This window comes from Agaricicola taiwanensis, assembly GCF_014635245.1.
Taxonomy (GTDB): Bacteria; Pseudomonadota; Alphaproteobacteria; order Rhizobiales; family Methylopilaceae; genus Agaricicola; species Agaricicola taiwanensis.
Genome location: NZ_BMCP01000001.1, coordinates 57672 through 169505, shown reverse-complemented (window position 1 = coordinate 169505; position 111834 = coordinate 57672). Strand labels below are relative to the sequence as shown.

The window sequence follows — 111834 nt, the reverse complement described above, 5'->3', positions numbered from 1 at the left end:
TGCCGGATCCTCAATCCTCGAGAAGCGCCGCTTCATCGAGCAGAACTTCGAATGGCTGCGCCGCGCCATCATGCTGGAGCCCCGCGGCCACAAGGACATGTATGGCGTGTTCCTGACGCCTCCATCCGAGCCCGGCTTCGACGGCGGCGTGATCTGGATGGACAATGACCGCTTCATGAACATGTGTGGTCACGGCACCATCGGCCTGGCAATGGCGATGGTGGCCAACGGCTGGGTCAAGGCCACGCCGCCGCTCACGACCGTTCGGCTGGAAACAACGGTCGGCCCCATCACCGCGGAGGTCGAAAGCGCCGGCAACGAGGTGGTGTCCTGCCGCTTCCACAATGTTCCCGCCTTCGTCCAGGAATTGGACGTGCCGGTTGATCTGGGCGAATTTGGCCAGGGAACGGCCGACATCCTCTTCGGCGGCAACTTCTTCGGCCATGTGAAGTGGGATCGCTCGATCGCCAAGATCGAGCCGCAGAACGTCCATCTGTTTCGCCGCATCGGGGCTTCGGTCAAGAAGCAGCTGAACGAGAAGATCAAGGTCAAGCATCCGGTGCACGCCCACATCGACTGGATCGACATCGTGACGTTTCATCACGAGCCTGACCGCGCCGATGCCACCTATCGCAACATCCACATTTTCGGTGATGGCCAGGCCGGCCGCTCGCCCGGCGGCACGGGCGTCAGCGCCATGGTGGCGCTGCTGGAACGTCAGGGCACGCTGCGAACGGGCGGCAAAATTCTCGCTGAAGGCCCATTGGGTGGTGTCTTCGAGGGCGAACTTCTGGGCGAGGAGACGTTGGGCGGGCAACGCGTGCTCCAGTCAACGGTGAAGGGAGCCGCCAACATCTACGGCTATGCCAAATGGCTGCTCGACCCCAGTGATCCCGTCGGCGCCGGTTTCCTTCTGACCTGACGCCCCGCAGTGCCTCCGTCCGACCAGTCCGAAACAGAAGGTGCGTCCCCCGTGTCCGATACCGCGTTAGCCGAGCAGAACACATCAGAAGTTGAAAGTCTGTCCCGGGATCCACTGCTCCGGCCGCTGACCATCAAGCGGTTGCGGCTGCGCAATCGCTTCATGAGCACCAGCCACGCCTGCGGACTGGAGGAGGGCGGTTACCCCACCGACCGCTATCAGGCCTATCATGAGGAGAAGGCGCGGGGCGGCATAGCGCTGACCATGTTCGGCGGATCGTCCAACGTCGATCGGGATTCGCCCAACATCTTCCGCCAGCTCAACGTCGGTGACGACGGCATCATTCCGCATCTTCAGCGATTCTCCGAGCGAATACACGCGCAGGGCGCCGCGCTGATGTGCCAGATCACTCACCTCGGCCGTCGCGGCGATCCCTATGGCGGAGACTGGCTGCCCACCATCGGGCCATCGGCCATCCGCGAAACCCTGCACCGCAGCTTCCCCAAGGAAATGGATGAGCATGACATCGCGCGGGTCGTGAAGGCCTACGGTGCGGCGGCTCTGCGCTGCAAGGAGGGTGGCCTCGACGGGATCGAGACGCTGGCGGGCGGACACCTCATCGGCCAGTTCCTTTCGCCGCTGACCAACCGACGCACCGATCGTTTCGGCGGATCGCTGGAAAATCGCTGCCGCTTTCCAATCATGGTGCACCAGGAAATCCGCCGCCAGGTGGGAGACGACTTCATCGTCGGCATGCGTTTCGTGGTGGATGAGGGGCCGACCGGCGGCCTTACCCTGGAGGAATGTATCGCCACCGCGCAGATCCTCCAGAGCGAGGGCGACCTCGATTTCTTCAACGCCATCTATGGCAAGATGGATACCGAGCTTGCGCTGGCCCGGGACAATATGCCCTCCATGGGCACGCCCCTGGCGCCCTGGGTCGCGGCGGTCGGCGCCTTCAAGCGCGAGGTGGGCGTGCCGGTGTTCCACGCCGCCCGCATGGCCGATGTCGCTTCGGCCCGCCATGCCGTGGGCCAGGGCCATCTCGACATGGCCGGCATGACGCGAGCCCATATCGCAGATCCGCATATCGTCAAGAAGATCTTGGCGGGCGAGGAAGACCAAATCCGTCCCTGTGTCGGCGCCAGCCACTGCATGTCCGGCTATCGTCCGAAATGCCTCCACAATGCGGTCACCGGACGCGAGACCGAAATGTCCCACACCATCGCCCGCGCGACCGCGCCCGGCCGGAAGGTGGTTGTCGTCGGCGGCGGTCCGGCCGGACTGGAAGCGGCACGTGTTGCGGCCGAGCGCGGCCACAAGGTCGTCTTGTTCGAGGCGGCTGCCGAACTGGGCGGCCAGGTGTTGATCGGCAGCCGCCATTCCTGGCGGCGCGATTTGCGCGGCATCATCGATTGGCGGGTCGCTCAGCTGGAACGCCTGAAGGTCGACTGCCGCACCAATCTCTATGCCGAAATGGACGATGTGCTGGCCGAAGAGCCCGATGCCGTGATCATCGCAACTGGCGGCGTCCCCGACCTCGACTGGATCGTCGGCGCGGAGCTTTGCACCAGCGCCTGGGACATTCTGGATGGGAGCGCGACCGCGCGTGAGCATGTCGTGGTGTTCGACGGCACGGGCCGTCATCCCGGTCCGCAGGTGGCCGAGAAGGTCGCTGCCGATGGCCGCCGCGTCGACTATTTCTCCATCGACGGCTATCTGGCCGTTGAGCTGACTTACGCCGAGCGCGTCACCTGGAAAAAGCAGTTCTACAGCTTGGGCATCCGTCCCTTCTTCGACCGCCGCCTTGTCGAGGTGCGGCGCGAGGGCAACAAGCTGGCCGCGCTTTTCCTCAATGACGTGACGCTGGAAACCGAGACCGTGATCACCGATCAGGTGGTGGTGGAACATGGGACGGTTCCCATGGACGAGGTGTTCAAGTCGCTGACCTCAATCTCGACCAACGACGGCGTCACCGATATCGCGGCGCTGCTGGCCGGCCAGGCTCAGAGGCGGCAAGACAACCCCGGCCGCTTCGAGCTCCACCGCATCGGCGATGCCGTCGCCAGCCGCAACATCCACTCCGCGGTGCTCGACGCCATGCGCGTCGCCCGGGCGCTCTGAGAGGAGATGCCGATGCGCGCGCCCATCACCTCATTGCAGGGCAAGACCTATGATGTTGTCGTGATCGGTGGCGGCATCAACGGTTCCAGCGCGGCCCAGCATCTGGCCGCTGCCGGCTACACCGTGCTGCTGGTGGACAAGGGCGACTTTGCCTCCGGCTCCACCAGCCGCTCCAGTCGGCTTCTGCACTGCGGGCTGCGCTATCTGGCGCCGGGACGCTCGCTTATGGATTTTGTGCGGCACCCAAAGCGTCTCGCCATTGCACTGCGGATGGCGCGCCTTGCCATGCAGGCGCGCGCCGAACTCGTCGAGACCTCTCCTGCTCGTACGCGGGCCATGAACTTCGCCTTCCCGATCTACAAGGGCGGTCTTTATCGCGGTTGGCATCTCGATGCCGCCTTCGCGGTGCTGAAGCGCCTTGGCCCCGCAAACCCTCCGCTCGATTACAGACGCGTGTCGGCGGAACGGGCGAAGGAATTGCCGCTGATCCGTTGGCTCGGTGATCATTACGGCAGTCTGGAAGCCGTGGCGCTCTTCCGTGAATACCAGATGGACTGGCCGGAGCGCCTCTGCATCGACAACGTCATGGACGCCGAGCGCCTTGGCGCCACCGTGCGAAATTACACCTCCGCGCGGCTGCTCACTCGCACTGGCGAGGCCTGGACCGTGGGCCTGTCGGATATGCTGGTCGACAGCGAGGAGGTCACGGTTACCGGCAAGATCGTCCTCAACATGGGCGGTATCTGGATCGATCAGATCAACCGCGAGGCCGCACCGGCGGCCAGCCGCAGGATTCTTGGCACGAAGGGCGCCCACATCGTGGTCAAATTGCCCGAGGAGTGCCGCGACTACGGGCTTGCCATCATCAACAGCAAGAACGAGCCGTTCTACTGTGTGCCTTGGCGCGGCTATCATTACTTCGGCCCGACTGAAACCCTCTACGAAGGCGATCTGGACGACATTCATACCACGCCGGAAGATATCGGCTGGCTCGTGCGTGAGGCAAATCTCATGCTGCCAGGTGCCGGGATAAAGGCATCGGATGTCGTGTTCACCTGGTCCGGCGTGCGCCCGCTGACCTACGACCCGATGATGCCCTTCGGCAAACGGTCGCGCGACATCCATGACCTGGCGGCCGACGGCCTCCCCGGCGTCTTCGCCATGACCATGGGCTCCGTCATGAACCACCGATCGGGCGGCCGCGACATGGCGCGGATCGTGGCAGGCAGGATTCCTGCCTCAGGTCCGGCGCGCCCATCGTCATATGCCTCGCACGACAGTGCGCCGGGCACATCCCGGCCGCGCGAGCATGCCGTGACGCTTTACGACGCCGCCTTCCGGCGCGCCGGGGTCGGCTGGGAGGCCGGGCTTGCACCGGAGGCGCAGAGGGCGGTGCTGCATCAGCTGATGGACGATCTCAGCTGGGAGGATAGCGGCCGCGATGATGAGATCGCGAGCTTCCTGGCGCAGGCGCATCACCTGCACGGCCCGGGCTGGAGCGCCGCGCCGCACACAACCATAGCCGCCCCCAAGGGCGAAGCCGAAGGACTGGCTCTGTCATGAAAAGCAAACTCAGCATCAAGAACGTTTGGAAGTCCTATGGGTCTGTGATGGCCCTGAAGGAGACGTCGCTTGAGGTGCCGGAAGGCGAGTTCCTGACGCTGCTCGGACCCTCCGGCTCAGGCAAGACAACGCTGCTGATGACACTGGCTGGCCTGGTGCTGCCGGACGGTGGAGAGATCCGTATCGACGGCGTTCTGTCTACTTTTGCGCCCAGTCATCAGCGTGACATCGGCATGGTGTTCCAGAACTATGCCCTGTTCCCGCATCTGACGATCTACGAAAACATCGCCTTTCCGCTGCGCATGCGCCGCATGCCCGCCGCCGAGATCGACCGCAAGGTGAAGCGGATCCTGGAGATCGTGCGGTTGCCGCATGTGGCTGAACGGTTTCCCAGTGAGCTGTCGGGCGGGCAGCAGCAGCGCATCGCCCTGGCGCGCTGCACCGTGTACCAACCCTCCATCGTCCTCATGGACGAGCCCCTGGGAGCGCTCGACAAGAAGCTTCGTGACCAGATGCAGATCGAGATCAAGATGCTCCACGAGGAGCTGAAGACCACGATCCTCTACGTCACGCATGATCAGGAAGAGGCCATGTCCATGTCGGACCGCATCTGCCTGATGAACGATGGCCAGATCGAGCAGATCGGCACGCCCAACGATCTGTATTTCGAGCCCAAAAGCATCTTCACCGCGCTGTTCCTGGGCGGCGCCAACATGTTTCCCGTCAGAATCAAGGATCAGGACACCGACTTCGATACCTATGAGGGGCCTGGCGGCGGCATGATCCGCGCGCCGCGGACGAACGATCCGCGCCGCAGTGGCACCGATGAGCTGTCGATCATGGTGCGCCCCGAGCACATCACGCTTCTGCGGTCGGACGAACATGCCGAGAACGCGGCAGAAGTGCGGGTCCGGAACAGCGTCATGGTCGGTCCGGTGACCAAATATTTCGGCGAGCTGGCCGACGGCACCGACGTGACCTTCACGCAGCTGACCACCGCGCCAACCCGCAGCGCCATCAGCGGCGACACCATACGGATCGGCTGGCCTGCCGCCCGCACCGTGGTGCTGCCCGGACGGAGCGTCGGCCATGAGTGATACCGCACTCAGGGCGCCGCTTCCCGCCAGGGCGGACTCCGGCCTGCGGTCGGCTAAATTCCGGCGACTGTGGCCACTGCTGCCGACGTCGATCTTCCTTCTGATCGTCTTTCTGATACCGGTCAGCCAGTTGCTCTGGCTCAGCATCGTGGATGCCGGCGGCGAGATCAATCTTGACCATTACGAGCGCCTGTTCAGCACCACGCTTTATTTCAACGTGCTCAAGAACACCTTCAGTATCGCGCTCTGGACCACGCTGATCTGCATCGTTGCGGGCTATCCGGTCGCCTATCTCCTGGCGTCCGTCTCTCCGGCCTCCCGCAGCGGCTTGCTGATATGGGTCATGGTGCCGTTCTGGACCAGTTTCCTGGTGCGCAGCTTCGCCTGGATGCTGCTGCTGGGGCGCGACGGCGTCCTCAATCAGTGGATGGCTTCGCTGGGGGTCATCGAGCAGCCGCTGAAGCTGATGTACAACTTCTTCGGCGTCATGGTCGGCATGTCGCACGCCATGCTGCCGATCGCCATCCTGACCATGCTCTCGGTGATGCAGAGCATCAATCCCAACCTGACAAGGGCGGCCTCGACGCTGGGCGCGGGCACCTCCCACTCGTTCTGGCGCATCTATTTCCCGCTGTCCCTGCCGGGCGTCGCCGCAGCCGGCCTGCTGGTCTTCATCACCGCGATGGGGTTCTTCATCACGCCAACGCTTCTTGGCAGCCCGCGTGAAATGATGATGGCGCAGCTCATCATCATCCAGATCGAGGAAATGCTGAACTGGGGCTTCGCCGGGGCCATATCGGTCATGCTTCTCGTGGCCGCCTTCAGCATCTTCTATCTGTTCGACCGCGTGCTTGGCATGTCGGCACTGACCGGTGGCGCCAGCTACGGCAAGAGCCGTGGACGCGACGGCCTTCTCTCGCGCCTGGGCTCCGACATCGGCCGCCGGTTCATCGCCGGGATCAGCTGGATCGGCTGGGGCATCGGCCATGGATTCCATATGCTGTTCCGGCCGAAATACGATCGGCCCGGCGGCCAGCGCATGACCGCACGTTGGCTGGTCGGTCTGGCCGTGATCATCTTTCTTGCGGTTCCGACCTTCTTCGTCATCCCGCTGTCGTTCTCGGAAAACAGCTTCTTCGGCTGGCCGCCGCGTGGATTCTCATTGCAGTGGTACGAGGCCTATTTCAGCTCCGCCATTTGGCAGGAGGCCACTCTTCGCTCTGTCGGGGTTGGGCTCAGCACGGCCATGTTGTCGGTCGTTCTCGGCACTCCCGCCGCCTTCTTCCTGTCCCGTCAGCAGATCGCGGGCAAGACGGCGATCATCGCCTTCATCCTGTCGCCCATCATCCTGCCGCACATCGTGGTCGCCGTGGCGCTGTTCTACGCCTACTCCTATGTCGGGCTGATCGGCACCAATATCGGTCTTGTCATCGGCCATACCGTCTTCACGCTGCCCTACGTCATCATCACCGTGATGGCCGTGCTGAAGAACTACGACCAGCGGCTCGACCAGGCTGCCTGGACGCTGGGCGCGGACCAGGCCCGGACCTTCCGCTACATCACCTTTCCGCTTATACGCACCGGCCTGATCACCGCATTCCTGTTCGCTTTTGTCCGGTCGTTCGATGAGTTGACCATCGCCCTCTTCGTAAGCGGTGGCATCGCCACGACACTGCCTCGGCAGATGTGGTCGGAAGCTCTTCTCAACATCAGCCCTACTCTGGCGGCGGTCTCCACGCTGATGCTCGTTTTCGTTGCCGCCATCATCCTGATTGCCGAGTTCGTCGGACGCAGAAGCCGTCGAAGATAAGCCCTGATACCGGAACCGTTGGAGCGCAGAACCATGAGTGACACGTTGAACCTATCTCGCCGCACCCTCATCAAAGGTGCCATGACTGCCGGTGCCGCCGGCGTCGCTCTGCCCTGGCTGTGGCGCCCGTCCCAAGCTGCACAGACCTTGGTCTGCGCAGATCCGGGCGGTGCCTATACCACGGCCTTCAAGGAGGCCTTCTACGAACCTTTCACGAAGGAAACCGGCATCGCGGTGACATCGGTCGCCCGGCGCGGCTATCCGGCCGCCGAGTTCAAGGCGCAGGTGGAAACCAAGAGCTACAATTGGGATCTCAGCGGAGGCATCTCCGCCGACATCGCGGACTTTCTGAAGAAGTCCGATCTGGTGGAGGACCTCGACCTCGGTGGGGACGATGTCGCCGCCATCCCCGCCAACATGAAAACCCCGTTCTTCGTCGGCAACGGCCTGTACACCTTCATCCTGGCGTACCGGTCCGACCGGATGAAGAACGTCAAATCCTTCGCCAGCCTCTGGGACAAGGAACTGCCCGGCGGACGCGGCATGCGCCGTTTCGCACGCGATTCCATCGAGGTCGCCCTGCGTGCCGACGGCGTTGCGCCGGGTGATGATATCTACAAGGTTCTGTCCACGGCAGAGGGCTGGGACCGGGCCTTCAAGAAGCTGGACGAGATCAAGCCGCAGGTTCAGGTCTGGTGGGATTCAGCGCCTCAGAGCACCCAGATCATTCAGACCGGGGAGGTCGATATCTGTCCCATGCCGAACGCCCGGGCCCAGACTGCCATCGACAACGGCGTGCCGGTGGCCATCGATTGGGAAGGTGGCTTCTACAGCGTGGAGGGCTGGTGCATCCCGAAGGGCGCGCCCAAGGCCGATCTTGCACGCCAGTTCGTCAAGTTCTGCGCCAGGGCCGACCGGCAGGCCGCCTACACCAAGGAATTGAGCAACGGCCCGACCAACCCCGGCGCCTACAAGTTCATAGATGAGAAACGAGCGCCCGCCTTGCCGTCGTTCCCGGACAATCTGGCGAAGACTGTCGCAGTGAATGATGCGTTCTGGGGCGAGCACAAGGCAAAAGCGGATGTACGCTTCAGCGAGTGGCTCCTGAGCTGACGGAAAGCGGACCGGAGAGCATCGGCTCTCCGGTCTCCAAACGCGTCCGCAGCGTCTGAACTGCTATCCAGAGATAGCTCCTCACGCGCCAGCGCTAGCGGGGTCGGCACGTGCGGTGCGTCCGAATCGCTGGAGCAGAGGCAGTACCACCAGCAGGACCACCGTGGTCACCATGATCCAGTTTGAACCCGGCCGTTCGAAGAAGATCGTGGCAGACCCCTGTGAGATCATCAGCGTCTGGCGCAGTGCTTCCTCGGCCATAGGTCCGAGAACGAGAGCAAGAAGCAGGGCGGCGGGCGAATAGCCGTAAAGCCGCATGAAGAAGCCGACGACGCCCGCCGCGAACATCAGGTACATCTCGATGTTCGAGCTGGCCACGCTGAATGTACCGATCGTGCAGATGACCACGACGATGGGCGCGAGGATGCGGTAAGGGATGCGGATGATCTGCACGAACAGCGGGATCGCGAAGATGTTGATCACGAGCAGCGCCATGTTTCCCAGATACATGGAAGCGATGAACCCCCAGGCGAGCGGCGCATTCTGTTCCATGAAAAGCGGTCCAGGGCGCAGGCCCCACATCAGAAAGGCGGCGAGCAGGACGGCCGTCGAGCCGGACCCGGGAATACCGAGGGTGAGAAGCGGGATCATGGCACCGGACGATGCGGCGTTGTTCGCCGCCTCTGGCGCCACCAGGCCCGCCATTTCACCCTTGCCGAAGTTTTCCGGACGCTTGGAGACCGACCGTTCCAGCGAGTAGGCCATAAGCGACGCGATCGTCGCGCCGGCGCCGGGGATCACGCCGACCACGAAGCCCAGGAGTGAGCCCCGGATCATCGTGAAGCGCGTGCTGACCCAGTCGTGGAGAGACGGCCAGAAGTGCTTTTCCTCGCTATATCGGATCAACCTGTCGGCGCCGGTTTTATGGGCACCTTCGTAGAAGGAATAGAAGAGTTCGCCCAAACCAAAAAGGCCGATGGCAATGGGAATGAACTCTATGCCGCCAATGAGCTCGGCCGATCCAAAGGTGTACCGGCTCTGGCCCGTCTCAAGATCCACGCCGACCGTACCGAGAGCAAAACCGATAAGCGCGGATATGAGGCCAAGCTTCCAGTTGTGCCCGAGCATCACCAGAAGAGTGATCATGCCCAGCATGGCCAGAAGGAAGTATTCGGGCGGACCAAAGTTGCGCGCAACCTGCGCAAACGCGGGCGCGAGCACTGTCAGCAGCATCACCCCGATGGTTCCGCCGGCAAAGGAGGCGACGGCCTGCATCACCAGGGCAGGACCGGCGCGACCCTTCTTCGCCAGTGGGTAGCCATCGAATGTACTTGCGACAGTGGCGGATTCGCCGGGGGTGTTGAGCAGGATAGAGGTGATCGTGCCGCCGTACATCGCACCGTAATAGATGGCCGCCAGCATCATGATCGCACCGGTAGGATCCATGCCCATCGTCACCGGCAGCAGGATCGCGAGGCCGGCCGATGGTCCAAAGCCGGGGATGACACCGACCACCATGCCGACCATGGCACCCACCAGCAGATAAAGAATATTGATGGGCGAAACGGCGACGGCCAGACCCATCCAAAGATCTGCAAAGATATCCATGAAGCGAAGCTCCTTTTGCGGCCGCAGCCGCCGTGCCGCCATCAGAATGGCAGTGGCAGAAGTCCTTCCGGCATGTCCGCGTTGAGCGTCACGACGAAGAGCAGGTAGAGGCAGGCCGGCACCGCCACCGACAGGGTGGCGTTGAGAAAATACCGGCCTCTGTTGAAGATCGACAGGATGACCAGCAGAAATATGACCGTCCCCACGACGCCGCCGACCAACCGCAAGGCCACAAGGTAGCCAATGCTCGCCAGGACCATCGCGGCAACGGACCAGGCGTCTGCCGCCACACCAATATCGCCTTCGTCGGCGGCCGAACGCCGATCACTTATGAGGGCTGCCAGGCACAGGACAACGAGAAGCGTGCCGATGATGCGCGGAAAGAAACCGGGTCCGAGACGACCGGTCGTCGTCAGAAAGGACAAGGTGTCATAGGCATAATAGGAATAGAGCAAGCTCGCCGTCAGGAGCAACGCCAGAAAAACAATGCGCATGTTGCTGCTTTCTGCTTTAGGCCGCCGGCGCCGAGGGAGCCAGCGGCCAACCGAAGGGGCTGCGACTTACTTGATGGCGCCCTGCTCTCGCAGCACTTTCTCGAATCCATCCTGCGTGGTTTCGAGGAAGCTGGCGAAGTCATCGCCATACTTGATGTTTTCGGTCAGAAAGTTCGACTCGATGTACTTCTGCCATTCGGGTGTTTCGACGATCTTCTGGAAGGTCTTGATCCAGAAGTCCTTCGCCTCCTGCGACGCGCCGGGAGCAAGGATCACCCCGCGCGGCATGGAGACGCCGACGTCATATCCCTTCTCCTTCATGGTCGGCACCGGTCCAAGAGCCTCGGGGGTCTTTTCTCCGCTGTAAACGAGGGCCTTCATGTCCTTGGATTCAACCATGCCGACGATCTCGCCTGGATTGCTGACCATGGCGTCTACCGCGTTCGAGAGCAGGGCCGTTGTCATGTCGCCCATGGCGTTGAACGAGATGTATTTGATGTCGAAGCCGGCTTTTTCAGAAAAGATCTTCGGAACGATGAAATCGACATTAACCGTGCCGGTGCCGGCTATTGTGGGTGGCTTCTTCTTGGCGTCAGCGATGAATTCTTCAATGGTGTTCCACTTCGACTTGCCGTGGACGACAAGAGCCAGATCGTCGGTTGCAAGCAGGGCGACGGGTGTGAAATCAGCAGGCTTCCAGGGCGTGTTGGCCTGAAGCGGTGTCGTTATGAAACTGCCAGAAGTGGTCGAGATATCGTAGTCGCTGCCGGACTTCGAGTAGAGATGCCCCCACCCGACCGCGCCGCTACCTCCTGCCCGGTTCTGAAGTTCGATATCGCCGGGGTAGAGTTTGTACTTATTGATGATTTCGACCATGGTCCGGGCCATGATGTCGTTACCGCCACCAGGTCCGAAAGCGATCGTCCAGTTGAGCTTTTTGTCTGGATAGTCCGCGAGCGCGGGAACCGTGCCGAGCAAGCCGGCGACGCAAGCGAATGCCAGGGCGCGTGCCCTGAAACCCGCGGCATGCCTTATCGTATGCCGTATCATTTGCATTCCTCCCCTTTTTTGGCGGACCACCGCCTTTTTGTAAGTGCTGGAGCTCTTTTCCTGGCCCCAACACCCTTTAAGCTTTCATCAGAGTGTCTCCAGCCAGCGGCGCTTGCCGCTGATGTGGTGCTGTTCAGCGGCATCTCGCGCCGTCGCCACGTCACCAAGCTCGATCGCCTTCAGAATTTCCTTGTGCTCGCCATTGGAGAACTCCATGGCATCTTTCCCGCGCAACACGCGCCGCCTCAGAAGGCGCACCTCCTTGCCGAGGGAACTGTAAAGCTCTGAGGTCCTGCGCCCTCCCGACAGCTCTGCGATGCGATCGTGAAATCTGAGATTAAGGACAAAGTAGTCGTCTTCGCGCACCTCGATGATACACTGGTCCATTTCCTCTACCAAGCGGCGCAATTCGGCCTTTTCTTCCTTGCCGGCACGCTTTGCGAGACAGCTGCAAGCATAGCCGGCGATCACCGCACGCATCTCATAGAGTTCCACAGCGTCCTCGACCGAAAGCTGCCGGACGAAGACACCCTGGTTCGCGATCGAGGAAACCAGCCCGTCTCTCTCCAGAAGTCTGGCGGCTTCGCGGATGGGGCCCCTGCTGACGCCCAGTTGCCTGGAAAGCGTGAGCTCGTTCAGGCGCGAGCCGGCCTGCAGCTCGCCCGTCAGGATAAGCTCTTCCAATCTGTCGCGGGCGACCAGGGTAAGCGTGCGATCGCGCCGCTCCGTGACGGCTTCCATGGCTTTTTCATCGGTACTCATGACGCCATGCAATGCCATCGATCCATGTCTGTCAACGGTTTGTTGACAATCGGTCTACAGCTGCCATCCTTACACTGAAGGGTCGGGCTTCGCGATCATCGTGCAGCTGATGAGACGGCCGCGGGTCCAGCTCGGCTTGTGGTCGGCGGCTTATCCGGCCGCATGTCGTCCGGCGTCCACGCCGCGCCGTGATTTCAAGACGTTTGGGACGGAGAGAGAAGCCAGATGAGCGACAAAACTTTAGCCGGCAAGACGGCCTTTGTTTCTGGATCGGGACGCAATATCGGGCGTGCGGTCGCGGTGGGGCTGGCGCGGCTGGGCTGCAACGTGATCGTCAACGGCGCGACAAGCCGTGAAAGCTGTGAGCAGACCGCAGCTCTTGTAGAAGCGCAGGGTGCGAGGGCGCTCATCGCTATGGGCGACATGCGCGATCCGAAGGCAATTTCGGGAATAGCTGACAGAGCGCTCGGCGAATTCCACACGGTGGACATCCTCGTCAACAACGCAGCCGTTCGACCTCACAGTCCATTCCTGGGCGTGAAAGAGGAGGACTGGCAGGCGGTCGTCGACACCAGCCTGACCGCCGCATTTCGCACCTCTCAGGCCTTTCTGCCCGGCATGGTGCAAAAGGGGTGGGGGCGGATCGTCAGCATGACGGGAATGAAGTCGATCCAGGGCTATTTCGAGGGCGCTCATATTTCCGCAGCCAAACATGGGATCTGGGGACTGACGAAAGCTCTGGCAACGGAATTCGGTCCAAAGGGGATAACCGTGAACGCGGTGTCTCCAGGGCAGACGCTGACCGAGGGGGGGGCCGCAGATGATCCCAAGAAGCTCGCCGGCATTCCGGTTGGGTTCATGGCGGAGCCTGAGGACATCGCCGCGGTCGTCACCTTCCTTGCTTCGCCGCAAGCACGGTTCGTCAACGGGCAGATGATCGCCGCCAACGGCGGCCAGACAACCTGATCACTTCATCCCTAGAGGCACCAGCCAGAGGACACCGCCATGGTTCGGATTGCCGAACGTCTCAAGCGCCTGCAGCCCGCCGCCACGCGGATGGCTTCCGAACGGGCGGCAGACCTGCGCCGGCAGGGGCGCGATATCATATCGCTTTCCACGGGTGAACCGGATTTCGTGTCGCCTCCCTCGGTCATGGAGGCCGCGAAGGCGGCGATCGAGGCCGGAAAGACCTTCTATACTCCGGCGGCGGGTCTCAACGAGCTGCGGGCGGAAGTCGCCAAATATTACAAGGACCGCTTCGATCTGGACTACGCTGCCACCGAGGTCATCGTCGGATCGGGGGCAAAACCCTTGATCTTCGAGGCCTGCGCCGCGCTGCTTGATCCAGGCGATGAGGCAATACTCATCGCTCCCGCCTTTGTCAGCTATGTCGAACAGATCCGCCTGTGCGACGCCACACCGGTCGTCGTGGAGACTGATCCCGAAACTCTTGATTTCAGCCTGGACGATATCAGGGCTGCGATCACGCCGCGCACCCGGGTGCTGATCCTGAATACTCCCAACAACCCATCCGGGCGCATCTTCAGTGACGAGCTCGTCACTGGGCTGTGCCAGCTCGCCATCGAGTTCGACTTCACCATCATCAATGATGAAATCTACGAGCGCATCATCTTCGACGGGCTCGTCTACCGGAACCCACTCAATCTGTGCCCGCAGGCGCGCGATCGGATGCTGCACATCAATGGCGCAAGCAAGGCCCTGGCGATGACCGGCTGGCGTATCGGCTTTGCCATCGGCCCGCAGGATCTCATCAAGCGCATGACCATGCTGCAGGGTCACAACACCTCCGGCGCCAGTTCCATCGCGCAATGGGCGGCGCTGGGTGGTCTGAGAAACGGCCAGGCGGAAATCGATCAGATGCGCGACCGCTATCAGATCCGCAAAGATCTCATCACCCGCCGGCTCTCCGAAATGCCCCATATCCGCTACATCCCGCCTCAGGGCGCCTTCTACATCTTTGCCGATATCCGCCAGACCTACGGCAAAAAGGTCGGTGGCATGACGATCACCGACGACAACAGCTTCTGCGAAGCGCTGCTCGAGCAGGCGGAAATTGCGGTCATTCCTGGCTCGTCGTTCCTGCAGCCGGGGTTCTTCCGCATGTCGTTCGCGACGAGCGAAGAGATCATCAATACGGCCATGAACCGGATGCACGCCTTCCTGTCGCAGCTCAGGTAGCAAGATTCATGAATGGGGAGAGAGCAATGACGTTCGGGATCGCTGACATCAGCAGGCAAGTACCCATAAGGCAGGTCGGAGACGGCAAGCTGAACAGCTTTTTCGGCTATTACAACAAGACCAATTTCAGTGTCGATGACCGGTTTCTGCTCGCCAACCGCACACCGATGTTTACCGGTAACCTCACCGGCAAGGAGGTGGCAGAGGTCGGATATTTCGATCTGCAGGATGGCGACCGCTGGCACAAGCTGGGCGAGACGACCGCCTGGAACTGGCAGATGGGCTGCCAGCTGCAATGGGTGGGATCAACGGGCAAGATCATCTATAACACCCGGGCGACCGGTGCGTCCGGCCCCGCCAATGTCTACCCCGACTTCCGCTCCACCGTTGTCGATCCGGCCAGCGGCGAAAGCTATGAATTGCCGCTGCCCATCTATGTGATGGCGCCGAACGGGGCGTTTGCGCTAACCTTGAACTATTCCCGATTCATCGCCACGCATAAAACGATCGGCTATCTGGCGACGGAACAGGAGCCTGAGCTGGAGCTCGCGCCCGAGGACGACGGCGTCTGGCGCATGGACATCGCGACGGGCAAAACCGAACTCATCCTGTCGCTTCGCCAGCTCTTCGACTTCCAGCACGTGCCTTCCATGGACAAGGCCATGCACTGGATCACCCATATGGAGGTCAATCCGTCAGGCACCCGCTTCCTGTTCATTCACCGCTGGACGGAACGGCCCGACGACGAGTTCTGCTATCTGCATCGTCTCTTCACGATGAACGGAGACGGTTCCGATCTGAGGCTGTTGGAGGACACCGATCATCCTCTGCCCCAGCTGGAAGCAGATTATGATCCCAGCCAGCACGGCACCTTCGACTATGAGAAATCTATCTACCAGATCTCCCATCCTCTTTGGAAATCGGATGACGAGATCATCGTCTGGGGGCCTCACGACGGTGAGATTCACTACCAGCTCTATGATGATCGAAGCGGCGCTGTAACAGTCATCGGCCGCGGTATTTTAACGGAGAACGGCCATATGACCTATGGCCGCGACGGTCGCTGGATGCTGTCGGACACCTACCCGGACGACAGGACCAACCAGCGCGCCCTGTTCCTTTTCGATACCCACAAGGATCGCCGGTACGACCTAGGCGCCTTTTATACGCCCTCTGATCTGGGCAAACACAACCGCTGCGATCTTCACCCGCGCTGGAGCCGAAGCAACAACATGGTCTGCATCGATTCAGTCCATGAGGGATCGAGGCAGATGTATCTGCTCGACATATCAGGCGTCCGGGAGCGGCTTTGATTTGGCCGGCAAGCGTCGGGACGGGACACAGCGAGTGCCTGAACGGCACTTATGAGCTCTGGGGGAGGTCACGTGGTGACCTCCCCCATTTGATCGGAGCAATCGCTTTTTTCAGAACGTCACGATCTCAGAGCTTGCCCAGCCACAGGAACTGGGTTTCGCCCGAGGAGTCGTCCACGCCGTCATTGTCGGTGACGGCGAAGGCATCACCATTTGCGTCCACGGCGAAGCCTTCCACCTTGTCGAGGACATAGCCCATCGGCGCCTGAAGAGCAGGCAGGAAGTCATACACTTCCGTCTTGGTCACCAGCGGCAGCTCGCCACCGAGGGGCGCAGGCATCATGTCTGCCAGTGCCACGGCGTAAAGCTTCTTCAGCTTGGCGGCGCTGCCGAGCAGATTGTCGCGTTCGATCAGGATGACGCGGTCGCCGGCAGCGGTGATTTCGGAAAGGCCGACCCATCCCGCGCCCTTCGGATCAAGCGGGTAGCGAACAGCCGACCATTCCTTCGTGGCAGGCTTGTAGGCGAAGAGCTTCACCTCGTTTTCCGCGTCATCCTTCCAGGGACGCTGCTGGGCAAGCCAGATCAGCTGGTCTTCCCCTTCACCCGTCACCGCGACGCCTTCATATCCAGAGGCCGTGGCCTTCGCTGCGACATCGGCAGGAAGCTCGATTTCCTCCTGAATGGCGCCCTCGGAGTCCATGCGCAGCAGCAGGTTCTTGCGTTCCTTGGTATTGCCTTCGGAGGCGAGCCAGAAGCCGCCGCCGCTCACCAGCGCCACGCCTTCGAGGTCGAGATCGGCGGCGGCCGAGCCGTTGCGGGTCACGGTCATCTCGGCGGTGATGCGGGCAGGCTTCTGTGCCGCGTCGATGGTGAGGATCCGTGGGGCTGCGCCATAGGCGCTGTCGGTCACCGCATAAAGGCGCCCTGGTGTGGACGCGTCCGCAACCAGGCCGGACAGCGCGCCCCAGGCGATGGGGAGCCCATCGGCACCGGCTTCGGAGCGGATCGTCGGATAGGCGGGAGCTGAATGCTCGCCGCGTTCGTAGACAACCACCTGGCCGCCGATGCCACCGTCTTCAGTGAGATCGGTTTCCGTGGCTGCAACGAACAGGTTGCGCGAGGGGATCGGGAGCAGGCCTTCGGGGCCAATCCCGCCGGGAAGAACCTGCAGAAGCTGCGGCTCGTTGCCGTTGTCGCGGTAGACGGCAATCACCGAACCGCGCTCGGAACCGACGAACAGCAGTGTCTCGCCGTTGTATTCACCGACAGCCACGCCTTCGATCTCGATGCCCTTCTTGTTGCGCTTTTCAGGATAGTGGCCGAGCGAGACGAGCTCATGCTCGAGGCTCGTTCCCGCATCATAGGCAACCGAACCATCGCGATTGAAGATGGTGAAGCCGCGGGTGCCGCCCTTCCAGTCGCCTTCATTGGCGGTGATCAGGCGATCGTTGCCGATCCAGGCGATGCCATCCGGCTCACGCACGACATCCGCCATGGAGCCGTTGAGTTCGATGGCCCCATTCTTTTCCGTGTCGATCTTGTCGAGGCTGACCGTTCCGGCACTGAAATGGCTTTTCACCTCGCCTGTCGTGCCGTCGATGATGGCGATGGCGTTGTTTTCCTGCAGCGTGAGCGCGATTTCGCCGTTATCGTTGATGTCGACGAATTCCGGCTCGGGATCCTCGGCGGCGACCATGTCCGTCAGGCCGGTGAGGCTGATCGTCTTGACTGCGGCGCAGTCCAGCGCCTCGCCGCCGAGCTTGATCGTAACCAGGCTACCACCCGGCGCCTGCGGTATGGCGCCGCCGTTGACCTCCTCGTCGCGCTGGTTTTCCATGGCGATGGCCAGGAAGCCGCCGTCCTTGCTCGATGCCACCGAATCCGGCTGGCCTCCGAGGTCGCATTCGGCCCTGACAACCTTGGCCTCGATGTCGATGGAAACGAGCTTGCCCGAAGGCTTGGTAAGGTCCTCCGTGGTGTCGACGGCGACATAGGCGATGCCGCCGACGATCTTGACCGACGTCGGATCACCGCCGACCGCGACGGTTCCCATCGGCTTGGGTTTCCTGGCATCGGTGAGATCGACTATTCCGACCTGCTTGCCCGGCGCATCGGTGTAGACAAGCGTCATGCCGTCTTCGGAGGCTGAGATGATTTCGGCAACGGCTTCCTCGACCCCTTCGCCGCCGTTGGGAAGGTTGTCGCGGACGCTCATGGTGGCGATGCGGTTGAAAAACGGGTCGGCACTGGCCGACAGGCTGGTGCCGATGAGCAGCGATGCTGCGAGCGGAGCAAGAACGATCCTGCGCGACATAAGATTCCTCGGATAAGTGAAGCCGAGGGACTTAAGACCGGTCCCATGACGGGCGCATGACAGTCGAGGCTTGAAGCAGGGTGCGCGGTGCACCGGCTGGCAGGAGGCGGCCTTCCGGTTGAAAGGGGATGACAAGGCCTGATGAGAGGCCAGCTTTTTCACAAGGCCTCGTTTCTGATCCTCGTCATCCCGCTTCAATCAGGCTGCGGTGGTCGGCACCGGCGTGTTGAGCAACTGCTGTTCCCACAGATATGCAATGCCGCTGCCGGCGGCATGCTGCTTGAGCACCTCCGTCAGTTCGACCGCCGTCTCGGTCCGCGCCCAGTCGCGCTGCCATTCCGCCGCCAGCGCCAGCCAGGTCATCATGTTCGCGCCGGCCGCGATCATGCGCTGGATGGCGACCTCATGGGCCTCGACCGAAACGGCGCCTGACGCATCGGTGATAACAGTGACATCCCAGCCTTCGCCGAGGGCCTGGATCACCGGCATCGCGACGCATATCTCGGTCCATAGGCCGGCGATGATCAACTGCTTGCGGCCGGTCGCCTTGACTGCGTCCACCACCTTCTGGTCCTCCCAGGTGTTGATGAACGTCCGGTCGATCACTTCCTGGCCGGGGAACACATCAGTGATCTGGGGGAAGATGAGGCCGCCGCGATCAGCGATCACGCTCGTCAGGATGGTGGGGACGCCGAAGGCCTTGGCGGACTTCGCCAGAGCCGTCGAGTTGTTCACCACCATGTGCGGATCGTGACTGTTCAGGTTCGTGAGCTGATAGGGCTGGTGGTCGATCAGGACGAGTACCGAGTCTTCGGGACGAAGAAGCGAAGCAAGGCCGTTTCGAAAGCTCATCATTGCATCCTTTGCTGCCGTCGTGCGCGGCGTTGGTTTTTCCGGGAGACATGCGCCAGCGGCGGCGTTGCCCGAACGGGACACTGCGGTTCCCGCGCGCGATGCGGTAGTGTCCTTTCAAGGTGAGCTGTGTCGCGAGAAGGGGAACGCCGGAGTGGACATCGAAGAGCTGAAGACATTCGTGGAGGTTGCTGATGCCGGAGGAGTTTCGGCCGCTGCGCTCCGGCTCGGCGTCTCCAAGTCGATCGTCAGCCGCCGGCTCTTCCGGCTCGAGGCGGAACTTGGCATCCAGCTTCTTGCACGAACGACCCGCGGGGCCGCTCTCACCGAAGCCGGGGCCACTTTTCGGGACTATGCCGCAAGGGTCAGTGCCGAGATCGATGTGGCCAGGGAAACGATCCTGCCCACCGGTGAGCTACGAGGCCGCCTGCGCGTTGCCGCCCCGCTTACGTTCGGGCCGACGCACTTTGCTCTCGTGCTCGCGGAGATGGCGCGACGCCACCCTGAACTCCACATCCAGACCTGCTACAGCGATCGCTTCGTCGATCTCATCTCAGAGGGTTATGATTGCGCGATACGGGTCGGCTATCTTCAAGATTCCAATCTGATCGCAAGACGCGTCGGCCCGATCTACGGGAAGCTCGTCGCAAGTCCTGACTATATCACGGCACACGGGTCGCCGGAGACGCCGGAGGAGATCGTCGCCCATCAGGCACTCATGCAGGGCACCGAAGCCTGGCAATTCATGGACGGCGGCAAGATCATCACGGTTCGTCCGCAGGGGCGTTTCAAGGCCGACAACGGCACAGCTCTGGTCGCCGCCGCAACAGCCGGCCTCGGCATTGCCTACCTGCCCGATTGCCTCACCCATGAATATGTGGCGTCCGGGGCGCTCGTGCCGATCATGACACGGCATCCACCACCTCCGGCAGGCGCCTATGTCGTCCGCCCGCCAGGCCAGCATCCCGCCCGGAAGATCCGGGTCCTGACCGAATTACTGATCGAATATTTCGGACAGACGCCGCACTTTGAGGTGTCGGTCGCGGCAAGCCCCTTGCCGGCCTCAAAGCAGCCGGGGCGGGTGCGGGAGAGGGTTGATCCATAGATTGCTGGGCGCGTCCCACTTTTCGCGACACAGCTTAGCGCTTTGCGGCGCTAGATGCGGAGACCGCCGCTTGCTAGATCGCTCTCATGGCCCATAGCTCAACGCGCCCGCGCGATGCAGACTGATCAGAACCCGGCTTCTGTCGGCCATGGTGCCGCCTGAAAGCCCAGGAAAGGATGACCCCTATGAGTTGGAATCCAGCACTCGAACCGGGCTGTCCCGATGAGGTGGGCATTGACGCAATCGAAACCCTCATCGTTCCGCGTTCCCGCGACCTTGGTGGTTTCGAGGTCCGGCGCGCCTTGCCGGCGCCGAAGCGGCAGATGGTTGGGCCGTTCATTTTCTTCGACCAGGCCGGCCCGGCCGAGCTGCTGACCGGGCAGGGCATCGATGTCCGGCCACACCCGCACATCGGTCTCGGCACCGTCACCTATCTCTATCGCGGTGACTTCCATCACCGCGACAGCACAGGTGCCGATCAGTTGATCCGTCCGGGCGCGCTGAACTGGATGGTTGCCGGTCGCGGCGTTACCCATTCGGAGCGCACGTCTGCGGCGGCCCGAAGCGGCCCGAACAGCCTATTCGGAATCCAGACCTGGCTGGCGCTGCCCGAAAGCCACGAGGACATGGCGCCCATGTTCGAGCATCACGGCAAGGAGGCGCTGCCGATCATCGAGGACGGCGGCGTCTCGGTTCGGCTCATCCTTGGCAATGCCTATGGCAAAGCGGCCCCCGCAACCCTGTTCTCGGAAGCATTCTACGCCGATGTGAAGCTTGAGGCGGGAAGCCGCCTGCCGATGCCGGACGATCATGAAGACAGAGCCATCTACATTGTCGAAGGCTCGGTCTCGATCGCCGGCCAGGATTTCGAGGCACCTCAGATGATGGTCTTCCGCCCCGGCGACAAAATCACGGTCGCCGCCGGCGGGAGAGGTGCGCGGCTGATGATCCTCGGTGGCGCGACGCTCGGTGGACCACGTTACATCTGGTGGAACTTTGTCGCTTCATCCAAGGAACGCATCGAAGAAGCTAAAGCCGAATGGCGCGCGCAGAACTGGGGCAAGGGACGCTTCGATCTCCCTGTCGATGACCGCGAGGAGCACATTCCCCTTCCGGCCTGACCGGCGTTGGGCACTACATGAGGATGCCACGGCGCTGCAGTCTCGGCCTCGCGCCGCTCGATTGCGACGCCGAAAAAGAAAAAAGGCCGGGAGGTTTCCCGACCTTCTCCTGACGCTTCCATGGCCAGTGCCAGTACATCCGTGGTCAAGGACCAGAAGCGTTATAGCCTTACGCGGCTTGAAGGTTCTCAGCCGAACTCTTGCCGTTGCGGTCGTCCTTGACGACCTCGAAGCTGAGCTTCTGACCCTCAACCAAGCCGCGCATACCCGCGCGCTCGACAGCAGACACATGGACGAAGACGTCCGGCTGTCCGTTGCTCTGCTCGATGAAGCCGAAGCCCTTAGTGGCGTTGAAGAATTTTACAGTTCCAGTGTTCATGACGATTTCCTTTCAAATCGGCACAGATCGTCGTCGCCAGGCCGCATGCCAGGCGCCGTAGTGTTCGAAATTGAGAAGGGAAGATCGTCAGAGCGCCGAGGCGCGAAAACAAAGTTCGTCAGCAAGATCGATGGCCACATACATAGCGGTCAATTGTGTTCGCTGCAAGGCGGACGGCGAGTTTCCTTCATTCCTGCACTTAGTAAGCACATGCTTTCGGCCATTCCCGACCGACGGGTGGCGTTCACTGAGATGCGTTTGAGCCCACTTGATCCTGTTCGAGCGCCTTGTCGTCAGCGAAGAACTTTTGGGGGCAGCGACGGCTCCGCATTGAGCAGCGTGATCGTCACCCGTCGGTTCGCCGCGAGGTGGGGATTGTCGGGGAAGACCGGCTCGGTGTCGGCGCGTCCCGCCACGGAGACGAATTGGTCGTTGGGGAGCCCGGCACCCGACAGGATCTCGCGCACGGCGAGTGCGCGCCCGGCGGTGAGGCTCCAGGGATCGACAGCCCTTACCGAGCTCGGGCTCGCTGCGGCCGCGTGGCCGGTGACAGACAGTTGGTTGGGCAGCAGGCGCAGGGTGGGCGCGAGCGCCTCCAGCACGCGACGGGTGCGCTCGTAGGGGCGTACCGAGCCCTCGGGGAACATGGAACGACCGTCCTCGTCCACGAGGGAAACGTTCACCCCCTCCTTGGTCTGCTCGATCACGATATTGTTCGAGATCTCGGCAATATCGGGCATCTTCTGGAGCGCCTGGCGGATGCTGGCCATGGCGCTGTGGTTGGCCTGCTCGTCGGCGGCCGGGCGGCTCTCGTCGCGGTCGCTGGCGCGGCCCGAACTGTTCGGGCGCGCCCCGTCCTCCTGCCCGGTCGGACCCGTCGCCGGGTTGCGGGGCGCCGACGACTTGTCGCCTGACTGGTCTGGGGCAGTGCCCGCCAGGACGCCGCCCGCGCCACTGGTGCTACCCGGCGCGAAGTATTCCGCCAGGCCTTCCTTCTGCTGCTGCGTCGTCATGTTAATCAGCCACATCAGCAGAAAGAACGCCATCATGGCGGTCACGAAGTCCGCGTAGGCGATCTTCCAGGCTCCGCCATGGTGCGCATGGGCGGCCTTCTTGACCTTCTTGATGATAATCGGCTGGGTGGGTTTCGCCATCGAGGTACTACTGGAGATCGGGTTAGATGTTGGCGGGCAGCTTGGCGGTTGCCGCTTCCACTTCGCGGAAGGTCGGCCGGACTTCGCTCATCAGAGCCTTGCGGGCGAATTCTACCGCCATCACTGCCGGCTGGCCGCTGATATGGGCAAGGAGCCCCACCTTGAGTGAAAGATAGTATTTGGATTCGGCCTCGAAGATGTTCCTGAGCGCCTGCGCCATGGGCCCAAAGAAGCCGTAGGCGACGAAGACGCCGAAGAACGTGCCTACGAGCGCACCGCCGATCAGATGTCCCAGCACCTCTGGCGGCTCCGTGATCGCTCCCATCGTCTTGATCACGCCGAGCACGGCGGCGACGATGCCGAGCGCCGGGGTTCCGTCGGCGATAGACTGCATGGACGCAATGATACGCTGCTGCTCCTGGTGGTGCGTCTCCAGTTCCTCGTCCATGAGAGCGTCTATCTCGTGGACGTTGTTGGCACCCATCGTCAACATGCGCATGTAGTCGCAGACGAACTCGACCGCATGATGGTTCGCTGCAAAAGTCGGGAACGCGTTGAACAGCTTCGAATCGCTCGGATTTTCAATATGCTGCTCGACCGCGATCAGGCCCTTCTGGTTCACAAACTTGTACAAGGAATACTGCATCCCCAGCAGTTCGACATAGCATTCCTGCTTGTACTTGGGGCCCTTCACGAGCGTGCCGAGCATGGCGGGCACGGCCTTGAGCACCGGCGCGGTGTTGCCGATGATGAAGGCGCCGATCGCTGCACCGAGGATGATAACAAACTCGAACGGCTGCCAAAGGACGAGGAGGTGGCCACCCATCGCCGCATAGCCGCCGAAGACGCAGAGGAAGACGATGATTGTGCCGACGATCAGCCGCATGAATTTTACCACCTTCACGCTACGGCAGGTACAGCCCGCGCGAAGCCACTACTGGTGCAACCAAATGACCGATCCAGGTTAAGGGCAAGTTAGAGCCCTGGGCCTGCAGGTTTGTCATCCCCCGGTCATGGCTCGCGATACTGCGACCGAGCGGTAACCAGCGCCTGACGCCAACTCAGATACCCCTTCGAACCAGTACCCCAAAATGACAAAAGCCCCGGGAGACCCGAGGCTTTTTGGCATTTTGCGAATCTGGAGCGGGCGAAGGGATTCGAACCCTCGACCCCAACCTTGGCAAGGTTGTGCTCTACCCCTGAGCTACACCCGCTCGCGCCAGATTCGTCAGCAGCACCGCTGCATGGCGCTCCTATAAACCGAAATCTTGGCCCTTTGCAACGGGCTTTCGCGCGTCTTGTCATCATTCCATGGGGCCGATACATGCAGAAGGTGATCCGGTGCGGCGGCGGGGACTTTCATTCTGCCGCGCGCCGACCCATGTTTCGTGCAACAGATCCGCCCCTGGCAGAACGGGAACAGCATGCTCGAGATCCAAGGAAAGACCCCGGCCGCCGATGCCACCGTGTCCGATGCCGGCGCCGTGACCGAAACGACCACCACGACCTTCGCCGCGGATGTGCTGCAGGCCTCGCGCGAGAAGCCGGTGCTGGTGGACTTCTGGGCGCCCTGGTGCGGGCCCTGCAAGCAGCTTGGGCCCGTGCTGGAACGGGTGGCGAAAAAGGCTGGCGACAAGATCAAGATCGTGAAGATGAACATCGACGAGCATCCGGCGGTGGCCGGCCAGCTCGGCATCCAGTCGATCCCCGCTGTGATCGCCTTCGCCAAGGGCCAGCCAGTAGACGGCTTCATGGGCGCCTTGCCCGAGGCGCAGGTGATGGAGTTCGTGGAGCGGATCGCCGGCCCCGTCACCGACGCCGAAGATGTCATCGCCGAGGCCGATGCCGCGCTGGCGGAGGGCAATGTGGTGGCGGCGGGCGAGCTTTATGCCGCCGTGCTGGCTGAGGATGAAACCAATGTCGCGGCTCTGGCGGGCCTTGCCCGGGCGCAGCTGATGTCCGGCAGCGCGGAGGCCGCCTCCGCCATTCTCGACCGCGTGCCGCCGGCAAAGTCGGGCGATGCAAAGGTGGCGGCCGTGCGCGCCGAGATCGCGCTGGCATCCCAGAGCGCGGGCCTTGGTGAGACGGGCGAGCTGATGGCGAAGGTCGAGGCCGATCCCGACGACCACCAGGCGCGATTCGACCTTGCCGTGGCATTGGGGGCCGCCGGACAGCGCAAGGAGGCCGTGGACCATCTCCTGGCCATCATCCGCAAGGACCGGGAATGGAACGAAGACGGCGCGCGCAAGCAGCTCGTCCAGTTCTTTGATGCTTGGGGCCCGACCGATCCCGCGACGCGTGACGGACGTCGGCGGCTGTCGTCCGTTCTCTTCGCCTGAAGGCGCCCTATAACCCTTTCCATGCCGATCAACGAGCCATACAGGACGATCCGGCAGCTGCCCGGCTCCATACCAGTGTTCCCGCTGCTGGGAGCATTGCTGCTGCCGCGCGGAGACATGCCGTTCAATATCTTCGAGCCGCGCTATCTGACCATGGTGTCGGACGCCCTGAGCGGCACGCGCGTGATCGGAATGGTGCAGCCGGACCCGGATTCGGTGGATAACCGCCACCCGCCGCTGATGCCGGTGGGGTGTCTCGGCCGCATCACCAGCTTTTCGGAGACCGGCGACGGGCGGTGTCTCATCACGCTCACCGGGGTCGCGCGCTTCCGCGTCGCCGAGGAGCTGAAGGTGACGACGCCCTACCGACAGGTGCGGGCGGATTATTCCGAGTTCGGCCAGGATCTCGACCCGCGCGCCGGCGAGAAGGATGTGGACCGGGGGGCGCTGCTGCGCACGCTGAGAGCCTACCTGGAAGAGAACGATCTGAAGGTGGCCGACTGGTCGAGCGTGGAGCGGGCGCCGCTGGAAGATCTGATCAATGCCCTTGCCATGACCTCCCCCTTCGGTCCGCGCGAGAAACAGGCTTTCCTGGAAGCGCCAGACCTGAAGGCACGGGCGGATCTTCTGGTGGCGCTGGCGGAAATGGATATCGCCAAGACCGGAGGCGGTGATAACAATCCGTCGCTGCAGTGACATGAGGACGTCGAGATGAGCGAAAGCACCCCTGGTCCCACCGGCCCGACCCTCAAGGGCGTCGATCCCAAGCTGCTGGAAATCCTCGTCTGCCCGCTGACCAAGGCGACACTGGAATATGACGCGGAGCGCCAGGAGCTGATCTCGCGGCCGGCAAAGCTCGCCTATCCCATTCGCGACGGCATCCCCATCATGCTGCCTGACGAGGCTCGGCCGCTGGAGGGATGAGGCGGATAACTGGCGCGCTCCATCACGCTTGTGACGGGGAGGGCCTTTGAGTCACCCAAACGACACGGACCGTGCGTTCTCCGGTCGCGCCCCTGCGATTCCGGGGCAGCCGATATGGTCAGCTTTGCTGACTTGGCTATAGTGCCCGATATGCTCGATCGCGTTCGCTCCTTCGTAAACCGCCTCCTGGATCCCGATGACAGGCCGCTGGATGCCGATGGCACCCAGATCGCGGCGGTGGCGCTGATGTGCCATGTGCTGGCGGCGGATGGCATCGTAGAGGACGAGGAGAAGGCGGCGCTCAAGCGCATCGTCGCCGCCAGGTTCTCGTTGAGCGATGACGCAACCGACGCCCTCATCGAGGAGGCGACGCGGATCGACCGCGAAGCCGTGGATCTTTATGAGTTCACCAGCACCATCAAGCGCGATTACGACCGGGAGGCGCGGTTGTCACTGGTCAGCGCCATGTGGGAACTGATCTATGCCGATGGCGGCGTGCATGAGCTGGAGGACAACATCCTCTGGCGTGTTTCCGAACTGCTGGGTGTCGATCGGCGCGAGCGCATCGATCTGAAGCTGAAAGCGTCTCGCAGGCCGGCCGGCGAGCACGGCGAGGATTGAACCTGCATCGGTGAACGCGAGGAAAATCTTCACGGCGCTCGCAAAAATCGGCGTCAAGGATGGCTGGGCGGGTCTTGAAGCCATCGCGCAATCCAGCGGGGCGCGACGAGGCGGATAGCATGTTGCGGTGAGGCTGGTGGAGCCGAGGGGATTCGAACCCCTGACCTCTGCAGTGCGATTGCAGCGCTCTCCCAACTGAGCTACGGCCCCGGTGCGGGACATTTATGTTGGCGGCTTCCAGGCTGTCAAGGCGGCTTCAAGCCTTGCTCCGGAACACTTTCCGCAGGTAGAAGAGCACATTGGCGCGTCACCTACCCCTCTTGAGGTCTTCCCCATATGAATCCGATCGTCTGGCTGATCATCATCGTCCTCGACATCTGCTTCTGGATCGTGATCGTCTCGGCGATCCTCTCGTGGCTCATCGCGTTCAACATCGTCAACACGCGCAACCAGTTTGTCGGCGCCATAGCGGAAACGCTCTACCGGCTGACCGAGCCCATGCTGGCGCCCATCCGCAGGTTCCTGCCGACGCTCGGCGGCATCGATCTTTCGCCGCTGGTGCTTCTGGTCCTGATCCGCTTTCTGCAACAGGTGGTGATCTACTTCACTGCCCAGATGTGACGGCCTGGACCGCCACGGGGCGCGGCATCCGGCTGCGCGTTCGGCTGACGCCGAGAGGTGGGCGCGACGCGATCGAGGGCATCGAAGATCGCGGTGGGGAAGAGATCGTCAAAGCGCGGGTCGCCGCGCCGCCGGAAGATGGCAAGGCCAATGCCGCGCTGTGCCGGCTTTTGGCAAAAGAGCTGAAAATCGCACCGTCGCGCATATTGGTCGAGGCTGGCGCGACGGCACGTATCAAGACCATCGGCATCGCGGGTGAGGCATCATCGCTTATCGCCGCGGTCGAGGCAAAGTTCGGAAAGGATCGGACATGAGCGCCACCATCATCGACGGGAAGGCCATCGCGGAGACCGTGCGCGGCGAGGCTGCGGATCGCGCGGCCGCGCTGGAAGCGGCGACCGGAGTGAAGCCGGGGCTGGCGGTGGTTCTGGTCGGCAATGATCCCGCCAGCGAGGTCTATGTGCGCAACAAGGCCCGCCTGACCGTGGCGGCGGGCATGGCGTCTTTCGAGCACAAGCTGCGGGCGAACACCTCGGAGGCCGACCTCATCGCGCTGGTGGAGAGGCTGAACGCCGACCCCTTGGTGCACGGTATCCTGGTGCAGATGCCGTTGCCCGGGCACATCGACAGTGATCGTGTCGTTCTGGCGATCGACCCGGCAAAGGATGTCGACGGCCTGACACCCGCCAACGCGGGGCGCCTGGTGCTGGGCAGGGGCGGTCTCGTGCCGTGCACGCCGCAGGGCTGCATCATCCTCGCCAAACATGCGCTCGGACCTGATCTTGCAGGCAAGGAAGCGCTGGTGATCGGCCGCTCGATCCTGGTCGGCAAGCCGGTCGCGCTCCTGCTGCAGGCGGAGAGCTGCACCGTCACCATGGCGCATTCGAAGACGCATGATCTGGCCGGCCATTGCCGCCGCGCCGATATCCTGGTGGCGGCGGTGGGGCGGCCGGAAATGGTGAAGGGCGACTGGATCAAGCCCGGCGCCGTCGTGATCGACGTGGGCATCAACCGCATCGCGCAGGAGGGCGGCAAGACGCGGCTCGTCGGCGATGTGGCCTATGAAGAGGCGCGCGAGGTTGCCGGTGCCATCACCCCAGTGCCCGGCGGGGTCGGTCCCATGACCATCGCATGCCTGTTGCAGAACACGGTTACGGCCGCCGAAGCGCAGGTGCGGCCGGGGGCGTGAAGAAGGGCTGCCGCGCGGCAGCCCCTCTGATCTCGCTCAGTCGTTCTTCGCCCGCGCGATGGCATCCTCGATCATCTTGCGGGCCTTCTCCGGCCCTTCGAAGCCAAGCACCTTGACCCATTTGTCGTTCTCAAGGTCCTTGTAGTGCTCGAAGAAGTGAGAGATCTGCTGCAGCGTGATGTCGGGCAGGTCAAAGACCGAAAGAACCTTGTCGTAGCGGCGGGTCAGCTTGGAAACCGGAACAGCGATGATCTTCTCATCGCCGCCGGCCTCGTCCTCCATCATGAGCACGCCAACGGGGCGGCAGTTGATGACCGCCCCGGGCACGATCGCGCGCGTGCTGGCGACAAGCACATCGACCGGGTCTCCATCCTCGGACAGGGTGTGCGGAACGAAGCCGTAATTTCCTGGATAGCGCATCGCCGTGTAGAGGAAGCGGTCGACCACCAGCGCGCCGGCTTTCTTATCGAGCTCATATTTGATCGGTTCACCACCGATGGGAACTTCGATGATGACATTGACGTCATCGGGAGGATTCTTGCCGATCGCTATGGCGTCGATATTCATGGAGAAACCGTCCTGAGTGTTATTGACTGGTTTCTCTAGCAATGGCGGCTGACAACGCGCAAGCCGTGGCGGTATTGGTTTTTTGCGGATTTTTCACGCCCAGGCGAACGCCAGCTTTTCCAGGCTGCGATCGCCGAAGGTTTCGGTGCCGCGCGCGACCGCGACGCCGCCGAGGGCGCGATAGAAGCGGCAGGCCGATTCATTGTCGCTGAGCGCCCAAACCGCGAGACCGACGAGTTCGCGTTCGGCCAGGGCTTCGCGGCAGGCGGCGAAGAGGCGCCGGCCGAAACCAAGACCCTGATATTCCGGCATGACGTAGAGCTCATAGATCTCGCCGCCGACGCCAATGGCGGTCGCACGGTTACGCCCGTAGGAACCGTAACCGACCACCTCTCCGGAGACGGTGAGAAGGGCGATGCGGCTGCCGCGGCGGATTGCCCCGTCCCACCAGGACGGCCCGCGGCGGGTGACCATGCGCTCAAGGTCCCGGCCGGGAATCAGGCCGCTATAGGCGAGGCGCCACGCTGCATCATGGACGGCGGCGATGGCAGCTGCGTCCGATACCCGGGCAGGGCGAAGGTCGATCGCGACGATGCTCATGGGGCGATTCTACGCTCAGGTTACGAGGCTCGCCAAGCCTGATCTTAGGCCTTCGCTCAGAAAGATGCACAAAGATGCACGGGAGAAATATGGCATTTCCGAAATGGAAAGAGCCGGGACCACGCCCGGCTCCTGAATCTTGCGATCTATCGGAAAATCAGGCCTGCGCGGCCGTCCGCGGAGTCATCTCGGCAATACCGGCGGGACCGAACTGCTCGATCAGGGTGTCATGGATGCGGGCCAACCATTCCTCGGCCTCCTTGGCCCGGGCCTCGGCGGCGGTGGCACGCGACTCCGCCGCCTGAGCGCGGCTTTCCGCGGAGCGGATGCGAGCCTCGGCAGCCTTGAGCTCCTGCGCGGCGCGGCGCATGAGTTCCTGAGTCTGCGCCTCGGTCTCGTTGGCGCGTTCCTGATGCTGCTTCATGGTGTCGGCGCACTGCCGCACCAGGTCGAGAGCGGAGGAAAAATCGCGCTTGGACAGACCGCGTTGCGATCCGAGATCGCCTCCGGCGGCGTCCTTAGGGCCAAGAGCAACGCGCAGAACCTTGTCCAGACCTGCGAAACTGCCCTTCTCACCCTCGCTTGGCGTTTTCGATGCTTTCGCCTGGGCTGCGCCACTATCCCAGGGAAGATCCCGAGCATGTTCCACTGAATGCTTCTCCCAAAAAGAATACTGACGATTAGATCGAGCTAGCCAGCGATTCGTCGTTAACTTTATCCAAACGACTTTATCTTTCGCAAGCGAAACACTCGGTCAGGGTATCGTTGATATGGGTGATCCAGGATTCGGCTGAAACGATCCGTGCCTCGGCCATTCCCTCCCTGGATTCAGCGGCGGCGATGCGTGCCTCGGCTTCTGCGATTCGCTGCTGGGCGGCGTGCAGCTCCGCTGTCGTGCGGCGGATGAATTCTTGAGTTTTAAGCTCGCGCTCCTCAAGAATAACCTTGTTTTCCCGCAATCTAGAAGCCGAAGCGCGGGCCATTTCGAGCACGCCGGGCAGGTCCAGCTTAGCCAAGGGCGTTTCGCCGCCTGACGGAGAAAGCGTCAATTTTATGATGTTGCTCATTTTCTCGAAACTCTCGGCGTCGAAGGCCGATTTTTCTTCTTTCGGATTCAAACGCTCTTCAATGTCTTTCCAAGACTGACTCTCATCAAACATCACGCATTCCTCCGAACAGTCCGCGCAGGCTTGTCCACAGGACAAACCTGTTACCGCGCATGAACGGAGGTTCAGGCGATTATGGTTAATAGAGTGCTAACGAGATCGATTTACGTGGTCGGCGGCCGCGTCGGGGCCGGGCTTTTCCGGAAAGAGTGCCGTCATTTCGGCAAAGGGTGGTGCCGCAAGAGGGATTCGAACCCCCGACCCCGTCATTACGAATGACGTGCTCTACCAGCTGAGCTATTGCGGCCCGTGGCGTCCTCTACCCTCAGACGCGGCACATTGCAAGATGCGGCAGTCGCTTATGGCGGACCGAAGGCCGGCGGCCGTGGCGAGACGGGTGCCAGCTCCTCAGTGAAGGGATCAGTGGAGATGCCAGGATCATCCGGTGAGGGAGGCGTCGGCGTTGCTGTCGCTGGAGCTGGAGCGGCTGGAGCCGCCGGCGCGATCGCGGCCGGGGGCGATGGCACCGGGGGACGAGTTGCCGTGGCTGCCGGCGAGGGAAGTGCCGCCGTCTCAGGTTCAGGCTCCGGCGCCGATTGTGGCGCCTCCGCTTCGCGGATGATTGTTTCCACGGCTGGCGAAGCATTGCCCAGCGCTTCATGAGGGACAGCCCAGTGCACGGCATCCAGTTTGCCGCTGAAGGGCGATACCGGGGCCCATTGGCCGATGGCGACACCATCGGCGATCCAGGTCGGATCACGCCGGGCGGACACCGCTCGTGCAAGCCAGCCCCTGGAGGCGGCGCGATTGCCTTGATCCGCCTCCTCGATTTCCGCCATCAGCAGCGCCGTGCGCACCGTGGGGCCAGCCTCGATCAGGGGCTTCAATGCTTCCCGCGCCAAGCCAAAATCGCGTGCCTCCAGGGCGGTGCGCGCAAGCGCCAGAGCGCCTTCCGGGCTCGCCTGATCCTTGGCGGCAAGGCTCTTGGCCTTCTTCAGCCGGTCCTGAGCCGTATCGCCATGCCGCGCACGGATGTAGACCTCGGCAAGATCGGGATGCGGCGCGGTCTTCCAGGCTGTCTCGGCGATTTTCATGGCCCTTTTCGCATCGCCCTGTTCGGCGGTCAGCCGGGCTGCCAAAACCGCTGCCGGCACAAGGCCGGGCGCGAGCTTGATCGCTTCCAGAGCCGCATTGAGCGCCGTCCCCGGGTCGCTGCCGGCGCGCTGCATGGCCTCTGCGGTCATCAGCACGGCGCGCTGCCGCCGTGCGACCGATCGCTCCGTCACGCGATTGGCAGCGTTGCGCTCCACCGTGGTGAGCGCAGCGGCCCAATCGCCTGCGGCGCATTGATAATCAAGCAGCGCCGGCCCCGCCCAGGGCGCTTCAGGGGTTGTGCGCAGGGCTTCCTCGGCCATTTCCCGGGCCACGACAGTGTCGCCCTGGCGGCGCGCTTCGATAAAGAGGCCGCGAAGGCCGAGCGCCCGCGTGTCATCATGCTCAAGCATGGCGCGGAAAGAGTTCTCGGCCGCGGCGTGATCGCCGGTAAGTTGCGCGGTCTGTGCGGCGATGATGCGGGTGAGAGGGCTGCCGGGGATGAGGCGCCTTGCATCGCGTGCCGCGCGACGGGCTGAGCGCTCATCTCCCGTGCCGACGGCGACGAGGCCGCGCGCGATCGCGTTCAGACCCTTGATCCGGCGGCGTGATTGCATGAAGCCGGTCAGGGCATCGGGCCCACGGGTGATCAGCCGCAGGACCATCCAGAGCAAGGCAAGGACGGTGGCGGCGAGAACGACCGCGAAGAGAGCGACCCCGAGCGTCGTCTCATAACGGTAACCACCGAGGACGACGGACACCTGCCCCGATTGATCGGCGATCCAGACGGCGGCGAGCCCGACGGCCAGTACGCAGGCCAGAAAAATCAGTACACGGATCATCGATCGGTCACCGCTTTGCGGGCTTCATCCAGGGCCAGTGTTCGAAGGGCGCTGCCGGCCTTTTCTGCCTCGATGCGCGCCCGGGCCATTGCGGCGGGACCTTCGGTCGCCTTCTTCAGTGAGGGATCGAACGCGTTCCACTCGGCAAGCGCAGCTGCGAGGTCTGCGCGGTCAAGCGCGCCGAGAAAGCGCGCTCGCCTTGCCTCTGGCGCATCCCCTTCGGGTTCGCCCATGGGTGTCACCCGTATGAGCGAACTTGCGTTAGCCATGAGCCTGTCGACCACGCCGGCGTTCGCCGGAGGAGGGGGAGGAGGCGCGCTGTCGAGCGCCTGGCGCCATTGTGCGGCGATGCGCGGCGCCGGTGGCAGTCCGGTCTCCGCATGGGGCGCAAGAGCCTCCACATCAGCCTGCGGCATGAAGGCTTGAACGGCGGACAACTCCTGGCCGTAGGGCTGCCCACGCACCAGGGCAGTATCGAGCGCCGCAGCCGCGGAAAGGGCGAGGGCGCTCCTTTCGCTGGTGGAGGTCTCTGCCGTCTGCTGCGCCGTATTGGCTTGGCTGCTCTGGCTCACGGTGTTGATCTGCTGCTCCAGCGCTCGATCAGCTTCCGCGAGACCGTCAAGGCGCGCTGACAGCGCTGTGCTGTCCTGTTCGATCTGCTGCAGGCGGCCGGCAAGATCGGTCACGGCCGTATCATCCGGCCGGGGTGCGGTCTCGGATGCGACAGCGGCAGCCTCGAGCCGCTCGCCAAATTCCGCGAGCTTTCGCTCAAGCTCCGCCACGCGAGGGTCGGCGTTCTCAGCACCTTGCGCCGTGGAAAGAGCGTCCTGCAGACGGACGACGTCGCCCTCCAGCGCCGCGACACGGTCGGCATCGGCATTGGGCATCAGCCCCACGGCGCTGAGACCGAGCATCAGCAGGGCGGCGACGACCGCGCCACCGATACCGGCCGCCATCAACGGCAGGAAAGGTTGCGCGCGATTCGCCGGTTCGCCTCTAACCTCCTGCTTCGGCGGTTGGGGCGGCGGAGGAGGCGCCGATTTCGCAGCGGCGCCGGGTTGCTGGGGCTGGGAGGTCCTGGGAGGATCCTTTGGTGGCGGTGCGGCACTCGAGGGTGAGGAGCCCGACGGCGCGCCGGAGGCAGCCGGTGCGGTCGAAGTGGCGGATTTGCCGACGTCCTTGGCTTCAAGATCGATCACGGGCGGGCGGGGGCGGGCGGCGCTGGGCTTGGGCTCCTCGGCTTTGGCGCCGGCCGGTGTCGGCTTGTCCGGTCCCTTACCGCTGGTATCGCTCATGCGCCCTCGTCCTCTCTCATGTTCCTGCCGCTTAAGTCATAGCCACTCACTCTCCTGATGGCGAGCCGAGGCGCGGCAAAAGATCGATCAGCGCCCGCTCCTCGGGGCGCTGTGCGATGAGAACAGTCTTTGCGCCGAGAGGTTTCAATGCCGTTGCCACCTTCGACGACAGACACAGATGGCTGAGCAAGGCCGCCTTTTCCACCAGGTTCACGTCGCCCTGGAGCTGGGCGAGAAACAGCGCCGCGCTGCGCGTTGAAAAATGAAGGATCGCATGAAGCGCCCCGGCCCGCAGCAGCTTGTCCGCCCGCTCCGTCAGGTGCGGTATCGACTGTGCCTCGTACAGAACGGCGAGATCCACATCGATGCCCGAGGGTGCGAGCGCGGCGGCGAGATCCGCCGCACGATCGCGGCCGGCAAGATGCAGCGCCCGTCCGCCTTTCGGCAGTTTGGCTTTCGCCTGTTCGATGAGCGAGACGGCATCCCCCTCGGCGGCGTCCACATGACGGAACCCCTGCCGGCGCGCAACGGTGGCCGTGCGGCGACCGACGGCAAGAAGAGGGCGTTCCAGCAGGAGGTGCCGGTCCGGATGATCCGCCAGCACCCGCAAGGCATTGACGCTGGTGACGAGCACCAGATCTGGCGGCGCCAGAGCGGCGATATCCGGGCGGGGCCGGCAGGCGGTGATGGCCATGACAGGTGAAACGACGGCGTCATGTCCGAGGCCGCGAAGCCGGCGCGCGGTGCGCTCCGCATCGGCTCTTGGCCGGGTCACCAGGACATGCACGATCTTCAGACCCAGGTCAGCACGCCGGCAGGCAGCATGGACCGGATCTCATGTCCGGCATCGGCGCCGAGCCGGGCCGCCTCTTCCGGCGCTCCGCTGCGGAAGGCCTCCCACATCCTTTCGCCATCCGGAGTCAAGACGCGACCCTTGAAGGACAGCAGACCGTCCTCGATGACGGCGAGGCCTGCGATCGGTGTTCGGCACGACCCATCGAGAACCTCGAGAAAGGCCCGCTCCGCAGCAAGCCTGATACCGGTGTCGGCGTCCAGGATCGGCGCCAGAAGATCCTGGACGCGGGTGTCGCCGGAACGGATTTCCAGCCCGATGGCGCCTTGGCCGATGGCGGGCAGGAAGTCATCGGTCTCCAGGGGGCGGGCATGGTGATCGAGGCCCAGCCGGATGAGGCCGGCCATGGCGAGAAAGGTGGCCGCGACCTCACCTTCGCGGAGCTTGCGCAGGCGGGTTTCGACATTCCCGCGGAACGGCACGACTTTCAGGTCCGGCCGCAGGCGACGGACCAGGGCCTGGCGCCGCAGCGAAGCGGTGCCGACCACGGCTTCCTCCGGCAGATCGGCGGGTCCCTGGCCAGGACCGATGTAGGCATCCCGCGCATCGGCGCGCGGCAGGCAGCCGGAAAGGACAAGACCCTGCCGGTGATGGGTTGGCATATCCTTCGAGGAATGCACGGCAAGGTCGATGCGGCGGTCGAGAAGGGCGTCCTCGATCTCCTTCGTGAAAAGGCCCTTGCCGCCGGCCTCCGAAAGCGGCCGATCCTGGATGGTGTCTCCTGTGGTTCGGATGACCTCAACGGCGACATCGGCTTCATTCAGATCGTGGGCGCGAACCAAAGCCGCGCGGGTTGCATTCGCCTGCCACAGCGCCAGTGGAGAGCCGCGCGTGCCGATGGTGAGAAGAGGCGTGGTCATGGATTCCGTCAGTTCGGTGCAGTGTATCGTTGCGAGTGTGGCCGGGTGGACTATAGGGTGCAGCATCCGCAACAGGAAGCCGCCCGCCTAATGCTCATCCTTGGCATCGAGACAACATGCGATGAAACCGCCGCCGCCGTGGTGGCGCGTGACGAGGGAGCGCGTTCCGGCCGCATCCTGTCCAATGTGGTGCGGTCTCAAATCGAGCAGCATGCGGATTACGGCGGTGTGGTGCCTGAGATCGCGGCTCGCGCGCACATCGATCTGCTCGACGATATCGTGGCGAAGGCTTTGTCGGATGCCGGCGTCAAACGAAGCGCGCTGCACGCCATCGCGGTAGCCGGGGGCCCGGGCCTGATCGGCGGCGTCATGGTCGGGGTCACCTATGCCAAAGCCATGGCGCTGGCGCTGGAGCGGCCGTTCATCGCCGTCAATCATCTCGAGGCCCATGCGCTCACAGCGCGGCTGACCGATGGCGTTTCTTTTCCTTACCTGCTGCTTCTTGCCTCCGGCGGACATACGCAGCTTGTCGCGGTGCTGGACGTCGGGCGCTATCGCCGTATCGGGACGACGGTGGACGATGCCCTGGGCGAGGCCTTCGACAAGGTCGCCAAGATGCTGGGTCTTGCCTATCCCGGCGGGCCGGAGGTGGAACGATGGGCGGCGTCGGGAGATCCGCAGCGCTTTACCCTGCCCCGACCGATGATGGGTCGGCCGGAACCGGATTTCTCGCTCGCGGGACTGAAGACGGCCGTGCGGCTGGCCGCGCAAAAGGCTGAGCCGCTGTCCGACACCGATGTGTCCGACCTTTGCGCCAGCTTCCAGATGGCGGCCATGGACATCGTGGTCGATCGCACGCGGGTGGGCATCAAGCGCTTTCAGGAATATACCGGCAACATTCCGACAGCGCTCGTCATTGCCGGCGGCGTCGCTTCGAACCAGGCGCTGCGGCGGGGGCTACAGAAGCTGGCCGACGACAGCGGCACGCAGATGATCGCCCCGCCGCCGGAGCTGTGCACCGACAATGGCGCCATGATCGCCTGGGCCGGCAGCGAAAGGCTTCTTCTCGGCCTGCATGACGGGTTGGATTTCGCCAGCCGGCCGCGCTGGCCTCTCGACGCCGCCGCGGCAGCTCCAGGCGCGAAGGCGTGATCTCGCCATGACTGTGAAGAATGTGCTGGATTCTGCGACTACTGTCGGTGTCATCGGTGCGGGAGCCTGGGGAACGGCCCTTGCCAATGTGGCCGCCCGCACCGGTCGTTCCGTCGCGCTTTGGGCGCGCCGCGCGGAGCAGGTGGCGGAATTGACAAACCTGCGCGAGAACAGACGCTATCTTGCGGACATTCGCCTTGCCGACACCGTTGCCCCCACGGCCGATCTCGCCAGGGCGGCCGATAACGATCTTGTCCTCCTTGTTGTGCCGGCCCAGAGCCTTCGCAGTGTTGCAGCCGAGCTTCGGGTGCATGTTCGCGGCGGCGCCACCCTGATCTCCTGCGCCAAGGGGATCGAGCGCGACACCTTGATGCTTCCGACGCAGGTCCTGGCTGAGGAAATTCCGGAAGGGCGCCCGGCGGTGCTGTCCGGCCCGAGCTTTGCTTCGGATGTCGCGTCCGGGCTGCCCACCGCCGTGACCGTCGCGGCATCCTCGCTGGAGCATGCCCGATGCATCGGCGCCGCGCTGGCCTCCGCTACGTTCCGCATCTATCACAGTGATGATGTTGCAGGGGTCGAGATCGGCGGCGCGGCGAAGAACGTCATGGCGATCGCTGCGGGGATCGCCGCGGGGCGCGGCTTGGGTGCCAGCGCGGGAGCCGCTCTGGTGGCGCGGTCTTTTGCCGAACTGCGCAGGCTCGGCAAGGCGTTCGGTGCCCGGCCGGAAACCTTGATGGGCCTTTCAGGCCTTGGCGATCTGATCCTGACGGCGGGTTCCCCCCAGTCGCGCAACTTCGCGCTTGGGCATGCCATCGGATCAGGTCTGCCGCTGCCGGATGTGCTCGCGGAGGGAGCTTTTACGGCACGAGGGCTTTTGGCGCTGGCGGCGCAGCACAACGTCGATATGCCAATCGCATCTGCTGTGGAGGCCGTTCTGTCCGGGCGGGCATCCCCAGACCATGCGGTCGAATTATTGCTGGATCGCCCACTGCGCGCCGAAAATTAACTATACTAATCCAGTTTTTAACTTTACCGCGACAAAGTCGGCGATTGGTTTCACATGTTTCTATTGTTCTTCTTGTAGTCTGAGGGAATTTGAGGTAAAGGAAGTGTTATCATCACTGGTAAACTGCATTGTTTTGAAATCTTAAGGGGGTTCACATGGAAATTTCACCGGGTACGTCTGCCTTGACCAATGCTCTGGTCGATGACAGCGACGACGTCGAGGCCTTTGAAATCGCAGCAAGTGGAAAGATGTCTGCGAGCGATGTGCTCAAGGAACTCAATATCGCACCCGCTTCGGGTTACGTGCTTCCGAAGGAGCCCGTGGATCGCACGGCGATAATCGACATGGCTGCTGTTCTGGCCGGCACCGAGGATTCTGCCGAGCCTGTAATCACGGAAACGAAGCAAGTTGCCTTGGGCAAGGTGATGGATGCGCTGGCTCGAGGCACCGCGACCATTCTTCCGGGCTCGACCACCGAGAGGGTCAAGCTCGAGGTCAACGGCCAAGTCTACATCATCGTCGGCAACAATGCCGAGCTCCTGGTCAACGGCACTCTTGAAGTCGCTGGCTTCTTCGGCACATATATCACCACTGCGGAGCTCATCAGCGGCGGTTACATCGACCTCCGTGACGATGAAGAGGATGATCCGCAGATCCTCGGCCTGCAGCTCGACGGATCTCATAGTCACGACACCGAATGACGGGGCTAACCTGACCAGTGCAATATTGGCTTTTCAAATCCGAGCCTGACGTCTGGTCATGGCATATGCAGAAGGCCAAGGGGGACGCCGGCCAGTACTGGGACGGCGTCCGCAACTATCTGGCGCGCAACAACATGCGCGCCATGAAGCTTGGCGATCGCGGCTTCTTCTATCATTCCAATGCCGGCAAGGAGATCGTCGGCGTAGTCGAGGTCTGCGCGCTTTCCCATCCCGACCCGACCGATACCACCGGGCAGTGGGACTGCGTCGATATCCGGGCACTTTCGGACATGCCCCGGCCTGTGACGCTTGCCGAGGTGAAGGCCAATCCCGCTCTGAAGGACATGGCGCTGGTGACGTCGATGCGGCTGTCCGTCCAGCCGGTCAAACCCGACGAGTGGGCCGAGGTCTGCCGCATGGGCGGCCTTGCCGGCTTCTGAAGCCTTTCTTCCCTCGCCATCGCCCCGCCGATCCGGCGCTCATGGCCCGTAAGCCGGATGGCCCAGCAGGCGCTTCATAGGCCACGGCGAATCCGTCCGGGGGAGCCTCACGCTTCAAACAGGACCAAAGTCGCAGAACAGCTTGTCTTGCCGCTGTTGGGTCAGCTTATCATAATGCCGGGACAAGCAGGCGCGTCGAGCTAAGGCGCTGCCCTATCGGGAGGATGGAATGTCAGAGAAGGTTTATCCTGTTCCGCAGGACTGGGCGGCTCGCGCTCTCATCGACGAGGCCGCATATCGGGACATGTATGACCGTTCCATCAAGGATCCCGAAGGCTTCTGGGCGGAACAGGGCAAGCGGCTCGACTGGATCAAGCCTTACACCAAGGTCAAGAACGTCTCCTTCGCGCCGGGCAAGGTTTCGATCAAATGGTTTGAAGACGGCACGCTGAACCTCTCGGTCAATTGCATCGACCGGCACCTGGCCACCCGAGGAGATCAGGTCGCCTTCATCTGGGAAGGCGACGACCCCAAGGATGACGCGAAGATCACCTATCGGCAGCTCCACACCGAGGTCTGCCGCATGGCCAACGTGCTGAAAGCCCAGGGCGTCAAGAAAGGCGACCGCGTCACCATCTATATGCCCATGATCCCGGAAGCCACTTATGCGATGCTGGCCTGCGCGCGCATCGGCGCGGTGCATTCCGTGGTCTTCGGCGGCTTCTCTCCCGACAGCCTCGCGGGACGCATCGAGGATTGCGGTTCGACCTGCCTCATCACCGCTGATGAAGGTCTTCGTGCGGGTAAAAAGGTGCCGCTGAAGGCAAATGCGGACGCCGCGCTGGCGAAGAGTCCGCTGGTTACCTCGGTGATCGTCGTGAAACGCACCGGCGCCGCTGTCAGCATGACGGAGGGCCGCGACCTCTGGTATCACGAGGCGGTCAAGAACGTATCGGATAATTGCCCGCCGGAAGAGATGTCGGCGGAAGACCCGCTGTTCATCCTCTATACATCGGGTTCGACGGGTAAGCCGAAAGGTGTGTTGCACACCACGGGTGGCTATCTCGTCTATGTCTCGATGACCTTCCAATATGTGTTCGACTACCAGGATGCCGAAATCTTCTGGTGCACGGCCGATGTGGGCTGGGTCACCGGTCACTCCTATGTGGTCTATGGGCCGCTTGCCTGTGGCGCTACCTCTCTCTTGTTCGAGGGCGTGCCAAACTATCCCTCCGTGTCCCGCGTCTGGGAGGTGATCGACAAGCACGGGGTCTCGATCTTCTATACCGCGCCGACGGCGCTCCGCGCGCTCATGCAGGCGGGTGACGAGCCGGTGAAGAAGACCTCGCGCAAGAGCCTGCGCCTTTTGGGATCGGTGGGCGAGCCGATCAATCCGGAAGCCTGGGAATGGTACCACCGGGTCGTGGGCGAGGACCGCTGCCCGATCGTGGACACCTGGTGGCAGACGGAGACCGGCGGTATTCTCATCGCCCCGTTTCCAGGCGCGACCGCGCTGAAGCCGGGATCAGCGACACGACCCTTCTTCGGCGTGCAGCCCAAGATCGTGGACGCCGAAGGCGAGGTGCTGGAGGGCGCCTGCGAAGGAAACCTGATCCTCACCGACAGCTGGCCTGGCCAGATGCGGACGGTCTACGGCGACCATCAGCGTTTCATGGAGACCTATTTCTCCACCTATCCCAACGCTTACTTCACTGGCGACGGCTGCCGCCGCGACGATGACGGCTACTACTGGATCACGGGCCGGGTCGATGACGTCATCAACGTCTCCGGTCACCGCATGGGCACGGCCGAGGTTGAATCCTCGCTGGTCGCCCATTCGAAGGTGTCGGAGGCGGCGGTCGTCGGCTATCCCCATTCCATCAAGGGGCAGGGCATCTATGCCTATGTCACGCTGATGGCTGGCGAGGAGCCTTCCGAGGAGCTGCGCAAGGAACTGGTGCAATGGGTGCGCAAGGACATCGGACCCATCGCTTCGCCCGATCTCATCCAGTTCGCCCCAAGCCTCCCCAAGACGCGCTCCGGCAAGATCATGCGCCGCATCCTGCGCAAAATCGCGGAGGATGAATACGGCAGCCTCGGCGACACCTCCACGCTATCCGATCCCGGTGTGGTGGATGATCTCATCGCCAACAGGCAGAACAAGCGCGTTTCGGCCTGATCTCGCAAAGCATCGTCGGGAAGGCCGGTCGCACATCAACCACTTCCCACATCAAGCCAAAGAACCTCTTGGCTTGATGTGGGGTGCTTGATATGGTCCCGCCCTATTCTTGGAGCGGGTTCACACCCTTTCGATGTTCGAAATTCTGATTTTGTGCGCGTTGATCGTGCTGAATGGCGTGCTCGCCATGTCCGAGCTCGCTGTGGTCTCTTCCCGTCCTGCACGCCTTGAAGCTCTTGTCCGTTCCGGCCGTTCCGGCGCCAAAGCGGCGCAGGCTCTGGCAGCGGATCCGGGCCGGTTCCTCTCCACCGTCCAGATCGGCATCACGCTCGTCGGCATCCTCTCGGGTGCCTTCGGCGGCGCCACCCTGGGACAGCGGCTCTCGGAGCTGTTGATCGACGCCGGTCTGTCGGAACGTGCCGCCGACACGCTCGGTGTCGGCATCGTCGTGGCCGCCATCACCTATCTGTCGCTCATCATCGGCGAACTGGTTCCCAAGCAATTGGCTCTGCGCAATCCGGAGGCCGTGGCCTCCACGGTGGCGCCCGCCATGCGTTTCCTGGCCATCGCGGCCGCCCCGTTGGTCTGGCTGCTCGACCGATCGGGCAAGCTGGTGCTCCGCTTGTTCAAGAGCGATGATGGCGCCTCATCAGGCGTAACGGAAGACGAAATCCGGCTGATCGTTGCGGAGGCGGAAACGGCGGGTGTGGTCGAGCCGGAAGAGCGCCGCATGATTTCCGCCGTGCTGCGCCTCGGCGAACGCTCAGTGCGTGCCGTCATGACGGCACGTCATGAGATCGACTGGATCGATCTCGATGAGAGCAGCGAGACAATCCTCGCCGATCTCCGGCAAACTCCCCATTCCAGGCTTCCGGCGGCGCGTGGCAGCCTTGATGCCGTGGAAGGCGTGGTGGTCGCCAAACGGCTGATCGAGACGCTGATGAACGGGGGTGACGCGGCATCCTGCGTGGAAGCCGCGCCCGTGGTGATCGACACGCTTGATGCATTGGACGCGCTGGAGACGCTGAGGGGATCGCCCCTTCACATGGCACTGGTTCACGACGAGTATGGCCAGTTCGAGGGTGTTCTGACGTCCTTCGATCTCCTGGAATCGATTGTCGGCGCTTTCCCGGATTCGAGCTCTGCAGAGGATCCCATGCTGGTGGAGCGCAGTGACGGCTCTTACCTCGTCGACGGTCTGACCCCGGTGGACGATCTGTCGGAGCGACTGGGGGTCGAGTTTGCCACCGAACGCGGCGTGCAGTCGGTCGCCGGCATCGTGATCTCGGCCCTGCGGCGCCTGCCGGAGGTGGGCGAAAGCGTGCAGATCGATGGCTATGTGTTCGAGGTGGTCGACATGGATGGTCGCCGCATCGACAAGGTCATGGTGTCGAAGGCGCCGGCCGCCTGAGCCGCTTAACCAGTTTGGGCGAAAGTCCCCCCGGAATATATGCCTTGAGATAGGATCCGCCCCGATCACCTGCTGGGAATGGGGCGTTGCGTATTCTCTCCTGTCTCTTCGGCGCGGCTGTGCTGGTCGCCAGTGTCAGCTCGGCCAAAGCCATCGAGGTGGTGCGGCTTGACGGGTTCAAGGCCGGCACCATCGTCATCCGCAATCAGGAACGACGGCTTTATTACGTTCTCGACGAAGGTCGAGCCCTTCGGTATCGCGTGGCGGTGGGCCAACGGGGCAAGCAGTGGACCGGTACGGCCCGGATCACGTCCAAGCGCGAGAGGCCGGCCTGGTCGCCGCCGGCGGAAGTGAAGCGTGATCGTCCACATCTGCCGGATGTTATTCCCGGCGGCGCGCCAAACAATCCCATGGGCGCGGCCGCGCTCGTCCTCAGCCTGCCGGAAATCGCCATCCACGGGACGAGCGCCTCCATGCGCAACTCCATCGGCACCGCGGCCTCCTATGGCTGCATCCGCATGCTCAACGAAGATATTCTCGACCTTTCCGCCCGCGTGCGGGTGGGTGCGCCCGTCATCGTCACCAACTGACGTCAACGGCACACGGAATAAAGCCCCATGTCGAAGTGGAAGTGATCGGCGTGGAGGGCGTTGTAATCAGGTGAGAGAACGGCACCGAAAAGCGGGCAGGCGCCGTCGCGTACGGCGCGCAGGAAGCGGCCTTTCGCGCCCGTGTCATCCCAGTCGCGCAACAGGCTCACGCTGTCGCCATTGGCGAGGGCAAATCCGGCGATGTCGATGGCGTTGGCCGTGGCGTGCTGGCTGCGGCGGCCGGTCTCGCGATTGTTGATGTTGCGGCAGGAATAGGTGCCGAGCTGACGGATCGTCGTCACCTCCGTTCCCAGATGCTGGCGCGCCGCCGGCGCCACCACATGACGCTGCCACATGACGAGGGCTGCCGCGGCGGGGCACCGGAGCGTCACCGCTCCTCCGTAGCCGACGGGATCACCGCGCAACACGACGGCATCATCATACCCGCAGCCGTTCTGCATGGTTCGCGACGTCGCAGGCTGTGCATCGACATTGCCTTCGTCCAGCACCGCCAGGCAGCGCGGCGCATCCATCTTCAGGCGCTGGAGGTGCAGACCCGTGAGGAAGTCAGGCGGGGCTTTGAGATCGAGCGGCCGCAGGCGCTCGATGTTCATGATCAACCAGGCGGCTGCGCCCAGGAGGCCCAGAATGATGATGGCCCAGACGGTCGCCCGCAGCCTTTGCATCTGAGGTCAGAAATCGCTGGCGATGCCTTTGACCTCCCAGTCGCCGTATCGGACTGGTTCCTTCCCGCCGCGACCGTGATATTCGGGCGGGGCGGTCCTCTCACGGGCGTCGATGTCGGCCCGGCGGGCTTGTGCCTCGGCCAGAGCGCGTTCGGCTTCAGGTGTCAGCACTTTGCGCGGGGGGCGTGGAGTTTCTGTTTCGGTCATGGTGTCGCTTGCGTAAAGATCGCCTTCGCCCAACATATAGGTCATTCGGAGCGATGTTGCTTCTCACGAGGACGACACCATGAATTATGTGAAGACTGCCATGCTGCTCGCGGGGATGACCGCGCTGTTCATGGCCGTCGGCTATGTCATCGGCGGCCAGGGCGGTTTGATGATCGCCTTCTCCGTCGCATTGGCGATGAACATCTTCTCATATTGGAACTCCGACAAGATGGTCTTGCGGATGTACGGCGCGCGTGAGGTCGACGCCCGCTCCGCGCCGGATCTTTACGGCATGGTGCAGCAGCTCTCGGCCAATGCGCAGCTGCCAATGCCCAAGGTCTACATCATCGAAAATCCGCAGCCGAACGCCTTCGCCACGGGCCGCAACCCCGACAACGCAGCCGTGGCGGCGACCACCGGGCTGCTCCAATCGCTCTCCTATGAAGAGATCGCCGGCGTCATGGCGCATGAACTCGCGCACATCAAGAATCGCGACACGCTGATCATGACCATCACGGCGACCATCGCCGGCGCAATCTCCATGCTGGCGAATTTCGCCTTCTTCTTCGGCGGCAACCGCGACAACAACAACGGCGGTTTCGGCATCATCGGCACCATTCTGGTGATGATCCTCGCGCCGCTGGCAGCGATGGTGGTGCAGATGGCCATCAGCCGCACGCGCGAATATGCGGCCGATCGCATGGGCGCCGAGATCTGCCGCCAGCCGTTGTGGCTGGCTTCCGCGCTGCAGAAGATCGCCGGTGCGGCGCGGCGGGTGGAGAACAATCCCGCCGAGCACAACCCCGCGACCGCGCATATGTTCATCATCAATCCGCTTTCGGGCGCGCGGGCGGATAACCTGTTCTCGACCCACCCCGACACCAACAATCGCGTTGCCGCCCTGCAGCAGCTTGCGCAGGAGATGGGCGTGGCCGGGCCGACGGTGGCGCGGCCGGCCCAACCCGCGTCCAGGCCTTCCGGGCCCTGGGGTCGCGGCGGCGCATCGGGTCGCGGTCCCTGGGGATGACACGCAGCAGAGTCTGGCATCGCGCTCCCAAGCCCGAAGCACCATCACAAGGGCTCGCCGCGCGGCGGGCCGCCACCATTCTCGTCGATGGCGTCCTGCGCCGGAAACAGCCGCTCGACGAGCAGCTGGAGGCGGAAGGCGGTCCTCTGGTCGCCCTCGACGCCCGGGACCGGTCGCTGGCGCGTGCTATCGCCGGGATCAGCTTGCGGCGCATCGGCTCGCTGCGAGCAATCCTGGATCAATTGCTGGCGAAGGGTCTGCCCGGCGGTGGTTCCGGTCCGCTGGAGGCCATGCTGATCACGGGCGCCGCCCAGATCCTCTTCCTGGATGTGCCGGATCACGCGGCGGTCTCGCTGGCGGTCGATCAGGCGCAGGCGCACCGGGCAACCAAGCCCTTTGCTCCCCTGGTCAATGCCATGCTGCGCAACGTGGCACGGCAGAAAGACGAGTTTGTGCCCATCCTGTCGGATCCATCCCGGGATGTGCCCCGTTGGCTTCAGACCCGACGCGTGAAGGCCTATGGCGCTGATATCGCCCAGGCCGTCGCCGCTGCCGAGCGGTCGGAGGCAGCCCTCGATATTTCAGTAAAGGGTGATCCCGGCCACTGGGCGCAGGTGCTTGGCGGCATCGTCATGCCGACCGGAACCGTGCGTGTTGCCGATGCGGGAGTCGTTCCGGAATTGCCCGGTTTCGCAGAGGGCGATTGGTGGGTGCAGGATGCCGCAGCGGCTTTGCCTGCCGCGCTGTTCACCGACATCGCCGGAAAGCGGATCGCCGATCTCTGCGCCGCCCCCGGCGGCAAGACCGCTCAGCTGGCGGCTCATGGCGCCAGCGTCACGGCGCTCGATCGCTCTCGCCGGCGTCTTCAGCGGCTGGAGGAGAACATGACGCGCCTCGGCTTTTCCGTTGAGGCTGTCGCGGCCGACGCGGGGGACTGGAACGGCGGGCAGTTTGAGGGCGTGCTGCTCGATGCGCCCTGTTCGGCCACCGGCACCATACGGCGGCACCCCGATGTCGCCCTTCTGAAAGAGGAGAAGGACATCGCGGCCCTTGCCGGCCATCAGGCGCGGCTCCTTGATGCTGCGGCCGACCATGTGGCTCCGGGCGGAACGCTCGTCTATGCCACCTGCTCGCTCGAACGCGAGGAGGGCGAAGACCAGATCGCGGCCTTTCTCGCCCGTGATTCGCGATTCGCCCGCCGGCCGGTAACGGCACAGGAGGTGGGGGCGTGGGCCGAGATCGTGACCAATGAAGGCGACATCCGGACCCTGCCGTCTCATTTTCCACATGAAAACCCGCGTCTTTCGGGCCTCGATGGCTTTTTCGCCAGCAGGCTGGTGCGAAGCAGTTAGACACGAAGGCTATTTCATCGGGATTTTAAGTTAAACTGAAATCCGGGGATGGTTTCGAGGTGGATTTCCGGTGCGTATCGTGTTGGCGGAGGAGACCCGACGGGTGTCCGTGGTGGCGAGCCTTGCGGCTCGTGCACTGACACGCCGCATGGGCTGGCCGCGCTGGCTGAAGATGCCCAAACGGCGTCGCGCCGCCGAGCGCATGGTGATCGCCCCACCGGAACTGAGAACCGGCGACCCCTCCGTCGCCGCTGACCTCTACGCTGGGCGCTACGTGCTCGCGGGCGCGGTCCTGCTGACCAATGGCGGCTCGGTCTATGAGCTGCCTCCGCCCAGCCTCGAATGGCATCAGGCGCTGCACGGCTTTGGTTGGCTCAGACATCTCCGAGCAGCGAACACACCCCTGTCGCGCGCCCATGCCCGAGCGCTCATCGAGGAATGGATCTCGGGTCCCGGCCGTCGGGAGAAGGTGGCGCGCGATCCCGAGGTCATGGCCCGACGCTTGATGGCCTGGTTGGTGCAGGCGCCCTTTCTGCTCGATGGCGCGGAACTGCGCTTTTCCCGGAAGTTCCTGCGGGCACTCACATCGGATGCACGCCGTCTGGAGCGCGCCCGCATATCACCCGGCGCGCCACGCATCCTATCGGCAACCGCGCTGACGCTGACCGGCCTCTGCCTTCCCTCGGAAGCGCGTATGCTGCGGCTCGGCGCGCAGCGGCTCGCTATCGAGCTGTCGCGGCAGATCAAGCCTGATGGCGGCCATGTGAGCCGCAATCCGGCGGTCCTGCTCGACCTGCTGCTGGATCTCGTGCCGCTGCGCCAGACCTACGGCGCGCGCAATCTGGAACCGCCCGCGGCGCTGGTGGCGGCCATCGATCGCGCCATGCCCATGCTCAGGTTCTTTCGCATGGGCGACGGCGCCTTTGCCGGTTTCAACGGCACGGGCGGAGGTGCCGCCGATGAGATGGCGGCCGTGCTTGCCTATGACGACGCACGGGGCCGCCCCGTCATGAACGCCACGCACAGCGGCTACCAGCGCCTCGAAGGCGGCGACGCTATCATGGTGGCTGACACAGGTGCGCCCCCTGTCCCCCCGCTCAGCCTGGACGCCCATGCGGGCTGCCTGTCGTTCGAGTTCAGCGTCGGTCCCTCTCGTCTTGTCGTCAATTGCGGCGAGGCAGGGCACGGACGGGACAAGTGGCGGCAGGTGGCGCGGGCGACCGCCGCTCATTCCACGGCCACCGTCAACGATACATCCTCGGCCCGTTTCCTCACCTCACGCTTCTTAACCCGGCTGTTCGGTGCACCCGTCGTGTCCGGCCCGAGGGAGGTGCCGGTGGAGCGCCATGACGCCGCCGACGGCATCAGCCTTGGCGCCCGGCATGATGGCTACGCCACGCTGTTCAATCTGGCGCATCGGCGGGAATGGCGGTTGGCGGCCGATGGGCGCCGGCTGGACGGCCTTGATATCTTCGAGCCCGCGAAGGCGGGCAAGCCGGTGGCGGCGGGGTCGACCTACGCCATCCGTTTCCACCTCCACCCCGGCGTGCGCGCGAGCCGCATGCGCGAAGGGCGAGCGGTGATCCTGGGGCTCGCCGATGGATCCTCCTGGGTGTTTTCCGCCGGCAGCCGGACCATCACGCTGGAGGACAGCGTCTATCTTGCCGACCCTACGGGCCCGCGCCACACCGCGCAGATCGTCGTGTCCGGATCGGCAGTGGACGAGGCCGAGGTGCGCTGGAGCTTCGTGCGCGCGGAGGGCGCGCAGATGAACGCGGAACGATCCGGCGCATAGCATGGGCCTAGCCGAGCAGGCCGCGAGCCATGGCGTTGATCGTGAGGTCAATGGCAGTGCCCGTGTCGTCGCCGTCACCGATGAACCAGGCTGCCGACAGGCCGGTCCAGGCGACGATCCAGCGGAGCAGGCGCTCGGGCTCCACCCCGGTTGCGCCGATCACGACATCCAGCCGGGCCTCCAGCCGACCCGGCAAGCTGGCGAGCGGCCGGCTGGGGTCGCTGAGATCGGGATTGGTGAAGATGTTGGCATAGTCGAAGGTTCGTTCGCCCAGCAACCCATGAGGATCGATCGCCAGCCATCCCCGTTCGCCGAAGTCGAGCACATTCTCGTGGTGCAGGTCGCCGTGCAGAGGGCCGACGTCGAATGGAGACGCCAGCAGCCGGCGTGCGATATCGGCGGCGGGCGCCAGCGCCGCGTGTTCCGGTGCGAGCTGAAAGAGCGGCTGGAACCAGGCCTCCAATGGATGCAGGTCCGGAAGCGGATCATTGCGCGGGGCGTGCAATCGAGCCGCTGTATCGCACAGGATGCGGCACGCTTCGTCGTCCCGGCCCGACCAGGCCATCTGCGCGAGATCGCTGGCGCCCGAGGCCCGTTCCATGAGCAGGGCACCGGTGGATGAGGAGAAGACCTTGGCGGCGCCCTCGCCATTCCACCACGTCATGAGACGGTAGCCCGCCTGTTCGTCGGGAGTGCGGGCGACCTTCAGTATCGCAGGTGAGCCCTCGCGCTGCACCGGAATGACCCAGCTGGATCGGGTGGTCAGCAGAGGACCGTCGGAAACCAGCCGCCATGCCTCGAGGATTTCCCTCACCTTCGGTGGGAGGGCATGCAGGTCCATGGGAACTCGTATCCTAGACCAGTCCCAACAGTCCCAGCCCCGCCGCTACCCCCAGGAAGATGAGCGGGTTGAGCCGGGTGAGAGCGATGACGGCCGCCATGCCGGCGGTGATGGCATAGCTCATCCAGGATTCCTGGGCGACGGCGAGGGTCAGCAGGCAGCCCGCCGAAGCGATGAGGCCGATGGTGACCGGCGCGGCGCCGCGTTCCAGCCGCTTGTACCAATCCAGCATGTGCCAGCGCTGCCGGAAGCGCGCCGCGAAATAGGCGAGACCGAAGGCGGGTATGGTCATGGCGCCGGTGGCAACCAGCGCGCCGGCCAGCCCCGCCACACGCCAGCCGATCACGGTGACGACGAGCACATTGGGGCCGGGTGCTGCCTGCGCGAGCGCGAAGAGATTGGCGAACTCCTGGCTGGACATCCACTGATGGGTTTCAACCACACCGCGGTGGATTTCCGGGATGACGGCAGCGGCGCCACCAATGGCGAGCAGGGACACCGTCAGGAACTGGAGGGCCAGCTGGAGGAGGACATCGCGTTCGTTCATGACCGGCTCACCCAGGCGGCTAGCATGCTTGTCGGAAGAAGGGCCGCCAGAACCCAGATCAGCGGGATCTTGAAGAAAACCACCGCGACGATGGCGGTGGCGGCGAAGACCATGACACGAAGGTTCTTGCGATAGGGCCAGCCGATCTTGATGGCCATGCCGAGGATCAGGCCGGCCGCCGCCGAGGAGACGCCTTTGAAGGCCGATTCGATAGCCGGCAAATGACCATAGGCGTCATAGAGCATGACGAGCAGCAGAACGATGGCGACCGGCGCTGCCATCAAGCCGATGAAGCAGACGAGAGCCCCCCGGAACCCGTGAAAGCGGACGCCGACGCAGGTCGAGAGATTGACGATGTTGGCCCCCGGCAGAAACTGGCAGAGGCTGAGGAGATCGATGAACTCAGCCGGCGCCAGCCAGCGCTGCTTTTCCACCAGCATCCAGCGCGCCCAGGGAAGCACGCCGCCGAAGCCGTAAAGGCCGATGGTGCCGAAGCCGATAAAGAGCTGAAGCAGGGTAGGCGGGGGCGCGAGATCGTCGGCGGCGATGAGGGGTTCGGATGCGGTAATGGTTGACATCATGCAGCTGCGTGTCGGGTGTCGGGTTCGGTGGCCGTGGCAAGATCGTCGAGAAGGGCGAGAAGATCGTTCGTCATGAAGGAGGCGACCTCCCGTGCGCTGGACAGGATCCGGTGAGCATGCGCCGCGCCGAAGGCGGAGGTTAGGCACTCACGCGCCTTGGTGTCGAGCATATCAGGCGCGGCCGGCTTGCCCCAGATGCCGGGCGGGCCGTCACAGCGGCCGGTGATGGTCTGACCAGCCTCGGTTTCCACCACGACATCGAGCGTCATGCGGTCGAAGCGTCCCTCCCGGGTGGGATCGACCTCGATGGTCGTCGCGTCGAGCAGCGCCACCATATCGGGCGCATTGCGGCGGGCGTTGGTGAAACTGTCGACCGTTGCCCCACCGTCGAGCAGGCCGAGCGCGGCGGTGTACTGGAAGGAGAACTTGCCGGCGAGGCCGGTACGTGGCGCCGCGCGGTCAACATAGGGCATCTGCGGCGCGATGATGCGAACACGAGCGATCCTCGCGTTCGCCGGCAGCTTGGCCCGGGCGTCCAAGGCGGCGGTGATGACGAAATGCGTGCCGTACTGACTGGGATAGAACTTGTAGGCGGGACCGGGCTCAACGATGTGCAGCTCGTCCAGTGACGCCGTCAGGAATTCAGGCTGGTGGTCGGGGCCGAAAAAGGCGGTGAGAAAGCCGCGTGGCCCGGCCAGAGGATCGGCATCGGAGGTGAAGCCGCGCGCTGCAAGAAGAGCGGCCTCAAGACCGCCGGCCGCCGCCCCGCCGCAATGAAGCGCCTTGGTCATGCTGCCGACGTTGGCGAGGATGGTGCCGGATTTCGAGGCGGCGATACCCAGGGCATAAAGGAGCTGCTGCGGATCAAGGTCCAGCAGCATTCCGCAGGCAACCGCGCTGCCGAGCGGGCCGACCACGCCGGGGGGATGAAACGTAAGGCCTGCGGGCTCAAATTGCTGGGAAACCAGCCGCAGCCGCCCCTGTGTTTCAATGCCCATGGCCAGAGCCATCAAAATGGCCTCGCCGGTGACGGCCGGGGCCGAGACGTGGCCGCGGGAGATGGCTTCGGCGAGGGCCAGCACAGCAGGAAGCGTTGTGGAAAGCGCATGATTGGCCGGATTCCACATAGGCTCGTAATCGAGCACATGCATGGCCGCGCCGTTGATCCGAGCGGCATCGGCCGGCGAGGTTCTCTCGCCATGGCCGATCAGCGTCGCCCGGGGATCCGATCCCTGATCGATCGCGAGCTCGGCCAGGATACGTGGCCCCGGCTGCCGGGCGCCGAGCGCACCCACCGCGATGCCGTCGAGGAAAAGATCGCCTGCGGCGCGTGTCGCCGCAGCACCGAGGCCTTCGCTCCGGAGGCTAATAAGGTGCTGAACGAAGGCTTCGGTGGTGTTCATGTCGATCAGGACCTCGGCCTGTAGAGCAGGGTGCCTTCAAAAAGGCGGCGGCAGGTGCGGAAGACCGCGCCATGATCGGCGCGCACGCCGCCCGGTTCGCCCGGCGCCTTTTCAACCAGCGCATCGACTGTCGTCACGCCTGACGGTTGGGCAATCCGGATCGGCCCTTCATGGTTCGCCACCAATGCATGCGGTACCGAGCCTTCGATGCGGGTGGCGACGGCCAGGCAGACCGAGGCAGTGACCGGGACGGCCCGGTGGGGCTGACCGTTGGAGATGAGGCGAATGGCGATGCTCATGTCATCGGCCGTGAGTTGGCGGCCGGAGAGTGTCGACATGGCTCTGGGGCTCACCACCATGGCGATGAAGGGAACGACGCGGATCTCCGCGGCGGCCTCGAGAGTGGGTGCAATCCCCATGGCGACCGAGCCTGCGCGGCGGATCTTCTGCAGCTTTTCTAGAAATTCGGGGTCTGCCTCCAGTTGGTCGGGCAGTTCGGTACCGGTCTTCCCGAGATCCTCGGCATTGACGAAGATGCACGGATTGGCGGCATCGACCATGGAGACGGTGAAGGTTCCAAGTCCCTCCACCTTAAGGTCATCCCGAGCGTTCCCGGTGGGCAGCAGCTTTCCGGTCTTGGCGCCGCCCGGATCGGTGAACTCGAGCCGCACCGGCGCCGCCGTGCCCGCGATCCCATCCACGGCAAAATCGCCATCAACGGCGGCATAGTCGCCATCCATGTCGAAGCGCGCCACGATGATCTTGGAGGTGTTGGTGTTGTGAATGCGGACCACCGCCTTGCCGTCGGCCGGCCGCGGCACCAGGCCCTCATCGACCGCGAAGGGACCGATGGCGGTCGACATGTTTCCGCAGTTGCCGCTGTAGTCGACCAGCGCGTCCTTCACCTGCACCTGGGCGAACGTGTAATCGACATCGGCGTCGGGACGGCTGGGCTTGCCGACGATGCAGACCTTGGACAGCGAGGAAACGCCGCCGCCCATGCCGTCGAGCTGGCGACCGTTGGGATCGGGTGATCCCATGGCGGCAAGGAAGATCGGGTCCCAGTCCTTGCGATCTTCGGGAAGGTCCTCGCGGCGGAACATAATGGCCTTGGAGGTTCCACCCCGCATGAAGGATGCGCGAATACGTGCTTGAGGCATGGCTGTTACCTAGTGTTTCTTTGGAAAAGAAAGGAAAGGGCGCGTGCTGATCACGCGATCGTGATGTTGTGCCGGCGAGGCCGTCGTAAGGCTCATCTTTGCCATCTCCCTAGCGCGCGCCCCGTTTTCCAGAGGGCTTCACGTTGGTGCCGCGCTTTGCGCATACGGCTGTATACAAACTCATACAACTGATGTAACGATGTGTCGATAAGGCGGATCGCAACCGAATGCACATCGGCCGATAACGCCCACCAAACGAACCTGGGCGTGCCCCAACGGCTCTGTGCCGAGCGCCTGGAAATGATGATGCGGAGGAGCCTGCAGAATGTCCCCCAGCGAAGCCATGTCTGATCCCAAGTCCGTCGCTGCCAAGGCCCGCGAGGGCGGCTACGACGTTATCGTCGTCGGTGGCGGCAATGCCGCTTTCTGCGCGGCCCTGTCGGCGCGTGAGAGCGGTGCCACGGTCCTCGTGCTCGAGAAAGCCCCGGTCGAGGAAAACGGCGGCAACAGCCGCTTTACCGCTGGCGCCATTCGCTTTGCCTATGAAGGCGTTGACGATCTTCGTGAGATCATGCCCGACCTCACCGAAGATGAAATCGCCATGACCGATTTCGGCAGCTACACCAAGGATCAATTCTACGACGATCTCGGCCGCGTCACGCAGTACCGCTGCGATCCGACGCTGAGCGAAATCCTGATCGAGAGCAGCTTTGAGACCATGAAGTGGATGCGCTCCAAGGGCGTGCGCTTCGCGCCGATCTATGGCCGGCAGGCCTTCAAGGTTGACGGCAAGTTCAAGTTCTGGGGCGGCCTGACCGTGGAATCCTGGGGCGGCGGCCCCGGCCTCGTCGATGCGCTGACCGCTTCGGCCCAGAAGAATGGCATCGATATTCTTTATGAGGCGCAGGCCGTCGAGCTTCTCTACGACGGCATCGACGTGTCCGGCGTCAAGGTCAAGCACGACAACCAGGTCAGCGAGTTCCGTTCCAACGCGGTCATCCTGGCCAGCGGTGGCTTTCAGGCCAATACCGAATGGCGCACGCGCTACCTCGGCCCCAACTGGGATCTGGTGAAGGTGCGCGGTACGCGCTTCAACACCGGTGACGGCATCCGCATGGCGCTCGACATCGGCGCCTCGCCCTATGGCAACTGGTCGGGTTGCCACGCCGTGGGCTGGGAGCGCAACGCGCCGGAGTTCGGCGATCTCGCGGTCGGCGACAACTTCCAGAAGCACTCCTATCCCTTCGCCATCATGGTCAATGCGGACGGCAAGCGCTTCGTCGACGAGGGCGCGGATTTCCGCAACTACACCTATGCGAAATACGGCCGGGTCATTCTCAACCAGCCGGGGCAGTTCGCCTGGCAGATCTTCGACCAGAAGACCAAGCACCTGCAGCGGGACGAATACCGCATCCGGCAGGTCACGAAGGTGACGGCCAACACCATCGAGGAACTGGCGAACAAGATGGAAGGCGTGAATCCGCAAGGCTTCATCGAGACCATCAAGGAGTACAACGCGGCGGTCCGCAAGGACATCCCGTTCAACCCCAACGTCAAGGACGGCCGGACCACCGAAGGCCTTGAGTTCAACAAGACCAACTGGGCGAACACGATCGAAGACGGTCCGTTCGAGGCCTTCCAGGTCACCTGCGGCATCACCTTCACCTTCGGCGGGCTGCGCATTTCCGAAGAAGGTCAGGTCATGGACACCAGCGGCAAGCCCATTCCGGGCCTCTATGCCGCCGGCGAACTTGTAGGTGGCATCTTCTACTTCAACTATCCTGGCGGCTCCGGCTTGATCTCGGGCGCCGTGTTCGGCAGGCTCGCAGGGCGCTCTGCGGGTGCTGTGGCGACACAGTCGTCGCGAGCGGCGCAATGAAGGCTGGGGATGAGTCTCGAGGCACCAACAACCGATCGTGACAGCCATGGTTCGGCAGCAGATTACGCCTATGCGGCCCTCAGGCGGGAAATCGTCGAACGACGATTTACGCCCGGGCGCCGCATGCGCGAGATCGAGTTGTCGGAATGGCTCGGCATCAGCCGAACGCCCACGCGGCAGGCGCTCGCCCGGCTTGAGGTCGAGGGCCTGCTCACGATGGTGCCCCGCAACGGTCTCGTCGTGGCCTCGCTCGATGAGCGTGCCACGACGGAACTCTATGAGATGCGTCTTGCACTCGAAGGGTCGGCGGCGGCCTTCGCCGCCCGTCACGCCAGCGAGCGTGACATCGCCAAGCTCAACGAACTGCTCGAGCTTGAGCAACACCTGCCTGAAGACGCCGATGCGCTCTACCGGCACAATCTGGCGTTTCACCAGGCGCTTTACGCCGCCGGTCACAACCGCTTCCTGGTCAAAAGCCTCGCGGCCCTTCACGATGCCATGTCTCTTCTCGGCCCCACCACTCTTGCCCAGCCGGGGCGACCGGTGGAGGCTCTCGCAGAGCATCGGCTCATCATCGATGCCATCGTACGGCGCGATGCCGATGCGGCCGAACGCGCGGCGCGGGACCACATCCACCATGCGTTCAATGTCCGCAAGCGGATGCCGCCCCTTTCGCCGGTGTGACGCCGCCAGGGGATCAACTCCCCGTGTAGCGCTTCTCCAGGGCGTCGAAGGTGTCCTTGTCGACGACGCGCTGGCGTTCAATGAAGCCGGCCAGCTGGTCTTCGATGCCTTCCAGGGAACCGTTGGTCTTCAGATGGCCAAGCACGTTCTGGATCGCCTTGATAGTGGCCTGCAGCGCAGCGTTCGCATAAAGCGTCAGAGCGAAGCCCATATCTTTCAATTCCGCCTGGGACAGCATCGGCGTTTTTCCGCCAACGACGAGGTTTGCCACCTGGGGTACGGGCAACTGGCCGATGGCGCGGAGCTCTTCCACGTTGATGGGCGCTTCGACGAAGGTGATATCGGCGCCGGCCTCAATGAAGGCGTGAGCACGTTCCATGGCCTTCTCGAAGCCCTCGACGGCGCGGGCGTCGGTGCGGGCGATGAGGAGAAGGTTCTCGTCGTGACGCGCATCGACCACAGCCTTGATCTTGCCAAGCATCTCCGGCAGCGGGATCACGCCCTTGCCATTGAAGTGCCCGCATTTCTTGGGGAAAACCTGGTCTTCCATCTGCAGGGCAGAGGCACCGGATCGCTCCATCAGCCGGACGGTACGATAGGTGTTGATGGCGTTGCCGAAGCCGGTATCGATGTCGACGATCAGCGGCAACGATGTGACGTCGGCGATGCGGGCGGTGGTGTCCGCCAGTTCCGTCACGGTGACAAGGCCGATATCCGGCACGCCAAGGTGGGTGTTTGCAAGACCCGCGCCGGTCAGATAGACCGCATCAAAGCCGAGATCCTCAATAATGCGCGCGCCAAGCGCATTGGCCGTGCCAGGCACGAGCATGTTCTGCCGTGCCTCGACCAACTGGCGCAGGCTGGCGCGCGTGCCGGCGATCGACGCGGGGCTTCCATCGGTTTCAGTTCGCATGATTTGGGCACTCCAGGTTGTTGCGATGGCGGCCCGGCTAGGAGCGCCGATCCACTTTTCCGTGATACGAGCAAGAGAGGTAAAGGTCAACTGTTGACAGTTTAGGGGTACCTAGTAAAAGTCCGAGAAGACCACCTTCCCGCAGGGGGGGTAGAGATGAAATTGGTCCAATAGAGGAAACCTGAAGATGAGCAAGTATACCCGTCGCACGGTGACATCCTGGATTGCGGGCGGCACGATCGCTGCGGCAGCGATGTGCGCCTTCGTGCCGAGCGTGAGCGCCCAGGAGAACTGGGATGAGGTGGTCGCCGCCGCCAAGAAAGAGGGCAAGGTTGTCTTCTACAACAATCTGCAGCCCAACGGCATCGAGCCCCTGCTGCAGAAGTTCCGTGAGGAATACCCCGAAATCCAGACGGAGATGATCCGCTTGGGTTCCAACCCGCTGATCGAGCGTTTCGCAACGGAATTCAACGCGAACCGCCATCTGGCGGATGTGCTCATCACCTTCCCTGACGAGCGTATTTATGAGGGCGTGAAGGCCGGCTGGGCTGCCCAATGGTCACCCCCGGAGGCCAAGAATTTCGCCCCCGAGCTGATCGAGGACAACACGCTCTTCACGCTCCAGCAGGCTCGAGAAGCCCTTATCTGGAACAAGAACCTCGTGCCGGCAGGCGAGGAGCCGAAGGAATGGACCGATCTGTTCGATCCGAAATGGAAGGGCAAGGTCGGCATGAATCCGCCCTGGCGTTCCATCTCGATCCAGCAGATCGTGGCCTACTGGGAAGACAAGCTGAACCTCGGCGACACCGCGCAGAAGTTGAAGGACAATGACGTTCGCTTCTTCGAAGGTTCGGGCGGCATCATTCAGGCCGTCATCCGCGGCGACGTGCAGCTGGCCGAGCTTACGGACCTGCCGCTCAACCCGCTGCTTGAGGACGGCGCGCCGGTCGGCTTCGTCTATCCGGAGAGCGGCACGACCTTGTCGTCCAACAAGGCGTTCGTGGCGGCCAAGGCTCCGCATCCCAACGCGGCGAAAGTCTTCGTCAACTGGCTGATGACCGCGAAGGGGCAGGAATATCTGCAGCAGTATGCCGGCCTGTCGGCGACCCGCAATGATGCTCCTCCGCTGACCCAGCTGCCCGCCACCAAGGATCTGAAGAACGCCGTGGACGGCGAGACGGTCCTGAACCCTGAGCGTCAGGCCAAGATGGTCGACCACTGGCGCACGACGTTTGGCGTGAAGTGAACCTGCGTCTCTGACGCTTTTGGTGGCGCGATCCCTGTCGCGCCACCGCCTCCATATCCTCTCAGGAGCGGACGATGACCGACAACACGATCACCGCCAGCACCGGGCAGCTTGCCGCCGCCCCGGTCCAGGCGCGCACTGCGCCAGACCGCGTGCTCCAGGCTGTTTATTACGCCACCTTCTTGATTATCACCGTGCTTGTGGCGATCCCGATCCTCGCCCTTGTCTACGGCAGCTTCCAGACTGCCGCTCCCGGCGCCGGCGGCACATTCACGCTGGCAAATTATGCCAATCTCACGTCGAGCGGCGTCGTCTCGTCGATGCTGACCACGCTGTGGATCGGCCTTCTGGCGTCGGTGCTTTGCATCATCATCGGCACGACCATCGCGCTGATCGTCCACCGCACGGACTTCAAATACGGCAGGTTGATCACAGCGCTGGTCGGTCTCTCCTTCTATTTCCCGTCGTTCATCCTGGCCATGGCCTGGATCATCATCGGTGCCCCCGGCGGCGTCATCAACGCCGTGCTGCGTGATCTTCTCGGCATCACCGCGGTTCAGTCGGACATCTACACCGCGGGCGGCATCGTCTTCGTCATGGTGCTGCACCAGGTGCCCTTCGTTTATCTCACCATGCGCGGACCGATCCTCGGCATGGACGGCATCTATGAAGAGGCCGCACGCACCGCGGGTGCCAAGCCAATGGCGGTGCTGATGCGGGTGACGCTGCCGCTCCTCGGCTATTCCCTGCTGTCGAGCTTCATCCTCACCTTCATCATCACCATCGAGCAGTTCGCCATTCCCGCGCTGATCGGTATCCCCGGCCATGTGACGATGCTGGCGACGCAGCTCTATCTGCTAGTGCGTTTCACGCCGGCCGATTACGGCCTCGCTGCTGCCATCGGCATTATGCTTTCGGTCATCACTGGCATCGCCATCTGGGCGCAGCGCCGCGTCACCAAGACCGGCCGCCTGACGACGGTGACCGGCAAGGCCGGCCGCGCCACTCCGATCCCACTGGGCAAGTGGAAGTGGGCGGCCTATTTCGTCACCTTCGGCTTCGTGATCCTGGGCCTCCTCCTGCCCATGGTCATACTGATCTACACGTCGCTCCTGAAGTGGTTCACGGCCAACCCGATGAACGGCATGTACACCATGCGCAACTACCAGTTCATCTGGGAGAGTTCGTCTACCCTGACCTCCTTCTGGAACACGCTTATCGTCTCTGGCGTGGGCGCTCTCTTCGGCGTGCTTCTAGGCCTCTTCGCCTCCTACTTCACGCTGCGCCTAAAGCCCACCGGCTACCGTCTGCTCGACTTCGTCGTGACGCTGCCTTTCGGTGTCCCCGGCGTGGTCATGGGTCTTGGTCTTCTGTGGGCCTATGCAAATCTCACCATCGTTCCGCTCTACGGCACGCTGACCGTCATCATCCTGGCTTTCGTCACCCGCTTCCTGCCCTATGCCACCGAGACCATCGGCGGCCAGATGGTGCAGATCGACAAGAGCCTGGAAGAGGCGGCCTGGGTCGGGGGCGCTACGCGGCTGAAGGCGGTTCGCAAGATCCTGCTGCCCATCGTCACGCCGTCGGTGCAAGGCGCCTATTTCCTTCTCTTCATGGCCTTCTTCCGGGAGATCTCCTCGGCCATCCTGCTCTACACCGCCGCCACTTCGGTCGTGTCGATCTCGATCTGGTCGTTCTTCGAACAGGCCAACTGGGGTCTCGCGAGCTCTCTTTCGGTGGTCGCAACCCTCATCATCTTCATCGCCATGTCGCTTATTCTCTGGCTGATGCCAGCAGCGCGTAAAGCCTAATAGGGAGGCAACATCCATGAGCATCAGCGTTCAGAACCTCGTCAAAAAGTACGGTTCGCTCACCGTGGTTCACGGCGTCTCATTCGACGTCGCCAAGGGCGAATTCCTCAGCCTGCTCGGTCCGTCCGGCTGCGGCAAGACAACCTCTCTCCGCTGCATCGCGGGGCTGGAGGAATCCAACGGCGGCGTGATCAAGATCGAGGACCAGATCGTCTCGGCGCCGGAGCAGGGCATCATGACGCCGCCGCACGAGCGGCAGATCGGCATGGTGTTCCAGTCCTATGCCATCTGGCCGCATATGACGGTGGGGCAGAACGTCGGTTTCCCGCTTTCCATCCGCAAGCTGCCGAAGGCTCAGGTGGAAAAGGAAGTGGACGAAGCACTGGAGATCGTCGGGCTGCGCCCGTTGAAGGACCGGCACCCCTCGCAACTCTCCGGCGGGCAGCAGCAGCGCGTGGCGCTGGCGCGCGCCATCGTCGGCAAGCCCAAGGTGCTCTTGTTCGATGAGCCCTTGTCCAATCTCGATGCCAAGCTGCGTGAAAGCACCCGCAGCGAGATCCGCCGCCTGCAGCGTGAACTCGACGTGGCCGCCGTCTATGTGACGCACGACCAGGAAGAAGCCCTTTCCATGTCCGATCGCGTGATCGTCATGAATCAGGGCCACATCATGCAGGAGGGCACGCCGAAGGATCTCTACCGCAAGCCCGCCAATCGCTTCGTCGGCGATTTCGTCGGCCGTGCCAGCTTCATCGATGTGACGCGCAATGGTGAGAGCTGGGCCACCCAGGACGGCACGCCGCTGAAGGTGGCGGGTGCCAAGATGGCGGAGGCGACCGGTGGTCGCCATCAGGCCATGCTGCGTCCGGAGGCCGTCGAACTGGTGGAAGGCGGCGCCACACCGCTTGCCAACGGCGAGGAGATCAACCTCGTTCCGGGCACCATCGGCGAGAGCCATTATCTCGGCGCCTACACCGAATATCTGGTGAAGGCGGCAGGCGCGAGCATCAAGGTGCATTCGCTCGCCGATCTTGCTCCGGGCTCTCCCGTGACGCTGCGCTTCAATCGTCTGGACACGCGTCTTGTGGCGGTGCCGGAATAAGACGCACACGAGGGGCGCCTTCAGGCGCCCCTTTTCACATCATCACCAAGACAGCCTTCAAAGGCTGCACAGGGCAGGACCATAACCCGTGGCAGCAAATGAAACGGTGGCGCGTCCGCGTCATGTCTCTCCTACCGATCTTGAACCCTTCGTCGCTCGTATCTTCGCGGGCAATGGCGTGCCGCAGGCGGATGCTGAGCGGGTGGCTCAGTGCCTCGTCGAGGCCGATCTTCGGGGCGTCTCCTCCCACGGCGTCGGACGTATTCCGATCTATACGGAACGCCTGCGCAAGGGACTGGTCAAAGCCAAGCCCACCATGTCCGTAGAGCGCCCCACCAGTGTGACCGCGCAGGTCAACGGTGACGATGGACTGGGCTTCGTGGTTGCCACCAAGGCCATGTCGGAAGCGATCGATATCGCGCGAGAATGCGGCATCGCCTTCGTGACCGCCTTCAACAGCGCGCATTTCGGAATGGCCGCCAGCTATCTGAAGATGGCGGTGAAGGAGAACATGGCGGCCTTCGTCTTCACAAACGCCTCGCCCGCTATGCCCATCTGGGGCGGGCGCGAGCCGTTTCTGGGAACCAGCCCCTTTGCCTTCGCCGCGCCCGCGGGCAAGAACCATCCCGGCGTCATGCTCGATATGGCGACCTCCGTCGTTGCGCGCGGCAAGATCCGCCGCGCGGCGCAGAAGGGCGAGCCGATCCCGCTCGGCTGGGCGCTGGATGCCGATGGCAAACCCACGACCGACGCCCAGAAGGGCTACGATGGGATCATCCTGCCGCTGGGTGGACCCAAGGGCTCCGGCCTGTCCCTGATGATGGAGGTCATCGGTGGCGTCATGTCAGGCGCGGCCTTCGGCGGCCAGGTCCGCAACCAGTATTTCGATTTCGATGCTCCCCAGAACGTCGGCCATGCCTTCATCGTCATGCAGCCGGGCATCTTCGTCGGGCCGGAGGCCTATGCATCGCGCATGGATGAACTTGTAGAGCGGGCCAAGGCAAACCCGCGCGCGGAGGGCTTCGAAGAGATCCTCATGCCGGGCGAGCCGGAGGCGCGTTCTGAGGCGCAGCGCCGGAGGGAAGGCATTCCTCTCGGTGCGGATGATGTGGCGACGCTTGTGGCGGAGGCGGATCTCGCCAAGGTCGAACGTCCCGCCTTCCTCGCCAATTGACACCATTCCTCATCAGGAGAGCCGCATGGACATCATCATCCTTGAAGGCGACGGCATTGGGCCTGAGATCGTCGCCGCGACCCGCCTCTGCCTGGACGCGCTGAACAAGCGGCACGAGCTCGGCGCCGTCATCCGCGATGAGGACATCGGCTTCAAGAGCCTGAAGGTGCGCGGTACCACCCTGGCCGACGAGGTGGTCGAGGAAGCGCGCAAGGCCGACGGCATCATTCTCGGTCCGGTGTCCACGGCCGATTATCCGCCGCGTGACAAGGGCGGCATCAACCCGTCGGCCGGCCTGCGGCTCGGGCTCGATCTTTACGCCAACATGCGGCCGAGCTATGTGCGTCCCGGCGTGCCCTCGCTGGTGCCCGCCATGGATCTCCTGATCGCCCGCGAAAACACCGAGGGGTTTTACGCCGACCGCAACATGGTCGGCGGCACCTCGAGCGAGTTGATGCCCACGCCGGACGTGGCGCTCGCCATGCGCAAGATCACGCGCCACAACAGCGAGCGCATCGCCCGGGCCGGTTTCCAGGCCGCTATGACACGGCGGAAGAAGGTGACCATCGTCCACAAGGGCAACGTGATGAAGAAGACCGACGGGCTTTTCATCGAAGCTTGCCGGGATGTGGGAAAGGACTTCCCTGAAGTTGCCGTGAACGATGTCATCGTGGATGCCATGACCTCGCATCTGGTGCGGGATGCCAGCCGCTACGACGTCATCGTCACCACCAATATGTTCGGCGACATCCTATCAAACCTCGCCTCCGAGCTTGCCGGCGGCCTCGGCCTTGCTGAATCGCTCAATCATGGCGATCACAACGGCATGGCGCAGGCGTCTCATGGCTCGGCTCCCGATATCGCCGGCCGCAACATCGCCAACCCGACCTCGCTAATCCTGTCGATGGCGATGTTGCTGGATTGGCTCGCCACCCGCCACGGGCGGCAGAACTATCGGGAGGCCGCGGACGAATTGAGGGCGGCGGTGCAGCTGCGGCTGGCCGATCCCGCATCGCGCACACCGGATCTCGGCGGAACCGGCTCGACCGAGAGCTTCGCCCGGGATGTGGTTGAGACCATTCAGAGTGGTAGAGCAAAGGCGGCCTGACCATCATGCAACTTCAGAACATAGCAACCGTCATCCGCAGCAAGAACGCCGGGCCCTGCCTCGTCACCTTCGATCTGATGTTCAAGGACACCGACGATTTCCTGCGCGCCAAGAAGGCCGTATCGCACATCCGTTCGGAGGTGGCCCGGCTCTACGGAAAGTCGGAAAACGAGGTGCGCGTGATTGATTATGCGCCCTCCAACGCCGTGAAGATCACCATCCCCCGTGACATCGTCTCCGGCAATCCCGGCGACACCGATGTCTACGGAGCCCAGCAGCACAGCCTTCTTCTGGAGATTGAGATTTGAGCGCCATCCAACGTCTCATCGAGGACTTCGAGAAGAACGGCCGCCGGCCCCTGCGCGTGCTGGGCGCCTCCGGCCAACTTGGTTACGGTATTCCGACCCCGGCGCTTGAGGAGGGCCTGACCCGCAAACCGGATATGATCGGCTGCGACATGGGGTCCATCGACATAGGCCCCAATTACCTTGGCGCGGGCAAGATGGCGCCGACCCGGGTCGGTGCAAAGCGTGATCTGAGGAAGGTGCTTCGTGCCGCCCGCCAGCTGGACATTCCGCTGATCATCGGCTCGGCCGGTTCGGCCGGTGCAAAGCCGCACCTTGATCAGACCCTTGAGATGATCCGTGAGATCGCGGCTGAGGACGACCTGCACTTCAAGCTCGCCTATGTGCCGAGCGATGTGCCGCGCGAGGTGGTGCGCCGGGAAATCAAGGCGGGCCGCGTGATGCCCATGGACAGCATGCCTGAACTCACCGAGGAGGAGGTGGATGCCTCCTCGCAACTGGTCGGGCAGGTTGGCCTGGAAGCCTTCCGCCGTGCGCTGGAGACCGGAGCCGACGTGGTGGTGACCGGCCGCGCCTGCGATACCGGCATCTTCGCCTCTATCCCCGCGATGCTTGGCTTCCCACTGGGCATTGCGACCCATATGGCCAAGATCGTGGAGTGTGCCTCTCTCTGCTGCACGCCGGGCGGGCGCGACACCATCCTAGCCGAGCTCGACGACGAGGGCTTTAATCTGGAGAGCATGTCGCCGAAGCGGGCCGCGACACCGGCATCGGTCGCCGCGCACAGTCTCTATGAACAGGCGGATCCCTACGACATCCGTGAGCCGGCCGGTCGCTGTGATCTCCGCAACGCTCATTATGAGGCCCTCGACGCGCGGCGCACCCGCGTCACCGGCGCGGTCTGGCAGCCGGCGGACAGGATCACGCTGAAGCTGGAAGGCGCGCGTCTCGTCGGGTATCGGGCATTGCTGCTGTCGGCGACCGCCGACCCGCGCTTCATTGCGAGACATGCGGCGCTTCTGGAAGAAGTGAAGACCGTGGTGCGCGATCTCGTCTGCGAAGATACCGCACAGGATTACGATTTGTTCTTCCGCGTCTACGGTGTTGATGGGGTGCGGCATTGGCCGACGCCGCCGAATCCCATGCCGCGGGAGGCCTTCATCATGGGCGAGTGTCTGGCTCCCACGCCGGAGCGGGCCGAGGAAGTGGTTCGCACCACCAAACAGTACCTTCTCCATCACGGCTTCGAAGGGCGGCTTTCCACGGCCGGCAACCTTGCCTTCCCCTTCACGCCTCCTGAGGTTGTGACCGGCGCGGCCTATCGCTTCAACGTGTTCCACCTCATGCAGGTGGATGACATGGCCGCCATGTTCCCAGTCTTCACGGAGACCTTCTGATCATGCTGAAGGTTGCCGTGCTGGACGATTACCAGCGCGTTGCGCTGGACTATGCCGACTGGTCGCAGCTCGGCAGCGACGTCTCTGTCGATGTCTTCGACCGCAATCTTGCCACGGAAGATGAAGCGGCCGCCGCGCTGGCGGATTATGATGTGCTCTGCCTGATGCGAGAGCGCATGCCGCTGCCGGCGTCGCTGATCGCCAGATTGCCGAAGCTGAAGCTCGTGATCGTGACGGGCGCGCGGGTGCGGACCATCGACATGGATACGGCTGTCGCGCAGGGCATCACGGTCTGCCACACCTTTGCCGGCGAGTCGCAGCACGCAACGCCGGAGATCGCCTGGGGCCTGATCCTGTCGGTGGCGCGCAATATTCCCGGTGAGCACGCGCGGGTGCGGGCGGGCCGCTGGCAGGAAACCATCGGCGTGACGCTCGGAGGCAAGACACTGGGGCTGCTCGGGCTTGGGAAGCTCGGCTCCCGCATGGTGCCGATCGCCAAGGCGTTCGGCATGGAGGTGATCGCCTGGAGCCAGAACCTCACGGCAGAGCGGGCTGCCGAGGCTGGCGCGAGGCTGGTCGAGAAGGATGATCTTTTCCGTCAGGCAGATGTGGTCAGCATTCATCTTGTGCTGGGTGAGCGCTCCCGCGGGCTGGTCGGGGCTCGGGAGATCGGCCTGATGAAGCCGGACGCCATGCTGATCAACACCTCACGCGGTCCGATTGTTGAGGAGGCGCCGCTCATCGATGCGCTGGAGGCCGGCCGAATTCGCGCGGGTCTTGACGTTTACGACCAGGAGCCTCTCCCCGAGAACCACCCTTTGCGCCGGGTGCCGAACGCGGTGACCACTCCTCATCTCGGCTATGTCACCGAGGGGGCCTATCGCGGCTTCTACCGGGATGCGGTGGAAGACATCCTGGCTTGGCGGGCTGGAAAGCCCGTTCGCGTGCTCGCGGCGCCTCAGGCTGCATGAAGAAAGCGACTGTCCGCCAAGGAAGTTTTTGCTCGATGCTGTCGTGCGATGATGACGGCGTGGCGCCGCAAATAAAAAAGCTCAAGCTCCCGTAATCACGGTGGCTTGAGCTTTGGGATTTCTCCTCACCCGTCCCCCGAAGGGCGAGAAGAACACTATTTGATGCCTCAGGCGGTCGCCTTCTTGCGGCCACGCGTGGGCTTGGCGGGAGCTTCCTCCTCACGCTTCTGACCAAGGCCCATCTTGCGGGCAAGGTCGGAGCGGGAGGCAGCATAGTTCGGCGCCACCATCGGATAGTCAGCGGGAAGACCCCACTTCTTGCGGTAATCGTCGGGCGTCATGTTGTATTTCGTCCGAAGGTGACGCTTCAACGATTTGAACTTCTGACCATCTTCAAGGCTGATGATGTAGTCCGGTGTGACCGACTTCTTGACCGGAACAGCCGGCGTCAGACGCTCCTCGACCTTTTCGGGCTCGCCAGTGCTGATGCGCTTCAAAGCAGCATGAACCTGGCCCACCAGTTCCGGGAGTTCCGCGATCGCCACGGTGTTATTGCTCACATAGGCGCTGACGATATCGGCGGCCAGCTCCACGTAGTTGGCGCTGTCATTCTGATCTAGCATTTTTCTCACCTGCATTAAGGGGGACGTAGTTACGAAGGCAGCATCAGCTTTTATATCTGCCGATACTTTTGGAACGCGCTTCTAGTTTCAGATTTGGCACAAGCCAAGTAATGGCGCAAGACCAGAATCGAGCACATGCGCGTTAAAATCGCATTATTTCAACATTTTCCTCGGTCCGTATTTGTCCGCTTTCTGTGATGTGTTTTCCATAACATCATAGAATTACCTGAAAAATCAGCTTCTAAAGTGGTTCCTGCAGCGCGGCTAACATTACGAAAGGTTCACAGACCAATCTTCAGATTTGATTCATCACAAGTCCAGCCAAGGTCCTTGGGCTGTTCTTCCGGCCTCCTTACGACATTGATGGACCGAATCATTTGCCGCGAGCGCGACGGAACGACGACGTTCCCCCGTATCAGTTGGTGCGGGGGGACTTCGACGAAGCGGTTCCATGGAATCCGACCGATCAGAGCATAGGGAAGAGGGTCGCGTGACGAAGCATCAGGCGCTATCACTCGGATTGGCAATCGGAGAGGATTCGATCTTTCATGGTCTCGGCGCCAGACCACAATCGCATCGCAGCGGACGCGGCGCTGATGGCACGTATCGCGGCGGGCGATCAGGCCGCTTTCGGCCGGGTCATGCGAGACGAGACCCCGCGTCTGGTGCGCCTTGCGCTGTCGCTTCTGGGCAGCGCGGCGGAAGCCGAAGAGGTGGCGCAGGATGCCTTCCTGCGGCTGTGGAACGCGGCGCCCGACTGGGAACCGAGGGCGCAGATCGGAACATGGCTGCATCAGGTGAGCTATCGACTGTCCATCGACATCATTCGGCGGCGGCGGCCGACGGTCGATGTCGAAGACATGGAGCAGGTGCTCTCAGACGATGCCGCTTCACCGGAGCGGATCGCGCTGGACAACGAGCGGGACCGGTTGCTGGCGCATGCCATGGACCGATTGCCGCCGCGCCAGCGCACCGCGATCGTTCTGGCGCATCTGCAGGGGTTGAGCCAAGCGGAGGCGTCGGCCGTTCTTGATGTGACGGAAGATGCCTATGAGTCCCTTCTGGCGCGCGCGCGGAGGCGCCTGAAGGAATTGACGATGGATGCCATGGGCGAGAAAAGCCCGGCAAAGGATGGATGATATGAACGGCGATCTCGTCCGTTTCACCGAATTGGTCGATCGGTACGGCCCGGATATCGGCTGCTGGCCCGATGCGATCGAGGCCAATTGGGCACGGCGCACTCTCATGGCCGCCCCCGAGGCACGCGCGGTGCACGAAGAAGCCTTGCGGCTGTCCGACGCCCTGGCAGGTTATGGCGCCGCCCTCGACGTCATGGTGAAGCCTGATGTCTCCTCACGGGTTGCTGCCGCGGTCATGGTGAAGCTGCCGCGGCGTGTCAGCGAATTTGGTTGGTGGATGCCTCGTATCGCCGCCGGGTTCATGCTCGCGGTGATTGCCGGAGGTATGTTCGATTTCTATGTGCAGCAGGGTGCGCAGGCGCAGGACTCCATAGAACTTGCCTCGCTCGATACGCTCGTCTACGGCCCCGGCGAGCTCGAGTTGCCATGAACCCCTTGTCGACCAGCGTGAACCGCAAGCGCCTGTTCTGGGGAATCCTGGCAGCGTCGCTGCTGCTCAATGGCTTCTTCGTCGGCATGGCCGCCGTCGGCTATTTCGACCCGCCGCGGAAGGGCGGGCTACGAGGCGAGGTGGACAGCATCGGCCGCCGTCTGCCGGATGAATATCGGTCGCAATTGCGTCAGGACGTGCGGGCCCTGCTGCCGGAGCTGAGGCCGCTCTGGAGACGCCTGCGTGAGCTGCGCCGGGAAATTGGCGCCGAAGCCGCCAGGCCGCAGCCGGACCGGGCCGCCATAGATACGCGGCTTGAGGAGATCCGAGCCCTGACCAATCAAACGCAGGCTCTGGTGCAAACCCGCATCTTCGATCAGGTCATGGGGTTCCCCCCTGAGGTGCGCGCGGGCCTTGCCCGCGATGAGAACGACCGCTGATTCAGGCGGGCGTATCTTCGGGCGTGACGCGGATCACGGCGGCCGAGGTCGCCTGCCGCAGCGCCTCAGGCGCCACCGAAAACATTGTATTGGGCGTTCCGGCCGCCGCGAAGACCTGGCCATGGCGCAGAAGATCCTCGTCCATGAAGGTGCGGATGGGCGTGGCATGGCCAAGCGGCGGTATGCCGCCGATGGCGTAGCCGGTGAGATCGCGCACGGCGCGCACCTCCATCCGCCCGAGCGGCTCGCCCAGGTGGCCGGCCACCGTCTCCTCATCCACGCGATTGGCGCCCGAGACGAGGATCAGGCAAGGTTTCTTCGTCTGTGCCCCCTGGAACACCAGGGATTTGACGATCTGCGCCACTGAAGCGCCACAGGCCTCCGCTGCTTCCATCGCGGTGCGGGTCGACTGCTCCATGACCATGACATCTGGATCGATGCCGGCCTGACGCGCGGCCTCACTGAAACGAACGGCGGCCGAGGGCAAGGCGGTCATGATGGCTCCTTTTGCGCAAGTCATCGGGGGATGGCGTCGCAAGAGGTGAACATCTGTTCTTGCGCGGCCCGTGCGGATTGATAGTGTTCCAGGATGTTAATGAAAGGTTAACATCTATGGCAACCAGTGCCCGTACCGGGGATGAGGCCGGCAAAGTCAGCCTGCGCGATGCGCTGCGCAAGGCGCGCGCCGAGACTGCCGAACGCAGCGCGGTGATCGTGGATCTCCGGGGAGCGGAAATCGCCCGTCTCGATTTGCTGAAAAGCCGGATCGAACCGCTTCTTGAGGATCTGCCCAAGCAGGTCGAGATGTTCGATCTCGGCATCGTGCGCGGCGATCCGGCCCGGCTCTTCATCGATATGGTCGCCTTTGTCGAACTGGCTCATGACCGCCGCAGCTTCCGCTTCGTTCAGGATACACGCTACGGACGGGTGGTGCTGGCGGACACCGGGGACATGGACGAGGCGGTGGAAGCCGTCACGGACTATATCGGCCGCCGGCTGGTGGAACGTGAGCGCGCGCTGGCAGCCGACACTCTCACCATTTCCTCCGTCGCCGCCAACCAGAACTCGGCGGCTGCCAAGGCCGCGGCGCGGGTGGACCGCTCGGCCAGAGGACTGGGCGCCGCTGTCTTCGCGGCTTTCGCGCTTGGCGCCGTCGCCGGCAGCGCCGGTATCCTCGCCTTCGGCTGGTTCTGGATCAACGGCACCACCTTCATCCCCTGACATCAGCAATAAATCCGTGCGTCTGAAGGCCTGCCGTGGTATCGCGCTGGCCTTCCCATCTCCGCATCCGGATTGCTGCCAATGTCGACCCTTCGCCCCATCGTCCGCGCCCTTTTGTCCGTCTCCGACAAGACGGGGCTTGTTGATTTTGCACGGACACTCGCAGGCTATGGAGTGGAGCTGGTTTCGACCGGCGGCACGGCGAAAACGCTGAAGGAGGCCGGTCTCAAGGTGCGCGACGTATCGGAGCTCACCGGCTTTCCGGAGATGATGGACGGCCGCGTGAAGACGCTGCACCCGAAGGTCCACGGCGGCCTTCTCGCCATCCGCGGCAATGCCGAGCACGAGGGCGCCATGTCCGATCACGGCATCCTGCCGATCGATCTCCTGGTGGTGAACCTTTATCCGTTCGAGGAGGTTCTGCGGCGAGGAGCGGACTACGACGAGATGGTCGAGAACATCGACATCGGCGGTCCCGCCATGATCCGCGCGGCCTCCAAGAACCACGCCGACATCACGGTTGTGGTGGAGCCGGAAGATTACGAGACCGTACTTGCCGATATGGCGGCGCTCGAGGGGGCGACCTCGCACAAGCTGCGCAAGCGGCTGGCGGCGAAGGCGTTTGCCCGCACCGGCGCTTATGATGCTGCCATCTCCGGATGGTTCGCGGATGTGCTGGAGGAGGATGCGCCGAGTTTCCGCGCGGTTGGTGGCCGGCTGCGCCAGGCGCTGCGCTATGGCGAAAATCCGCATCAGAAGGCGGCTTTCTATGCCTTGCCCGTGCCGCGCGCAGGTGTGGCCACCGCGCGCCAGCTCCAGGGCAAGGAGCTTTCCTACAACAATATCAACGACACCGACGCTGCCTTCGAACTGGTGGCGGAATTCGACCCGGCCAAGACGGCTGCCTGCGTGATCGTCAAGCACGCCAACCCCTGCGGTGTCGCGCAGGGAGCGGGATTGGCCGACGCCTATCGCCGCGCACTTGCCTGCGACAGCACATCGGCCTTCGGCGGCATCGTCGCGGTCAACCGGCCTCTTGATGCGGAAGCGGCGGCCGAGATCGTCAAGATCTTCACCGAGGTCATCATCGCGCCCGAGGCGAGCGAGGAAGCCATCGCGCTGATCGCGGCAAAGAAGAACCTGCGCCTCCTCCTCACTGGCGGCCTGCCGGACCCGCGCGCCGAGGGCCTGACGGTGAAGTCGGTGGCGGGAGGCCTCCTGGTCCAGACCCGCGACCACATCGTCGCCGACGATCTCGACTTCAAGGTCGTCACCCGGCGTGCGCCCTCGGCCGCCGAACTGGCCGATCTGCGTTTCGCCTTCAAGGTGGCCAAACATGTGAAGTCCAACACCATCGTTTACGCCAAGAACGGGGCGACCGTCGGCATTGGCGCGGGCCAGATGAGCCGCGTCGATGCCGCGCGTATCGCCGCGCGCAAGGCGGAGGATGCCGCCCACGAAACGGGTGCATCAGCACCGGCCACACGGGGATCTGTGGTGGCATCGGATGCCTTCTTCCCCTTCGCCGATGGGCTGTTGGTGGCGGCGGAGGCCGGAGCCACGGCCGTGGTGCAGCCGGGCGGCTCGGTGCGTGACGACGAGGTGATCAAGGCGGCCGACGATGCCGGCCTGGCCATGGTCTTCACGGGCGTGCGCCACTTCCGGCACTGACGTCGACCATTGCCCTTGCCGCCCTTCACGTCCTAGGCTTGATCCGGACATGTGAGGGCGGCGGGGATTTTGATGACGGATAGCAGTCTGCAGGCCTCGGCGCTGGCTGCGCTTCTGACTGAGGTTTGCGCCAAGATCGCCCCGCGCCTGGTGTTTCAGCTTTGGGATGGACGGCGTATTCCATACGACGCTCCGGCCGATGAGCCTGCCATTGCCATCCGTGATGCAGGCGCCGTGTCGCGCCTCTTGCGAAGGCCCAAACTCGATACCTTCCTGCGCCTCTATCTGGCCGGGCGGATCGACTTCATAAACGGGGACCTCTTTGACATCGCCGAGCGCCGGCCGGAGGGAAAACCCGGAAGGCTTGTCCGGACATTGAAGCGTGGTGTGGTCCTGCGAGCGCTCAGGGCCTTTGCCTTTCATCCCGGCGGTCCCGAGTTGCTGGGGATGGAGGCTCGATCAGGGAAGGCAGGCACCGGCGGCGCCGCTGATAAGAACAGAGCCAATATCGCCCATCATTATGATGTCTCCAATGCCTTCTACCGGCTCTTCCTGGATGAGCGCATGGTCTACACCTGCGGTTATTTCGATGGTTGGCACGATGACCTGGGCAAGGCCCAGGAAGACAAGCTGGAGATGATCTGCCGCAAGCTGCGGCTCCAGCCCGGCGAGCGCATGCTGGATATCGGATGCGGTTGGGGAGCGCTCCTCATCCATGCGGCTGAGCGTTATGATATCCGCGGTGTCGGCGTTACCCTTTCGGAAGAACAGGCTCTCCTGGCACGCGAACTCGTTTCGGCCAAAGGTCTTCAGGACAAGATCGAGATCCGCCTCGCGGACTATGCCAGCCTCGACGAAAGCTTCGACAAGATTTCATCGATCGGCATGTTCGAGCATGTCGGCATCGACAATCACGCCGCCTATTTCAGTGCGGTGCACCGGCTCCTGAAGCCGCGCGGTCTCTACCTGCACCACGCCATCACGCGGCGCGCCAAGGCAAGCGATAATGCCTTTCGCAGGAAACGCCCGGAATATGAGGCGCTGACGAAGTTCATATTTCCCGGCGGCGAGCTCGACCATATCGGCATGTCGCTGAAGAATCTGGAGCGTCACGGCTTCGAGGTGCATGACGTTGAAGGGTGGCGTGAGCATTACGCGCGCACGACCCGGCTTTGGGCCAAGCGTCTTTCAGCCCGCCGGGCAGAGGCGGAACGCGAGGCGGGTGAGGTGATCGCACGAGCCTGGCTCATTTATCTTGCGGGCGTCTCCCTTGCCTTCGAACGCGGCGGCGCCTGTATTTTCCAAACAGTGGCGTCGCGGCGAACCCGGTCCTCGTCGGGCCTGCCGGCGACACGGCGCGATCTCTACCGCTGAATCTCCGCTCTCACGTTTGTGAGTTCTTGATGATTTTGTTCGTTACTGTGCCGATCGGACGAAGTAGTTGCACGGCTGAAACAAACTGCAACTATTCGCTAGGTGACAGCTCTTCGGGGGCGTGCTAGCGGCGAATAATCCGCTGAAAACCGCGACAGTTCGAGCGGCCTCGGGTCATTCTTTGGGAAGACTTGACGCATATGACATCACGCTTCGACGCCCGGCTCCTCGCCGGCATTCTCTCTCTTGGCCTTGCCGCATCGCCCGCCATGGCCATGCCCTTCAGCCCAAGCTGTTCGTTGCCGGACCCGGTCGTCGCCTTGAACGGGCATCTCGACGAAGCGCTGGCGCAAGCGAGCATCGACGGAAAACTGACGATCCTGACCATCGGCTCCTCCTCAACGGAGGGCGTGGGCGCGACGAGCGCGAGCGCGAGCTATCCTGCCCGTTTGGAGATCGAACTGGAGAAACGCCTGCCAGATCTTGCCGTGGATGTCGTGAACAAGGGCAGGGGCGGCGAAGTGGTGGCCACCACCGCCAAACGGTTGAAGACCGAGGTGGAAGCGCTCGACCCTGATCTGGTCATCTGGCAGCTGGGCACCAACGACGCCATCCGTGGCGTCGCGTCCTCAGAGTTCGAGGCCGTGGTCAGCGACGGGCTTGCCTGGCTCGACCAGCACGACACCGATGTGATCCTTATGGATCCGCAGCTTTTTCCGCGGATCGCTGAAGACCAGGCCTACAAGGCTTTCGTCGACCGCATCGCCTCCATGGCGGGTCATGCCGGCATCCCGCTCGTGCGGCGCTTCCAGGCCATGACCTATTGGTCACAGCTGCCAGAGGACGTACGTCGCACCATGCTGGCCGCCGACAGCTTTCATATGAACGATCAAGGCTATGCGTGCCTCGCGGAAATGATGGCCGAAGGCCTGTCCCGCCGCATCGCCGCCGCGCCTGGCGGCAAGGTTCTCGCTGTCGAAACCAAGGCGCCGCCGCCGGCCCGGGCCGTCGCGGTGGAGACTATTGCGCCGGAACTCAAGACGACGACGGCGACGCGCTAGGTCGAACGGGCACGCGCACCGCCGTCAGGAGCGCGGCGCCCCCGACGAAGAAGACCAGCAGGACCGCCATGCCGCCCCGCTGGCTTTCGCTCCAGGCGGTCATCAGGCCGACCAGCATGGGACCAAGAAACGAGGTCACCTTGCCGGAAAGCGCGTAAAGGCCGAAGAACTGGGTCATATGTTCGGGCGGCGCCAGCCGTGCGAGGAGCGTGCGGGAGGCGGCCTGAAGCGGGCCGGCAACCATGCCGATGGCAAGACCCAGCGCCACATAGACCCTCTCTGCCGTGCTCGAGAAAAGGCCATCGCCGGCGGTGGCGGGCGCAACGTCCACGATGAAGAAGATGCGATCGGCGGTTGTCGCCAGGATGCCCACCGACGCCAGAATGAGGCAGGCGAGTGAGCCCAGCACGACGGCCTTCGGCCCAAGCCGGTCATCCAGAACGCCGCCGACGGCAGCACCGATGGTGCCCGTGATGGTCAGGAGAATACCGAAGATCCCGATCTCGATGGTGGTCCAGCCGAAGGTGCCCGCCGCATAGATGCCGCCGAAGGCGAAGAGCGCGATCAAGCCGTCGATATAAATCATCTGCGCCGCCAGGAAGATCATGATGTCGCGGTGGCGCGGCAGCGCCACAAGCGTCGCCCGCAGCGATGCGATGCCCGCCCTGACATGTCCGCCTTGATTGCCGTGGCCGCGGCCATCAGGCGTCCAGAGCAGCAGCGGCAGGATGAACAGGAGATACCAGAGCGCCGCGAAGGGGCCGGAGGCACGGTCACCCTCGCCTGATGCAGGGTCCAGGCCAAGGAACGGCGCGATTCCGGCAAGCGTGAGGCCGGTGTCCGGACTGGCGACCACGAAGCCGAGCATGATGGCGAGCGAGACAAGCCCCCCGAAATATCCTGCGGCCCAGCCATAGCCGGAGAGGCGCCCCATGCGCTCTTGCGGCACGAGCGTCGGCATCATGGCGTTGGTGAAGACCGTGGCGAATTCCGCGCCGATGGAGGCCATGATGAAGCCGGCGATCGCCAGCGCAACCGCCCCTTCCACACCTGGGGCGGCCCGCCAGAGCAGCAGACAGCCGGTGATCGAGAGAAGGGAGAAGGCGGCAATCCAGGGTTTGCGGCGGCCGGAGGCGTCGGCCATGGCGCCGAGCAGCGGCGCAAGCACGGCGATGATGAGCCCGGCCGCGCCCGTAGCGAAACCCCACAGCGACTGGCCTTCGACCGGCGAGGATGCCAGACGCGAGGCGAAATAAGGGGCAAAGACGAAGGTCGTGATCAGGGTCGCGACAGGCTGTGTGGCGACGTCGAACAGGATCCAGCCGAACAGGCCGCGCTTTGACGTCATGGCTGCATCAGGGGTGAGAGCGCCGGTCAGGAACAAGGGGCTGCGTTGCCTCGTGGATGATCTGTGAACAGGCGACATCCACCTGTGCCTTCACGGCGGCACGATGTAAGCTGTTCGGCATCGGCCGGGCAAGCATGCCTTGCGCTCCTTCCATCTGCCTCCTTCTTCCATCGGACGATTATGCAGCACCACATTCCTCTCGAAGTCCGGGACCGCGAAGTCACGCGTCTCGACCTCTTCATGGGCTTCGCCAAGATCGGTCTTCTCGGTTTCGGCGGGGTCGCGCCCTGGGCCCGCTATGTCATCGTCGAGGAACGGCAGTGGCTGACCGAGCGGGAATTCGCCGAAGTGCTCGGCGTGGGGCAGGTGCTTCCCGGACCCAACACCATGAATGCGGCGGTCATGATCGGAGATCGCTTCCACGGTATCCCCGGCGTTCTGCTCTGTGTTCTGGGCCAGATGCTCATGCCGCTCGTCATCGTGGTGACGCTGGCGATGATCTATGCCGAATTCGCCTCGATCCCGCAGGTCAACGCCGCCCTCATCGGTGCCGCGGCGGGTGCGGCGGGGCTTGTTCTCGGCACCGGCATCAAAATGGTGCAGAAGCTGAAGCCGACAGGCATGGCGCTTGTCTTCGGCGGGCTCGCCTTCGTGGCATCGGGCATCCTTGAACTTCCCATCGTCTGGGTCGTCGGTGTTCTCGCTCCTCTCAGCATCGCGGCCGCCGCCTTCGAGAGGCGCCATCGATGAACTGGCAGCTCCTCCTGGATATCGTCACCGTCTTCATCAGTTTGTCGGTCGTCTCCATTGGCGGCGCCAATGCGGTGCTGCCTGATATCCGCCGCCAGGTGGTGGATGTGCACGGCTGGATGAACGAGGCCACCTTCGCCGACCTTTTCGCCATCTCGCACGCCGCGCCGGGTCCTAACGTCATCATGGTCAGCCTCATTGGCTGGCACATGGCCGGCTTTTTCGGCCTGGTCGCGGCGACCCTGGCGATCCTCGTGCCGTCAAGCCTGATTGCCTTCGCGGTCGGGCGTGTGGTCAACCGCTGGTCGGATAAACGCTGGATCGCCGTGGCCAAGCAGGGGCTGGTGCCGATCGCGGTGGGGCTGATCCTTGCCAGCGGCATCTCGATGATCAAGGCGGCCGATCACAACCTGCTGCTCTTCCTGATCAGTCTCGGGACAGCGGCCTTCATGGCCTTCGCCGGCCGCAATCCGCTCTGGGCGCTTGCCGGTGGCACGCTGCTCAATATCCTCGCGCTTCAACTGGGCTGGCCGGGCTGACGCCCGTCAGCCCTTGACCAGATCGCTCAAGAGGCTTGCCACGACGGAAAGCTTGGCGACGGTCAGGCCGGAGCTGCAGATCTCCTGCACCATCTGGCGCACGCGCGGCGCTTCAGGGCGGTTTTCGGACCAGGTGTGCACGGCTGCCGCGCCTGCGCCATGGTTGATCGCCTCCGCCGCGATGCCGCGCTGGGCGTTGGCGATCATGTCGAGGGCGCGGTCGAAGGCGAGCCGTTCGTAATAGTCCGGAACCTGGATGGTGAGCGCGCTCGCACGCAACTCCTCCATGCCGAAGTAGGCATCGACGGCAAAAAGCGTGGCCGAGGCTTCGGCGATGGGTTTGCCGGTGCGTTCCGCGATGAGGACGATATCCGGCCCGGCGTAGAGCGCCGGCAGGCTCGCGATCCGCTGGGCAAGGTCCCTGGGCACGCCGGCCTCTTCCAGGGTGCCGATGCGGCTCAGCCGGTCGTCTTCCGCTTCCTTGCCGAGTGCGACGTTGAGGTTTTCGCGAACCTCTTCAAGCCCTGTACGAAAACGGGTGACGACCGCCTCCAGGCCCCCGCTGAAGTCGACATGCCGCAGGAACCAAACGATCCTGGATAGCAGGAGGTCCTGAACCTCGGTGTAAAGCTGCAGCTGCAGGTCGCCCGAAATCCTGGCGTCGAGGGCATCGATGGCGGCGTTGATGTCGGCAAGACCATAGGAATCGCGCGTGGCGGCGAAAGCGCCGGCGATCTCCGCGACGTCGGCGCCGGTCTTGTCGGCGACGCGGGCGAGCAGTGACGGACCGCACCGGTTGATCATGGAGTTCGCCAGCATGGTGGCGATGATCTCGCGGCGCAGGCGATGCCCCTCGATGGCGTCGGGGAAGCGCTGCTGCATGGGTGTCGGGAAATAACGGAACAGTTCCCGTCCGAGATAGCGGTCGTCAGGAACGGACGAGAGCAGCAGGTCATCGTAGAGCGAGATCTTGGCATAGGCGATGAGCACGGCAAGTTCCGGCCTCGTCAGTCCCTGACCATTCTGCGCCCGCTCCGCCAGGGTGTTGTCGTCGGGCAGGAACTCGACGGCGCGGTCGAGCAGCTTGCGGCCTTCCAGCGTCTGCATCAGCCGGCGTTCGAAGCTTAGATCCTCCAGGCCCCGGCGCTCGGTCAGCGAGAGCGCCAGCGTCTGGTAATAGTTGTTGCGCAGGACAAGCTGGCTGACCTCTTCCGTCATATCGGCCAGCAGTCTGTTGCGCTCCTCAAGCGGCAGACGTCCGTCCTTCATCGGTGTCGTCAGCGCGACCTTGATATTGACCTCGACGTCGGAGGTGTTAACGCCGGCGGAATTGTCGATGGCGTCGGTGTTGATCCGGATGCCCTTCCGCGCGGCCTCGATGCGGCCGCGCTGGGTGACGCCGAGGTTGGCGCCTTCACCCACTACCTTGGCGCGGACGTCCGATCCGGCGATGCGGATGGGATCGTTGGCGCGATCGCCCACCTGGTCGTCGGTTTCGGTGCTGGCGCGGATATAGGTGCCGATGCCGCCGAACCAGAGCAGGTCCACCGGCGCCTTGAGGATGGCGTTCATCACCTCCTGCGGGGTCGCGGTCTCCTTGGCAAGCCCGATGGCCGCCTGTGCCTCGGCCGACAGGGTGATGGACTTGGCGGTCCGCGAAAAGACGCCGCCGCCCTGCGAAATGAGGGCCGGGTTGTAGTCCTGCCAGCTGGAGCGGGGCAGGTCGAACAGGCGCTTGCGTTCAGTAAAGGACGTGGCCGGATCGGGATTGGGGTCGATGAAAATGTCACGGTGGTCGAAGGCGGCGATCAGGCGCGTCTGCTGCGACAGGAGCATGCCGTTACCGAAGACGTCGCCGGACATGTCGCCCACGCCCACGGCCGTGAAGGGCGTGGACTGGATGTCCCTGTCCATCTCGCGGAAGTGGCGTTTGACCGCCTCCCAGGCACCGCGAGCGGTGATGCCCATCCCCTTATGGTCGTAGCCGGCCGAACCGCCGGAGGCGAAGGCATCGCCAAGCCAGAAATCGCGGTCTTCGGAGATGGCGTTGGCGGTGTCGGAGAAGGTCGCCGTGCCCTTGTCGGCGGCGACGACCATATAGGGGTCGTCGCCATCGTGCCGCACGGTCAGCTCCGGATGCGTGATCTCGGTGCCTTCGATATCATCCGTGAGATCGAGCAGGGCGGAGACGAAGATTTTGTAGGCCTCCGTGCCTTCGGCGAAGATCGCCTCGCGCGGGCCGGCCGGAAGTTGCTTGGGTACGAAGCCGCCCTTGGCACCCACCGGAACGATCACGGCGTTCTTGACCTGCTGTGCCTTCACCAGGCCCAGGACCTCGGTGCGGAAATCCTGCGGCCGGTCGGACCAGCGCAGGCCGCCGCGCGCCACCTTGCCGAAACGCAGGTGAACACCTTCAACCCGAGGCGAATAGGCAAAGATCTCATAGAGCGGACGGGGCGCGGGCAGGCCTTCCACCTTGTGGCTGTCCAGCTTGAAGGCGATCACCGGATGAGGCCGGCCGTCTTTCTCAAGCTGGAAAAAGGTGGTGCGCAGCGTCGACTGAACGAGATTGATGAAGCGTCGCAGGATCCGGTCTTCATCGAGGCTTGCCACCATGCCGAGGTCGGTTTCCAGCTGCGCCAGGATCGCCTTCTCCTCTTCGGCGCGGACGCTTGCGTCGGTGACCGCGGGATCGAAGCGCAGGTGGAACAGCGCGATGATCTTTTCCACGATCGCGCTGTGGCGGATCAGGACGCTCCACATGTAGTCCTGGCTGTAGCGGACCGGCACCTGGCGCAGGTAGCGCGAGAGCGCGCGCAGCATGGCAATGTCGCGCCAGCCCATGCGTGCTTCCAATGTCAGAGCATTGTAGCCGTCGTTCTCCGCCTGGCCGCGGATCACGGCCATGAACAGCGCCTCCAGCCGTTCGCCCTGGTCATCCAGCTTGATTTCACCGCCGGAGGCACGCTCCAGCGTCATGTCATGCAGCCAGAAGGTGGCTTCTTCGCCCGCTGGTTCGATGTGGTCGGTGCGCTCATCCACGGCCCGAAAGCCCATGTTCTCAAGCATGGGCACGCGGGTGGACAGCGGAAGCGCCTCCCCACGCGAGAGGATGCGCAGATGCACCCGCTCCCGGCTTTCGCCCGGAAGCTCCAGGAAATCGATGGCAATGGGGCGATCGGCCGAAAGCCGCTGAATGGTGGCGATGTCGGTGACGGCGACGTCGGCGCCGTAAAGGTCCTGATAGGCCGGCGAGAAGGCGTTGGCATACTTCAGGCCGAGCGCGCGGGCCTGAACGCCCTCATGCTGCGCGCCGAGATTGGCGCGGAGGCGATCGCTCCAGGTCTGGACCTCCCGGGCAACTCCGCTTTGCAGTGTCGCGTAATCGATCTTCGGCGTCTCGCCTTCGTCCCGTCCGATAATGTAGTGGACGCGGGCGAGCGCCGGCTCCGGGAACGATGGGTAATAGGCCGACAGCCGTCCCTCATAGATGGACGCCAGATAGTGGGCGACCCGGGAGCGCACGTTGGAATCGTAGCGGTCGCGGGGGATATAGACCATCACCGAGACGAAGCGGTCGAACTTGTCCAGGCGGGCCAGGGCCTTCACGCGCGGCCGCTCGTAAAGGCTCAGCACTTCGAAGGCGAAGTCGTAGAGCAGATCCGGGTCGATCTGGAACAGCTCGTCGCGCGGGTAGCTCTCCAGCACATTCATCAGCGCCTTGCCGGAGTGGCTCTCATGATCGAGCCCGGCCTTGCGGGCGACAAGGTCGATCTTGCGGCGCAGGAGCGGGATCTTGCGGGCCGAAACCGTATAGGCGGTGGAGGTGAAGAGGCCGACCAGGCGGAGCTCACCCTGCAGCTTACCATCGTCGTCGTAGAGCTTGACGCCGATGTAGTCGAGATGGGAACGCCGATGGACGCGGGCGCGCAGGCTTGCCTTGGTGACGATGAGCGGCACCGGTTCATGAAGAAAATCGCGGATTTCCTGGGTCATGGCGACCAGTTCGCGGCCGCGCCGCAACAGCCGGAGTTCGGGATCGCGCAGGATGCCGAGGCCCGTTTCATCCCGGGGGGCGAGATGGCCACCTTCGGCGTCGGCGGCATAGGTGTATTCACGCACGCCAAGGAAAGTGAAGTTGTCGTCCACCAGCCATTGCAGGAAGGCAATGGCCTCGGCCACCTCGTCGGCAGGAAGCGGTGGTGGCGTCTCACGGAAATCGGCGATGGTGGCCGCGATGGTCGCAGTCATGGCCTGCCAGTCGGAGGTGGCGACGCGCACATCAATCAGCGTGCGGTCCAATTCATCAGCCAGCGCGCTGCGCTCATCCTCCGCATCGATGGGATCGATATGGATGTGGATCAGGCTCTCACGCGCGGTACCCTCGGCCTCCTCCCGGTTGGCATCGCCCTTGAAAGCAGTCAGCGCTCCGGAAGCGTCGCGATCAACAGCAAGGATCGGGTGAACCACCAATCTGGGATCGATGCCGCGCGCGCCGAGTGCTCCTGTCACCGAATCCAGCAGGAATGGCATGTCGTCGTTGATGATTTCGACCACCGTGATCTCCGGCGCGCCCGCCGGCAGCTCGGGGTTGTAGACCCTCACATGATGGGTGCCGGGCCGGCGGGACTTCAGGTGCTGCCAGGCCTCGGCGATCAGCCTGGCGATGGCATTGGGGGCCAGCGCAGCGAAATCCTCCGGTGCGGTCCAGTCGAACAAGGCTTCACCGAAGGAGGGCGGAACATCTCCCTCGACCAGTGCGACGGCCTGTTTCAATCGATCGCGGTGGAGCGTTTCACCCGGCAGCAGCATGGATTTTCGTCCCTCTCGTCGGTGTTCGGTTTCCCTGTCCGGTAACTGGCATAACGCGGCAAAAAATCGATTGCCAGCGTGTTACACTTGAGAAACAGGCAAAAATGAACGGGTTGGATGACTAGAGAACGACAATCCGATCGGGAAGTTCGTTTTTATCTCCGCGTCCGACAGGCCAATGCTGGGCGAGCGTCGCACCGACGATGGATATGGCTTTTTCGATGCCCTCGGCGAGCCGGCCTGCCCGGGCATCGGTCCTGATGACCTCCACCACCCCTTCCCAGGCTTTTGCTCCAACAAGATCATGAATTCCGTCGTCGGCTATGATCTCGACGGCGTGTTCCGCGAGTGAGACATAGATCAGGACACCGGTGCGCGCCTCTGTCGTGTGGATGCCGTGGGCGAGGAACTGTTCCAGCGCCGCCTTGCGGGTTGCGGCCCTGCGGATGGGCCCCGGCGTCAGCCGCACGGCAAGGAAGGACGTGCCGAGCAATGCCGACAGAAGAACAAAGCTCACGACCTGCGTGACCAGGAGCCATGGCATGCCGGGCCAGCCTGCAAGATAGAGCGGCCATGGCACGAGAAGCGCGATGACGGCCGACCAGAGCGTGCCCCAGAGCCGGTAATCGCTGGACGCACGGGCTGCGACGACGAAGATCTCGCCGGAGGTTTGGGCTTCCGCGAGACGGATCGCCTGGGTCAGGCGCATACGGTCGGCTGGGCTGAGAAGATCGGTCATATCACCACCGCCCTGACGCGCCGCCGCCGCCGAAGGAGCCGCCGCCGCCTGAAAAGCCGCCGGACGAACCCGAGGACCAGCCGCCGGAGGATCCGAATCCGCCACGGTTCATGGATGTTCCGGCCAGCAACCCCTTCAATCCATGGCGCCGATAATTGGTCACCAGGATCAGGATCCAGAAGCCGAGGATGAAGCTGACCACCAGAAAGGAGATCCAGTCGTCTTTCGCATCCGCCTGTCGCATGGCCTCGGCGCGCTGGCGCAGTTCGTCGCCGTTGCCGTCGAGCACGGTGAGGATGTCATCGACACCGGCGCGGATGCCGCCGGGAAAATCGCCGTTGCGGAAACGCGGCAGGATCGCGCCGTTGATGACGATGCTGGAAAGGGCATCGGTCAGGGTGCCTTCGAGGCCGTAGCCCACTTCGATGCGGACGGCGCGTTCGTTCGGCGCGACAATGAGGAGAGCGCCATTGTTGACGCCCTTCTGCCCCAGCGCCCAATGCCGCCCCAGCCGGACGCCGAAATCGGCAATGTCATAGCCCTGGAGCGAGGGCAGGGTCACCACGACGAGCTGGTTCGTCGTCTTCTCCTCGTGGCCGTGCAGCTTGGAATCCAGCTCCGTCTCGTCCTGGGGCGACAGCAGACCGGCGGCATCGACCACCCGGCCGGTGAGTTGCGGAAAGGAAGGGTCGCGGTCCTGCGCGGTGGCAGGAGCGACGACGGCGATGACTAGCGCGAGGACGGTGGCTGCAAGTCTCAATTGAATTTGACCTGAGGCGGTTGGGCGGCTTCCTCGGCCGCCGCGAAGGTCGCCATGGGCTCGGCGTCGGGATAGAGGATAGCGGCGATCCAGCGGCCGGGGATGGTGCGTAGCTCGGTGTTGTAGACGCGCACCGTTTCGATGTAGTCGCGCCGCGCGACCGCGATGCGGTTTTCGGTGCCTTCCAGCTGCGATTGCAGGGTGAGGAAATTCTGGTTCGACTTGAGCTCGGGATAGTTCTCGCTGACGGCGAGCAGGCGGCCGAGCGCTCCCGACAGTTGCTGCTGCGCCTCCTGGAAGCGCTGCAGGGCTGCGGGATCGGTCAGCTGATCGGCATTGATCTGCACCTGCGTTGCCTTGGCGCGCGCCTCGACGACCGATGTCAGAACCTCTTTTTCCTGCGCGGCAAAACCTTTCACGGTTTCCACCAGATTGGGGATCAGGTCAGCCCGTCGCTGATACTGGTTCTGTACCTCGGACCATGCCGCCTTGGCCTGCTCCTCATAGGTCGGGACATTGTTGACGCCGCAGCCGGCGACAAAAACGGTCAGGCCAAGGACAAGGAGGAGACGGGAGAGGAGCTTCGGCATGGGGAAACCTCGCGGCAGGGAAAGCGCACGATAGCCTCAGGCATGCGAAGGTGGAAGAGCGCGCGCGGGCGAGATAAGAAAGCGGCACCTGCATCCCTCTTCCGTGGGACCACCGTCATGGAATTTGTTCCAAACCTTGCCATCCTTGCCGCCTATGCGGTTGCCTGCGTTGCCCTGACGCTCACGCCAGGGCCCGACATGACGCTCTTCCTGGGAAAGACGCTGGCGCAATCCCGCGCGGCGGGGTTCGCGGCCTATGCCGGCGCCTCTGCGGGGCTCGTGGTGCACACCATGCTTGCCGCCATCGGCTTGTCGGCCCTGCTCGCCGCTTCCGCAACGGCGTTCACGGTGCTGAAGATTGCCGGTGCGCTTTACCTCATGTGGCTTGCGGTGCAGGCCATTCGTCATGGTTCTGCTTTCTCACCCGGAGAAGGCGTCGCAAAGGCGGCGCAGCCGTTGTACCGGGTCTTTCTGTCCGGGCTCGGGATCAATCTTCTGAACCCGAAGATCATCGTGTTCTTCGTGACCTTCCTGCCTCAGTTCGTGTCGGCCGCCGATCCCCATGCTGCAGGCAAGCTCGTGTTCCTGGGGCTGATGTTCATCGTGATCGCCACACCCTTCTCGGTGGCGATGATCCTGGGTGCTGATCAGATCGCCGGGCTTCTGAGGCGTTCGCCCAAAGTGACTCGGATCGTGGATTACGTCTTCGCGACGGTGCTGGGTGGCTTTGCGGTCAAGCTGTTTCTGACGCGCGCGAACTGACCCCGGAGGTCCGGCCGGCCACCAGCCAGTAGGTCAAGCCGGCGACAAACCCCGCCGCGACCGCTTCGAGAGCGGTGAAGACCGGACCGCTCTCGCCGATCTCCAGCAAGGACCAGGCCGTATAGGCGATGGCGGCACCGGCCAGCGCGAAGAAGATCCATGAGCGAATGGCGAAGACTTCGGCGATGCCCGCCGCAGCGGCGAAACCGACGGTGGTGATGGGCCCCACGATCCACCACAGGGTCGGCGCGAAAGCGACGAGCATGACCAGGAAGGCGCCCTGGTCCACCGGATCCTGTGGGGTGCCATAGGACAGGGTGATTGCCATGAGCACGGCGGTCGCCGCCATCACCGCAAGCACATAGCCCGAGGTGATGAGCAGAAGCCGGATGATGATGTGGGACATGGTGCTCAGGCGGCAGGCTGCGGTGTTTCGGCCTGTGCGGCAAGCGCCAGCCGTTCCTTTGCCCGCAGGCGCTGGGTTTCCGACTTCAGCTGGCCACAGGCGGCGAGGATGTCGCGCCCGCGCGGCGTGCGCACCGGGCTCGCGTAGCCAGCCCGGAACACGATCTCGGAGAACTTCTCGATGGTGTCCCAGTCGGAGCACTCATAGGCCGAGTTCGGCCAGGGGTTGAAGGGGATCAGATTGATCTTGGCCGGGATACCCTTGAGGAGGCGCACCAGTTCCCTGGCCTCAGCCGGGCTGTCGTTGACGCCTTTCAGCATGACATATTCGAAGGTGATGCGGCGCGCGTTGGAGACGCCGGGATAGGTGCGGCAGGCCTCGAGCAGCTGCGCGATGGGAAATTTCTTGTTGAGCGGCACCAGCACGTCGCGCAGGCCGTCGTTGGTGGCATGCAGCGAGATGGCCAGCATGGTGCCCATCTCCTCACCGAGACGGGCGATCTCGGGCACGACGCCTGACGTGGAAACCGTGATGCGCCGGCGGCTGAGCGTCAGGCCTTCGCCGTCGGACATCACCTCGATGGCGTCGCGAACGCTGTCGAAGGCATAGAGCGGCTCGCCCATGCCCATGAAGACGATGTTGGAAACGTAGCGCGTGGCACCCGTCGGAACGAGGCCGTTGGTGGGTGGGTTCTGATCCGGCCAGTCGCCCAGCATGTCGCGGGCGACCATGAGCTGCTGAACGATCTCCTGGGCGCTGAGGTTGCGCACCAGCGTCTGGGTGCCGGTGTGGCAGAAGGTGCAGTTCAGCGTGCAGCCGACCTGGGAGGAGACGCAGAGCGTTCCGCGATCGGTTTCCGGAATGTAGACGCATTCGATATCGTGTGGGCGCGGATCATTGCCTGATGGCGGCATGCGCATGAGCCACTTGCGCGTCCCGTCTACGGAGATTTGCTCGACGATGACCTCGGGCCGCGCCAACGTATAGGCTGCCGCCAGCGCGCCACGCAGGTTTTTGCCGACATTGGTCATGGCGTCGAAATCACGGACACCACGATGATAGATCCAATGCCACAGCTGGCCGACGCGCATGCGCCGCTCGCGCTCCGGCACGCCGATGGCGGCCAGGGCCTCGGTGAGGCCAGCACGGGTCATGCCCGCCAAGGAAGCTTTTGCCGGCAGGGGAACGGGGTTGTTGCGGATCAGGTCTATGGCGATGGACATGGCATCGGTCTCAACAAGAGGCGCCTCATATCACATCGGGTGGTGAGATGCGAGGCGCCAGCCGGGTAGCTGTCATGCGCCAAAACGGCAACGGCCGGGCAGGAGCCGGCCGTTGTGGGAAGATTGACCTCTACCGTGGCCTTTCGGCGAAATAAGGATTTCGCCTGTCGGCCTTCCGTAAAACAGGGCGTGCCTGTTTTACGGGCATTCCTGATTGATGCGGTCCATGGCGGCCGAGATGCCCGACAGGGAGTAGGTGTCCGTGGTGACATTGCCGCGGGACGAGGTCGACTTCACGATCATGCTCGCACCTCCGCGCATGGCGCCGACCATCTGCTGATCGTTCTGCCCGTCCGACCAGGCGCGTTCGCCTTCCGTGAACAGGCGGAAATTGGCGCTGCCGACGGTCACGTCCGCGGTTCCCTGCTGCGGGAAGCCGGCCTGCATGGAGATCTCGTTGCGGACCTTGTCGCCGGGCCGGTGAGTGATGAAGAAATAGGCCGGGTCTCGCCGCAGGCCTTCCGGCGCGCGGGATTTGGGCTGAGAGATCACGAAGCAGACCTTGCCATTGGGAAGGCTGGCCGAATAGGCGGTCCAATCGTTGAAGGTGCCCAGCGGGGTCTGCTGGGGCGCCTGTGCTGATGCCGCCGTGGTGGCAATCAGGAGGGCGGTCATGGCGAACAGGGAACGGAGCACGATATATTTCTCCCAGTGCTGTGCTGAGCGCGGCGCCGTGAGAACCACGAGCGCCTCGGTACATGCGGCCTGCCACGGGGGACTTGCCACGTTTCATGGATGAGGATCAGACCCCGACTTTCCGAACATTAGGTAAAAACTGGCGAAAATTCGACCTTTCCGTTGCCGAATAGGTCAGGCGGCCGGACGCTCACGCGAAAGTGCGTCGAGCGCCTCACGGGCAGCCTCGCGGTGGCGGGGGAGGATATTGTTGCCGATGGTGCTGATGGCCAGCGCGATCACACCTGCGTCATCGGCAAATCCCAGCATGGGCAGAATGTCTGGGACGGCATCCGCCGGCATGACGAAATAGGCAAGCGCACCCAGCAGTGTCGCCCGCACATGCATGGGCGTTTGCCGGTCGAAGGCGCAGTAGTAGGCGGCCACGGCGTCTTCGGCGAAGGGCAGGCGCCCGACGTTCCTCGTGACCACGTTCCAGAAGTTGCGCGCGACGCGGCGGGCGTCTCGGGCAGTGTCGGATGTGGTGGCCATAAGCCGTGAACCCTCTCTTGGCAGTGACGTTTCACCTGAAATTGGGACCGGATGCGGCTCGTTCAAGACCGGTCCTGCGCGGCTGCGATCTTTTCGATCCCCGCTGCCAGCGCGATATCCTTTGCCGTCAGGCCGCCGGCGGAGTGGGTCGTCAGCGCGATGGTCACCTTATTCCATACATTGGACCATTCGGGATGGTGGTTGGCCTTTTCAGCCGCCAGAGCGATTCGGGTCATAAAGGCGAACGCCTCAGAAAAATCCTTGAACTGGAACGTCTTGACGATCGCATCGCCGTTTCGCTCCAGCTTCCATCCGTGCAGTCGGGCAAGTTCGGCATCGCGTTGATCCGGGGCTAGACGTTCCACCATGGCGCTCTCCGAGGGGCCTGAGGATTGAGAGGGTGAATCTCCGGCATGCAAAAGCCGTTTTCACCGGGCTTGCAGATGTTCTAGAAGCGGGACGTGATGATCTCGCTCGCCAACCCCACCCGGTTCCTTGCCATTGCCACCGCCATTCTGCCGTGGCTTGCGGTGGCGACGGTGATTGCCCTGATTATCGGGCTGTACCTTGGTTTCTTTGTGGCGCCGCCGGATTACCAGCAGGGCGAGACGGTGCGCATCATGTTCGTGCATGTGCCGGCGGCCAGCCTGGCGCTTGCAGGGTGGACCCTGATGTCCATCGCCAGTCTCGGCGTCCTTGTCTGGAAACACCCTTTGGCGGATGTGGCGGCCAAGGCCGCCGCGCCGATCGGCGCCGTCTTCGCCTTTGTCACTCTTTTCACCGGTGCGCTCTGGGGCAAACCCATGTGGGGCACCTGGTGGGTCTGGGACGCGCGGCTGACGTCGATGCTCGTGCTGTTCTTCATGTATCTTGGCGTCATGGCCCTGAGAGCCGCGATCGACGAGCCGGCGCGTGCGGCGCGCCTGGTGGCGATCCTTACCCTCATCGGCTTCGTCAACGTGCCCATCGTGAAGTTCTCGGTGGACTGGTGGAGCACGCTGCATCAGGGCGCCTCCATCCTGCGCATGGACGGGCCGGCCATCCATCCCACCATCTTCTGGCCGCTGATGGCCAATATGCTGGCTTATGCCTTGTTCTTCCTGACCGTTCATATCGTGCTGATGCGGGCCGAGCTGCGGCGCCGGCGCATCCGGTCCCTGCGCCTTATGGCGGTGGGGGCGTGATGCTGGGCCTGGGACCGCACGCTGCCTACATCATCGTTTCCTACGGTGTGGCCGCGCTTGTGCTGCTGGGGCTTCTTATCTGGGCAGTGGCGCTCGACCGTGGAGCCAGCCGCGAGGTGCGCCGGCTGGAAGAGCGCCGACGGCAGGAGGCCAAGCCATGACCGATTCTTCCGGAACCGAGCGCACCCCTGCCGGCCGGCGCTGGCTGGTGGCGCTGCCGCTGGTGATCTTTGTCGGCCTCGCCGTCCTTCTCGGTGTCCGGCTCTATGCCGGCGACCCCTCGCGGCTGCCATCCACGCTGATCGGACGTCCGGCACCGGACTTCATCCTGCCGCCGCTCGAGAGCGCCGGGACGCCCGGTCTGACGCGCTCCGACCTAATTGGCGATACGGTCACGGTGGTGAATGTCTGGGCCTCCTGGTGCGTCCCCTGCCGCGACGAGCATCCGCTTCTCGTCAAACTGGCCGCACGCGGCGATGTTGCCGTGGCCGGCATCAACTACAAGGATCGGACGGAGCAGGCGCAGCGCTTTCTCGATCTTCTCGGTAATCCATTCAGCCGCATCGGGGTTGATGCCAACGGGCGCGCGGCCATCGATTGGGGCGTCTACGGGGTGCCGGAGACCTTCGTCATCGATCGGCACGGCACCATCACCTACAAGCATATCGGGCCGCTGGACGAGGCCAGCTTCACCAATGTGCTGCTGCCGAAGATCGAACAGGCGAAGGCCCATTAAGATCAGGTGCCCTGCTGGATAGCGGGCGCTTTTCAGCCCATTCTGGCGGTGGGTCCGCGCCGCCGCTCAATCGCATTGGCCTCGGCGTGATCCAGAAGCCGGTTGAGATCCTCGCGGGAGATGTCGAAGGTGGCGCCCATCTGCTCCAGGGCGCGGTCTAGGTCTTCAGGAAGAACGCCCGAGGTGGCTGCAGGCGCTCCGGCCGGTTCCTGCGATGGATGGTGGGGGTAGGATTGCCGGAAAAGCGCATGGAAAGCGACGCCCGTGAGCACCAGGGCGATGGCGTTGAGACCGACCGGCAGGAAGGGAAACAGAATACCCCATTTGGCGACTTCCGGCCCGGCAAGCGCCGTGGTCACTGCCATGCCGCCGCCAGGCGGGTGGAATGAACGGGTCAGTGTCATCACCAGCATGGAGAGCCCAAGCGAGAGTTCCGCCGCAAGCGCGGTGTCGGGAATGAGGATTGCCGCGCCATAGCCGATGACAGCGGAGATGACATGGCCGCCGATCACGCGCCAGGGCTGGGAAAGCGGGCTGGTGGGGAGAGTGAAGATCAGGACCGCCGAAGCGGCGATCGGGCCGAGCAACAGCGGCGAGGTCTCGTCCAGTACCATGGCGCTGAACGTGCTGGTGACCACCATGGCGAGTGTGGCGCTGAGGCAGGCGATGAGCCGGCCACTCCAGGTGGCGCCGGCGAGCGAGAAGCGGAAGCTTTTCATCTGAATTCAACCGCGGGTCAGGTTAGTGCCGTGCGGTCTCCGCTTCCTTTGTCTCGTCCTTGATCTCGTGCCGGAGCAGCAGCGGCGTCTGCGACAACGCGAACAGCATGGTGATGGGCATCATGCCCCAAACCTTGAAGGCCACCCAAAAATCCGTCGTCTGCGTGCGCCAGATGGCTTCGTTCAGAATGGCCAGGAACAGGAAGAAAATGCCCCAGCGCAGGGTCAGCTTCTTCCAGCCGGCCTCATCGAGCCGGAAGGCGTCTTCGAAAACGATCTCCAGCAGCGATTTGCCGAAGAGAAGCCCGCCCAGCAAGACGGCGCCGAACAGCGAATTGACGATGGTGGGCTTCAGCTTGATGAAAAGATCATCGTGCAGCCAGATCGTCAGACCGCCGAAGATCATGACGACGATGCCAGTGACGAGCGGCATGATGGCGATGCGACGGGCGACGACCCACATGATGATCAAGGCTGCAATCGTCGCCACCATGAAGATGGCGGTCGCCTCGAAGATCCCGAAACGTGAATTGGCAAAGAAGAAGACGCCCAGCGGCCCCAGCTCGAGAGCGAACTTGAGCAGGGGAGGCATGTGACGGGTCGGTGCGGCGGTGGTTTTGATCGTCATGATGGTGCATGTGCCGCGAGCAAGGCTCGCGATCAAGTCAATTCGCGAAGCTCACTCCAGGCCTACCAGCGCCCGTGAGAAATCGGCGGCGCTGAAGGTCTCGAGATCCTCCACACTTTCACCCACGCCGATGAAATGGACGGGGAGGCGGAATTTCTCCGCGACAGCGATGAGAATGCCGCCGCGCGCGGTGCCGTCGAGCTTGGTCATGACGAGGCCGGTCACTCCGGCGGAACGCTGGAACACCTCGACCTGATTGATGGCGTTCTGGCCGGTGGTGGCATCAAGCACCAGCAGCGTCGCATGCGGGGCATCCGGGTCGATCTTGCGGATGACGCGGATGATTTTTTCCAGCTCCGCCATCAGCTCGGCCTTGTTCTGCAGGCGCCCGGCGGTGTCGATCAGCAGCACGTCGGTGCCGTTTGCCTTCGCGGTTTCCAAGGCTTCGAAGGCGAGGGCGGCGGCATCTGCGCCGATTTCCTTCTTGATGACGGGCACGCCGATGCGGGAGCCCCAAACGGCCAGCTGTTCGATGGCGGCGGCGCGGAAGGTGTCGCCCGCCGCCAGCATGACGGAGCGGCCCTCTCCCCGGAACTTCTGCGCGAGCTTGCCGATGGTGGTGGTCTTGCCGGCGCCGTTGACCCCAACCATGAGGACGACAAAAGGCTTTTTGTCCGCCACCATCAATGGCCTGGTGACCGGAGCCAGCACCTTCTCGATCTCGCCCGCCACCACGGAACGCACGCCACGATCGTCGAGGTTCTTTTCCACCCGGCGGCGCCCCACCTCCTCGGTGATGCGCATGGCGGTGGTCGTGCCAAGATCGGCCTGGATCAGCAGGTCTTCCAGTTCATCAAGCGAGGCGGCGTCAAGCCTGGTCTTGGTGAAAAGGTCGGTGATGCCGCGTCCGAGCGCGCCGGAGGTGCGGGAAAGGCCCTCGCGCAGGCGCGCCAGCCAGGATTTCTTCGCGGTGTCGGTCATGCGGCGATCAATCTGCGGCCGTCATGGCCGGCAATGGTCACGGGGATGACGCCGCCGATAGGAGCCGGGCGGCGCAGGCTGACGACGGTGAAGCCTTCGGTGCGGCCGATGCCATTGCTTTCCACAAGCGCCGTGTGGCGGCGGCCGATCTCGCCCGCAAGGTGGCGGCGGAACACGTCCTCGGCCTTGGCGCGCAGGCGGGCGGCGCGTTCCTTTGCCAATTCATGCGGCACTTGCGGCATCCTCGCGGCCGGCGTGCCGGGGCGTGGTGAATATTGGAAGACATGGAGATGCGTCAGGCCGCAGGCATCGACGATGTCGAGGTTGCGCCGGGCCTGAACCTCGGTTTCCGTCGGGAAGCCGGCGATCAGATCGGCGCCCAGCACCACGCCGGGGCGCAGGCGGCGGACCTCGTCGCAAAAGGCCACGGCGTCGCGCGAGGAGTGGCGGCGCTTCATGCGCTTCAGGATCAGATCATCGCCATGCTGCAGCGAGATATGGAGGTGCGGCATCAGCCTTTCCTCCTCCGCAAGCGCGGCGAAGAGATCCGCATCGGCTTCCACCGCATCGATGGAGGAGATCCGAAGCCTGGGCAGTTCCGGGACCATCTTCAGAATGGTGCGTACCAGGCGGCCCAGCCTTGGCTGGCCCGGCAGGTCATCGCCGTAGCTCGTCAAATCGACGCCCGTCAGCACCACCTCGCGGCAGCCTTCCTCGACGAGGTTGCGGATGCGCTCAACCACGGCCCCCATGGGGACGGAGCGTGATGGCCCGCGGCCATAGGGGATGACGCAGAAGGTGCAGCGGTGGTCGCAGCCGTTCTGCACCTGGACGAAGGCCCGCGCCATCTCGTGATAGCCGTCGGTCATATGCGGCGCCGTGTCTTCCACCGCCATGATGTCGGCCACGCGCACGCGCTCGAAGGCATCGGTACCGAAGTCGCGCGGGCGCCAGCTCTCAGGCTTCATCTTCTCGGTATTGCCGATGACCTCGGTTACCTCGGGCATCTCGGCGAACATGGCCGGATCGATCTGCGCCGCGCATCCGGTGACGACGATCTCCGCCTCGGGCCGGTCGCGGCGCAGACGGCGGATGGTCTGCCGGGCCTGGCGGGTTGCCTCCTGCGTCACGGCGCAGGTGTTGACCACCACGAGGTTGGAGCGCCCGGCCTCCAGCGCGGCCCGCCGGATCGTCTCGGATTCATAGATGTTCAGCCGGCAGCCGAATGTGACGACATCAACGCTCATGCGGCCACGTCTGCGAAGATCGCCGGATCAAAACGACCTTCGTACTCCAGCTCCGCGGGGCCGGTCATGAGGATATGGTCGTCCGCCTGCCAATCGATGCGCAGGGGCCCACCCGGCAGGGTGACGGTGACACTGCGGTCGGTCAGGCCCTTGCGCGCGGCTGCAACAGCGGCGGCGCAGGCGGCGGTGCCGCAGGCGAGCGTCAGGCCGGCGCCACGCTCCCACACCTTCAGCGTGATGGTATCCGCGCCCGTGACATGGGCGAGGGAGATGTTGGCGCGCTCGGGAAAGAGCGGATGGTGCTCCAGCGCGGGCCCAATGGTTGCAAGATCATGGGCGGAGATGTCGTCCACCCAGAAGACCGCATGGGGGTTGCCCACGTTCACCACCGAGGGCGCCGAGAGAATGGGCGTCCCTTCCGGATAGGAAAGATCGATGGCGCGGCTGTCGCCGGCATCATGGGCAAGAGGGATGTCCTGCCAGCCGAAGCGCGGCCGGCCCATGTCGACGGAGAAGCTGTCCGGAGCCGTGCCCCGGGTCGCGACCAAAGGCCCGGAGGAGGTGGCAAGAAGGGTCTCGTTCTGGCCCGTCTCGCGCATCAGATACCAGGCGACGCAGCGGGTGCCGTTGCCGCAGGAGGAAACCTCGGAGCCATCGAGATTGTAGATGCGCATGAAGGCGTCGATGCCGTCACCATCATGCAGCACCATCATCTGGTCATAGGGAATGACGGCCGCGACCGCGCGGGCCTCTTCCGCCGTGACGGTGATGTCGGTGCCGCGCAGATCCACCACGACGATGGCGTTGCCAAGGCCGTTCATCTTCAGGAAAGGGCGGTTGCCGAGCGGGCTCATGCGCGAAGATCCAGATCTGTCACGCGCCTTATATGGCGAAACGGCCTCGCGATGCCAGTCGTGCGGCCTCAGGTCGTGGCAGCGAAGGCCTGAAGCCGGGCATCCAAACCGTCGCGCACGCGCGGCCAATCCTCCGGCAGGATGGAGAAGGAATGGCTGTCACGTCGCGACCCGTCCGGCCGGATGCGATGGGCGCGCAGCACACCCTCGAATGTGGCGCCGAGCTTCCGCAGTGCCGTCTGGCTGTGAACGTTCAGGTTGTCGGTGAGGAACTGAACACGGCGCGCACCCCAGGTTTCGATGCAATGGGCGAGCAGCAGGCGTTTGGTGGCGGGGTTGACTGCCGTGCCCCAGGTCTCCGGCGCATACCAGGTCCAGCCGATCTCCAGCCGCTTGTGTTCCGGCGCGATATCGAACAACCGGGACATGCCGACCAGCTTTGCGTCCGACAGTCGCCTGACGGCGAAGGGAACCTGCGTGCCATTGGCCTGCTCGGCGCGGGAAAGCTGCCAGTAGGCGTCGAAGGAGCCGCCGACAAGTGGTGTGTTCTTCCAGATGACGGGGTCCGCGGCCGCGGCGGCGAGACCGGCGCGATGATCTTCACTCAGGGGTTCGAGCGCGACGAAGGCATTGGCGAGGCGTATGGCGGCGGGACCGGTCATGAAATCCTGTTCGTGTCATCGATGCTCACTTGCACGTCTTACCTTCTGCCTGCAGCGCGACGACTTTGCCAATGATATCCGGTGATGGGTGCATCAGCTTTTCTGGTTTGCAGAACCGCGGCACGGTCGAGCATAATTTTCCGTGTCCCTGACACGAGAACCCGCCATGCCACGACATCTGATCTCCACCGGCTCGCCCTTCGAGCGTGAAGGCGGTTATTCACGGGCTGTGGTCACCGGCGACTGGGTGTTCGTGTCCGGCGTCACCGGCTACGACTACGCGACCATGACCATGCCTGCCGATGTGGTGGAACAGGTGCGTAACTGCTTCCGCACGATCGCCTCGGTTCTGGAGGAGGCAGGGTCGAGCCTCAGCGAGATCGTGCGCGTGAACTACGTCGTTGCCGATGAAGCTGATGCTCCCAAGGTTTTTCCCGTGTTCGGAGAGCACCTCGGTGAGGCTCGTCCCGCCGCCATGTTGATCATCGCGGGTCTGCTTAAGCCGGAGATGAAGGTTGAGATCGAGGTGACCGCCCTGAAGGGCAGTGCTTGAAAAGAAACCTGCTCGCCTTTAGGGAACCTGTCGACAGTTTCTCTCACCTCTCGAGGCAATCTCCCATGGCAACGCACAAGCTCAGTCTCATGGCCGGCGACGGCATCGGTCCGGAAGTCATCGCCGAGGTGACCAAGCTTGTGCGCTGGATCGAGGCCCGCGGCCTTGCCTCTTTCGCCATCGAAGAGGATCTGGTGGGTGGCGCGGCCTATGATGACCACGGCGAGGCCATCTCGGACGCCGCCATGGAGCGGGCGCTCGCCTCCGACGCCGTGATGTTCGGCTCGGTCGGCGGTCCCAAGTGGGATGCGGTGCCCTATTCCAAGCGCCCGGAGGCCGGTCTTCTGCGCCTGCGCAAGGATCTGGGCCTTTTCGCCAACCTGCGTCCGGCGATCTGCTATCCGGCGCTGGCGGATGCCTCCTCCCTCAAGCGCGAACTGGTGGATGGACTTGACCTTCTCATCGTGCGCGAGTTGACGGGCGGTGTTTACTTCGGCGAGCCCAAGGAAGTCGTGACGCTTGAGAACGGCGACAAGCGGGCCGTGGACACCCAGCTCTACACCACGCCCGAAATCGACCGGATCGCCCGCGTTGCCTTCGAGCTTGCCAAGCTGCGCGGCAAGAAGGTGGCCTCGGCGGAAAAGCGCAACGTGATGAAGACGGGCGTGCTCTGGCATGAGGTCGTCAGCCGGATCCAGAAGGAAAGCTATCCCGACATCCAGCTTGAGCATGTGCTCGCCGACAACTGCGCCATGCAGCTGGTGCGCCGTCCCAAGCAGTATGATGTGATCGTCACCGACAACCTCTTTGGCGACATCCTCTCCGACGTTGCCGCCATGCTGACGGGCTCGCTCGGCATGCTGCCCTCCGCCTCGCTTGGTGCGGAAGATCCTGCGACCGGTAAGCGCAAGGCCATGTATGAGCCCGTGCATGGATCGGCGCCTGATATCGCCGGCCGCGGTGTGGCGAACCCCATCGCGACGATCGCCTCCTTCGGCATGGCGCTGAAGTATTCGCTGGGGCTCAGCGATCTCGCCGACAGCCTCGACGGCGCCATCGCCGACGTGCTGGCAAGCGGATTGCGCACAGCGGACGTCGCCACGCGGGGTCAGAATGCCGTGGGCACATCCGAGATGGGCGATGCGGTGATCGCCGCCTTGGAGAAGCGCCTCGCCTGAAAGGCTTCTCCTTCACGTGAATGTTGGGCAGAGCGCGCTTCATAATTGCCGCGCCTTGCTCTACCCTTACGCGCCTTCAGTTCCTATCTTTGGACTGACAACGAATAATCAGAGGATATGCCCCATGCTGAAACTGAAGTCCCTTCGCCTGCTTGCGGCCACCTTGGCCCTGGGCTTTTCAGCGGCGCTTGTCACCGTTGATTATGCCGATGCACGGCGCGGCGGCGGTTTTGGCAGCCGCGGCACCCGGACCTATTCCACCCCGGCGCCGACGCAGACCGCACCGAGCGCAGCGCCGATCCAGCGGTCAACCACGCAACCGGGCCAGCAGGGCGCACCGGCGGCCGGCGCGCGCCAGCAGGGCGCCCAGGCCGGTGGTCTCTTCGGCGGCATGGGCCGCGGATTGATGGGCGGCCTCCTGCTCGGCGGGCTCTTCGGCATGCTGCTCGGCACCGGCTTTGGCGGCATGGCCGGCTTCCTTGGCCTGCTCCTGCAGGTGGGTGCCATCATTCTGGTCGTCATGCTGGTGCGCCGTATGCTGGCGGCCCGGCGTCAGCAGCCTGCGGCCGCCACGGCCAGCGGGGCTCCCGCGCCCGGTCAGGGCATGACACAGAACCGTTCCGCGCTTGACATGGGCAAGGGTTTCGGCCTTGGCGGGGGCGCGTCCGCCGCCGACACGCGTCCGGCCAATGCCATGGGCGAGAACGATCTCGTGGGCATCACCCCGCGTGATCTCGATGTCTTCGAGCAGCTCCTGATCCAGGTTCAGTCGGCCTTCGCCCGTGAGGACTATGCGGCCCTGCGCAAGCTGGGCACGCCTGAGGTGATGTCCTATTTCGCCGAGGAGCTGAGCCAAAACGCCACCAACGGCCTCAAGAATGAAGTGACTGATCTCAAGCTGCTGCAGGGCGACCTGTCGGAGGCCTGGCGTGAGGGCGATACCGACTACGCCACCGTCGCCATGCGTTACGAGATGCGTGATGTCATGCGCGACCGCGCCACGGGCGCCCTTCGCGAGGGCGACACCGAGGAGATGGTCGAGGTCACCGAGATCTGGACCTTCCAGCGCGAGCGCGGTGGTGACTGGAAACTTTCGGCCATCCAGGACGCCTGAGCCAGCCAGCCATCGCATGAATGACGCGGCCGGGCTTTGCTCCGGCCGCTTGCTTTTTCAGGGCTGCTTCAACCATTGCAATTTGCGGCAATGGGCGTAGAAAAGCCGCCGCCGCGCCCCTTGACCGCGCGGTATCAAGGAGAAGGACATGGGTTATCGAGTCGCCATCGTCGGCGCCACGGGCAACGTGGGCCGCGAAATGCTTAACATCCTCGACGAGCGGGAGTTTCCCGTCGACGAGTTGATCCCGCTTGCCTCGCGCCGCAGCCAAGGCATGGAGGTCTCGTTTGGCGACAAGACCCTGAAATGCAAAGACCTTGCGACCTTTGACTTCACCGGTGTCGACATCTGCCTGATGTCCGCCGGAGGTACCGTCTCCAAGGAGTGGTCGCCCAAGATCGCCGCCAAGGGCGCCATCGTGATCGATAACTCCTCGGCCTTCCGTTACGACAGCGACGTGCCGCTGGTGGTGCCGGAAGTGAATGCGGAGGCTGTTGCCGGCTACTCCAAGAAGGGCATCATCGCCAATCCGAACTGCTCCACGGCCCAGCTCGTGGTTGCCCTGAAGCCGCTGCATGACGCCGCGGGCATCAAGCGCGTGGTGGTCTCGACCTATCAGTCCGTCTCGGGCGCCGGCAAGGATGCCATGGACGAGCTGTGGGACCAGACCAAGGGCAAATATGTTCCGGGCCAGGAAGTCGAGCCGTCGAAGTTCACCAAGCAGATCGCGTTCAACGTCATCCCCCACATCGACGTCTTCATGGAAGACGGCTTCACCAAGGAAGAGTGGAAGATGATGGCGGAGACGAAGAAGATCCTCGATCCGAAGATCAAGCTGACGGCGACCGCCGTTCGCGTGCCCGTCTTCGTCGGCCATTCGGAAGCGGTCAACATCGAATTCGAGCGTCCCATCTCGGCCGATGAGGCGCGCGACATCCTTCGCGAGGCGCCAGGCGTGCTCGTCGTCGATAAGCGTGAGCCGGGCGGCTATGTCACGCCGGTCGAATGCGTCGGCGACTATGCCACCTTCGTCTCCCGCATCCGTGAGGATGCGACGGTGGAGAACGGCCTGGCGCTGTGGGTCGTCTCCGACAACCTGCGCAAGGGCGCCGCTCTCAACGCGGTCCAGATCGCGGAAAGCCTCATCAATCGCGGGCACCTCAAGAAGGCCGCCTGATAAGGGCGGACCTTTCGAGAACCACTGGAGGATCGGACCGTTTGGCCCGATCCTCTTCAATTCGGAATATTTCTCCCTGAGGCGGTCAGCTGCGCCACGCCAGCCGCAAGTGTTGACCGGCGCCCCTACGACTCCGATCTGCCGACTGGCCGCGAGCTCTGGCCGCGCGATCAATGTCACGCTAAGTAATTTTCTTTGCAACTATGCTGAATATGCGGGCGTAATCGTGATTTATATTTATGTGATTGATTATTATTTCGCCATATAATCGTCATTAGAAATGATGGCTTGCTGTCTGCCTGTGTGTTCTTGCCAAAATCATTGACAGCATGGCCAATCTTTATGCAGATGCATTATTTTACCAAAGTTTTATTGCGGTTATATTGACATCCGCTACTCCGTCAGCCCTAATATACAAAACTGTCACGTGCATTCCTGCTCCTGCGGGAGCGCTCTATCTTGAATGAAGGGCAACGGCATGAGGGTCACTTCAGGAGTCGGGAACGTCATTACGCCGACGGAGAGAGACAGCGAATTCTCGCTATCGGGGATTTCGCTATCCGCCATAACGCGCAGGCAGGTGGTCCACCATGGCCCGGGTGATGAGGCAATCAAACAGGCCATTCGCAAGGTCTACGGCGACGATGCCGATAAGGCTCCCGATGAATGGGAGGTTCTCGATGCCGAGACAGATGAACTGCCCGAGCTCGAACGCTTTGCCTACATCAGCCAGGAAAACGCTCTCGGCGCAGGCGGTATGTTCTATATCGTCAAGGACGCAGAGGGTAACGACAAGGTCTTCGTCGTCTATGACAACTTCGAGGGAGGCGAGGACGACCTCTATGACTGGCTGAAAGGCCTGAGATCCCAATTCGTCTCCAAGTATGGTGACAAGCTGAGGGAAGGCGTTGCACCCGAAGGCTATACCGTGGCGGACGATGATACGGTCGCGCCCCACGTCATGGACTTTACCTCGATCGAGATGATCGAGGCCGGCCTGTTTCGATACACCACCAAATTCGGCGACAAGGTCCTTCTCGATACCCGTTCACCTGATGGCTCGCAGGTCTACGATGCGAACATCAGTGACAAGAAGATGGCGTTGTACCAGCACGTCTGGCACGCTTACCGGATGCGCTTCTCCGACATTATGCCGGGCAGTGAGATCCAGAAGATCGTGGATGAGCACGATGCCTGGATCATCGATCCCGGCAACGGCGGCGAAGGCGCAAGGATCGGTGATGTAACACCGGGGATCGCCGCGACCGGTGTCTTCTATGACGTCGATTACAACAAGACCATCGATCTGATCCTCATCAAGAACCAGCATGGGTATCGTGCGGTCGTTCCTGGCACCACAGAAGCAGATCAGGCCTACTTCGACTACGTCAAAGGCGAGGTGGACAAGTATGGCACGCATGAGAGCGTGATGAAGTATGGCTCACGCTTCTCCGGAGCTTACGACAATGGCGATCTGGATGGTTACACTCTCGCCAATGCTGATACGCCCGTTCCAAGTATCTATGATATCAAGACCATCAGCGAGATCCAGTACGAAGACAAAGCCAATAACTACATCAAGTATGAAACGCGCGACGGCGGCAAATTCATCGTCGATGCCTCCCGAAACCCGGACCATCACGACGCGGCGCTGAGGGCTCTCCGGACATTCCAGCTCCGGGATGAAGGTGCCATCGTCGTCGGCGCGAATGACGTCATAGATCCAGAAGAAATCAAGGATGTCAGCTCTTCGGACAAATATCCGGAGGGAATGCTGACCTTCAAGCGAGGCGGGCGGACCTATGTCGTCGTCGCCGAAATGAATCCCGTTGTCCATTCTGCGGCGGTGCAGGTCCGGAACGCCGCGGCGCTTGGAGGGGCTTCTGAAGCGCGGGGAGAGGAAATGTCCTTCCTCGAAGACCTCGACATCATGAATGCCCTGACCGACGAGAGTCTCGAAGAGGGCGGTACTGAGAAAGCGACCGTGCTGCAGTACGTCTTCAAAAAGCTCGTCGAAAAATACAGCGGCATGGAACTCGACAAGAACGACCCCCGCTTCCAGTTCCTGCAGGCGTTTCGTGCGATCAGCGCGGCGCAGGCCGGCATGGATATCACTCCCTTCGTGGAGGATGTCCGTTGGGAAGGCGCCCACACCTCCCGTTCAGAAGGCAAGAAGAAGCACCTCACGAAGGCCGACATGGAGGCCTTTATCGACAGCGGCAAGGCCTATGAACTTTATCAGAAGGCCCTGCAGACCGAAGAAGTTCAGGAGGATTACAATAAGTTCTTCGGAGAGGCTCTGGGCAAGGTCGACGATGTCGACGGCCGGCGGGAGAAGCTCCGTAAGCTCATCGATAATCCCAAGCCGTTCCTCGAGTATATCCAGCGCCTGAAGGACGAGGGCAAGCTCGATCTGGCGGAGCTGGAAATTCAGAGACTGACGGACACCATCAATGCCCTTCTGGATGAGGACGAGGCGGCGGACGCGATCTTGGCGATCACGTTTGGTGCCACCGGCGAAGATCTCGACCGCATCCTCGAAGATCCAGATTCCATTGATAACAAGGATATAACAGTCGTCACATACGACATCATCGCGATGATGCTGCGGGCGACGTCGCTGACCACGGGCGTCGTTCGCCGCACACTGGAGACGTTGCGCAGCCTGAACGACAGCAGCCCCGACGCAGTGGCGGCGGTCTTCAAGGAGCTGCAGAAGCTGTATCTCGAGGTCGGCAGCACCATGGGCGACAACCATGGCCAGCCAACTGCCGAGGCTGTTCGTTCGGCGCTGCAGCGCGCGCTCAAGGGCTTCGGCGACGATATCGACAACGGCAAGTTTATGTCGGCCTTCCTCGACCTGAACAAATACGGTCTGCTGGGTTCCTTGGTCGGCGGCATCGGTATTACGACAGGTGTCATGAAGCTGACGTCGTGGAACAGACCGGACGAAGGCGAGGACGGCCTGATTGACGCCTATGATTATGCGGCGCTGGCAACGGCGCGCGATTTCATCAACGCCCTCAGCCTCAACACGGCATTCATTCTCACGTCGGACTCCCTGCTCAAGCTGATCAAGTCTGGTGGGATGGTCGATTTCATGGGCCTAGCTGGTTCACTTCCCGAGGTGTGGGGTGAAAACGGCGTGCTCAAGGAGTATCGGGGCGCAGCTCCGACGCCATTGGCGGACGAGATCAGTCGCGCCATTGGCATTGACCTCAACAGTTATGCCCCTGTGCAGGCTGCCCCCGACACTCCGGAGGCGGAAAAGGCCAATGGGTATGTTACCAGGGCGCTTTCCAAACTCGGTATCAATACCGTTTTGCCGAAAGTGGTTGCCACCGGCGTGGGCACAATGCTCCGCGTCTTGAGTTCCCTGGCCGACGTGACGCTCGGCGTCGTGGATATCATACTGGGGGCGCTCAGCCTGCGCGGCAGGATCGAAGGCACCAATTCGGCGACAGGCGGGCTCCAGATATTCGCAGGCGTTCTCGAGGGTGCCGCCGGCATCGCGGGAACCTTCTCGATGTTCGGCAAGGGCGGGCTCATGGCCAAGGCCATCATGACCGGCACGCTCGCCGTTGCCTTGGGCATAACGCTGTTCAGCTTTGTCACGGGCATTGCCATGGCGGACCAGGATAGCCGCTTCAACGCGCAGCTTAGGTATTTCCAGGATCTCGATTCGGCCGGGCTGCTGGAGCGCGGGTGGGGCCAGAAGCTCGAATATGCGATGTACACCCTTTACGATGGCGAAGGCGGTTATGGCAGCCGCGATGCCCCCGAAAACATCAGCATCTTCGACTATCAATGGAGAGAGTTCGAGCACTTCCTCAATACCGACCAGGAAGACGGCTCTTCCGTGAATCGGCTTGATGGAAGCCTGCGTTTCAACGCCAACGGCAGTGATTGGACGCCAAAGAACGGAAGCGAGATCAATGGCGACCCGGTTGATTACGAAGACACAGTAAATACCATCGTTTGGCACTATGCGAATGAAGGCATTTTTCCGGAGTCGCGGAAGCTCTGGGGCTTCAATCAGGATGGCCGACCGATCAAGCCGCTCTTCGCGAAGCTGATACAATATTATCTGCAGAACAGGGACGCCGACGCCAGCGCCGAAGAAGCCGCGAGCTGGGCGATCGAGCAGATAAAAAGCCGGATTGGCAACGCCTATGGCGATCAGTCCGAAAGCGATGAGGCCCAAGAAGAGATCGAAATCTTCATGAATTATGTCAACAAAGATGATCGTAACGGCAAGAAAGACGCCATCGCTGTTGCCACCGAAGTAATCGACAGTGGTGCCGGCCGCTGGTTTAATCCGGACGATCCTCTTGAAGGTCTCTCCGGTCGTGCCTTGGAAGTCATGATTCAGAGATATATCAAGGAAGGCATCAGGAACTCGGATGGCGTTCTGGTCTACCTCGACCCAAACGACTACGACCGCAAGATACGCTGGAACGATGAGGAAGATCGGTACGAAGACTTCGATACGGGCGAAGTCCTCGTGTGGAACAAGGAGGAAAACCGTTACGAGCCCGCGGCTGCCTGATATCGGTATGGTCACCCAGCGCGCGCCGGCAAGCGCAGATTGTTCTTCACAAACTCGCCAAAGGCCCGGACCGCGGCCGAGGGCCGGACAGACGCATAGGCCATGCTGATCCCGATGCCAGGCAGAGGTGGCATCGGCGAGCCCAGCACGTAAAGATCGTCTGGCATGGCCGAGCGGGTGATAACGCTGATCGCCTGTCCCGATCGCGCAATCGCGAGCAAACCGGCAAGGCTGTTGCTGGCGAAGGCGATCCGGTAGGCCTTTCCGGCCCGGTCCATGGCGTTGCACGCCGCACGATGATCGAGCGTGTCCGGAGCCGACAGGGCGAGGGGCGTGACCTTATGCTGGAGAAGCTCGGATGCGGGAGCATTGGCCACCCAGACAAAGGACTCCGGACGGATGATCGCGCCGGGATCGGAGTCCTCGGGGAGAGAAATCAACGCCACGTCGATCCGGCGGCGGTGCAGGAGGTGGCGCAGCTCCACGGTAGGGGCGCAGACGACCTCGATTTCGACCTTGTCGTTGAGTTCGGTGAAGCCCTTGAGAAGATCGGGCACAAAAGCGGTCAGATAGTCCTCAGGGCAGCCGAAGCTGATCGCGCCTTGCAGTCCGGTGCCGGACAGATCCGCAACGGCCTCATCGTGAGCACTCAGGATTTTCTCTGCATAGGCCAGAAGTCGGTCCCCTGTGGCGGTCAGCCCCACGCCGGTGCCGGTGCGGTGCAGGATTGGCCGACCGATGACGGTTTCGAGCCGCCGCATCTGCATGCTGACCGCCGATTGCGTGCGGCCAACCTGAAGCGCGGCGCCACTGATCGAGCCGGTTCGCGACACGGCGACGAAACTCCGAAGCAGGGCAATGTCGAGGGAAGCCATAAGGTATCAATTCTCCTGATTTGAGAATTGCGTATTATGAACTTGATTGAATCAAGGCGGCAAATACCATCGAGCACATCTGACGATCCCGAAAGCCAAGGGTGTTCTTCATGTCCATCGCCGTCGCAGATTTCTCGAATGCGAATGAGGACCCCGCTTTCTGGTCCGCCGTCTCCGACCATGTGCTGCGCTACGGTGGGCAGTTCGAAAAGCGCATCATCGAGCGCGCCCAGGGCAGCTATGTCTATGATGCGGTTGGGCAGCCGATCCTCGATTTTACCTCCGGACAGATGAGCGCCGTGCTCGGCCATTCGCATCCGGAGATCGTGCGCACGGTGCGCGAGCAGATCGGCGAGCTGGATCATCTGCTCAGCGGCATGCTGTCCCGCCCCGTGGTCGAACTGTCGCGGCGCCTGGGATCACTGGTGCCGGGGCTGGAAAAGGTGCTGCTGCTCTCCACCGGAGCTGAGTCCAACGAAGCGGCGATCCGGCTGGCCAAGATGGTGACCGGCAAGTATGAGATTGTCGCCTTCTCCAAGAGCTGGCACGGCATGACGGGGGCTGCCGCTTCGGCCACCTACAGCACCAGCCGTCGCGGCTATGGGCCAAGCAACGTCGGCGCTTTTGCGATCCCCGCGCCCAATGCCTATCGCCCGCGCTTTACCCATCCTGACGGCAGCCTGGATTGGCAGACCGAACTGGACGACGCCTTTGCCCTGCTCGACAGCCAGTCGACCGGCAATCTGGCCGCTTTCATCGCCGAGCCCATCCTGTCATCGGGCGGGATTATTGAGCTGCCCCTGGGATATCTGGCGGCGCTCAGGAAGAAATGCGACGAACGCGGCATGCTGCTGATCCTCGACGAGGCACAGACGGGGATCGGACGAACCGGTTTCATGTTCGCCTTCGAGCGCGACGGTGTAACGCCCGATATCCTGACGCTGTCGAAGACGCTGGGGGCGGGACTGCCGCTGGCCGCGGTGCTGACCAGCACCGAAATCGAAGAACAGGCGCATGAACGCGGCTTCATCTTCTACACCACGCATGTCTCAGATCCGTTGCCGGCCGCGGTCGGCGTCACCGTGATGGATGTGGTGCAGAAATACGGACTGATCGAGCGTGCGCGCGTCGCGGGCATACGGTTGCGCGACGGCCTGGAGGCGCTTCAACAACGCTATGACTGCATCGGCGATGTCCGCGGCAGAGGTCTCCTGGTGGGGCTCGAGATCGTCGCCGACAGGGCCAGCCGCGCGCCTGATCTGGAGATGGGCGAACGGATCGGCACCGAGGCGATGGCGCGCGGGCTGAGTATGAACATCGTCAAGCTGCCCGCCATGGGAGCCGTGTTCCGCGTGGCGCCGCCGCTGACCATCTCGGACGAGGAAATAGATCGGGGATTGGACATCATCGCCAGCTCGCTCGAGGCCGCGCGATAAACGAGCCAATCGCGGCCGGGCTGGCCGGCGATCACCGTTGGCCTTTGTCAGGCCGGCGGTCGGATTGGGGGCGGCTCCGCCTCGACCCACCGGTGTACGACCTGATCTGCGCGGTGCCGGTGTGGCTTCGCGGCTGCCACGATGGTGCGGATCCGGGCGCGGCGCGGGTGAGACTCAATTGTGCCAGAACGCGAGTGCGGCAGCGATGCCTTCGCTGATGTGAAAATCCTGGTCCCGGCCCCTTGCGGTTCAGGAAAATCCTCGCCGCTCCCGCAAAATCGCGGTAGGGGAAAGAACATCGTTCGGGAGGAGAGTGCCGCCCGCGGCCGATCCCCTAACAATGGGTGCACCTGAGGCTATCGTGCGGTCAGATCACAAAAAACGCGATATGCCGCAGCCTGATCCGTACTTGTTGCATTGCCTCATGCTTTCCAATCCGCTAGTGACCACCCCAGCCACTTTAGAACGGGTCTGAACCGCGATGGCCAATTCCAAGACCGGTGTGCAGCGGCCGCTGTCTCCGCATCTGCAAGTCTACCGCTTCACCACCACGATGCTGATGTCGATCGTGCATCGGATCACCGGCGGCGCTCTCTATTTCGGCATTCTTCTGCTCGTGGGCTGGCTTCTGGCCGCCGCCAGCGGCCCTGAAGCCTTCGATATGGCGCAAGGTTTCTTCGGCTCCTGGTTCGGCATTCTGGTGCTGCTGGGCTTCTCCTGGACCTTGATCCATCACGCCATTGGCGGCATCCGGCATCTTGTCTGGGACACGGGCGCGGGCCTTGGCCCCAAAGGCCGGGAGGCCTGGGGTCTCGGCACCATCATCGGCTCGGTTGTCATCACGGCCGCCTTGTGGATCGGCGCCTTCGTGTTTGGATTGATCTGATGCCTGAGATGCGCACCCCCCTGAGCAAGGTTCGTGGCCTCGGCTCGGCCAAATCCGGCGCCAAGACCTGGTGGCGCGAGCGGGTCGGCGCCGCTGCGCTGCTGCCGCTGACGCTGTTCTTCATCTGGCTTGTCCTGTCGCTTGCCGGCAGCGATCACGCCGCCGCTGTCGCCACCATCGGTAATCCCTTCGTCATGGTGCTGCTGCTGCTGTTCATTTTGGTCAGCGCGGACCATATGAAGCTCGGCATGCAGGTCATCATCGAGGACTATGTCCACAGCGAGGGCCAGAAAGTGGTCTGGCTCGTTCTCAACACTTTCTTTTCCTATGGGCTCGCCGCGGCCGGTGTCGTGGCTGTGCTCAAAATCGGCTTCGGGATGTGACTGCCAATGGCTGAGATCAAGAGCATCGACGGCGGCGCTCCGTCCATCGTGGGCGCCGCTTACGATATCACCGACCACACCTATGACGTCGTCGTAGTTGGCGCCGGCGGCGCCGGGCTCCGCGCCGTGGTGGGCTGTTCGGAAGCGGGCCTGCGCACTGCCTGCATCAGCAAGGTGTTCCCGACGCGCTCCCACACCGTGGCGGCACAGGGCGGCGTGGCCGCCTCGCTCGGCAACATGGGCCCCGATAACTGGCAGTGGCACATGTACGACACCGTCAAGGGGTCGGACTGGCTGGGCGACCAGGACGCCATCGAATATCTGGTGCGCAACGCGCCGGCGGCCGTCTATGAGCTGGAACACTGGGGCGTGCCCTTCTCGCGCACCGAAGACGGCAAGATCTACCAGCGCCCGTTCGGCGGCATGACGACCGACTTCGGTCGGGGCCCCGCCGCGCAGCGCACCTGCGCCGCGGCGGACCGTACCGGCCACGCCATGCTGCACACGCTCTATGGCGCGGCGCTGCGCCATCAAGCGGAGTTCTTCATCGAGTACTTCGCCATCGACCTGATGATGAACGAGGAAGGCGCCTGCGTCGGCGTCGTCGCGCTCAAGATGGACGACGGCACGATCCACCGCTTCCGCTCGCAGAAGACGATCCTCGCCACCGGCGGCTATGGCCGCGCCTATTTCTCGGCGACCTCGGCCCATACCTGTACCGGCGACGGCAACGCCATGGTGCTGCGCGCCGGCCTGCCGTTGCAGGACATGGAATTCGTGCAGTTCCACCCGTCAGGCATCTACGGTTCGGGCTGTCTCATCACGGAAGGCGCCCGCGGCGAGGGCGGCTATCTCACCAATTCAGAGGGCGAGCGCTTCATGGAGCGCTATGCACCGTCCGCCAAGGACCTGGCCTCGCGGGACGTGGTCTCGCGCTCCATGACCATGGAGATCCGCGCCGGCCGCGGCGTCGGCAAGGCCAAGGACCACATCAATCTGCACCTTGAACATCTGGATCCCGCCATCCTGCACGAGCGCCTGCCGGGCATCTCGGAGAGCGCGAAGATCTTTGCCGGCGTCGACGTGACGCGTGAGCCGATCCCGGTCATTCCGACCGTTCACTACAACATGGGCGGCATTCCGACGAACTTCCACGGCGAAGTGCTGACCAAGAAGGACGGCGATCCCGATGCCGTGGTGCCGGGCCTGATGGCGCTGGGCGAAGCGGCCTGCGTGTCGGTGCACGGCGCCAACCGCCTTGGCTCCAATTCGCTGATCGACCTTGTGGTATTCGGCCGTGCGGCGGGCCTGCGCTGCGCCGAGACGGTGGTGCCAGGCGCGCCGCAGCGTCCGCTGCCGGCCAACGCGTCCGATCTGGCGCTGTCGCGGCTCGATCATTTCCGCAACGCCAAGGGCGGCAGCCGTACGGCGGAGCTGCGCGCCAGGATGCAGAACGTGATGCAGTCCAACTGCGCTGTGTTCCGCACCGGCGAGGTTCTGGAAGAGGGCAGGGGCCTCATCAACGAGGTCTGGAAGGGCACGGAAGACATTGCCGTGACAGACCGCTCGCTGATCTGGAACTCCGATCTCATCGAGACGCTGGAGTACGACAACCTGATCGCACAGGCCGTCGTCACCATGGAAAGCGCAGCCAACCGCCAGGAAAGCCGCGGTGCCCATGCTCGTGAGGATTTCGCCGAGCGTGATGACGTCAATTGGATGAAGCACACGCTCACCTGGGCGGATGACAAGGCGCGGTCGGTGAACATCGACTACCGCCCCGTCCATACCTATACGATGAGCAATGACATCGCGTACATCGAGCCCAAGGCTCGCGTGTACTGAGGACGCAGGAACATGGTCCAGCTCACGCTTCCGAAGAATTCGCAGATCAAGCAAGGCAAGGTCTGGGAGAAGCCGCAAGGCGCCAAGAACCTCGCCGAGTACAAGATCTATCGCTACGATCCTGATACGGGCGAAAATCCGCGCGTTGACACCTTCTATGTGGACCGCGACGATTGCGGCCCCATGGTTCTCGACGGCCTGATCTGGATCAAGAACAAGGTCGACTCCACGCTGACCTTCCGCCGTTCGTGCCGTGAGGGCATCTGCGGGTCCTGCGCCATGAACATCGATGGCGCGAACACGCTGGCCTGCACCAAGGGCATGGACGACATCAAGGGCACGGTGAAGATCTACCCGCTGCCGCACATGCCCGTGGTCAAGGACCTGGTGCCTGATCTCACGCGTTTCTATGCACAGCACGCGTCAATCCAGCCGTACCTCAAGACCGTTACGGCGAAGCCGGAGAAGGAATGGCGCCAGAGCCGCGAGGACCGCGCCAAGCTCGATGGCCTTTACGAGTGCATCCTGTGCGCCTGCTGCTCCACCTCCTGCCCCAGCTACTGGTGGGTCGGCGATCGCTATCTCGGGCCTGCGGTCCTGCTGCAGGCCTATCGCTGGCTGATCGACAGCCGTGACGAGGCCACCGGCGAGCGTCTGGACGATCTGGAGGATCCTTTCCGTCTCTATCGCTGCCACACGATCCTCAATTGTGCGAAGACCTGTCCCAAGGGGCTCAACCCTGCCAAGGCCATTGCCGAGATCAAGAAGATGATGATCGAGCGGCAGCTCTGATCACACGGAAAAATCCGTTTCGAGGGCGCGGGATCAAACCGCGCCCTTTTGCGTTTCACATGGGCAATCCATTCACCACTGACAGTGGAGGGCCTTGAAATGCCAGATACCTTTGAAGATCGCCCCTGGACCATCGAACAGGTGCAACAGCTTAAAGAACTGGTTGCCGAGAAGGTTCCGGCGGAGGTGATCAGCATGAAGCTGAAACGGCCCCAGACATCGGTCCACGCCAAGGCCTCCGAGCTGGGCATGTCGCTCCAGCTTCACTGACAGGCGATCAAAAGGAATGGCCGCTTTCAGGGCGGCCATTTTTGCATGCGTCCTTCAGAAGGGTTCGGTTGTTAATCGAGCCGGCTGAGGCTCGCCGCAGCGATGCTGGTATGGGCGATCTGCGGTTCAGGCGCGACCGTCGCCTCGATGGCGGTCCGGAAAGCGCCCTCGATGGCCAACCCATAGTTCAGGTGGTTCGGGGCATAGGGGCCCGCAGCCTGGGGGTGGCTGCTGCGCCATCCCACATAGATCCCGATCATGCTTCCGGGCGCACCCGGAAGCATCAGAGCGCTGCCGGAGGCACCCTGACCGGTGGAGCAATCGATCGCGAGCTCGCGCGGTGCATTCGCGATCCTGCGCGCCGCCTGGCGGATGGCGCAGGCCTCGATGGCCTTCATGCCGTCGTGCACCCATCCTTCATGGCGATTGGCCACCAGGAAAATGCTGCCAGGGGTCGAGAGAGGGGCGATCTGATAGGGCGTGGCGCCCTGAACCGGCTGGCTGAGCCGCGCGACGGCCCAGTCCTTCACGCCAGGTTCGGCATAGGGATCGACGCTGCCCACGCGCAGGGATCCGGTGCGTATCTTGATTGCCTGAACCTTGGCGCCTTCGAGAATGGTGAAGACACAGTCTCCCGGATTGGCCCGCAGGCGGCCCCTGCGGTCATAGAAGGCGTGCGCCGCCGTGGTGATCACATCGGCGCGGATAGTCAATTGCGCGGTGGAATGGGTGGTGCCGCAGGTGACGATCCCGGTGGCTCCGAAGCGCTTTTCGGCCGAGGCCTGGCTTTCTCCCTGCTTGGCGGCGAAGTCCGCAAGGGTCAACCGACCATCGCCATCGATGGTGACGGCAGAAGCGCCACCAGCCATCCCCGCAAGAAACGCGCATAAACCCGCGCAAAGAAGCGCCCGTAGCCGCATGTTCACCCCGTTTATCGTTGGGTGAAGTCTCGCGGCATTGCTCGGCGGTCGTCAAGTCACACAAACGCGAAACTTAACAACGTTGAAGGGTGTTGCTTCGTTCCATCATTAAACGAAAGAATTAGGCAGGGCGGTGCAGGGGGCGGCGTGTTCATGAGCTGCGACCATAGCGGGTATTCAGAAAAAGCGTTTGCAAAGCGCCGACAGATTTCTGATTTCGATAATTTCCTGAGAATTGAGGGTTTGTAAGCTGCGAGCCTGTCTCAAATTGATAAGCTGCTGTTAACCAAAAGTTAAGCTTCCAGGACAGGGAAACAGCCGAAGGATGCATCGGGTTGTGTCCTCTGTTATAGTAACTAAAATCTTAACGCCGCACTTCTTATGAGACGCAGATGATCTCTTCTGTAACATCACATATGGCTGCTGTTCCCGGCATGGTTCCAAGCATTCCAGCAGCATCATCAAGTCTCAGGGGTGTCGAATACATCTCCTACGAGGCCATCGAGGTCAGTATCGAAGAGCCTCTTGGGATATTGTGGTTCTTCACCAAACCTGATGCACAACCGAGTTACACGCCTACGCTGCTGCACAGCCTCAACACGTTGCAAGCGGGCCTTGAAGATCTTCTCAAGCGGCGGGAAAATGCCGGTGATGCTTCGCTGCGTTATGTGGTGGGTGGTTCCCGCGTTCCCGGCGTCTTCAATCTCGGCGGCGATCTCAAGCTCATGACGCGTCTCGTGCGGGCGCAGGACAAACGCGCGCTTGAAACCTATGCCCGCGCCTGTATCGACGTGCTGTACAACAGCTTCCTCGATTTCAATCTGCCGGTCATCACGGTCGCTCTCGTGCAGGGTGACACGCTCGGCGGCGGCTTTGAATCGGCTTTGTCCTGCGACGTCATCGTGGCCGAGGAAGGGACGAAATTCGGCCTGCCCGAGGTTCTCTTCAATCTCTTCCCCGGCATGGGTGCCTACAGCTTCCTTGCACGACGGCTTGATGCAGGCCGTGCCGAGAAGATGATCCTGAGCGGCCGCCTCTATGACGCGGCCGAGCTCCATGAGATGGGCATCGTCGATGTCCTGGCCAAGGAAGGTGGCGGCGAGGATGCGGTGAGGGAATATGTCAGCCGCAACCGCCGTCGCTTCAATGCCGAACTGTCGGTCTACCAGACGCGGCGGCGTGTCAATCCTTTGGAATATCGGGAACTTTTGGACGTTACCCAAGTCTGGGTTGAAGCGGCATTGCGGCTCGGCGATCAGGATTTGCGGAAAATGGAGCGGCTGTTCAATGCCCAGGACAAGCGCATCGCCAAGCGGCCGCTCGAATAAACCGGTCAGTCGTTCTGATTTCCGCGCTTAAGCTCCGGCTCGTCGGCCACAGCCTGGCGAACCGCCTCGAACTCCGCCTCCAGCCGCGTCAGGATCTCATCGCCGTTGGCCTTGAGGTCGGGCAGGCTGATCTCGCGCCAGGCGAGGCACATTTCAAAGATGTGGCGGGCGCCCACATTGGCGGCGCTGCTGCGCAGAGCATGGGCCTGCTCGCGAAAGGCAATGATGTCTCCCGCCTTCTGCGCGGCTGTCAGATCAGCAAGCGTACCATGGGCATCCTCAAGAAATTGGTTCAGCACCTCGGCCACGAAGTCGGGACCGCCAAGAGCGTCGAGATCCTTCAACACCCGCTCATCAAGTGCATTGCGGGCGCTGGAGCGGAAGCGAGGATGGGTCGTGATCCTGGCGATGCTGGGCTGCTCTTCGGTCGGCGCGACAGGTGGGGCTTCCTTGCCGGCGAGGCGCGCGATCACGGACAGCAGGAGAGAGGGTTCGATGGGCTTGGTCAGGCAGTCGTCCATACCGGCTTCGGCACAACGGGCGGCCATTTCCGGCGTGGCGTCCGCCGTCAGTGCCACGATGGGTATCCGTGGGCGGCCTAGGGCGGTGAAGCGATAGAGCTTGGTGGCCTCTATGCCGTTCATGACCGGCATGTTCACATCGAGAAGAACGATGTCATAGGTGATCTCGGCCAAGGCATCGAGCACCTCCTCGCCGTTGTCGACCACGGCGACGGAATGTCCCGCGCGCTGCAGGATCTTGGCGATAACCTTCTGATTGGTCCGGTTGTCCTCGCCGATCAGAATGGACAGCGGCTCTGTGGTCGGGCCCGTATCGGCGTGCTC

General features: G+C 63.2%; 110 protein-coding genes and 3 tRNA genes (2 of these 113 running past the window's edge). 63 read left to right on the top strand and 50 right to left on the bottom strand.

Going from position 1 to position 111834, the window contains the following annotated elements; genetic code table 11:
• The 6 genes in view from IEV58_RS00815 to IEV58_RS00790 are tightly spaced (at most 51 nt apart) and all read left to right on the top strand, a layout consistent with a single transcriptional unit that may run on beyond the window.
• A protein-coding gene (locus IEV58_RS00815) for a proline racemase family protein (protein WP_188407776.1) crosses the window boundary here: on the top strand, positions 1-922 show its 3' portion. Its footprint begins 86 nt before the window's first position; 922 of the gene's 1008 nt are visible here — the last part of the coding sequence; its start codon lies off the left edge, out of view; it ends in the stop codon at positions 920-922.
• Positions 923-973: 51 nt separating this feature from the next.
• The gene (locus tag IEV58_RS00810; protein WP_188407775.1) at positions 974-3046 is read left to right on the top strand and encodes an NADH:flavin oxidoreductase; all 2073 of its coding nucleotides are present in this window, start codon (positions 974-976) and stop codon (positions 3044-3046) included.
• A 12-nt stretch (positions 3047-3058) separates the two neighbouring features.
• Positions 3059-4609, top strand: a complete 1551-nt coding sequence (locus IEV58_RS00805; protein ID WP_188407774.1) for an FAD-dependent oxidoreductase — start codon at positions 3059-3061, stop codon at positions 4607-4609.
• Positions 4606-5706: an ABC transporter ATP-binding protein gene (locus IEV58_RS00800; RefSeq protein ID WP_188407773.1), complete on the top strand. Its 1101-nt coding sequence runs from the start codon at positions 4606-4608 to the stop codon at positions 5704-5706. Before IEV58_RS00805 ends, IEV58_RS00800 begins: the two co-directional genes overlap by 4 nt.
• Positions 5699-7516: an ABC transporter permease subunit gene (locus IEV58_RS00795; protein ID WP_188407772.1), complete on the top strand. Its 1818-nt coding sequence runs from the start codon at positions 5699-5701 to the stop codon at positions 7514-7516. The genes IEV58_RS00800 and IEV58_RS00795 overlap by 8 nt, the downstream gene beginning before the upstream one ends.
• Positions 7517-7549: 33 nt before the next feature.
• Positions 7550-8629, top strand: a complete 1080-nt coding sequence (locus tag IEV58_RS00790) for a polyamine ABC transporter substrate-binding protein (protein WP_188407771.1) — start codon at positions 7550-7552, stop codon at positions 8627-8629.
• Positions 8630-8710: 81 nt separating this feature from the next.
• On the opposite strand, the gene IEV58_RS00785 is transcribed toward IEV58_RS00790, so the two are convergent.
• From IEV58_RS00785 to IEV58_RS00770, 4 genes are all read right to left on the bottom strand, one after another.
• Entirely contained in the window at positions 8711-10237 is a 1527-nt protein-coding gene (locus IEV58_RS00785; protein WP_188407770.1) for a tripartite tricarboxylate transporter permease, read from the bottom strand.
• Positions 10238-10278: 41 nt separating this feature from the next.
• A complete protein-coding gene (locus IEV58_RS00780) occupies positions 10279-10731 on the bottom strand; it encodes a tripartite tricarboxylate transporter TctB family protein (RefSeq protein WP_188407769.1) in 453 nt (150 codons plus the stop codon).
• Positions 10732-10797: 66 nt separating this feature from the next.
• A complete protein-coding gene (locus IEV58_RS00775; protein ID WP_188407768.1) occupies positions 10798-11781 on the bottom strand; it encodes a Bug family tripartite tricarboxylate transporter substrate binding protein in 984 nt (327 codons plus the stop codon).
• A gap of 87 nt (positions 11782-11868) precedes the next feature.
• Positions 11869-12543, bottom strand: a complete 675-nt coding sequence (locus IEV58_RS00770) for a GntR family transcriptional regulator (RefSeq protein ID WP_188407767.1) — start codon at positions 12541-12543, stop codon at positions 11869-11871.
• Positions 12544-12768: 225 nt separating this feature from the next.
• Between IEV58_RS00770 and IEV58_RS00765 the strand changes: the two genes are divergently transcribed.
• The 3 genes from IEV58_RS00765 to IEV58_RS00755 are packed head-to-tail and all read left to right on the top strand — an operon-like array spanning position 12769 to position 16055.
• Entirely contained in the window at positions 12769-13509 is a 741-nt protein-coding gene (locus tag IEV58_RS00765; protein ID WP_188407766.1) for an SDR family NAD(P)-dependent oxidoreductase, read from the top strand.
• 39 nt (positions 13510-13548) lie between these two features.
• Positions 13549-14742: a pyridoxal phosphate-dependent aminotransferase gene (locus tag IEV58_RS00760; RefSeq protein ID WP_188407765.1), complete on the top strand. Its 1194-nt coding sequence runs from the start codon at positions 13549-13551 to the stop codon at positions 14740-14742.
• A 26-nt stretch (positions 14743-14768) separates the two neighbouring features.
• Positions 14769-16055: a hypothetical protein gene (locus IEV58_RS00755; RefSeq protein WP_188407764.1), complete on the top strand. Its 1287-nt coding sequence runs from the start codon at positions 14769-14771 to the stop codon at positions 16053-16055.
• A 127-nt stretch (positions 16056-16182) separates the two neighbouring features.
• Here IEV58_RS00755 and IEV58_RS00750 read toward each other — a convergent pair whose 3' ends face one another.
• Together IEV58_RS00750 and IEV58_RS00745 are read right to left on the bottom strand one after the other, a co-directional pair.
• Positions 16183-18372 carry an esterase-like activity of phytase family protein gene (locus IEV58_RS00750; RefSeq protein WP_188407763.1) on the bottom strand — a complete coding sequence of 730 codons (2190 nt, stop codon included), beginning with the start codon at positions 18370-18372 and terminating at the stop codon, positions 16183-16185.
• A 198-nt stretch (positions 18373-18570) separates the two neighbouring features.
• Complete coding sequence (locus IEV58_RS00745; RefSeq protein ID WP_229729095.1) at positions 18571-19227, bottom strand: hydrolase; 657 nt, start codon at positions 19225-19227, stop codon at positions 18571-18573.
• A 151-nt stretch (positions 19228-19378) separates the two neighbouring features.
• Here IEV58_RS00745 and IEV58_RS00740 point away from each other — a divergent pair, with 151 nt between their 5' ends.
• Together IEV58_RS00740 and IEV58_RS00735 are read left to right on the top strand one after the other, a co-directional pair.
• The gene (locus IEV58_RS00740) at positions 19379-20329 is read left to right on the top strand and encodes a LysR family transcriptional regulator (RefSeq protein ID WP_188407762.1); all 951 of its coding nucleotides are present in this window, start codon (positions 19379-19381) and stop codon (positions 20327-20329) included.
• Between the two features lie 185 nt (positions 20330-20514).
• Positions 20515-21450, top strand: coding sequence for a pirin family protein (locus IEV58_RS00735; RefSeq protein ID WP_188407761.1), 936 nt, complete (start codon positions 20515-20517; stop codon positions 21448-21450).
• Positions 21451-21619: 169 nt separating this feature from the next.
• Here the strand turns inward: IEV58_RS00735 and IEV58_RS00730 are convergent, their stop codons facing one another.
• The 4 genes from IEV58_RS00730 to IEV58_RS00715 form a co-directional block, all read right to left on the bottom strand.
• Positions 21620-21829, bottom strand: a complete 210-nt coding sequence (locus IEV58_RS00730) for a cold-shock protein (RefSeq protein WP_188407760.1) — start codon at positions 21827-21829, stop codon at positions 21620-21622.
• A gap of 293 nt (positions 21830-22122) precedes the next feature.
• Complete coding sequence (locus IEV58_RS00725) at positions 22123-22983, bottom strand: flagellar motor protein MotB (protein ID WP_188407759.1); 861 nt, start codon at positions 22981-22983, stop codon at positions 22123-22125.
• A gap of 22 nt (positions 22984-23005) precedes the next feature.
• Positions 23006-23869, bottom strand: a complete 864-nt coding sequence (gene motA / locus IEV58_RS00720) for a flagellar motor stator protein MotA (RefSeq protein ID WP_188407758.1) — start codon at positions 23867-23869, stop codon at positions 23006-23008.
• A 253-nt stretch (positions 23870-24122) separates the two neighbouring features.
• Positions 24123-24197, bottom strand: a tRNA-Gly gene (locus tag IEV58_RS00715).
• A gap of 210 nt (positions 24198-24407) precedes the next feature.
• On the opposite strand from IEV58_RS00715, the gene trxA reads away from it, so the two are divergent.
• The 4 genes from trxA to IEV58_RS00695 all read left to right on the top strand — a co-directional run bounded on the left by trxA (position 24408) and on the right by IEV58_RS00695 (position 26867).
• Positions 24408-25322 carry a thioredoxin gene (gene trxA, locus IEV58_RS00710; protein WP_188407757.1) on the top strand — a complete coding sequence of 305 codons (915 nt, stop codon included), beginning with the start codon at positions 24408-24410 and terminating at the stop codon, positions 25320-25322.
• 21 nt (positions 25323-25343) lie between these two features.
• Positions 25344-26018 carry an LON peptidase substrate-binding domain-containing protein gene (locus tag IEV58_RS00705; RefSeq protein ID WP_188407756.1) on the top strand — a complete coding sequence of 225 codons (675 nt, stop codon included), beginning with the start codon at positions 25344-25346 and terminating at the stop codon, positions 26016-26018.
• Positions 26019-26033: 15 nt separating this feature from the next.
• Complete coding sequence (locus tag IEV58_RS00700) at positions 26034-26246, top strand: Trm112 family protein (RefSeq protein ID WP_188407755.1); 213 nt, start codon at positions 26034-26036, stop codon at positions 26244-26246.
• Between the two features lie 150 nt (positions 26247-26396).
• On the top strand, positions 26397-26867 hold the full coding sequence (locus IEV58_RS00695) for a tellurite resistance TerB family protein (protein ID WP_188407754.1): 471 nt from the start codon (positions 26397-26399) through the stop codon (positions 26865-26867).
• A 134-nt stretch (positions 26868-27001) separates the two neighbouring features.
• On the opposite strand, the gene IEV58_RS00690 is transcribed toward IEV58_RS00695, so the two are convergent.
• A tRNA-Ala gene (locus tag IEV58_RS00690) sits at positions 27002-27077 on the bottom strand.
• Between the two features lie 126 nt (positions 27078-27203).
• On the opposite strand from IEV58_RS00690, the gene IEV58_RS00685 reads away from it, so the two are divergent.
• Genes IEV58_RS00685 through folD form a run of 3 tightly spaced genes read left to right on the top strand, consistent with a single transcriptional unit; the run spans position 27204 to position 28677 of the window.
• Positions 27204-27488 (top strand): YggT family protein, encoded by a 285-nt coding sequence (locus IEV58_RS00685; protein ID WP_188407753.1) that lies wholly within the window; start codon positions 27204-27206, stop codon positions 27486-27488.
• On the top strand, positions 27485-27802 hold the full coding sequence (locus tag IEV58_RS00680) for a DUF167 domain-containing protein (protein WP_188407752.1): 318 nt from the start codon (positions 27485-27487) through the stop codon (positions 27800-27802). The genes IEV58_RS00685 and IEV58_RS00680 overlap by 4 nt, the downstream gene beginning before the upstream one ends.
• On the top strand, positions 27799-28677 hold the full coding sequence (gene folD / locus IEV58_RS00675) for a bifunctional methylenetetrahydrofolate dehydrogenase/methenyltetrahydrofolate cyclohydrolase FolD (RefSeq protein ID WP_188407751.1): 879 nt from the start codon (positions 27799-27801) through the stop codon (positions 28675-28677). The genes IEV58_RS00680 and folD overlap by 4 nt, the downstream gene beginning before the upstream one ends.
• Positions 28678-28713: 36 nt before the next feature.
• Here folD and ppa read toward each other — a convergent pair whose 3' ends face one another.
• The 9 genes from ppa to hemC all read right to left on the bottom strand — a co-directional run bounded on the left by ppa (position 28714) and on the right by hemC (position 35892).
• Positions 28714-29244: an inorganic diphosphatase gene (gene ppa / locus IEV58_RS00670; RefSeq protein WP_188407750.1), complete on the bottom strand. Its 531-nt coding sequence runs from the start codon at positions 29242-29244 to the stop codon at positions 28714-28716.
• A gap of 93 nt (positions 29245-29337) precedes the next feature.
• Positions 29338-29844, bottom strand: a complete 507-nt coding sequence (locus IEV58_RS00665) for a GNAT family N-acetyltransferase (RefSeq protein ID WP_188407749.1) — start codon at positions 29842-29844, stop codon at positions 29338-29340.
• Positions 29845-30001: 157 nt separating this feature from the next.
• On the bottom strand, positions 30002-30493 hold the full coding sequence (locus IEV58_RS00660; protein ID WP_188407748.1) for a hypothetical protein: 492 nt from the start codon (positions 30491-30493) through the stop codon (positions 30002-30004).
• 79 nt (positions 30494-30572) lie between these two features.
• On the bottom strand, positions 30573-31004 hold the full coding sequence (locus IEV58_RS00655) for a hypothetical protein (protein WP_188407747.1): 432 nt from the start codon (positions 31002-31004) through the stop codon (positions 30573-30575).
• Positions 31005-31181: 177 nt separating this feature from the next.
• A tRNA-Thr gene (locus IEV58_RS00650) sits at positions 31182-31257 on the bottom strand.
• 52 nt (positions 31258-31309) lie between these two features.
• A complete protein-coding gene (locus tag IEV58_RS00645; protein WP_188407746.1) occupies positions 31310-32884 on the bottom strand; it encodes a heme biosynthesis protein HemY in 1575 nt (524 codons plus the stop codon).
• A complete protein-coding gene (locus tag IEV58_RS00640) occupies positions 32881-34179 on the bottom strand; it encodes a COG4223 family protein (protein ID WP_188407745.1) in 1299 nt (432 codons plus the stop codon). The genes IEV58_RS00645 and IEV58_RS00640 overlap by 4 nt, the downstream gene beginning before the upstream one ends.
• Before the next feature lie 46 nt (positions 34180-34225).
• On the bottom strand, positions 34226-34954 hold the full coding sequence (locus IEV58_RS00635) for a uroporphyrinogen-III synthase (RefSeq protein WP_188407744.1): 729 nt from the start codon (positions 34952-34954) through the stop codon (positions 34226-34228).
• Positions 34955-34971: 17 nt separating this feature from the next.
• Positions 34972-35892: a hydroxymethylbilane synthase gene (hemC, locus tag IEV58_RS00630; protein WP_188407743.1), complete on the bottom strand. Its 921-nt coding sequence runs from the start codon at positions 35890-35892 to the stop codon at positions 34972-34974.
• Between the two features lie 90 nt (positions 35893-35982).
• Here hemC and tsaD point away from each other — a divergent pair, with 90 nt between their 5' ends.
• The 7 genes from tsaD to IEV58_RS00595 all read left to right on the top strand — a co-directional run bounded on the left by tsaD (position 35983) and on the right by IEV58_RS00595 (position 43371).
• Entirely contained in the window at positions 35983-37044 is a 1062-nt protein-coding gene (gene tsaD, locus IEV58_RS00625; protein WP_188407742.1) for a tRNA (adenosine(37)-N6)-threonylcarbamoyltransferase complex transferase subunit TsaD, read from the top strand.
• A 7-nt stretch (positions 37045-37051) separates the two neighbouring features.
• A complete protein-coding gene (locus tag IEV58_RS00620; RefSeq protein ID WP_188407741.1) occupies positions 37052-38050 on the top strand; it encodes an NAD(P)H-dependent glycerol-3-phosphate dehydrogenase in 999 nt (332 codons plus the stop codon).
• A gap of 155 nt (positions 38051-38205) precedes the next feature.
• A complete protein-coding gene (locus IEV58_RS00615) occupies positions 38206-38751 on the top strand; it encodes a hypothetical protein (protein ID WP_188407740.1) in 546 nt (181 codons plus the stop codon).
• 17 nt (positions 38752-38768) lie between these two features.
• Complete coding sequence (locus IEV58_RS00610; protein WP_188407739.1) at positions 38769-39191, top strand: EVE domain-containing protein; 423 nt, start codon at positions 38769-38771, stop codon at positions 39189-39191.
• 229 nt (positions 39192-39420) lie between these two features.
• Complete coding sequence (gene acs, locus IEV58_RS00605; RefSeq protein WP_188407738.1) at positions 39421-41370, top strand: acetate--CoA ligase; 1950 nt, start codon at positions 39421-39423, stop codon at positions 41368-41370.
• A gap of 133 nt (positions 41371-41503) precedes the next feature.
• Positions 41504-42781: a hemolysin family protein gene (locus IEV58_RS00600; RefSeq protein WP_188407737.1), complete on the top strand. Its 1278-nt coding sequence runs from the start codon at positions 41504-41506 to the stop codon at positions 42779-42781.
• An 86-nt stretch (positions 42782-42867) separates the two neighbouring features.
• Entirely contained in the window at positions 42868-43371 is a 504-nt protein-coding gene (locus tag IEV58_RS00595; RefSeq protein ID WP_188407736.1) for a L,D-transpeptidase, read from the top strand.
• Between the two features lie 2 nt (positions 43372-43373).
• On the opposite strand, the gene IEV58_RS00590 is transcribed toward IEV58_RS00595, so the two are convergent.
• Both IEV58_RS00590 and IEV58_RS00585 read right to left on the bottom strand, forming a co-directional pair.
• Complete coding sequence (locus IEV58_RS00590; RefSeq protein ID WP_188407735.1) at positions 43374-44057, bottom strand: extensin-like domain-containing protein; 684 nt, start codon at positions 44055-44057, stop codon at positions 43374-43376.
• Positions 44058-44063: 6 nt separating this feature from the next.
• Positions 44064-44309, bottom strand: a complete 246-nt coding sequence (locus tag IEV58_RS00585; RefSeq protein WP_308790713.1) for a DUF1674 domain-containing protein — start codon at positions 44307-44309, stop codon at positions 44064-44066.
• 34 nt (positions 44310-44343) lie between these two features.
• Here IEV58_RS00585 and htpX point away from each other — a divergent pair, with 34 nt between their 5' ends.
• The 3 genes from htpX to IEV58_RS00570 all read left to right on the top strand — a co-directional run bounded on the left by htpX (position 44344) and on the right by IEV58_RS00570 (position 48438).
• Positions 44344-45291 carry a zinc metalloprotease HtpX gene (gene htpX / locus IEV58_RS00580; protein WP_188407734.1) on the top strand — a complete coding sequence of 316 codons (948 nt, stop codon included), beginning with the start codon at positions 44344-44346 and terminating at the stop codon, positions 45289-45291.
• A complete protein-coding gene (locus IEV58_RS00575) occupies positions 45288-46643 on the top strand; it encodes an RsmB/NOP family class I SAM-dependent RNA methyltransferase (protein WP_188407733.1) in 1356 nt (451 codons plus the stop codon). The genes htpX and IEV58_RS00575 overlap by 4 nt, the downstream gene beginning before the upstream one ends.
• 70 nt (positions 46644-46713) lie before the next feature.
• Positions 46714-48438: a heparinase II/III family protein gene (locus IEV58_RS00570; protein ID WP_229729092.1), complete on the top strand. Its 1725-nt coding sequence runs from the start codon at positions 46714-46716 to the stop codon at positions 48436-48438.
• Between the two features lie 7 nt (positions 48439-48445).
• Here the strand turns inward: IEV58_RS00570 and IEV58_RS00565 are convergent, their stop codons facing one another.
• The 5 genes from IEV58_RS00565 to IEV58_RS00545 are packed head-to-tail and all read right to left on the bottom strand — an operon-like array spanning position 48446 to position 52970.
• On the bottom strand, positions 48446-49279 hold the full coding sequence (locus IEV58_RS00565; RefSeq protein WP_188407732.1) for an APH(6)-I family aminoglycoside O-phosphotransferase: 834 nt from the start codon (positions 49277-49279) through the stop codon (positions 48446-48448).
• Between the two features lie 13 nt (positions 49280-49292).
• On the bottom strand, positions 49293-49826 hold the full coding sequence (locus tag IEV58_RS00560) for a chromate transporter (RefSeq protein WP_188407731.1): 534 nt from the start codon (positions 49824-49826) through the stop codon (positions 49293-49295).
• Entirely contained in the window at positions 49823-50407 is a 585-nt protein-coding gene (locus IEV58_RS00555; protein WP_229729091.1) for a chromate transporter, read from the bottom strand. Before IEV58_RS00555 ends, IEV58_RS00560 begins: the two co-directional genes overlap by 4 nt.
• Positions 50404-51810: an MmgE/PrpD family protein gene (locus tag IEV58_RS00550; protein WP_188407730.1), complete on the bottom strand. Its 1407-nt coding sequence runs from the start codon at positions 51808-51810 to the stop codon at positions 50404-50406. The genes IEV58_RS00555 and IEV58_RS00550 overlap by 4 nt, the downstream gene beginning before the upstream one ends.
• A 5-nt stretch (positions 51811-51815) precedes the next feature.
• Complete coding sequence (locus tag IEV58_RS00545) at positions 51816-52970, bottom strand: 2-methylaconitate cis-trans isomerase PrpF family protein (protein WP_188407729.1); 1155 nt, start codon at positions 52968-52970, stop codon at positions 51816-51818.
• A gap of 325 nt (positions 52971-53295) precedes the next feature.
• Here IEV58_RS00545 and tcuA point away from each other — a divergent pair, with 325 nt between their 5' ends.
• Together tcuA and IEV58_RS00535 are read left to right on the top strand one after the other, a co-directional pair.
• A complete protein-coding gene (gene tcuA, locus IEV58_RS00540; RefSeq protein WP_229729090.1) occupies positions 53296-54849 on the top strand; it encodes an FAD-dependent tricarballylate dehydrogenase TcuA in 1554 nt (517 codons plus the stop codon).
• Between the two features lie 9 nt (positions 54850-54858).
• On the top strand, positions 54859-55533 hold the full coding sequence (locus tag IEV58_RS00535) for a GntR family transcriptional regulator (RefSeq protein ID WP_188407728.1): 675 nt from the start codon (positions 54859-54861) through the stop codon (positions 55531-55533).
• A gap of 13 nt (positions 55534-55546) precedes the next feature.
• Here IEV58_RS00535 and IEV58_RS00530 read toward each other — a convergent pair whose 3' ends face one another.
• On the bottom strand, positions 55547-56446 hold the full coding sequence (locus IEV58_RS00530; RefSeq protein WP_188407727.1) for an isocitrate lyase/PEP mutase family protein: 900 nt from the start codon (positions 56444-56446) through the stop codon (positions 55547-55549).
• A gap of 187 nt (positions 56447-56633) precedes the next feature.
• On the opposite strand from IEV58_RS00530, the gene IEV58_RS00525 reads away from it, so the two are divergent.
• The 8 genes from IEV58_RS00525 (at position 56634) to IEV58_RS00490 (ending at position 65557) form a co-directional block, all read left to right on the top strand.
• Positions 56634-57692, top strand: a complete 1059-nt coding sequence (locus IEV58_RS00525; RefSeq protein ID WP_188407726.1) for an ABC transporter substrate-binding protein — start codon at positions 56634-56636, stop codon at positions 57690-57692.
• Between the two features lie 74 nt (positions 57693-57766).
• A complete protein-coding gene (locus tag IEV58_RS00520) occupies positions 57767-59503 on the top strand; it encodes an ABC transporter permease (protein ID WP_188407725.1) in 1737 nt (578 codons plus the stop codon).
• Positions 59504-59519: 16 nt separating this feature from the next.
• The gene (locus IEV58_RS00515; RefSeq protein WP_188407724.1) at positions 59520-60602 is read left to right on the top strand and encodes an ABC transporter ATP-binding protein; all 1083 of its coding nucleotides are present in this window, start codon (positions 59520-59522) and stop codon (positions 60600-60602) included.
• 88 nt (positions 60603-60690) lie between these two features.
• Positions 60691-61776: an Ldh family oxidoreductase gene (locus IEV58_RS00510; protein WP_229729089.1), complete on the top strand. Its 1086-nt coding sequence runs from the start codon at positions 60691-60693 to the stop codon at positions 61774-61776.
• A 25-nt stretch (positions 61777-61801) separates the two neighbouring features.
• On the top strand, positions 61802-62884 hold the full coding sequence (locus IEV58_RS00505; RefSeq protein WP_188407723.1) for an isocitrate/isopropylmalate dehydrogenase family protein: 1083 nt from the start codon (positions 61802-61804) through the stop codon (positions 62882-62884).
• A 5-nt stretch (positions 62885-62889) separates the two neighbouring features.
• A complete protein-coding gene (locus IEV58_RS00500) occupies positions 62890-63192 on the top strand; it encodes a DUF4387 domain-containing protein (protein WP_188407722.1) in 303 nt (100 codons plus the stop codon).
• The gene (locus IEV58_RS00495) at positions 63189-64586 is read left to right on the top strand and encodes an acyclic terpene utilization AtuA family protein (protein ID WP_188407721.1); all 1398 of its coding nucleotides are present in this window, start codon (positions 63189-63191) and stop codon (positions 64584-64586) included. The genes IEV58_RS00500 and IEV58_RS00495 overlap by 4 nt, the downstream gene beginning before the upstream one ends.
• A 2-nt stretch (positions 64587-64588) precedes the next feature.
• Positions 64589-65557, top strand: a complete 969-nt coding sequence (locus IEV58_RS00490) for a D-2-hydroxyacid dehydrogenase family protein (protein WP_188407720.1) — start codon at positions 64589-64591, stop codon at positions 65555-65557.
• A gap of 167 nt (positions 65558-65724) precedes the next feature.
• Here IEV58_RS00490 and IEV58_RS00485 read toward each other — a convergent pair whose 3' ends face one another.
• Positions 65725-66180, bottom strand: a complete 456-nt coding sequence (locus tag IEV58_RS00485) for a Ros/MucR family transcriptional regulator (RefSeq protein WP_188407719.1) — start codon at positions 66178-66180, stop codon at positions 65725-65727.
• A 548-nt stretch (positions 66181-66728) separates the two neighbouring features.
• Here IEV58_RS00485 and IEV58_RS00480 point away from each other — a divergent pair.
• Genes IEV58_RS00480 through IEV58_RS00470 form a run of 3 tightly spaced genes read left to right on the top strand, consistent with a single transcriptional unit; the run spans position 66729 to position 68189 of the window.
• Positions 66729-67319 (top strand): RNA polymerase sigma factor, encoded by a 591-nt coding sequence (locus IEV58_RS00480; RefSeq protein ID WP_188407718.1) that lies wholly within the window; start codon positions 66729-66731, stop codon positions 67317-67319.
• 1 nt (position 67320) lies between these two features.
• Entirely contained in the window at positions 67321-67749 is a 429-nt protein-coding gene (locus IEV58_RS00475) for a hypothetical protein (protein WP_229729088.1), read from the top strand.
• A complete protein-coding gene (locus IEV58_RS00470; RefSeq protein WP_188407717.1) occupies positions 67746-68189 on the top strand; it encodes a periplasmic heavy metal sensor in 444 nt (147 codons plus the stop codon). The genes IEV58_RS00475 and IEV58_RS00470 overlap by 4 nt, the downstream gene beginning before the upstream one ends.
• A 1-nt stretch (position 68190) precedes the next feature.
• Here the strand turns inward: IEV58_RS00470 and IEV58_RS00465 are convergent, their stop codons facing one another.
• The gene (locus tag IEV58_RS00465) at positions 68191-68685 is read right to left on the bottom strand and encodes a YbaK/EbsC family protein (RefSeq protein WP_188407716.1); all 495 of its coding nucleotides are present in this window, start codon (positions 68683-68685) and stop codon (positions 68191-68193) included.
• Positions 68686-68801: 116 nt separating this feature from the next.
• On the opposite strand from IEV58_RS00465, the gene IEV58_RS00460 reads away from it, so the two are divergent.
• From IEV58_RS00460 to IEV58_RS00445, 4 genes are all read left to right on the top strand, one after another.
• Positions 68802-69410 (top strand): hypothetical protein, encoded by a 609-nt coding sequence (locus tag IEV58_RS00460; RefSeq protein ID WP_188407715.1) that lies wholly within the window; start codon positions 68802-68804, stop codon positions 69408-69410.
• A gap of 81 nt (positions 69411-69491) precedes the next feature.
• Complete coding sequence (gene purH, locus IEV58_RS00455; protein WP_188407714.1) at positions 69492-71081, top strand: bifunctional phosphoribosylaminoimidazolecarboxamide formyltransferase/IMP cyclohydrolase; 1590 nt, start codon at positions 69492-69494, stop codon at positions 71079-71081.
• Between the two features lie 72 nt (positions 71082-71153).
• Positions 71154-72455, top strand: a complete 1302-nt coding sequence (locus IEV58_RS00450) for an SAM-dependent methyltransferase (protein WP_188407713.1) — start codon at positions 71154-71156, stop codon at positions 72453-72455.
• A gap of 200 nt (positions 72456-72655) precedes the next feature.
• On the top strand, positions 72656-73516 hold the full coding sequence (locus tag IEV58_RS00445) for an SGNH/GDSL hydrolase family protein (RefSeq protein WP_188407712.1): 861 nt from the start codon (positions 72656-72658) through the stop codon (positions 73514-73516).
• Here IEV58_RS00445 and IEV58_RS00440 read toward each other — a convergent pair.
• Positions 73491-74864 carry an MFS transporter gene (locus IEV58_RS00440; RefSeq protein WP_188407711.1) on the bottom strand — a complete coding sequence of 458 codons (1374 nt, stop codon included), beginning with the start codon at positions 74862-74864 and terminating at the stop codon, positions 73491-73493. The two genes, IEV58_RS00445 and IEV58_RS00440, sit on opposite strands and share 26 nt — an antisense overlap.
• 180 nt (positions 74865-75044) lie before the next feature.
• Between IEV58_RS00440 and IEV58_RS00435 the strand changes: the two genes are divergently transcribed.
• Positions 75045-75614 carry a chromate transporter gene (locus IEV58_RS00435; protein ID WP_188407710.1) on the top strand — a complete coding sequence of 190 codons (570 nt, stop codon included), beginning with the start codon at positions 75045-75047 and terminating at the stop codon, positions 75612-75614.
• A complete protein-coding gene (locus IEV58_RS00430; RefSeq protein WP_188407709.1) occupies positions 75611-76153 on the top strand; it encodes a chromate transporter in 543 nt (180 codons plus the stop codon). Before IEV58_RS00435 ends, IEV58_RS00430 begins: the two co-directional genes overlap by 4 nt.
• Before the next feature lie 6 nt (positions 76154-76159).
• On the opposite strand, the gene IEV58_RS00425 is transcribed toward IEV58_RS00430, so the two are convergent.
• The 4 genes from IEV58_RS00425 to IEV58_RS00410 all read right to left on the bottom strand — a co-directional run bounded on the left by IEV58_RS00425 (position 76160) and on the right by IEV58_RS00410 (position 83054).
• Positions 76160-80965 (bottom strand): NAD-glutamate dehydrogenase, encoded by a 4806-nt coding sequence (locus IEV58_RS00425; protein WP_188407708.1) that lies wholly within the window; start codon positions 80963-80965, stop codon positions 76160-76162.
• Positions 80966-81086: 121 nt separating this feature from the next.
• Positions 81087-81704 carry a TPM domain-containing protein gene (locus IEV58_RS00420; protein WP_188407707.1) on the bottom strand — a complete coding sequence of 206 codons (618 nt, stop codon included), beginning with the start codon at positions 81702-81704 and terminating at the stop codon, positions 81087-81089.
• Position 81705: 1 nt separating this feature from the next.
• Positions 81706-82464: a TPM domain-containing protein gene (locus IEV58_RS00415; protein ID WP_229729087.1), complete on the bottom strand. Its 759-nt coding sequence runs from the start codon at positions 82462-82464 to the stop codon at positions 81706-81708.
• A complete protein-coding gene (locus IEV58_RS00410) occupies positions 82461-83054 on the bottom strand; it encodes a LemA family protein (protein ID WP_188407706.1) in 594 nt (197 codons plus the stop codon). The genes IEV58_RS00415 and IEV58_RS00410 overlap by 4 nt, the downstream gene beginning before the upstream one ends.
• Positions 83055-83171: 117 nt before the next feature.
• On the opposite strand from IEV58_RS00410, the gene IEV58_RS00405 reads away from it, so the two are divergent.
• Complete coding sequence (locus tag IEV58_RS00405; RefSeq protein WP_188407705.1) at positions 83172-83816, top strand: LysE family translocator; 645 nt, start codon at positions 83172-83174, stop codon at positions 83814-83816.
• Here the strand turns inward: IEV58_RS00405 and IEV58_RS00400 are convergent.
• From IEV58_RS00400 to IEV58_RS00380, 5 genes are all read right to left on the bottom strand, one after another.
• Positions 83788-84222 carry a hypothetical protein gene (locus IEV58_RS00400; protein ID WP_188407704.1) on the bottom strand — a complete coding sequence of 145 codons (435 nt, stop codon included), beginning with the start codon at positions 84220-84222 and terminating at the stop codon, positions 83788-83790. The genes IEV58_RS00405 and IEV58_RS00400 overlap by 29 nt on opposite strands.
• A gap of 5 nt (positions 84223-84227) precedes the next feature.
• On the bottom strand, positions 84228-85445 hold the full coding sequence (rlmN, locus tag IEV58_RS00395; protein ID WP_188407703.1) for a dual-specificity RNA methyltransferase RlmN: 1218 nt from the start codon (positions 85443-85445) through the stop codon (positions 84228-84230).
• 198 nt (positions 85446-85643) lie between these two features.
• On the bottom strand, positions 85644-86141 hold the full coding sequence (locus tag IEV58_RS00390) for an invasion associated locus B family protein (protein ID WP_229729086.1): 498 nt from the start codon (positions 86139-86141) through the stop codon (positions 85644-85646).
• Positions 86142-86315: 174 nt separating this feature from the next.
• Positions 86316-86672 carry a YkvA family protein gene (locus tag IEV58_RS00385; RefSeq protein WP_188407702.1) on the bottom strand — a complete coding sequence of 119 codons (357 nt, stop codon included), beginning with the start codon at positions 86670-86672 and terminating at the stop codon, positions 86316-86318.
• A 62-nt stretch (positions 86673-86734) separates the two neighbouring features.
• Positions 86735-87040, bottom strand: a complete 306-nt coding sequence (locus IEV58_RS00380) for a 4a-hydroxytetrahydrobiopterin dehydratase (protein ID WP_188407701.1) — start codon at positions 87038-87040, stop codon at positions 86735-86737.
• A 96-nt stretch (positions 87041-87136) separates the two neighbouring features.
• On the opposite strand from IEV58_RS00380, the gene IEV58_RS00375 reads away from it, so the two are divergent.
• From IEV58_RS00375 to IEV58_RS00365, 3 genes are read left to right on the top strand one after another with little or no spacing between them, the layout of a single operon-like run.
• The gene (locus IEV58_RS00375) at positions 87137-87856 is read left to right on the top strand and encodes a heme ABC transporter permease (protein ID WP_188409019.1); all 720 of its coding nucleotides are present in this window, start codon (positions 87137-87139) and stop codon (positions 87854-87856) included.
• Positions 87856-88017, top strand: a complete 162-nt coding sequence (gene ccmD, locus IEV58_RS00370) for a heme exporter protein CcmD (protein WP_188407700.1) — start codon at positions 87856-87858, stop codon at positions 88015-88017. Before IEV58_RS00375 ends, ccmD begins: the two co-directional genes overlap by 1 nt.
• The gene (locus tag IEV58_RS00365) at positions 88014-88592 is read left to right on the top strand and encodes a DsbE family thiol:disulfide interchange protein (RefSeq protein WP_188407699.1); all 579 of its coding nucleotides are present in this window, start codon (positions 88014-88016) and stop codon (positions 88590-88592) included. Before ccmD ends, IEV58_RS00365 begins: the two co-directional genes overlap by 4 nt.
• 32 nt (positions 88593-88624) lie before the next feature.
• Here IEV58_RS00365 and IEV58_RS00360 read toward each other — a convergent pair whose 3' ends face one another.
• From IEV58_RS00360 to IEV58_RS00335, 6 genes are all read right to left on the bottom strand, one after another.
• Complete coding sequence (locus IEV58_RS00360) at positions 88625-89311, bottom strand: HPP family protein (RefSeq protein WP_188407698.1); 687 nt, start codon at positions 89309-89311, stop codon at positions 88625-88627.
• Between the two features lie 22 nt (positions 89312-89333).
• Positions 89334-89939, bottom strand: a complete 606-nt coding sequence (locus IEV58_RS00355; protein ID WP_188407697.1) for a septation protein A — start codon at positions 89937-89939, stop codon at positions 89334-89336.
• A 51-nt stretch (positions 89940-89990) separates the two neighbouring features.
• A complete protein-coding gene (gene ftsY / locus IEV58_RS00350; RefSeq protein WP_229729085.1) occupies positions 89991-90920 on the bottom strand; it encodes a signal recognition particle-docking protein FtsY in 930 nt (309 codons plus the stop codon).
• Positions 90917-92167 carry a tRNA (N(6)-L-threonylcarbamoyladenosine(37)-C(2))-methylthiotransferase MtaB gene (gene mtaB / locus IEV58_RS00345; protein ID WP_188407696.1) on the bottom strand — a complete coding sequence of 417 codons (1251 nt, stop codon included), beginning with the start codon at positions 92165-92167 and terminating at the stop codon, positions 90917-90919. Before mtaB ends, ftsY begins: the two co-directional genes overlap by 4 nt.
• Positions 92164-93021: a diaminopimelate epimerase gene (dapF, locus tag IEV58_RS00340; RefSeq protein ID WP_188407695.1), complete on the bottom strand. Its 858-nt coding sequence runs from the start codon at positions 93019-93021 to the stop codon at positions 92164-92166. The genes mtaB and dapF overlap by 4 nt, the downstream gene beginning before the upstream one ends.
• Before the next feature lie 68 nt (positions 93022-93089).
• Positions 93090-93683, bottom strand: coding sequence for a GNAT family N-acetyltransferase (locus IEV58_RS00335; RefSeq protein WP_188407694.1), 594 nt, complete (start codon positions 93681-93683; stop codon positions 93090-93092).
• Between the two features lie 166 nt (positions 93684-93849).
• Between IEV58_RS00335 and IEV58_RS00330 the strand changes: the two genes are divergently transcribed.
• The 4 genes from IEV58_RS00330 to IEV58_RS00315 all read left to right on the top strand — a co-directional run bounded on the left by IEV58_RS00330 (position 93850) and on the right by IEV58_RS00315 (position 97705).
• Positions 93850-94236, top strand: coding sequence for a RidA family protein (locus tag IEV58_RS00330; protein ID WP_188407693.1), 387 nt, complete (start codon positions 93850-93852; stop codon positions 94234-94236).
• Between the two features lie 65 nt (positions 94237-94301).
• Positions 94302-95414, top strand: coding sequence for a 3-isopropylmalate dehydrogenase (gene leuB / locus IEV58_RS00325; protein WP_188407692.1), 1113 nt, complete (start codon positions 94302-94304; stop codon positions 95412-95414).
• Positions 95415-95538: 124 nt separating this feature from the next.
• Positions 95539-96528: a Tim44 domain-containing protein gene (locus IEV58_RS00320; RefSeq protein WP_188407691.1), complete on the top strand. Its 990-nt coding sequence runs from the start codon at positions 95539-95541 to the stop codon at positions 96526-96528.
• A gap of 148 nt (positions 96529-96676) precedes the next feature.
• Complete coding sequence (locus tag IEV58_RS00315) at positions 96677-97705, top strand: aspartate-semialdehyde dehydrogenase (protein WP_188407690.1); 1029 nt, start codon at positions 96677-96679, stop codon at positions 97703-97705.
• A gap of 556 nt (positions 97706-98261) precedes the next feature.
• Here IEV58_RS00315 and IEV58_RS00310 read toward each other — a convergent pair.
• The gene (locus IEV58_RS00310; RefSeq protein ID WP_188407689.1) at positions 98262-98663 is read right to left on the bottom strand and encodes a hypothetical protein; all 402 of its coding nucleotides are present in this window, start codon (positions 98661-98663) and stop codon (positions 98262-98264) included.
• 24 nt (positions 98664-98687) lie between these two features.
• Here IEV58_RS00310 and IEV58_RS00305 point away from each other — a divergent pair, with 24 nt between their 5' ends.
• Complete coding sequence (locus tag IEV58_RS00305; protein ID WP_188407688.1) at positions 98688-102254, top strand: hypothetical protein; 3567 nt, start codon at positions 98688-98690, stop codon at positions 102252-102254.
• An 11-nt stretch (positions 102255-102265) separates the two neighbouring features.
• Here IEV58_RS00305 and IEV58_RS00300 read toward each other — a convergent pair whose 3' ends face one another.
• A complete protein-coding gene (locus IEV58_RS00300) occupies positions 102266-103129 on the bottom strand; it encodes a LysR family transcriptional regulator (protein ID WP_188407687.1) in 864 nt (287 codons plus the stop codon).
• 110 nt (positions 103130-103239) lie between these two features.
• On the opposite strand from IEV58_RS00300, the gene IEV58_RS00295 reads away from it, so the two are divergent.
• From IEV58_RS00295 to IEV58_RS00270, 6 genes are all read left to right on the top strand, one after another.
• The gene (locus IEV58_RS00295; protein WP_188407686.1) at positions 103240-104565 is read left to right on the top strand and encodes an aspartate aminotransferase family protein; all 1326 of its coding nucleotides are present in this window, start codon (positions 103240-103242) and stop codon (positions 104563-104565) included.
• Positions 104566-105046: 481 nt separating this feature from the next.
• Positions 105047-105451 (top strand): succinate dehydrogenase, cytochrome b556 subunit, encoded by a 405-nt coding sequence (gene sdhC, locus IEV58_RS00290; RefSeq protein WP_188407685.1) that lies wholly within the window; start codon positions 105047-105049, stop codon positions 105449-105451.
• Complete coding sequence (gene sdhD / locus IEV58_RS00285; protein ID WP_188407684.1) at positions 105451-105834, top strand: succinate dehydrogenase, hydrophobic membrane anchor protein; 384 nt, start codon at positions 105451-105453, stop codon at positions 105832-105834. Before sdhC ends, sdhD begins: the two co-directional genes overlap by 1 nt.
• A 6-nt stretch (positions 105835-105840) precedes the next feature.
• A complete protein-coding gene (sdhA, locus tag IEV58_RS00280) occupies positions 105841-107679 on the top strand; it encodes a succinate dehydrogenase flavoprotein subunit (protein WP_188407683.1) in 1839 nt (612 codons plus the stop codon).
• A 12-nt stretch (positions 107680-107691) separates the two neighbouring features.
• Positions 107692-108471, top strand: coding sequence for a succinate dehydrogenase iron-sulfur subunit (locus IEV58_RS00275; RefSeq protein ID WP_188407682.1), 780 nt, complete (start codon positions 107692-107694; stop codon positions 108469-108471).
• A 99-nt stretch (positions 108472-108570) separates the two neighbouring features.
• Positions 108571-108741, top strand: a complete 171-nt coding sequence (locus IEV58_RS00270) for a hypothetical protein (RefSeq protein ID WP_188407681.1) — start codon at positions 108571-108573, stop codon at positions 108739-108741.
• Positions 108742-108812: 71 nt separating this feature from the next.
• Here IEV58_RS00270 and IEV58_RS00265 read toward each other — a convergent pair whose 3' ends face one another.
• Complete coding sequence (locus IEV58_RS00265) at positions 108813-109610, bottom strand: trypsin-like serine peptidase (RefSeq protein WP_188407680.1); 798 nt, start codon at positions 109608-109610, stop codon at positions 108813-108815.
• A gap of 443 nt (positions 109611-110053) precedes the next feature.
• Between IEV58_RS00265 and IEV58_RS00260 the strand changes: the two genes are divergently transcribed.
• Entirely contained in the window at positions 110054-110989 is a 936-nt protein-coding gene (locus IEV58_RS00260) for a crotonase/enoyl-CoA hydratase family protein (RefSeq protein WP_188407679.1), read from the top strand.
• Between the two features lie 5 nt (positions 110990-110994).
• Here IEV58_RS00260 and IEV58_RS00255 read toward each other — a convergent pair whose 3' ends face one another.
• Positions 110995-111834: the 3' end of a hybrid sensor histidine kinase/response regulator gene (locus IEV58_RS00255; RefSeq protein ID WP_188407678.1), read on the bottom strand. It continues 1689 nt past the right edge of the window; 840 of the gene's 2529 nt are visible here — the last part of the coding sequence; its start codon lies beyond the right edge, outside the window; the stop codon is at positions 110995-110997.

Excerpts from the sequence above, each read along its gene's own strand:
- IEV58_RS00805 (WP_188407774.1), top strand. The coding sequence starts at position 3,059 with ATGCGCGCGCCCATCACCTCATTGCAGGGCAAGACCTATGATGTTGTC.
- IEV58_RS00800 (WP_188407773.1), top strand. The coding sequence starts at position 4,606 with ATGAAAAGCAAACTCAGCATCAAGAACGTTTGGAAGTCCTATGGGTCT.
- IEV58_RS00795 (WP_188407772.1), top strand. The coding sequence starts at position 5,699 with ATGAGTGATACCGCACTCAGGGCGCCGCTTCCCGCCAGGGCGGACTCC.
- IEV58_RS00790 (WP_188407771.1), top strand. The coding sequence starts at position 7,550 with ATGAGTGACACGTTGAACCTATCTCGCCGCACCCTCATCAAAGGTGCC.
- IEV58_RS00785 (WP_188407770.1), bottom strand. The coding sequence starts at position 10,237 with ATGGATATCTTTGCAGATCTTTGGATGGGTCTGGCCGTCGCCGTTTCG.
- IEV58_RS00780 (WP_188407769.1), bottom strand. The coding sequence starts at position 10,731 with ATGCGCATTGTTTTTCTGGCGTTGCTCCTGACGGCGAGCTTGCTCTAT.
- IEV58_RS00775 (WP_188407768.1), bottom strand. The coding sequence starts at position 11,781 with ATGATACGGCATACGATAAGGCATGCCGCGGGTTTCAGGGCACGCGCC.
- IEV58_RS00770 (WP_188407767.1), bottom strand. The coding sequence starts at position 12,543 with ATGAGTACCGATGAAAAAGCCATGGAAGCCGTCACGGAGCGGCGCGAT.
- IEV58_RS00765 (WP_188407766.1), top strand. The coding sequence starts at position 12,769 with ATGAGCGACAAAACTTTAGCCGGCAAGACGGCCTTTGTTTCTGGATCG.
- IEV58_RS00760 (WP_188407765.1), top strand. The coding sequence starts at position 13,549 with ATGGTTCGGATTGCCGAACGTCTCAAGCGCCTGCAGCCCGCCGCCACG.
- IEV58_RS00755 (WP_188407764.1), top strand. The coding sequence starts at position 14,769 with ATGACGTTCGGGATCGCTGACATCAGCAGGCAAGTACCCATAAGGCAG.
- IEV58_RS00750 (WP_188407763.1), bottom strand. The coding sequence starts at position 18,372 with ATGTCGCGCAGGATCGTTCTTGCTCCGCTCGCAGCATCGCTGCTCATC.
- IEV58_RS00745 (WP_229729095.1), bottom strand. The coding sequence starts at position 19,227 with ATGATGAGCTTTCGAAACGGCCTTGCTTCGCTTCTTCGTCCCGAAGAC.
- IEV58_RS00735 (WP_188407761.1), top strand. The coding sequence starts at position 20,515 with ATGAGTTGGAATCCAGCACTCGAACCGGGCTGTCCCGATGAGGTGGGC.
- IEV58_RS00730 (WP_188407760.1), bottom strand. The coding sequence starts at position 21,829 with ATGAACACTGGAACTGTAAAATTCTTCAACGCCACTAAGGGCTTCGGC.
- IEV58_RS00725 (WP_188407759.1), bottom strand. The coding sequence starts at position 22,983 with ATGGCGAAACCCACCCAGCCGATTATCATCAAGAAGGTCAAGAAGGCC.
- motA (WP_188407758.1), bottom strand. The coding sequence starts at position 23,869 with ATGCGGCTGATCGTCGGCACAATCATCGTCTTCCTCTGCGTCTTCGGC.
- trxA (WP_188407757.1), top strand. The coding sequence starts at position 24,408 with ATGCTCGAGATCCAAGGAAAGACCCCGGCCGCCGATGCCACCGTGTCC.
- IEV58_RS00705 (WP_188407756.1), top strand. The coding sequence starts at position 25,344 with ATGCCGATCAACGAGCCATACAGGACGATCCGGCAGCTGCCCGGCTCC.
- IEV58_RS00700 (WP_188407755.1), top strand. The coding sequence starts at position 26,034 with ATGAGCGAAAGCACCCCTGGTCCCACCGGCCCGACCCTCAAGGGCGTC.
- IEV58_RS00695 (WP_188407754.1), top strand. The coding sequence starts at position 26,397 with ATGCTCGATCGCGTTCGCTCCTTCGTAAACCGCCTCCTGGATCCCGAT.
- IEV58_RS00685 (WP_188407753.1), top strand. The coding sequence starts at position 27,204 with ATGAATCCGATCGTCTGGCTGATCATCATCGTCCTCGACATCTGCTTC.
- folD (WP_188407751.1), top strand. The coding sequence starts at position 27,799 with ATGAGCGCCACCATCATCGACGGGAAGGCCATCGCGGAGACCGTGCGC.
- ppa (WP_188407750.1), bottom strand. The coding sequence starts at position 29,244 with ATGAATATCGACGCCATAGCGATCGGCAAGAATCCTCCCGATGACGTC.
- IEV58_RS00665 (WP_188407749.1), bottom strand. The coding sequence starts at position 29,844 with ATGAGCATCGTCGCGATCGACCTTCGCCCTGCCCGGGTATCGGACGCA.
- IEV58_RS00655 (WP_188407747.1), bottom strand. The coding sequence starts at position 31,004 with ATGTTTGATGAGAGTCAGTCTTGGAAAGACATTGAAGAGCGTTTGAAT.
- IEV58_RS00645 (WP_188407746.1), bottom strand. The coding sequence starts at position 32,884 with ATGATCCGTGTACTGATTTTTCTGGCCTGCGTACTGGCCGTCGGGCTC.
- IEV58_RS00640 (WP_188407745.1), bottom strand. The coding sequence starts at position 34,179 with ATGAGCGATACCAGCGGTAAGGGACCGGACAAGCCGACACCGGCCGGC.
- hemC (WP_188407743.1), bottom strand. The coding sequence starts at position 35,892 with ATGACCACGCCTCTTCTCACCATCGGCACGCGCGGCTCTCCACTGGCG.
- tsaD (WP_188407742.1), top strand. The coding sequence starts at position 35,983 with ATGCTCATCCTTGGCATCGAGACAACATGCGATGAAACCGCCGCCGCC.
- IEV58_RS00620 (WP_188407741.1), top strand. The coding sequence starts at position 37,052 with ATGACTGTGAAGAATGTGCTGGATTCTGCGACTACTGTCGGTGTCATC.
- IEV58_RS00615 (WP_188407740.1), top strand. The coding sequence starts at position 38,206 with ATGGAAATTTCACCGGGTACGTCTGCCTTGACCAATGCTCTGGTCGAT.
- acs (WP_188407738.1), top strand. The coding sequence starts at position 39,421 with ATGTCAGAGAAGGTTTATCCTGTTCCGCAGGACTGGGCGGCTCGCGCT.
- IEV58_RS00600 (WP_188407737.1), top strand. The coding sequence starts at position 41,504 with ATGTTCGAAATTCTGATTTTGTGCGCGTTGATCGTGCTGAATGGCGTG.
- IEV58_RS00590 (WP_188407735.1), bottom strand. The coding sequence starts at position 44,057 with ATGCAAAGGCTGCGGGCGACCGTCTGGGCCATCATCATTCTGGGCCTC.
- IEV58_RS00585 (WP_308790713.1), bottom strand. The coding sequence starts at position 44,309 with ATGACCTATATGTTGGGCGAAGGCGATCTTTACGCAAGCGACACCATG.
- htpX (WP_188407734.1), top strand. The coding sequence starts at position 44,344 with ATGAATTATGTGAAGACTGCCATGCTGCTCGCGGGGATGACCGCGCTG.
- IEV58_RS00575 (WP_188407733.1), top strand. The coding sequence starts at position 45,288 with ATGACACGCAGCAGAGTCTGGCATCGCGCTCCCAAGCCCGAAGCACCA.
- IEV58_RS00565 (WP_188407732.1), bottom strand. The coding sequence starts at position 49,279 with ATGGACCTGCATGCCCTCCCACCGAAGGTGAGGGAAATCCTCGAGGCA.
- IEV58_RS00560 (WP_188407731.1), bottom strand. The coding sequence starts at position 49,826 with ATGAACGAACGCGATGTCCTCCTCCAGCTGGCCCTCCAGTTCCTGACG.
- IEV58_RS00555 (WP_229729091.1), bottom strand. The coding sequence starts at position 50,407 with ATGATGTCAACCATTACCGCATCCGAACCCCTCATCGCCGCCGACGAT.
- IEV58_RS00550 (WP_188407730.1), bottom strand. The coding sequence starts at position 51,810 with ATGAACACCACCGAAGCCTTCGTTCAGCACCTTATTAGCCTCCGGAGC.
- IEV58_RS00545 (WP_188407729.1), bottom strand. The coding sequence starts at position 52,970 with ATGCCTCAAGCACGTATTCGCGCATCCTTCATGCGGGGTGGAACCTCC.
- tcuA (WP_229729090.1), top strand. The coding sequence starts at position 53,296 with ATGTCCCCCAGCGAAGCCATGTCTGATCCCAAGTCCGTCGCTGCCAAG.
- IEV58_RS00535 (WP_188407728.1), top strand. The coding sequence starts at position 54,859 with ATGAGTCTCGAGGCACCAACAACCGATCGTGACAGCCATGGTTCGGCA.
- IEV58_RS00530 (WP_188407727.1), bottom strand. The coding sequence starts at position 56,446 with ATGCGAACTGAAACCGATGGAAGCCCCGCGTCGATCGCCGGCACGCGC.
- IEV58_RS00525 (WP_188407726.1), top strand. The coding sequence starts at position 56,634 with ATGAGCAAGTATACCCGTCGCACGGTGACATCCTGGATTGCGGGCGGC.
- IEV58_RS00520 (WP_188407725.1), top strand. The coding sequence starts at position 57,767 with ATGACCGACAACACGATCACCGCCAGCACCGGGCAGCTTGCCGCCGCC.
- IEV58_RS00515 (WP_188407724.1), top strand. The coding sequence starts at position 59,520 with ATGAGCATCAGCGTTCAGAACCTCGTCAAAAAGTACGGTTCGCTCACC.
- IEV58_RS00505 (WP_188407723.1), top strand. The coding sequence starts at position 61,802 with ATGGACATCATCATCCTTGAAGGCGACGGCATTGGGCCTGAGATCGTC.
- IEV58_RS00500 (WP_188407722.1), top strand. The coding sequence starts at position 62,890 with ATGCAACTTCAGAACATAGCAACCGTCATCCGCAGCAAGAACGCCGGG.
- IEV58_RS00490 (WP_188407720.1), top strand. The coding sequence starts at position 64,589 with ATGCTGAAGGTTGCCGTGCTGGACGATTACCAGCGCGTTGCGCTGGAC.
- IEV58_RS00485 (WP_188407719.1), bottom strand. The coding sequence starts at position 66,180 with ATGCTAGATCAGAATGACAGCGCCAACTACGTGGAGCTGGCCGCCGAT.
- IEV58_RS00480 (WP_188407718.1), top strand. The coding sequence starts at position 66,729 with ATGGTCTCGGCGCCAGACCACAATCGCATCGCAGCGGACGCGGCGCTG.
- IEV58_RS00475 (WP_229729088.1), top strand. The coding sequence starts at position 67,321 with ATGAACGGCGATCTCGTCCGTTTCACCGAATTGGTCGATCGGTACGGC.
- IEV58_RS00470 (WP_188407717.1), top strand. The coding sequence starts at position 67,746 with ATGAACCCCTTGTCGACCAGCGTGAACCGCAAGCGCCTGTTCTGGGGA.
- IEV58_RS00465 (WP_188407716.1), bottom strand. The coding sequence starts at position 68,685 with ATGACCGCCTTGCCCTCGGCCGCCGTTCGTTTCAGTGAGGCCGCGCGT.
- IEV58_RS00460 (WP_188407715.1), top strand. The coding sequence starts at position 68,802 with ATGGCAACCAGTGCCCGTACCGGGGATGAGGCCGGCAAAGTCAGCCTG.
- purH (WP_188407714.1), top strand. The coding sequence starts at position 69,492 with ATGTCGACCCTTCGCCCCATCGTCCGCGCCCTTTTGTCCGTCTCCGAC.
- IEV58_RS00450 (WP_188407713.1), top strand. The coding sequence starts at position 71,154 with ATGACGGATAGCAGTCTGCAGGCCTCGGCGCTGGCTGCGCTTCTGACT.
- IEV58_RS00445 (WP_188407712.1), top strand. The coding sequence starts at position 72,656 with ATGACATCACGCTTCGACGCCCGGCTCCTCGCCGGCATTCTCTCTCTT.
- IEV58_RS00440 (WP_188407711.1), bottom strand. The coding sequence starts at position 74,864 with ATGACGTCAAAGCGCGGCCTGTTCGGCTGGATCCTGTTCGACGTCGCC.
- IEV58_RS00435 (WP_188407710.1), top strand. The coding sequence starts at position 75,045 with ATGCAGCACCACATTCCTCTCGAAGTCCGGGACCGCGAAGTCACGCGT.
- IEV58_RS00430 (WP_188407709.1), top strand. The coding sequence starts at position 75,611 with ATGAACTGGCAGCTCCTCCTGGATATCGTCACCGTCTTCATCAGTTTG.
- IEV58_RS00425 (WP_188407708.1), bottom strand. The coding sequence starts at position 80,965 with ATGCTGCTGCCGGGTGAAACGCTCCACCGCGATCGATTGAAACAGGCC.
- IEV58_RS00420 (WP_188407707.1), bottom strand. The coding sequence starts at position 81,704 with ATGACCGATCTTCTCAGCCCAGCCGACCGTATGCGCCTGACCCAGGCG.
- IEV58_RS00410 (WP_188407706.1), bottom strand. The coding sequence starts at position 83,054 with ATGCCGAAGCTCCTCTCCCGTCTCCTCCTTGTCCTTGGCCTGACCGTT.
- IEV58_RS00405 (WP_188407705.1), top strand. The coding sequence starts at position 83,172 with ATGGAATTTGTTCCAAACCTTGCCATCCTTGCCGCCTATGCGGTTGCC.
- IEV58_RS00400 (WP_188407704.1), bottom strand. The coding sequence starts at position 84,222 with ATGTCCCACATCATCATCCGGCTTCTGCTCATCACCTCGGGCTATGTG.
- rlmN (WP_188407703.1), bottom strand. The coding sequence starts at position 85,445 with ATGTCCATCGCCATAGACCTGATCCGCAACAACCCCGTTCCCCTGCCG.
- IEV58_RS00385 (WP_188407702.1), bottom strand. The coding sequence starts at position 86,672 with ATGGCCACCACATCCGACACTGCCCGAGACGCCCGCCGCGTCGCGCGC.
- IEV58_RS00380 (WP_188407701.1), bottom strand. The coding sequence starts at position 87,040 with ATGGTGGAACGTCTAGCCCCGGATCAACGCGATGCCGAACTTGCCCGA.
- IEV58_RS00375 (WP_188409019.1), top strand. The coding sequence starts at position 87,137 with ATGATCTCGCTCGCCAACCCCACCCGGTTCCTTGCCATTGCCACCGCC.
- ccmD (WP_188407700.1), top strand. The coding sequence starts at position 87,856 with ATGCTGGGCCTGGGACCGCACGCTGCCTACATCATCGTTTCCTACGGT.
- IEV58_RS00365 (WP_188407699.1), top strand. The coding sequence starts at position 88,014 with ATGACCGATTCTTCCGGAACCGAGCGCACCCCTGCCGGCCGGCGCTGG.
- IEV58_RS00360 (WP_188407698.1), bottom strand. The coding sequence starts at position 89,311 with ATGAAAAGCTTCCGCTTCTCGCTCGCCGGCGCCACCTGGAGTGGCCGG.
- IEV58_RS00355 (WP_188407697.1), bottom strand. The coding sequence starts at position 89,939 with ATGACGATCAAAACCACCGCCGCACCGACCCGTCACATGCCTCCCCTG.
- ftsY (WP_229729085.1), bottom strand. The coding sequence starts at position 90,920 with ATGACCGACACCGCGAAGAAATCCTGGCTGGCGCGCCTGCGCGAGGGC.
- mtaB (WP_188407696.1), bottom strand. The coding sequence starts at position 92,167 with ATGAGCGTTGATGTCGTCACATTCGGCTGCCGGCTGAACATCTATGAA.
- dapF (WP_188407695.1), bottom strand. The coding sequence starts at position 93,021 with ATGAGCCCGCTCGGCAACCGCCCTTTCCTGAAGATGAACGGCCTTGGC.
- IEV58_RS00335 (WP_188407694.1), bottom strand. The coding sequence starts at position 93,683 with ATGACCGGTCCCGCCGCCATACGCCTCGCCAATGCCTTCGTCGCGCTC.
- IEV58_RS00330 (WP_188407693.1), top strand. The coding sequence starts at position 93,850 with ATGCCACGACATCTGATCTCCACCGGCTCGCCCTTCGAGCGTGAAGGC.
- leuB (WP_188407692.1), top strand. The coding sequence starts at position 94,302 with ATGGCAACGCACAAGCTCAGTCTCATGGCCGGCGACGGCATCGGTCCG.
- IEV58_RS00320 (WP_188407691.1), top strand. The coding sequence starts at position 95,539 with ATGCTGAAACTGAAGTCCCTTCGCCTGCTTGCGGCCACCTTGGCCCTG.
- IEV58_RS00315 (WP_188407690.1), top strand. The coding sequence starts at position 96,677 with ATGGGTTATCGAGTCGCCATCGTCGGCGCCACGGGCAACGTGGGCCGC.
- IEV58_RS00305 (WP_188407688.1), top strand. The coding sequence starts at position 98,688 with ATGATCGAGGCCGGCCTGTTTCGATACACCACCAAATTCGGCGACAAG.
- IEV58_RS00300 (WP_188407687.1), bottom strand. The coding sequence starts at position 103,129 with ATGGCTTCCCTCGACATTGCCCTGCTTCGGAGTTTCGTCGCCGTGTCG.
- IEV58_RS00295 (WP_188407686.1), top strand. The coding sequence starts at position 103,240 with ATGTCCATCGCCGTCGCAGATTTCTCGAATGCGAATGAGGACCCCGCT.
- sdhC (WP_188407685.1), top strand. The coding sequence starts at position 105,047 with ATGGCCAATTCCAAGACCGGTGTGCAGCGGCCGCTGTCTCCGCATCTG.
- sdhD (WP_188407684.1), top strand. The coding sequence starts at position 105,451 with ATGCCTGAGATGCGCACCCCCCTGAGCAAGGTTCGTGGCCTCGGCTCG.
- sdhA (WP_188407683.1), top strand. The coding sequence starts at position 105,841 with ATGGCTGAGATCAAGAGCATCGACGGCGGCGCTCCGTCCATCGTGGGC.
- IEV58_RS00275 (WP_188407682.1), top strand. The coding sequence starts at position 107,692 with ATGGTCCAGCTCACGCTTCCGAAGAATTCGCAGATCAAGCAAGGCAAG.
- IEV58_RS00270 (WP_188407681.1), top strand. The coding sequence starts at position 108,571 with ATGCCAGATACCTTTGAAGATCGCCCCTGGACCATCGAACAGGTGCAA.
- IEV58_RS00265 (WP_188407680.1), bottom strand. The coding sequence starts at position 109,610 with ATGGCTGGTGGCGCTTCTGCCGTCACCATCGATGGCGATGGTCGGTTG.
- IEV58_RS00260 (WP_188407679.1), top strand. The coding sequence starts at position 110,054 with ATGATCTCTTCTGTAACATCACATATGGCTGCTGTTCCCGGCATGGTT.